104 protein-coding genes, 4 tRNA genes and 1 pseudogene (1 of these 109 cut by a window edge) are annotated in these 113,434 nt (G+C 70.8%); 77 read left to right on the top strand and 32 right to left on the bottom strand.

Going from position 1 to position 113,434, the window contains the following annotated elements; genetic code table 11:
• The first annotated feature begins 220 nt into the window (after nt 1–220).
• Nucleotides 221–763 (top strand): HNH endonuclease signature motif containing protein, encoded by a 543-nt coding sequence (locus IEZ25_RS04010; RefSeq protein ID WP_191198144.1) that lies wholly within the window; start codon nt 221–223, stop codon nt 761–763.
• 58 nt (nt 764–821) lie between these two features.
• Here the strand turns inward: IEZ25_RS04010 and IEZ25_RS04015 are convergent, their stop codons facing one another.
• From IEZ25_RS04015 to IEZ25_RS04035, 6 genes are read right to left on the bottom strand one after another with little or no spacing between them, the layout of a single operon-like run.
• The gene (locus IEZ25_RS04015) at nt 822–1,202 is read right to left on the bottom strand and encodes a hypothetical protein (RefSeq protein WP_191198145.1); all 381 of its coding nucleotides are present in this window, start codon (nt 1,200–1,202) and stop codon (nt 822–824) included.
• A gap of 44 nt (nt 1,203–1,246) precedes the next feature.
• A complete protein-coding gene (locus tag IEZ25_RS21265; RefSeq protein ID WP_318152088.1) occupies nt 1,247–1,642 on the bottom strand; it encodes a phosphotransferase family protein in 396 nt (131 codons plus the stop codon).
• Nucleotides 1,557–2,099, bottom strand: a complete 543-nt coding sequence (locus IEZ25_RS22105; RefSeq protein ID WP_318152092.1) for a hypothetical protein — start codon at nt 2,097–2,099, stop codon at nt 1,557–1,559. The genes IEZ25_RS21265 and IEZ25_RS22105 overlap by 86 nt, the downstream gene beginning before the upstream one ends.
• Nucleotides 2,100–2,148: 49 nt before the next feature.
• The gene (locus IEZ25_RS04025) at nt 2,149–3,408 is read right to left on the bottom strand and encodes a NupC/NupG family nucleoside CNT transporter (RefSeq protein ID WP_191198146.1); all 1,260 of its coding nucleotides are present in this window, start codon (nt 3,406–3,408) and stop codon (nt 2,149–2,151) included.
• Nucleotides 3,409–3,453: 45 nt separating this feature from the next.
• Nucleotides 3,454–3,795 (bottom strand): DUF1801 domain-containing protein, encoded by a 342-nt coding sequence (locus tag IEZ25_RS04030; protein WP_191198147.1) that lies wholly within the window; start codon nt 3,793–3,795, stop codon nt 3,454–3,456.
• A gap of 21 nt (nt 3,796–3,816) precedes the next feature.
• Nucleotides 3,817–4,104 carry a DUF1330 domain-containing protein gene (locus tag IEZ25_RS04035; protein ID WP_191198148.1) on the bottom strand — a complete coding sequence of 96 codons (288 nt, stop codon included), beginning with the start codon at nt 4,102–4,104 and terminating at the stop codon, nt 3,817–3,819.
• 31 nt (nt 4,105–4,135) lie between these two features.
• Between IEZ25_RS04035 and IEZ25_RS04040 the strand changes: the two genes are divergently transcribed.
• The 3 genes from IEZ25_RS04040 to menD are packed head-to-tail and all read left to right on the top strand — an operon-like array spanning nt 4,136 to nt 7,718.
• A complete protein-coding gene (locus IEZ25_RS04040) occupies nt 4,136–5,152 on the top strand; it encodes an AMP-binding protein (RefSeq protein ID WP_318152034.1) in 1,017 nt (338 codons plus the stop codon).
• Nucleotides 5,152–6,102, top strand: a complete 951-nt coding sequence (locus IEZ25_RS04045) for an o-succinylbenzoate synthase (protein WP_191198150.1) — start codon at nt 5,152–5,154, stop codon at nt 6,100–6,102. The genes IEZ25_RS04040 and IEZ25_RS04045 overlap by 1 nt, the downstream gene beginning before the upstream one ends.
• Nucleotides 6,099–7,718, top strand: coding sequence for a 2-succinyl-5-enolpyruvyl-6-hydroxy-3-cyclohexene-1-carboxylic-acid synthase (gene menD, locus IEZ25_RS04050; protein ID WP_191198151.1), 1,620 nt, complete (start codon nt 6,099–6,101; stop codon nt 7,716–7,718). The genes IEZ25_RS04045 and menD overlap by 4 nt, the downstream gene beginning before the upstream one ends.
• A gap of 50 nt (nt 7,719–7,768) precedes the next feature.
• Here menD and IEZ25_RS04055 read toward each other — a convergent pair whose 3' ends face one another.
• Nucleotides 7,769–8,971 carry a glycoside hydrolase family 16 protein gene (locus IEZ25_RS04055; protein ID WP_191198152.1) on the bottom strand — a complete coding sequence of 401 codons (1,203 nt, stop codon included), beginning with the start codon at nt 8,969–8,971 and terminating at the stop codon, nt 7,769–7,771.
• A gap of 134 nt (nt 8,972–9,105) precedes the next feature.
• On the opposite strand from IEZ25_RS04055, the gene IEZ25_RS04060 reads away from it, so the two are divergent.
• Entirely contained in the window at nt 9,106–9,741 is a 636-nt protein-coding gene (locus tag IEZ25_RS04060; RefSeq protein ID WP_191198153.1) for an MBL fold metallo-hydrolase, read from the top strand.
• A gap of 24 nt (nt 9,742–9,765) precedes the next feature.
• On the opposite strand, the gene IEZ25_RS04065 is transcribed toward IEZ25_RS04060, so the two are convergent.
• Complete coding sequence (locus IEZ25_RS04065) at nt 9,766–11,016, bottom strand: isochorismate synthase (protein ID WP_318152035.1); 1,251 nt, start codon at nt 11,014–11,016, stop codon at nt 9,766–9,768.
• Between the two features lie 118 nt (nt 11,017–11,134).
• Between IEZ25_RS04065 and IEZ25_RS04070 the strand changes: the two genes are divergently transcribed.
• The 3 genes from IEZ25_RS04070 (at nt 11,135) to IEZ25_RS04080 (ending at nt 14,214) form a co-directional block, all read left to right on the top strand.
• Complete coding sequence (locus IEZ25_RS04070) at nt 11,135–12,310, top strand: AMP-binding protein (RefSeq protein ID WP_191198154.1); 1,176 nt, start codon at nt 11,135–11,137, stop codon at nt 12,308–12,310.
• A gap of 162 nt (nt 12,311–12,472) precedes the next feature.
• Complete coding sequence (locus tag IEZ25_RS04075) at nt 12,473–13,741, top strand: AMP-binding protein (RefSeq protein WP_191198155.1); 1,269 nt, start codon at nt 12,473–12,475, stop codon at nt 13,739–13,741.
• Nucleotides 13,742–13,851: 110 nt separating this feature from the next.
• The gene (locus IEZ25_RS04080; RefSeq protein ID WP_191198156.1) at nt 13,852–14,214 is read left to right on the top strand and encodes a hypothetical protein; all 363 of its coding nucleotides are present in this window, start codon (nt 13,852–13,854) and stop codon (nt 14,212–14,214) included.
• Between the two features lie 26 nt (nt 14,215–14,240).
• Here the strand turns inward: IEZ25_RS04080 and IEZ25_RS04085 are convergent, their stop codons facing one another.
• On the bottom strand, nt 14,241–15,254 hold the full coding sequence (locus IEZ25_RS04085) for a L,D-transpeptidase family protein (protein ID WP_191198157.1): 1,014 nt from the start codon (nt 15,252–15,254) through the stop codon (nt 14,241–14,243).
• Between the two features lie 113 nt (nt 15,255–15,367).
• Between IEZ25_RS04085 and IEZ25_RS04090 the strand changes: the two genes are divergently transcribed.
• From IEZ25_RS04090 to IEZ25_RS04170, 17 genes are all read left to right on the top strand, one after another.
• Nucleotides 15,368–16,057 (top strand): demethylmenaquinone methyltransferase, encoded by a 690-nt coding sequence (locus IEZ25_RS04090; protein ID WP_191198158.1) that lies wholly within the window; start codon nt 15,368–15,370, stop codon nt 16,055–16,057.
• 197 nt (nt 16,058–16,254) lie between these two features.
• A complete protein-coding gene (locus tag IEZ25_RS04095) occupies nt 16,255–16,614 on the top strand; it encodes an NADH-quinone oxidoreductase subunit A (RefSeq protein WP_191198159.1) in 360 nt (119 codons plus the stop codon).
• A gap of 132 nt (nt 16,615–16,746) precedes the next feature.
• Nucleotides 16,747–17,301 (top strand): NuoB/complex I 20 kDa subunit family protein, encoded by a 555-nt coding sequence (locus IEZ25_RS04100; protein WP_191198160.1) that lies wholly within the window; start codon nt 16,747–16,749, stop codon nt 17,299–17,301.
• Nucleotides 17,298–18,185 carry an NADH-quinone oxidoreductase subunit C gene (locus IEZ25_RS04105; protein WP_191198161.1) on the top strand — a complete coding sequence of 296 codons (888 nt, stop codon included), beginning with the start codon at nt 17,298–17,300 and terminating at the stop codon, nt 18,183–18,185. The genes IEZ25_RS04100 and IEZ25_RS04105 overlap by 4 nt, the downstream gene beginning before the upstream one ends.
• 85 nt (nt 18,186–18,270) lie before the next feature.
• Nucleotides 18,271–19,611, top strand: a complete 1,341-nt coding sequence (locus IEZ25_RS04110; protein WP_191198162.1) for an NADH-quinone oxidoreductase subunit D — start codon at nt 18,271–18,273, stop codon at nt 19,609–19,611.
• Nucleotides 19,608–20,300, top strand: coding sequence for an NADH-quinone oxidoreductase subunit NuoE (gene nuoE / locus IEZ25_RS04115; protein ID WP_191198163.1), 693 nt, complete (start codon nt 19,608–19,610; stop codon nt 20,298–20,300). The genes IEZ25_RS04110 and nuoE overlap by 4 nt, the downstream gene beginning before the upstream one ends.
• Complete coding sequence (nuoF, locus tag IEZ25_RS04120) at nt 20,297–21,607, top strand: NADH-quinone oxidoreductase subunit NuoF (RefSeq protein WP_191198164.1); 1,311 nt, start codon at nt 20,297–20,299, stop codon at nt 21,605–21,607. Before nuoE ends, nuoF begins: the two co-directional genes overlap by 4 nt.
• The gene (locus IEZ25_RS04125) at nt 21,604–24,063 is read left to right on the top strand and encodes an NADH-quinone oxidoreductase subunit G (protein WP_191198165.1); all 2,460 of its coding nucleotides are present in this window, start codon (nt 21,604–21,606) and stop codon (nt 24,061–24,063) included. Before nuoF ends, IEZ25_RS04125 begins: the two co-directional genes overlap by 4 nt.
• Nucleotides 24,063–25,421, top strand: a complete 1,359-nt coding sequence (gene nuoH, locus IEZ25_RS04130; protein ID WP_224748483.1) for an NADH-quinone oxidoreductase subunit NuoH — start codon at nt 24,063–24,065, stop codon at nt 25,419–25,421. The genes IEZ25_RS04125 and nuoH overlap by 1 nt, the downstream gene beginning before the upstream one ends.
• On the top strand, nt 25,414–25,989 hold the full coding sequence (gene nuoI, locus IEZ25_RS04135) for an NADH-quinone oxidoreductase subunit NuoI (protein WP_191198167.1): 576 nt from the start codon (nt 25,414–25,416) through the stop codon (nt 25,987–25,989). Before nuoH ends, nuoI begins: the two co-directional genes overlap by 8 nt.
• Nucleotides 25,986–26,816 carry an NADH-quinone oxidoreductase subunit J gene (locus IEZ25_RS04140; protein ID WP_191198168.1) on the top strand — a complete coding sequence of 277 codons (831 nt, stop codon included), beginning with the start codon at nt 25,986–25,988 and terminating at the stop codon, nt 26,814–26,816. The genes nuoI and IEZ25_RS04140 overlap by 4 nt, the downstream gene beginning before the upstream one ends.
• On the top strand, nt 26,813–27,106 hold the full coding sequence (nuoK, locus tag IEZ25_RS04145; RefSeq protein WP_056602129.1) for an NADH-quinone oxidoreductase subunit NuoK: 294 nt from the start codon (nt 26,813–26,815) through the stop codon (nt 27,104–27,106). The genes IEZ25_RS04140 and nuoK overlap by 4 nt, the downstream gene beginning before the upstream one ends.
• Before the next feature lie 106 nt (nt 27,107–27,212).
• Nucleotides 27,213–29,099: an NADH-quinone oxidoreductase subunit L gene (gene nuoL, locus IEZ25_RS04150; protein ID WP_224748523.1), complete on the top strand. Its 1,887-nt coding sequence runs from the start codon at nt 27,213–27,215 to the stop codon at nt 29,097–29,099.
• Nucleotides 29,099–30,583, top strand: coding sequence for an NADH-quinone oxidoreductase subunit M (locus IEZ25_RS04155; protein ID WP_191198169.1), 1,485 nt, complete (start codon nt 29,099–29,101; stop codon nt 30,581–30,583). Before nuoL ends, IEZ25_RS04155 begins: the two co-directional genes overlap by 1 nt.
• Nucleotides 30,580–32,172: an NADH-quinone oxidoreductase subunit NuoN gene (nuoN, locus tag IEZ25_RS04160; RefSeq protein ID WP_191198170.1), complete on the top strand. Its 1,593-nt coding sequence runs from the start codon at nt 30,580–30,582 to the stop codon at nt 32,170–32,172. The genes IEZ25_RS04155 and nuoN overlap by 4 nt, the downstream gene beginning before the upstream one ends.
• Nucleotides 32,169–33,167, top strand: coding sequence for a polyprenyl synthetase family protein (locus tag IEZ25_RS04165; RefSeq protein ID WP_191198171.1), 999 nt, complete (start codon nt 32,169–32,171; stop codon nt 33,165–33,167). Before nuoN ends, IEZ25_RS04165 begins: the two co-directional genes overlap by 4 nt.
• A gap of 224 nt (nt 33,168–33,391) precedes the next feature.
• Nucleotides 33,392–34,447: a hypothetical protein gene (locus IEZ25_RS04170; RefSeq protein WP_191198172.1), complete on the top strand. Its 1,056-nt coding sequence runs from the start codon at nt 33,392–33,394 to the stop codon at nt 34,445–34,447.
• Nucleotides 34,448–34,584: 137 nt separating this feature from the next.
• On the opposite strand, the gene rarD is transcribed toward IEZ25_RS04170, so the two are convergent.
• Entirely contained in the window at nt 34,585–35,493 is a 909-nt protein-coding gene (gene rarD, locus IEZ25_RS04175) for an EamA family transporter RarD (protein ID WP_191198173.1), read from the bottom strand.
• A 101-nt stretch (nt 35,494–35,594) separates the two neighbouring features.
• On the opposite strand from rarD, the gene IEZ25_RS04180 reads away from it, so the two are divergent.
• A complete protein-coding gene (locus tag IEZ25_RS04180) occupies nt 35,595–36,005 on the top strand; it encodes a hypothetical protein (RefSeq protein ID WP_191198174.1) in 411 nt (136 codons plus the stop codon).
• Between the two features lie 42 nt (nt 36,006–36,047).
• Here IEZ25_RS04180 and IEZ25_RS04185 read toward each other — a convergent pair whose 3' ends face one another.
• Entirely contained in the window at nt 36,048–37,145 is a 1,098-nt protein-coding gene (locus IEZ25_RS04185; protein WP_191198175.1) for a 2-oxoacid:ferredoxin oxidoreductase subunit beta, read from the bottom strand.
• Nucleotides 37,145–39,070: a 2-oxoacid:acceptor oxidoreductase subunit alpha gene (locus IEZ25_RS04190; protein ID WP_318152036.1), complete on the bottom strand. Its 1,926-nt coding sequence runs from the start codon at nt 39,068–39,070 to the stop codon at nt 37,145–37,147. Before IEZ25_RS04190 ends, IEZ25_RS04185 begins: the two co-directional genes overlap by 1 nt.
• A gap of 357 nt (nt 39,071–39,427) precedes the next feature.
• Between IEZ25_RS04190 and IEZ25_RS04195 the strand changes: the two genes are divergently transcribed.
• The 6 genes from IEZ25_RS04195 (at nt 39,428) to IEZ25_RS04220 (ending at nt 45,410) form a co-directional block, all read left to right on the top strand.
• The gene (locus IEZ25_RS04195) at nt 39,428–40,696 is read left to right on the top strand and encodes a glycoside hydrolase family 18 protein (RefSeq protein WP_191198177.1); all 1,269 of its coding nucleotides are present in this window, start codon (nt 39,428–39,430) and stop codon (nt 40,694–40,696) included.
• A 187-nt stretch (nt 40,697–40,883) separates the two neighbouring features.
• Nucleotides 40,884–41,924 carry a sulfate ABC transporter substrate-binding protein gene (locus IEZ25_RS04200; protein ID WP_191198178.1) on the top strand — a complete coding sequence of 347 codons (1,041 nt, stop codon included), beginning with the start codon at nt 40,884–40,886 and terminating at the stop codon, nt 41,922–41,924.
• Between the two features lie 16 nt (nt 41,925–41,940).
• Entirely contained in the window at nt 41,941–42,789 is an 849-nt protein-coding gene (gene cysT / locus IEZ25_RS04205; RefSeq protein ID WP_191198179.1) for a sulfate ABC transporter permease subunit CysT, read from the top strand.
• Nucleotides 42,782–43,657, top strand: coding sequence for a sulfate ABC transporter permease (locus IEZ25_RS04210; protein WP_318152037.1), 876 nt, complete (start codon nt 42,782–42,784; stop codon nt 43,655–43,657). Before cysT ends, IEZ25_RS04210 begins: the two co-directional genes overlap by 8 nt.
• A 45-nt stretch (nt 43,658–43,702) precedes the next feature.
• Nucleotides 43,703–44,680, top strand: coding sequence for a sulfate/molybdate ABC transporter ATP-binding protein (locus IEZ25_RS04215; RefSeq protein ID WP_191198180.1), 978 nt, complete (start codon nt 43,703–43,705; stop codon nt 44,678–44,680).
• A gap of 82 nt (nt 44,681–44,762) precedes the next feature.
• Nucleotides 44,763–45,410, top strand: coding sequence for a cobalamin B12-binding domain-containing protein (locus IEZ25_RS04220; RefSeq protein ID WP_191198181.1), 648 nt, complete (start codon nt 44,763–44,765; stop codon nt 45,408–45,410).
• On the opposite strand, the gene IEZ25_RS04225 is transcribed toward IEZ25_RS04220, so the two are convergent.
• Nucleotides 45,394–45,885, bottom strand: a complete 492-nt coding sequence (locus IEZ25_RS04225) for a YajQ family cyclic di-GMP-binding protein (protein ID WP_191198182.1) — start codon at nt 45,883–45,885, stop codon at nt 45,394–45,396. The two genes, IEZ25_RS04220 and IEZ25_RS04225, sit on opposite strands and share 17 nt — an antisense overlap.
• 85 nt (nt 45,886–45,970) lie before the next feature.
• On the opposite strand from IEZ25_RS04225, the gene IEZ25_RS04230 reads away from it, so the two are divergent.
• From IEZ25_RS04230 to IEZ25_RS04245, 4 genes are all read left to right on the top strand, one after another.
• A tRNA-Tyr gene (locus tag IEZ25_RS04230) sits at nt 45,971–46,052 on the top strand.
• An 89-nt stretch (nt 46,053–46,141) separates the two neighbouring features.
• Nucleotides 46,142–47,356: an AGE family epimerase/isomerase gene (locus IEZ25_RS04235; protein ID WP_191198183.1), complete on the top strand. Its 1,215-nt coding sequence runs from the start codon at nt 46,142–46,144 to the stop codon at nt 47,354–47,356.
• A 23-nt stretch (nt 47,357–47,379) separates the two neighbouring features.
• Nucleotides 47,380–48,324, top strand: a complete 945-nt coding sequence (locus IEZ25_RS04240; RefSeq protein ID WP_191198184.1) for a carbohydrate kinase family protein — start codon at nt 47,380–47,382, stop codon at nt 48,322–48,324.
• Nucleotides 48,321–49,661 carry an MFS transporter gene (locus tag IEZ25_RS04245; RefSeq protein WP_191198185.1) on the top strand — a complete coding sequence of 447 codons (1,341 nt, stop codon included), beginning with the start codon at nt 48,321–48,323 and terminating at the stop codon, nt 49,659–49,661. The genes IEZ25_RS04240 and IEZ25_RS04245 overlap by 4 nt, the downstream gene beginning before the upstream one ends.
• Before the next feature lie 38 nt (nt 49,662–49,699).
• Here IEZ25_RS04245 and IEZ25_RS04250 read toward each other — a convergent pair whose 3' ends face one another.
• The 3 genes from IEZ25_RS04250 to IEZ25_RS04260 all read right to left on the bottom strand — a co-directional run bounded on the left by IEZ25_RS04250 (nt 49,700) and on the right by IEZ25_RS04260 (nt 51,658).
• Nucleotides 49,700–49,903: a hypothetical protein gene (locus IEZ25_RS04250; protein WP_191198186.1), complete on the bottom strand. Its 204-nt coding sequence runs from the start codon at nt 49,901–49,903 to the stop codon at nt 49,700–49,702.
• A gap of 144 nt (nt 49,904–50,047) precedes the next feature.
• The gene (locus tag IEZ25_RS04255) at nt 50,048–50,728 is read right to left on the bottom strand and encodes a histidine phosphatase family protein (protein ID WP_191198187.1); all 681 of its coding nucleotides are present in this window, start codon (nt 50,726–50,728) and stop codon (nt 50,048–50,050) included.
• Between the two features lie 21 nt (nt 50,729–50,749).
• Nucleotides 50,750–51,658 (bottom strand): metallophosphoesterase, encoded by a 909-nt coding sequence (locus IEZ25_RS04260; protein WP_191198188.1) that lies wholly within the window; start codon nt 51,656–51,658, stop codon nt 50,750–50,752.
• A gap of 153 nt (nt 51,659–51,811) precedes the next feature.
• Between IEZ25_RS04260 and mptB the strand changes: the two are divergent.
• Nucleotides 51,812–53,107 (top strand): annotated as a pseudogene (gene mptB / locus IEZ25_RS21270) (polyprenol phosphomannose-dependent alpha 1,6 mannosyltransferase MptB); the annotation flags it as partial.
• Here the strand turns inward: mptB and IEZ25_RS04265 are convergent.
• Genes IEZ25_RS04265 through IEZ25_RS04275 form a run of 3 tightly spaced genes read right to left on the bottom strand, consistent with a single transcriptional unit; the run spans nt 53,104 to nt 56,384 of the window.
• Entirely contained in the window at nt 53,104–54,285 is a 1,182-nt protein-coding gene (locus IEZ25_RS04265) for a glycosyltransferase (protein ID WP_191198189.1), read from the bottom strand. The pseudogene mptB and the gene IEZ25_RS04265 sit on opposite strands and share 4 nt — an antisense overlap.
• 51 nt (nt 54,286–54,336) lie before the next feature.
• Nucleotides 54,337–55,566, bottom strand: a complete 1,230-nt coding sequence (gene fahA / locus IEZ25_RS04270) for a fumarylacetoacetase (protein WP_191198190.1) — start codon at nt 55,564–55,566, stop codon at nt 54,337–54,339.
• A complete protein-coding gene (locus tag IEZ25_RS04275; RefSeq protein ID WP_318152038.1) occupies nt 55,563–56,384 on the bottom strand; it encodes a hypothetical protein in 822 nt (273 codons plus the stop codon). Before IEZ25_RS04275 ends, fahA begins: the two co-directional genes overlap by 4 nt.
• Before the next feature lie 65 nt (nt 56,385–56,449).
• Between IEZ25_RS04275 and IEZ25_RS04280 the strand changes: the two genes are divergently transcribed.
• Nucleotides 56,450–57,670 carry a homogentisate 1,2-dioxygenase gene (locus tag IEZ25_RS04280; RefSeq protein ID WP_191198191.1) on the top strand — a complete coding sequence of 407 codons (1,221 nt, stop codon included), beginning with the start codon at nt 56,450–56,452 and terminating at the stop codon, nt 57,668–57,670.
• Between the two features lie 30 nt (nt 57,671–57,700).
• Entirely contained in the window at nt 57,701–58,948 is a 1,248-nt protein-coding gene (locus IEZ25_RS04285) for a multidrug effflux MFS transporter (RefSeq protein ID WP_318152039.1), read from the top strand.
• A 101-nt stretch (nt 58,949–59,049) separates the two neighbouring features.
• Here IEZ25_RS04285 and IEZ25_RS04290 read toward each other — a convergent pair whose 3' ends face one another.
• Nucleotides 59,050–60,972 (bottom strand): ABC transporter ATP-binding protein, encoded by a 1,923-nt coding sequence (locus tag IEZ25_RS04290; protein ID WP_191198192.1) that lies wholly within the window; start codon nt 60,970–60,972, stop codon nt 59,050–59,052.
• Nucleotides 60,969–62,852, bottom strand: coding sequence for an ABC transporter transmembrane domain-containing protein (locus IEZ25_RS04295; protein WP_191198193.1), 1,884 nt, complete (start codon nt 62,850–62,852; stop codon nt 60,969–60,971). Before IEZ25_RS04295 ends, IEZ25_RS04290 begins: the two co-directional genes overlap by 4 nt.
• Nucleotides 62,853–62,977: 125 nt before the next feature.
• On the opposite strand from IEZ25_RS04295, the gene IEZ25_RS04300 reads away from it, so the two are divergent.
• The 10 genes from IEZ25_RS04300 (at nt 62,978) to IEZ25_RS04345 (ending at nt 70,822) form a co-directional block, all read left to right on the top strand.
• A complete protein-coding gene (locus IEZ25_RS04300) occupies nt 62,978–65,377 on the top strand; it encodes an FdhF/YdeP family oxidoreductase (protein WP_318152040.1) in 2,400 nt (799 codons plus the stop codon).
• A gap of 95 nt (nt 65,378–65,472) precedes the next feature.
• On the top strand, nt 65,473–66,414 hold the full coding sequence (locus IEZ25_RS04305) for a pirin family protein (protein WP_191198194.1): 942 nt from the start codon (nt 65,473–65,475) through the stop codon (nt 66,412–66,414).
• A gap of 5 nt (nt 66,415–66,419) precedes the next feature.
• The gene (locus IEZ25_RS04310) at nt 66,420–67,001 is read left to right on the top strand and encodes a DNA-3-methyladenine glycosylase I (protein WP_318152041.1); all 582 of its coding nucleotides are present in this window, start codon (nt 66,420–66,422) and stop codon (nt 66,999–67,001) included.
• 22 nt (nt 67,002–67,023) lie between these two features.
• Entirely contained in the window at nt 67,024–68,439 is a 1,416-nt protein-coding gene (locus IEZ25_RS04315) for an amidase (RefSeq protein ID WP_191198195.1), read from the top strand.
• Between the two features lie 58 nt (nt 68,440–68,497).
• Nucleotides 68,498–68,570, top strand: a tRNA-Thr gene (locus IEZ25_RS04320).
• Between the two features lie 36 nt (nt 68,571–68,606).
• Nucleotides 68,607–68,683 (top strand) — tRNA-Met (locus tag IEZ25_RS04325).
• 40 nt (nt 68,684–68,723) lie between these two features.
• Nucleotides 68,724–68,894, top strand: a complete 171-nt coding sequence (gene rpmG / locus IEZ25_RS04330; RefSeq protein WP_090969093.1) for a 50S ribosomal protein L33 — start codon at nt 68,724–68,726, stop codon at nt 68,892–68,894.
• A gap of 92 nt (nt 68,895–68,986) precedes the next feature.
• Complete coding sequence (locus IEZ25_RS04335; RefSeq protein WP_191198196.1) at nt 68,987–69,385, top strand: FAS1-like dehydratase domain-containing protein; 399 nt, start codon at nt 68,987–68,989, stop codon at nt 69,383–69,385.
• Nucleotides 69,382–69,780: a MaoC/PaaZ C-terminal domain-containing protein gene (locus tag IEZ25_RS04340; protein WP_191198197.1), complete on the top strand. Its 399-nt coding sequence runs from the start codon at nt 69,382–69,384 to the stop codon at nt 69,778–69,780. The genes IEZ25_RS04335 and IEZ25_RS04340 overlap by 4 nt, the downstream gene beginning before the upstream one ends.
• The gene (locus IEZ25_RS04345; protein ID WP_191198198.1) at nt 69,773–70,822 is read left to right on the top strand and encodes a UDP-N-acetylmuramate dehydrogenase; all 1,050 of its coding nucleotides are present in this window, start codon (nt 69,773–69,775) and stop codon (nt 70,820–70,822) included. The genes IEZ25_RS04340 and IEZ25_RS04345 overlap by 8 nt, the downstream gene beginning before the upstream one ends.
• A gap of 56 nt (nt 70,823–70,878) precedes the next feature.
• Here IEZ25_RS04345 and IEZ25_RS04350 read toward each other — a convergent pair whose 3' ends face one another.
• Entirely contained in the window at nt 70,879–71,919 is a 1,041-nt protein-coding gene (locus IEZ25_RS04350; protein ID WP_191198199.1) for an adenosine deaminase, read from the bottom strand.
• Nucleotides 71,920–72,067: 148 nt separating this feature from the next.
• Between IEZ25_RS04350 and IEZ25_RS04355 the strand changes: the two genes are divergently transcribed.
• The 6 genes from IEZ25_RS04355 (at nt 72,068) to IEZ25_RS04380 (ending at nt 75,734) form a co-directional block, all read left to right on the top strand.
• Nucleotides 72,068–72,140: transfer RNA gene (locus IEZ25_RS04355), tRNA-Trp, on the top strand.
• 32 nt (nt 72,141–72,172) lie between these two features.
• On the top strand, nt 72,173–72,439 hold the full coding sequence (gene secE, locus IEZ25_RS04360) for a preprotein translocase subunit SecE (RefSeq protein WP_191198200.1): 267 nt from the start codon (nt 72,173–72,175) through the stop codon (nt 72,437–72,439).
• 89 nt (nt 72,440–72,528) lie between these two features.
• Nucleotides 72,529–73,359, top strand: a complete 831-nt coding sequence (nusG, locus tag IEZ25_RS04365; protein WP_397183106.1) for a transcription termination/antitermination protein NusG — start codon at nt 72,529–72,531, stop codon at nt 73,357–73,359.
• Nucleotides 73,360–73,462: 103 nt separating this feature from the next.
• Nucleotides 73,463–73,891: a 50S ribosomal protein L11 gene (gene rplK / locus IEZ25_RS04370; RefSeq protein WP_129478813.1), complete on the top strand. Its 429-nt coding sequence runs from the start codon at nt 73,463–73,465 to the stop codon at nt 73,889–73,891.
• Nucleotides 73,892–73,982: 91 nt separating this feature from the next.
• Nucleotides 73,983–74,705: a 50S ribosomal protein L1 gene (rplA, locus tag IEZ25_RS04375; RefSeq protein WP_191198202.1), complete on the top strand. Its 723-nt coding sequence runs from the start codon at nt 73,983–73,985 to the stop codon at nt 74,703–74,705.
• Nucleotides 74,706–74,870: 165 nt separating this feature from the next.
• Nucleotides 74,871–75,734 carry a hypothetical protein gene (locus IEZ25_RS04380; RefSeq protein WP_191198203.1) on the top strand — a complete coding sequence of 288 codons (864 nt, stop codon included), beginning with the start codon at nt 74,871–74,873 and terminating at the stop codon, nt 75,732–75,734.
• 47 nt (nt 75,735–75,781) lie between these two features.
• Here IEZ25_RS04380 and IEZ25_RS04385 read toward each other — a convergent pair whose 3' ends face one another.
• A complete protein-coding gene (locus IEZ25_RS04385; protein WP_191198204.1) occupies nt 75,782–76,771 on the bottom strand; it encodes a DnaB-like helicase C-terminal domain-containing protein in 990 nt (329 codons plus the stop codon).
• 285 nt (nt 76,772–77,056) lie between these two features.
• On the opposite strand from IEZ25_RS04385, the gene rplJ reads away from it, so the two are divergent.
• The 3 genes from rplJ to IEZ25_RS04400 all read left to right on the top strand — a co-directional run bounded on the left by rplJ (nt 77,057) and on the right by IEZ25_RS04400 (nt 79,201).
• Nucleotides 77,057–77,716, top strand: coding sequence for a 50S ribosomal protein L10 (gene rplJ, locus IEZ25_RS04390; RefSeq protein ID WP_191198205.1), 660 nt, complete (start codon nt 77,057–77,059; stop codon nt 77,714–77,716).
• Nucleotides 77,717–77,795: 79 nt separating this feature from the next.
• A complete protein-coding gene (gene rplL / locus IEZ25_RS04395) occupies nt 77,796–78,188 on the top strand; it encodes a 50S ribosomal protein L7/L12 (protein WP_191198206.1) in 393 nt (130 codons plus the stop codon).
• Nucleotides 78,189–78,391: 203 nt separating this feature from the next.
• Nucleotides 78,392–79,201 (top strand): methylenetetrahydrofolate reductase, encoded by an 810-nt coding sequence (locus tag IEZ25_RS04400; RefSeq protein ID WP_224748484.1) that lies wholly within the window; start codon nt 78,392–78,394, stop codon nt 79,199–79,201.
• Nucleotides 79,202–79,260: 59 nt separating this feature from the next.
• Here IEZ25_RS04400 and IEZ25_RS04405 read toward each other — a convergent pair whose 3' ends face one another.
• From IEZ25_RS04405 to IEZ25_RS04425, 5 genes are all read right to left on the bottom strand, one after another.
• Entirely contained in the window at nt 79,261–79,797 is a 537-nt protein-coding gene (locus IEZ25_RS04405; protein ID WP_318152042.1) for a DUF1638 domain-containing protein, read from the bottom strand.
• Between the two features lie 61 nt (nt 79,798–79,858).
• On the bottom strand, nt 79,859–81,847 hold the full coding sequence (locus tag IEZ25_RS04410; protein WP_191198209.1) for an ASKHA domain-containing protein: 1,989 nt from the start codon (nt 81,845–81,847) through the stop codon (nt 79,859–79,861).
• Between the two features lie 7 nt (nt 81,848–81,854).
• The gene (locus IEZ25_RS04415) at nt 81,855–82,736 is read right to left on the bottom strand and encodes a dihydropteroate synthase (protein ID WP_191198210.1); all 882 of its coding nucleotides are present in this window, start codon (nt 82,734–82,736) and stop codon (nt 81,855–81,857) included.
• A complete protein-coding gene (locus IEZ25_RS04420) occupies nt 82,736–83,401 on the bottom strand; it encodes a corrinoid protein (protein ID WP_191198211.1) in 666 nt (221 codons plus the stop codon). Before IEZ25_RS04420 ends, IEZ25_RS04415 begins: the two co-directional genes overlap by 1 nt.
• Nucleotides 83,398–84,195 (bottom strand): IclR family transcriptional regulator, encoded by a 798-nt coding sequence (locus IEZ25_RS04425; RefSeq protein ID WP_191198212.1) that lies wholly within the window; start codon nt 84,193–84,195, stop codon nt 83,398–83,400. The genes IEZ25_RS04420 and IEZ25_RS04425 overlap by 4 nt, the downstream gene beginning before the upstream one ends.
• A 141-nt stretch (nt 84,196–84,336) precedes the next feature.
• Here IEZ25_RS04425 and IEZ25_RS04430 point away from each other — a divergent pair, with 141 nt between their 5' ends.
• Nucleotides 84,337–85,776 carry a trimethylamine methyltransferase family protein gene (locus tag IEZ25_RS04430; protein WP_191198213.1) on the top strand — a complete coding sequence of 480 codons (1,440 nt, stop codon included), beginning with the start codon at nt 84,337–84,339 and terminating at the stop codon, nt 85,774–85,776.
• Nucleotides 85,777–85,791: 15 nt separating this feature from the next.
• On the opposite strand, the gene IEZ25_RS04435 is transcribed toward IEZ25_RS04430, so the two are convergent.
• Together IEZ25_RS04435 and purU are read right to left on the bottom strand one after the other, a co-directional pair.
• Nucleotides 85,792–87,471, bottom strand: coding sequence for a formate--tetrahydrofolate ligase (locus IEZ25_RS04435; RefSeq protein WP_191198214.1), 1,680 nt, complete (start codon nt 87,469–87,471; stop codon nt 85,792–85,794).
• Nucleotides 87,472–87,505: 34 nt separating this feature from the next.
• Nucleotides 87,506–88,372 (bottom strand): formyltetrahydrofolate deformylase, encoded by an 867-nt coding sequence (gene purU / locus IEZ25_RS04440; RefSeq protein ID WP_191198215.1) that lies wholly within the window; start codon nt 88,370–88,372, stop codon nt 87,506–87,508.
• 140 nt (nt 88,373–88,512) lie between these two features.
• Between purU and IEZ25_RS04445 the strand changes: the two genes are divergently transcribed.
• From IEZ25_RS04445 to IEZ25_RS04495, 11 genes are all read left to right on the top strand, one after another.
• Nucleotides 88,513–89,331 carry an IclR family transcriptional regulator gene (locus tag IEZ25_RS04445; RefSeq protein ID WP_191198216.1) on the top strand — a complete coding sequence of 273 codons (819 nt, stop codon included), beginning with the start codon at nt 88,513–88,515 and terminating at the stop codon, nt 89,329–89,331.
• 54 nt (nt 89,332–89,385) lie between these two features.
• The gene (locus IEZ25_RS04450; protein ID WP_191198217.1) at nt 89,386–90,864 is read left to right on the top strand and encodes an aldehyde dehydrogenase family protein; all 1,479 of its coding nucleotides are present in this window, start codon (nt 89,386–89,388) and stop codon (nt 90,862–90,864) included.
• Nucleotides 90,861–92,570, top strand: coding sequence for a choline dehydrogenase (gene betA / locus IEZ25_RS04455; RefSeq protein ID WP_191198218.1), 1,710 nt, complete (start codon nt 90,861–90,863; stop codon nt 92,568–92,570). Before IEZ25_RS04450 ends, betA begins: the two co-directional genes overlap by 4 nt.
• 36 nt (nt 92,571–92,606) lie before the next feature.
• The gene (gene betT / locus IEZ25_RS04460; protein ID WP_191198219.1) at nt 92,607–94,634 is read left to right on the top strand and encodes a choline BCCT transporter BetT; all 2,028 of its coding nucleotides are present in this window, start codon (nt 92,607–92,609) and stop codon (nt 94,632–94,634) included.
• A 121-nt stretch (nt 94,635–94,755) separates the two neighbouring features.
• On the top strand, nt 94,756–95,820 hold the full coding sequence (locus IEZ25_RS04465; protein WP_191198220.1) for a quaternary amine ABC transporter ATP-binding protein: 1,065 nt from the start codon (nt 94,756–94,758) through the stop codon (nt 95,818–95,820).
• Nucleotides 95,817–97,922 (top strand): ABC transporter permease, encoded by a 2,106-nt coding sequence (locus tag IEZ25_RS04470; protein ID WP_318152043.1) that lies wholly within the window; start codon nt 95,817–95,819, stop codon nt 97,920–97,922. Before IEZ25_RS04465 ends, IEZ25_RS04470 begins: the two co-directional genes overlap by 4 nt.
• Before the next feature lie 69 nt (nt 97,923–97,991).
• The gene (locus IEZ25_RS04475) at nt 97,992–98,981 is read left to right on the top strand and encodes an ABC transporter substrate-binding protein (protein ID WP_191198221.1); all 990 of its coding nucleotides are present in this window, start codon (nt 97,992–97,994) and stop codon (nt 98,979–98,981) included.
• A 136-nt stretch (nt 98,982–99,117) separates the two neighbouring features.
• Complete coding sequence (locus tag IEZ25_RS04480) at nt 99,118–100,836, top strand: BCCT family transporter (protein WP_224748486.1); 1,719 nt, start codon at nt 99,118–99,120, stop codon at nt 100,834–100,836.
• 168 nt (nt 100,837–101,004) lie between these two features.
• On the top strand, nt 101,005–103,542 hold the full coding sequence (locus IEZ25_RS04485; protein WP_191198222.1) for a GcvT family protein: 2,538 nt from the start codon (nt 101,005–101,007) through the stop codon (nt 103,540–103,542).
• Nucleotides 103,542–104,315, top strand: coding sequence for an electron transfer flavoprotein subunit beta/FixA family protein (locus IEZ25_RS04490; protein WP_191198223.1), 774 nt, complete (start codon nt 103,542–103,544; stop codon nt 104,313–104,315). The genes IEZ25_RS04485 and IEZ25_RS04490 overlap by 1 nt, the downstream gene beginning before the upstream one ends.
• A complete protein-coding gene (locus IEZ25_RS04495; protein WP_191198224.1) occupies nt 104,312–105,295 on the top strand; it encodes an electron transfer flavoprotein subunit alpha/FixB family protein in 984 nt (327 codons plus the stop codon). Before IEZ25_RS04490 ends, IEZ25_RS04495 begins: the two co-directional genes overlap by 4 nt.
• A 74-nt stretch (nt 105,296–105,369) precedes the next feature.
• On the opposite strand, the gene IEZ25_RS04500 is transcribed toward IEZ25_RS04495, so the two are convergent.
• On the bottom strand, nt 105,370–106,704 hold the full coding sequence (locus IEZ25_RS04500) for an HNH endonuclease signature motif containing protein (protein ID WP_191198225.1): 1,335 nt from the start codon (nt 106,702–106,704) through the stop codon (nt 105,370–105,372).
• A 327-nt stretch (nt 106,705–107,031) separates the two neighbouring features.
• Between IEZ25_RS04500 and IEZ25_RS04505 the strand changes: the two genes are divergently transcribed.
• Together IEZ25_RS04505 and IEZ25_RS04510 are read left to right on the top strand one after the other, a co-directional pair.
• On the top strand, nt 107,032–107,442 hold the full coding sequence (locus IEZ25_RS04505) for an ester cyclase (protein ID WP_224748487.1): 411 nt from the start codon (nt 107,032–107,034) through the stop codon (nt 107,440–107,442).
• A 142-nt stretch (nt 107,443–107,584) separates the two neighbouring features.
• Complete coding sequence (locus IEZ25_RS04510) at nt 107,585–108,319, top strand: alpha/beta fold hydrolase (RefSeq protein WP_318152089.1); 735 nt, start codon at nt 107,585–107,587, stop codon at nt 108,317–108,319.
• Nucleotides 108,320–108,502: 183 nt separating this feature from the next.
• On the opposite strand, the gene IEZ25_RS04515 is transcribed toward IEZ25_RS04510, so the two are convergent.
• Nucleotides 108,503–109,042: a YaeQ family protein gene (locus IEZ25_RS04515; RefSeq protein WP_191198227.1), complete on the bottom strand. Its 540-nt coding sequence runs from the start codon at nt 109,040–109,042 to the stop codon at nt 108,503–108,505.
• Nucleotides 109,043–109,409: 367 nt separating this feature from the next.
• Between IEZ25_RS04515 and IEZ25_RS04520 the strand changes: the two genes are divergently transcribed.
• The 5 genes in view from IEZ25_RS04520 to IEZ25_RS04540 are tightly spaced (at most 7 nt apart) and all read left to right on the top strand, a layout consistent with a single transcriptional unit that may run on beyond the window.
• Nucleotides 109,410–110,366, top strand: a complete 957-nt coding sequence (locus tag IEZ25_RS04520; RefSeq protein ID WP_191198228.1) for an ABC transporter ATP-binding protein — start codon at nt 109,410–109,412, stop codon at nt 110,364–110,366.
• Nucleotides 110,367–110,371: 5 nt separating this feature from the next.
• Complete coding sequence (locus tag IEZ25_RS04525) at nt 110,372–111,157, top strand: MlaE family ABC transporter permease (RefSeq protein WP_191198229.1); 786 nt, start codon at nt 110,372–110,374, stop codon at nt 111,155–111,157.
• 2 nt (nt 111,158–111,159) lie between these two features.
• The gene (locus tag IEZ25_RS04530) at nt 111,160–111,984 is read left to right on the top strand and encodes an MlaE family ABC transporter permease (protein WP_191198230.1); all 825 of its coding nucleotides are present in this window, start codon (nt 111,160–111,162) and stop codon (nt 111,982–111,984) included.
• Between the two features lie 7 nt (nt 111,985–111,991).
• The gene (locus IEZ25_RS04535) at nt 111,992–113,278 is read left to right on the top strand and encodes an MCE family protein (RefSeq protein ID WP_191198231.1); all 1,287 of its coding nucleotides are present in this window, start codon (nt 111,992–111,994) and stop codon (nt 113,276–113,278) included.
• On the top strand, nt 113,275–113,434 hold the beginning of the coding sequence (locus IEZ25_RS04540; RefSeq protein ID WP_191198232.1) for an MCE family protein. The gene runs 878 nt beyond the window's last position; only the first 160 of its 1,038 coding nucleotides appear in the window; it begins with the start codon at nt 113,275–113,277; its stop codon lies off the right edge, out of view. Before IEZ25_RS04535 ends, IEZ25_RS04540 begins: the two co-directional genes overlap by 4 nt.

Consider the following 113,434-nt stretch of genomic DNA (forward strand, 5'->3'; position numbering starts at 1 on the left):
CCCCCACGAGGCCATCGACGACCTGACCCCAGTCGAGGCCGAAGAACTTCACTACGCTGCAAGAAACCAGCTCACGCCGACCGGCTGAGCCACCAAACACAGCCTCCGGAAATTCCGGGGCGGTTCAATCGAACCCGACATGGATCCGGCCATCTGTGTGGCCGAGGACGTCGCACACTCCACCGCGAACCCGTTCCACCACCCAGGCAGACCGGGTGGGGTGGTCCTCGAGCTCCGCATCACCGACCGCGACCTGCTCGAAGACAGGCACCGTGTCGCTGTCTCACCCAAGCTCGGACCGATCCTCCTCGGCCGCCTGCGCACCTGGCTGCTGAACGCCGACACGATCACCATCAACCCCGTCGTGGACCTCGACCCACGAGCCCACCCGCCGGTCGATGAGCACGACCCACCCGCCCGGATGGCCGCCATGGTCCGCCACCGCGACCCCACCTGCGTCTACCCCGCCTGCACCAGACCATCCGCCCACGCCGACCTCGACCACATCGACGCATACGTCCCCCTCGACCAGGGCGGACCACCCGGCCAGACCAGACCCGCAAACCTCGCACCCCTGTGCCGCCGACACCACCGCGCCAAGACCTTCGGACACTCCACCTACCAACGCCTGCCCGACAGCGGCTACGAGTGGACCCTCCCCACCGGACGGACCACCACCACACACCCACCCACACCACGACCCGAACCACCACCGGGCCCAGCACCATCACCACCAGCACCGCGCGACCACCGACGAACCTGACCGCCCCACAGCCCGACACCACCCCGGTGCTCGGGCCACAGGCACGCGTCGTGCGCTGCTACACCTCGCCGACGGCGGCCATGACGGACTGGTCAGCGGGACAGAGCCACACGGCCCTGTGGTCGTGGACGACCGCCTGCAGTGGGTGCGTGTCGGGATGGTTCGGACAAGGGGGCCAGTTGGTGGGTGCTGCTCCCCAGAGATGTGTCTCGATGGCCCACTCCTGCACCTGGTCGGCTGCAGAGGCGACGCGCTCCTCGAGCCGTGCGGCACGTCGTACAGACAAGCCTGTACCGCCACCGTCGGGTCCCCACATCATCAGCGACGCGTACTCGGGATCACCGTTCCAGTCGAAGTCCTCGAACCTGGGCGCCTCGAGCCCGGCGCGTTCCAGATCACGAAGTGGCGGGGTCAGCGACTCCTCCAGCACGCGCTCCATCACTCGAGTGTGGCACGAGGTCGTCGCCAACCTTCCCGCGTGCGTCAGGGGTGCGACGCGTCGTACAGACCGCCCAGCAGCGCGTGCCCGTGTGCCTCGAACTCGTCGTCACCCACGCCGTGGGCCCAGACCGCGGTGCCGACGGCCTGGCCGATGCGGTCGCGGCGCCACTGGTCCGGCGTACGCGGATCCGGGCCGTAGCCGTCGAGGAACGCCGTCTCGAGCTCGGGGTCGCGGGCGAAGTCCTGACCGGCGAGGCGCACGAAGTCCTCCGTCGGGGGTCGCATGGACGCGCGACCGAGGTCGATCACCCGGACGACGCCGTCGTCGACGAGCCAGTTCCTGGGCTGCCAGTCACCGTGGGTCGGGACCACGCGCGACCCGCCGCCGGGCCAGGTGACCAGCTCGGCGCGGACCAGGCGCTCGACGGCGGGGTCGATGCGGTGCGGACGGTCGAGGTCGCGCTCGACGCGCGCGGAAGTCGTCGTGCCAGGTGGGATCGACCTCGGAGGTCTGTCCATGGAGGGCGGCGAGCAGGACGCCTGCCTGCCGGTAGGTCTCGGGATCGTCCTGGGCGGGTGAGCCCTCGACCAGCCGTCCGGGCAGGAAGCGGGTCACGACGAGCTTCGCCGGCAGGTCGAGGTGCAGGGCGGTGGGTGCACGTCCGCTCGCGACCCACGGCCGCAGCCACTCGCGGTGCGCCCGGATCTCGCGCTCGATGTGGCCGTCCGCCTCGTCGCCGGCCTTCACGATGAGGCGACCCTGCTCGCTGTGCACCTCGAGGACGGCCGTCCCGACCAGGCCCCAGCTGTGGTCGGCCACGACGCGTGCGTCCGGCACCCAGCGCGTCAGCAGGTCGCGCTGCTCGGGTCGCAGACGCTCGATCCCCTCGGCCATGCGTGGACCCTACGGGCACGACGCCCGACGCCGCCGGGGTCGCCCGCACCTACAGCGAGATCACGATCCCGGCGATCGCGGCGTTGGCGAGGTTGGCGAGCGACCCGGCCAGCAGGGCCCGCAGGCCGAGCTGGGCGACCACGCCGCGGCGCTCGGGCAGGAGCGAGCCGAGGGTGCCGATCTGGATCGCGATGGAGCTGAAGTTGGCGAAGCCGGCGAGGGCGAAGGTCACGACGGCGACGGTGACGGGGGAGAGGCCGTCGACCTCGGGGCCGAAGTTGGCGAACGCGACGAACTCGTTGAGCACCGTCTTCTCACCGATCCACGACCCGGCCCGGACCGCCTCGGACCACGGCACACCGAGGAGCCAGGCCAGCGGAGCCAGCGCCCAGCCGAGGATCCGCTCGAAGGTGAGGTCGTCAACGCCCACCCAGGACCCCGCGGCGCCCAGCATCCCGTCGGCGAGTGCGATGAGCGCGATGAAGGCGATGAGCAGGCCGCCGACCGTCACGGCGATCCTGCCGCCCGCCAGCGCGCCGCGCCCGATCGCGTCGATGAGGTTGGAGGAGTCCTCGTCGCGGACCGAGCGCACGTCCACGTCCTCGTCAGCATCGACCGGGGTCGCGCCCTCGAGCTCGTCGTCCTCGGGCGTGCTGTCCGGCCACATGATCTTGGCCATGAGCAGCGACGCGGGCGCGTTCATCACCATCGCCGCCAGCAGGTACTCCAGCGGCGCTCCCAGCAGTGAGTAGCCGACGAGCGTGGATCCCGCAGCAGCGGCGAACCCCGCGGTCATCACGGTGAAGAGCTGCCCCCGGCGCAGCGACCTCAGGTAGGGCGCGATCATCAGCGGCGCCTCGCTCTGACCGAGGAAGATCACCGTCGCGCCGTACATCGACTCGACCTTGCTGATGCGCAGCAGCCGGGCGAGCGCGCCACCGATCAGCCAGGTGGCCCACTGCACGACGCGCAGGTAGTAGAGCAGCCCGATCACGGCGCCGAGGAAGACGATCACCGGCAGCACCTGCAGGGCGAAGATGGTCTCGCCCTTCTCGCCGACGTCGAGCAGCGGACCGAAGACGAACTTCGTGCCCTCGTCGGCGTACCCGATGAGCGTCGCGACACGGTCCGCGACCCACTGCAGTGCGTCCTTGCCCGGGCCCCACCTCAGGACCAGCGCGGCGAAGCCGACCTGGAGGCCCAGCGCCACGGCGACAGTGCGCCGGCTGATCCCGCGCCGGTGCTTCGACAGCGCCACGGCGACGAGCAGGAGGAGGACGAGTCCGAGGACCCCGCGCAGGCCGGTCATGGGGCTACTGTGCCGGGTCCTCGCGCACGCCGCGACCGGGCAGGCTCAGGAGCGGTTGAGCTCGACCGCGGCGCGCACGAGGTCGGTGAAGGCCTCGCTGTCGACGTCGTCACCCTCGAACACGTCGATCGCGCGGCGCTTGCCCGCGCCGAGGCTGGCGTTGAAGACGCCGGCCGGGTCCTCGAGCGAGGCGCCCTGGGCGAAGGTCGCCTTGACCTTGTCCTGGTAGGTCTCGAGCGTGCAGATCAGCCCGTCGAGGGAGAAGGTCGGGACGCCGTCGGGGTTCGACGGCTTGCGCCACTTGGCCTCCTCCTCGACACCGGGGACTGCTGCGTTGATGAGCGCCCGGAGGTCGTCGACGGTCTGCTCGCGCCAGTCCTTCGCCATGGTGCGAGCCTACGTCGGTCGCTAGGCGCCCGGAACGACCCGCATGTCGCGGTCGGCGCCGCCGTCGAGGGCGCGCAGCGCCTCCTGGTAGGCCTCGCTGTCGTGGGCGGCGACGGCCGCCTCGACCGAGGGGAACTCGATGACGACGGTGCGGGTCGCCTGGCCCTTCTCGAAGGTCGCCTCGGGCACGCCGCGCACCAGGAAGCGGCCACCGGCGGCGGTGAGGGCGGGACCGGCGAGCACGGCGTACGCCGCCACCTTGTCGGGGTCGTGCACGGCCTGGTAGGTGGTGATCCAGTAGGCGGTCATGCCTGCGAGCCTATGGCCTAGCGTTCGGTGCGTGAGCTTCCTCCGACCCTCGGACGAGCCCGCGACGGCGATCGGTCAGCTGTCGCGCTGGCTCGACGCCGACGACCCCGACCACCTGCTGATCGAGACCTCCGGATCCACCGGGAGACCGAAGGGTGTCGTCCTCCCGCGCCGGGCGGTGCTGGCCAGCGTCGAGGCCTCCGCCCGCCGCCTCGGCGCGACCGGCCGCTGGATGCTGGCCCTGCCGTCGTCGTACGTCGCCGGGGTGCAGGTGATCGTCCGCTCGCTGGTCGCCGGCCACGAGCCCGTCGTCGTCGACGGCCTGGACCTGCGACGGGCGATGGCCGACGACGCCGACGTCCCCACCTTCGTCTCGCTCGTGCCCACCCAGCTGCACCGGATCGTCGGCGACCCCGACCAGCTCGCCGCGCTGGCGCGGTGCCACACCGTGCTGGTCGGCGGTGGCGGCCTCGACCCGTCCCTGCGCCGACGGGCCGAGGAGGCCGGTGTCCGGGTGGTCGCTACCTACGGGTCCTCGGAGACCGCCGGCGGGTGCGTCTACGACGGCCTGCCCCTCGACGGGGTCGGGATCACCATCGCGGCCGACGGCCGGGTGCGGATCGGCGGCCCCACCCTCTTCAGCCACTACGACGACGACCCCGAGCTCACGGCGCAGACGCTCGTCGACGGGTGGTTCCTCACCTCCGACGCCGGCCGGCTCGACGAGGACGGTCGCCTGCAGGTGCTCGGCCGGCTCGACGACGTCGTCATCAGCGGCGGCGTGAAGATCCCGCTCGCCGTCGTCGCGCGGCGGCTGCGCGAGCACCGCGGAGTGGAGCAGGCCGAGGTGTTCGGCGTGCCCGACCGGGAGTGGGGCCAGCGGCTCGTCGCCGTGCTCGTCGGCCACGCCCACGACGCCGAGCTGCGTGACTGGATCAGCCTGGAGCACCCGCGGTCCTGGGCTCCCCGCGAGTTCCGCCGGGTCGACAGCCTCCCTCTGCTGCCCAACGGCAAGGTCGACCAGCAGGCCATCCGGGCGAGCCTGTGATGCCCGACCTGCACGTCTTCTCGATCCCCATGCGCACCCGGTTCCGCGGCATCACCGTGCGCGAGGGCCTGCTCCTGCGCGGCGACGCCGGCTGGGGGGAGTGGTCGCCCTTCCTGGAGTACGACGACGACGTCTCCCGGCCGTGGCTCGCCTGCGCGCGCGAAGCCGCCGACGTCGGCTGGCCGGAGCCCCTGCGCGACGCGGTGCCGGTCAACGTCACGGTCCCGGCGACCGACCCCGCCCGCGCCCACGAGATCGTCCTGGCCGGCGGGTGCCGCACCGCGAAGGTCAAGGTCGCCGAGCGCGGACAGACCCTGGCCGACGACCTCGCCCGGGTCGAGGCGGTGCGTGACGCCCTCGGCCCCGACGGCCTGGTGCGGGTGGACGCCAACGGCGGGTGGGACGTCGACGAGGCGGTCCGGGCAATCGCCGCGATCGACCGCGCCGCCGGGGGCCTGGAGTACGTCGAGCAGCCAGTCATGGACGTCGAGGACCTCGCCGTCGTACGCCGCCGGGTGCAGGTGCCGATCGCCGCCGACGAGTCCATCCGCCGGGCCGAGGACCCCTACCGGGTCCGCGACCTCGAGGCCGCCGACATCGCCGTGCTCAAGGTCCAGCCCCTCGGCGGGGTGCGGGCGTGCCTGCGCATCGCGGAGGACATCGGCCTGCCCGTCGTCGTGTCGAGCGCCGTCGAGTCGAGCGTCGGCATCGCCGCCGGCGTCTCCCTGGCTGCGGCCCTGCCCGAGCTCCACCACGCCTGCGGCCTGGCCACCGTCCAGCTGCTCACCGACGACGTCGCCACGGAGCCGCTGCTGCCGGTCGACGGCCTGCTGCCGGTCGTGCGGCCCGAGGTCGACGACACCGCGCTGGCACGGCTCGCAGCGGACGAGGACCGGGTGACCCACTGGCTCCGACGGTGGGAGTCGGTAGGGCAGGATCGGGTCTCGTGACCAACCCCTCGACCGACCTCGCGCGGTCGGTGGTGACCGCGCTCCGCGGCTCCGGGGTCCGCGAGGTGGTGGTGGCTCCTGGTTCTCGCAACGCCCCGCTCTCCTTCGCGCTGTACGACGCCTCCCGGGCCGGCGGTCTGCGTCTGCACACCCGGATCGACGAGCGGACCGCAGCCTTCCTGGCGCTCGGCCTGGCGAAGATCAGCCGTGAGGCGGCCGCCGTCGTCTGCACGTCCGGCACCGCCGCGGCCAACCTGCTCCCGGCCGTGATGGAGGCCGCCCACGCCGGCGTGGCGCTCGTGGTCGTGACGGCCGACCGTCCGGCCAGGCTGCGCGGCACCGACGCCAACCAGACCACCGACCAGGTCGCCCTCTTCGGCAGCTTCGCGCCGACGCTCGACGTCGCGGCGGGGGAGGAGGGCACCGACCTCGACGAGCTGCTCGCCTTCGTACGCCGCCACCGCCACGGCGGCCCGGTGCACCTCAACGTCCAGCTCGACGACCCCCTGCTTCCCGACGACGACGGGTGGGACGGGGGGATCGCGCCCGAGTGGGTCGATCTCGACCCGGGGCCGACGCAGACCGAGCACGTGCTCGAGATGGGTCCTCGCACGGTCGTCGTGGCGGGCGACGACGCGGGACCGTTCGCCCGCAACCTCGCCGAGCGCGCGGGCTGGCCGCTGCTCGCCGAGCCCTCCAGCGGCTCGCGCACCGGTGACCACGCGATCCGCACCTACCGGCTCCTCCTGTCCGGCGGGCTCGGCGCCCGCATCGAGCGCGCCGTCGTCCTCGGCCACCCGACCCTGTCGCGGCCGGTGGCGCGGCTGCTCGGTCGTCCGGACGTCGAGGTGATCTCGGCCCCGCACCGGGGCACGTGGTCCGAGCGGCCGTTCCCGGTCGCGCACGAGGCCGATCACCTCCTGCTGGACGGCACCGACGACCTCGCCTGGTTCGAGGAGTGGCGCGAGGCCGACCGCGCGGCAGGCCGCTCCCTCGACGCGCTGCTGGCCGACGAGCCCGACCTCACGCCGCACGAGGTCGCCGGCGCGGTGAGCCGCTCGCTGCCGCGCGGCGGGCTGCTGTTCGTCGGCGCCTCGAACCCGATCCGCGACCTGGACCTCATGGTCGCGCCCTACGAGGTCGGTGGACGTCGCTTCGTCGCCGCCAACCGCGGCCTGGCCGGCATCGACGGCACCGTCAGCTCGGCCATCGGCGCCGCGCTGGGGCGTCCCGGGTCGACGCGCTCGCTCGCGCTGATCGGCGACGTGACCTTCCTGCACGACAGCACCGGGCTGGTCATCGGGCCGCGCGAGCAGCGGCCGGACCTGACGATCGTCGTGGTCAACGACGACGGCGGTTCGATCTTCGCCACGCTGGAGCAGGGGGCGCCGGCGTACGCCGACCGCTTCGACACGCTCTTCGGCACCCCGCACGGCGTCGACGTCGCGAGCCTGTGCGCCGCGATGCGGGTGCCGCACCTGGCGGTCCACAGCCTGCCGGAGCTCGAGCAGGCGCTGGCGACGCCGAACGGCGGCATCGAGGTCGTCGAGGCGCGCGTGCGCCGGGACAACCGGCGCGAGCTGGACGAAAAGATCCGCGCGCTGACCCTTCCCTGAAGCGGGAGCGGATCAGCGCGCGGACGGTGCTGCTGGGATCGTTCAGTCGATCAGGGCTGCGGGGTCTCCCACACGCGCACCCAGTCGACGTTCATGCTCTGCGGGAGCTTCTTGTCGGGCATCTCCAGCGCCTCGTAGTCCGAGGCGAGCATGCTGAGGATCAGGTACTGCTGGGCCTTCGAGACGCGGGCCGACGTGCGCCAGGTCTCCTTGCCGTCGATGTAGGTCGTGATGGACTTGGGCGTCCACTTGACCGAGAACACGTGGTAGTTCTTCGACCAGCCGTCCTTCTTGTTCTTCAGGAACGACTCGGAGTTCTTGATCCACGAGCCGGTCTTGATCAGGCGCTTGCCCTTGTACCAGTGGATGAAGCTGGTGAGGCCACCCTGGGGGTGCTTGTCACCGAAGTACTCGATGATGTCGATCTCGTGGCCGGCGCTGCCCGGCTGGTTCTCGCCGACCGGCTGGCTCCAGAAGCTGGCGTGCTGACCGCGGGACTTCTGCATCTTGATGCGCGCGGCGGCGACGCCGTAGCGGAAGCTGAAGCCCTGAGCGGTGCCGATGTGGCCGTTGAGGCGGTAGCTGATCTTCTTCGACTTCTTGCGCGAGGCGGCCTTGCACTTGCCCTTGCGCGACTTGTCCTTGATGACGCTCAGGCGCACGGTGCCGCCGCCCACCTTGACGGCGTCCGGCGAGCCCTTGGAGCACACGCGCTTGCTCTGCGCCTCGTAGTCCTGGCCGCGCATGGACCAGACGGGGTTCAGGGTGCTGCCCGAGAACTCGTCGGTGAACGTGGGGGTGACCCACGCGGCGGTGTCGGCACTCTTGCTCGAGACCTTCTTGAGGCCCTTGAACTTGTTCGCGGTGACGCGGTAGGTCAGCGGCAGGCCGCCCTTGGAGACGTTGGCGCGGAAGTAGGCCTTGCCGGACCTCTCCTGCTTGGCCGTGCCGGCCTTCTTCCACTTCGTGCCCTGCTGGACCTCGAGGGTGACCGTGCGGCCGACCTTGACGGGCTTCAGGGTCGCGATGACCGAGCCCTTGGCCTTGTCCGCGCTGGCGGGGCGCTTGCCCTGCTGGACGATCTGGGGCAGCACCTCCAGCGAGATCTTCTGACCGGCCTTCTTGGTCAGGACCGACGGCGTCGACGTGGCGGCGGCGTCGTCGTTGGCGGATCCGATCTCGGTGGTCATGAGCAGGGACGCGGGCAGGATCAGCGCGGCGACGCTGCCTACCAGCACGCGGCGTGCAGACATGGGAACTCTCTTCGTCTCGGGTGCGATTGGCTTTCCCCCAGGGCACTCCACCCGTCGGAGGCCCGCCCACCCTAACCGCCGATCCCACGCGTCACACATTCATCAGGCGATTCGGACAGTCGTAGTCTGGCCACATGCGCATCACCAAGTTCGGGCATGCCTGCGTCCGGGTCCAGGGAGAGGGCGGTGTGGTCGTCATCGACCCCGGTTCCTTCAGCGAGGCCGAGGCCCTCGACGGAGCCGACGCCGTGCTGATCACGCACGAGCACGCCGACCACGTGCACCCCGACCACCTGCGGCGCTCCGACGCGCCGATCTGGACCATCGCGGCCGTCGAGCGGATGCTGCGCGCCGAGGCACCGGACGTCGCCGAGCGCGTCCGCGTCCTGCGCCCCGGCGACCGGCTCGATCTCGCCGGGACGGCGGTCGAGGTGGTCGGTGAGAAGCACGCGGTGATCCACCCCGACTACGACCGCTTCGACAACTCCGGCTACGTCCTCGAGTCCGGCGGCAGCAGCGTCTACCACCCCGGGGATGCGCTGACGCCTCCCGGCCGCGCGGTCGACGTCCTCCTCGCGCCGGTGAGCGGGCCGTGGCTGAAGATCAGCGAGGCGGTGGACTTCGTGCGCCAGGTCGGCGCGCCCACCTCGCTCGGGATCCACGAGCGGGTCTACAGCGAGATCGGCATCACCATGGCGGCCTCGCACATGGGCAACCTGCTGGGCGACGACCAGGCCTTCGAGCTCCGCGAGCCCGGTCAGGACCTGTAGGACCGGGAGGACCGACCGAGCGGCTCAGTCGGCGCCGAGGGCGTCGCGCACGGGCACGAACTTCGCCTGCGACTCGGCCAGCTCGGCCTCCGGGTCGGAGCTCGCCACGATCCCGCAGCCGGCGAAGAGGCGGACGCCGCCCTCGGTGACCATCGCCGAGCGCAGCGCGATGCCCCACTCGCCGTCGCCCGAGGCGTCCATCCAGCCGACCGGGCCGGCGTAGCGGTCGCGCGGCATCCCCTCGATCTCGGTGATCAGCCGGGTCGCGGCCGGGGTCGGCGTGCCACCCACGGCCGCGGAGGGGTGCAGCGACTCGGCGAGCTGCAGCGACGTCGCGACGTCGTGCACCACGCCGTTCACGTCGGTGGCCAGGTGCATCACGTTGGGCAGGTGCAGGACGAACGGTGCCTCGGGCACGTTCATCGACGAGCAGTGCGGCTCGAGCGCGTCGGCCACCGAGCGCACGGCGTACTCGTGCTCCTCGAGGTCCTTCGACGAGCGCGCCAGGGTGGCCGCGAGCGCCAGGTCGCGCTCGTCGTCGCCCGTGCGCCGGATCGTGCCGGCGAGCACCCGCGAGGTGACCAGGCCGCGCTCGCGTCGCACCAGCATCTCGGGCGTGGCGCCGAACAGGCCGTCGACGTGGAACGTCCAGCACATCTCGTAGTGCTCGGCCAGGCGACGCAGCGGCCACCGCACGTCGACGGGCTCGTCGGTCGCGGCGATGAGGTCTCGGGCGAGGACGACCTTCTCCAGCTCGCCGCGGGTGATCCGGTCGACGGCCTCGGCCACCACCGACATCCACTCCTCGCCGTTGCGGGCGCCGTCGGAGAAGACCAGCCCGACCGGCGGCTGGGGCGCGGGTGTCGCGACGAGCGCGGGGGCCTCGACCGAGACGGTCGTGAGCCACGTGCGGTCGCCGCGCCGGCCCACGACGACCTGTGGCACCACCAGCACGGAGTCGCCGGGCTCGTCGGCGAAGGCGAAGGCGCCGAAGCACACCAGGCCGGTGCCCGGCTCTCCGACGTGGTCCTCGACGTCGGCGCGGGCCACCGTCTCCGACCACCACTTCACCGCGTCGCTGAACCGGGTCGGGCCGGAGGTCTCCAGCCGGGCGGCGACTCCCCACCCGACGAGTCCCTCCCCGCGACGCAGCCAGCTGACCGGGTCCTGCTGGGGGAGGAGGTCGAGCAGCGGGAGGTCCGCCGAGTCCACCGCGATCGTGCGCACCACGAGCGGCGCGGCCGCCGGGCGGGGGGCGGACGGGGGGATCGTCACGAGGGAGCAGCCTACGCCGGGGTCCCGCACCGCCGGAGCGCAGATGTCGAAACCGTGAACAGGGGTCGTGCTCCTGGCCTACTTTCCTTCGATACACGAGACGACGGAGGGGGCGCACGTGCCAGTCCAGCAATCGCCGCTCGCGCGCCTGGAGCGTCACGCGCGAGGTCGCGCACTGGAGGTCGCGATCGCGGAGCAGCGCGACGGGACGTGGGCGAGGCTCACGTGGAACGAGCTCTACCGACGCGCCATCGACGGCGCCGCCGGGATGATCGAGGCCGGGGTCGCCCCCGGTCAGGTCGTCGTGATCCGGGTGCCTGCGGGGATCCGGCAGCTCGAGCTCGAGCTCGCCACGCGGGTCGCCGGCGCCGTGCCCGTCCTCCTGCCTGATCACCTGCACCCGTCCGAGGTGGCGAGGCTCCTCGACGCGATCGAGGTGCGCCTGGTGATCGTCGACGACGAGAGCCGGCTCTCGCTGCTGCGCGAGGCCGGGCTGATGGAGGCCCAGCTCTTCGAGTGCGACGACCGGTCGTGGGAGCGCCTGCGGGGAATGGGGCTGGAGCGCCGCAAGCGCCAGCCCGACCTCCTGACGTGGGTCGAGGCGGCTCGCGCGGGAGCGCCGTCCGGCGCGGTCCTGGGTCTGGCGCGGGAGAAGGCGTCGGCCTGGCTCTTCCGACCCGAGTCCTCCGGCACGCTGTCCGACCTGACGTGCGACGACGTCGCGCTCCTGACCGGAGAGGCGACCGACAGGTTCACCACGGTCGTGCGCGACGCGCACCTGACCAGCGGCTGCACCCTCGTCTGGGTCGAGCGTGCCGAGCAGGTGGAGGCCGCCCTCGCCCACTTCTCGCCCACGCACCTGTTGCTCGACGGTGCGAGCGCACGGTTGTTCGAGGACCTGGTGGAGCGGGGCACGGTGGCAGGCAGGCCCTGGCACGACGCTCCGCGAGACGTGCTCGACGCAGTGAGTGCCCGGGTCGCCGAGGCGCGGCTGGGCGCCCGTGCGCGCAAGCTGGCCGACGAGGTCTCCGCGCTGGAGCCGTGGTTCGGTGGCCGGCTGCGCGTGCTCGCGCTCGACACCCGGGTGAATCGGACGGTCAGCGGCCTGGCCACCGCGCTGGGCCACCGGCTGGGGCGCATCGCCCACCACCCCGCGGTCAGGCTCGACCTCGCTGCCGAGCACGCCGTCGTCACCGTGCCGTCGGCACCGGCGCTCGCGTCGGCCTCGTCGCACCTGCCACGTCGCGGCGGCAGCGGCCGCCTCGACGCCGCGTTCTCGCTGTCCGGCGCATAGCCGTCTCGAGCCCAGCCGGTGACGGTCGTCTCAGCCGGTGAGAGCCAGTACACAGCTGACCCACAGGCCCACCATGCGTAGGTAAAACCGCAGATCAGGGGTCGGTCCCTCGACAGGGTTGTCGGTGAACACACCGCATCACTCGAGAGGAAGGGGACGTCGATGGCACTCGTGCCGCTGGCCCGCGCATCCGCGCTTCCCGACCGCTTCCCGACCGCGCTGCCTCCGTCGCCCCTGCGGCGCCTGAGCGCGCTGGCCTCCACCCGCGGCGACGACATCGCGTACGTCGTGGCCACGGCGACGGGCCTGGAGTTCCGGTCCTGGACCACGGTGGAGACGACCGTCCAGCAGGCGGCGGCCGGACTGGTCCGCAGCGGCATGCGAGCCGATCAGATCGTCCTCTCCCTGCTTCCCCCGACCCACGCCCACCCCGAGCTCGACATCGCGCTGCGGGCGATCGGTGCCGTGGTCATCCACGTCTCGCCGCAGACGCCGCAGGAGGACCTGGTCCGCGAGCTGGCCGGCGTCGACGTACGACTCGTGGTCTCCTCCGACGAGCAGGAGCTCACCCGCCTCGCCGGGCTGCAGTTCCGCTCGGCCGAGATGCTCGACCTGGGCGACGACTCCTGGAGCCGGCTGCTGGGCCTGGGCGCCGAGCGCCTGGTCATGGACCCCGACGTGGTCACGCGTGTCGACCGGGTGGTCGACCCCGACGGAACCGCGGCGCGGGTGCTCCCGTCCGGTGCCGCCCTGGCGCGGGTGCCGTCCGGCGACGAGCTGGCCGGCCTGCTGCCTGCGGACGCCGTCACGCTGCTCGTCGGCGACCCGGGCGACGGGTTCGTCCACCGCGTGCGCGACGCCCACCTCGCGTCGGGCGGCACGCTGGTCCACGTCGCCGCCGCCTCGGACCTGCCGGACGCCCTGACGCTGGCACAGCCGGCCGCGCTGGCCCTGGACGCCCGTGCGGCGGCGTCGCTGAGCGACCTCATCGCCGAGGTCTCCGTGCCGGGGGCACGCCGCCTGCGCCCGGGGCGGACCCGGGCTGCCCACGCGGTCGCCCTGCGGTCGTGGGCCGGTCCCCACCTGACGCACGTCGTGGTGCCCGACCTGTCGGAGGAGGTGTGCGAGTCCCTCCGGTCCTTCGACGTGGAGGCGGTCCTGGTCGGTGCGACGCCGTCGCTCGCCGCGGACCTCCCGGTGCCGCCGCCGGTCCTGGTGGGCGACGCCTCGACGCTGCCCCGACGCTCTCGCGGCGAGCCCGGTCGTGAGTTCGGGCTGCGGACCGACGTCGAGATGCCGAGCGCGCCGTCGTACGACGAGCCGGCCGAGCCGGGCGAGTCCGCGTTCGTGCTGCCGTCGCTCCCGCTCTTCGGTGGTGAGTCGTTCCTCGACAAGCTGCTGATCTCGCAGGCCCGTCAGGGCGAGTCATGACCGAGCGGCGCCACCGGCTGGGCCTCGGTGCCCGGCGCCGGGCCCGCCGCTCCCCCCAGAACCCTCCCGACCACAGCGGCCGGGACGAACACCAACACGAAGGAACTGACATGAACGTTGACGTGATCCTCAAGGAAGCCGTGAACATCGACGGCGCCGTCGCCGCCCTGCTCGTGGACTACCAGTCGGGCATGGCCCTCGGCCAGGCCGGTGACGCCACCGTGATGAACCTCGACGTCGCCGCCGCCGGCAACACCGACGTGGTCCGCGCCAAGATGCGCACGATGGAGAGCCTCGGTCTCAACGACACCATCGACGACATCCTGATCACGCTGGGCCAGGCCTACCACCTGATCAACCTGCCCAAGGAGCACCCGGGCCTGTTCATCTACCTGGTGCTCGACAAGAGCAAGGCCAACCTCGCCATGGCGCGCCACAAGCTCAGCACGCTCTCGGGCCAGCTGGAGCTCTGAGGCAGGACCCGTGCCGCTGCGGCCGGTCAGGATCGGTAGACGATCACCTTGTCGCCGATCCTGACCTGGTCGAAGAGCCACTCGACCGCTGCACGGTCGCGCACGTTGACGCACCCGTGCGACGCGCCGTTGTAGCCGTTGGCGGCGAAGTCGGGGGAGTAGTGCACCGCCTGACCGCCGGAGAAGAACATCGCGAACGGCATCGAGGTGCCGTAGAGGTTCGACACGTGGTCGCGCGACTTGCGGTAGACGGCGAACGCGCCCTCGCGGGTCGGCAGCTCGTCGGAGCCGAAGCGGACCTCGACCGACTTCAGCACCACGCCGTCGACGACCCAGCGCAACGACCGTGAGGTCTTGTCGACGCACATCGCCCGGCCGGTCGAGCACCGCGGGTCGAGCCGCGGCCCGCTCGGCACGATGTTGAAGAGCTCCGCCTTCGTGGGCTCGCGCGTGGTGTCCTTGAGCCAGGTGAGGGTGCGTCGGTCCACCTGGCCGGTCACCGGGAGCTTGCGCCCGGTCTGGAACGCCGTCACGGCGTCGACCGTCGAGCGCGCGTAGCGGCCCGTCACCTTGCCGTCGTACATCCGCAGCTGCTTGAGCCGGGCCTGCACCTGGCGCACCCACCTGCCGGTGTCGCCGCGCTCCAGCAGCGGGCGCCCGGGCGCGTAGACGTTGTGCAGCGCGTCGGAGGTCGGCTCGACCGTCTTCGCGACGATCTTCTCCCACGTGCGCTGGTCGACGACGCCGTCGGCCGTCCAGCCGCGGCGCCGCTGGAACCTCGCCACGCCGTCGCGTGTCTCCTCGTCGAAGCGGTTGGTGACCACCTCGGAGTGGAGGTCGAGCTGGTGCAACCGGCTCTGGAGCACGCGCACCCGCCAGCCGCGGTCGCCGATCCGCATCGGGGAGAACTCGCGTGCCGACACCTCGCCGGTCGCCGCCGAGGCCGACGCGGTGCTCGTGACCGCGGCCAGGCCGGAGAGCGTGCACAGCAGGACGAGCAGGAGTGCGAGCGTGCGCGCACGAGAGTCACGGCGTGACATGTGGTTCCTCCCCCGGAGCCGAGCGACCTCTGGTGGTCGCTGGATGATTGTAGGGACGTTCGGGGACGCCCCCGCGTTGCGTCCTCCCTGGCTCGGACGCCTACGCTCACCGCGTGGCCCGTGCTGACCTGGACAAGCAACCGACCGACGTGCGTCGCATGTTCGACACCGTGGCCAAGCGCTACGACCTGACCAACGACCTCATGACGGCCGGCATCCAGCGCAGCTGGCGGCGCTCGATGGTCGACGCCGTCGCGCCGAGGCCCGGCGACCTGGTCCTCGACCTCGCCGCCGGCACCGGGTGCTCCAGCGAGCCGTTCTTCGCCCGCGGCGCGGTCGCCGTGCCGTGCGACTTCTCGGTCGGCATGCTCCGGCAGGGCAAGAAGGACCGGCCCGCGCTGCCGTTCGTGGCCGGCGACGGCACCCGGCTGCCGTTCCTCGACGACACCTTCGACGCGGTGACCATCTCCTACGGGCTGCGCAACTTCGTCGACCCGCTGGCCGGCCTGAAGGAGATGCTCCGGGTGACGCGCCCGGGCGGTCGCCTCGTGGTCTGCGAGTTCAGCCGCCCGGTCAACGGTGCCTTCCGCACGGTCTACCTCGACGGCTTCATGCGAGCCCTGCCCCGGATCGCGTCGGTGACCGCGAGCGCGGCCGACGCCTACGTCTACCTCGCCGAGTCGATCCGGGCCTGGCCCGACCAGGCCGGGCTCGCCGAGCTGATGGTCGAGGCCGGCTGGCAGGCGCCGGAGTGGCGCAACCTCACCGGGGGCATCGTCGCGCTCCACCGCGCCACCGCCTGAGCCGATCCGAGGGCCCCGCGGGCGAATTAGCGCACGTTCGCCTTGCCTAAATGTGCAGGTCAGAGCGGGAATGACGGCCCCGGCCCCCGACGTGACGCACGCCGCACCCGAGTCCTAGACTGTGGCACGCGCCACTAGTGAAGACGTTCACAAGGTCACATGGACCCGTGGGCGCAGGGTCACCGGAAGGACAAGCGATGCAGCTCTACACGCCGATCCTGGCGCTGGCCCTCCTCGCGACGGGCTTCGCGGTCTTCTCCGTCATCATGAGCGCCTTCGTGGGGCCCAAGCGCTACAACCGGGTCAAGGTCGACTCCTACGAATGCGGCATCGAGCCGACGCCGCAGCCCGCCGGCGGCGGCCGGTTCCCGGTGAAGTACTTCATCACCGCGATGCTCTTCATCGTCTTCGACATCGAGATCATCTTCCTCTACCCGTGGGCCGTGAACTTCGACCAGATGGCCCTGTTCGGCCTCGTCGAGATGGCTCTCTTCATCGCGACTGTGTTCGTGGCCTACGCGTACGTATGGCGACGCGGCGGACTGGACTGGGACTGAGGATCGTGATGCACGCACATTGCCCGCGTTGTCGTCGGTCGACGACCGCTCCGCTGCGCTCCGCCGAAGGTCGCCTTCCCTCCTCCGCCTCGGCACTGCACGCGCCTCACGACCCTCAGAAGGAGTTCTGACATGGGAATCGAAGAGAAGCTGCCCAGCGGCGTCCTGCTGACCACCGTCGAGGGGGTGGCCGGCTACATGCGCAAGGCGTCGTTCTGGCCCGCGACCTTCGGCCTGGCCTGCTGCGCCATCGAGATGATGACCAGCGGCGGCCCGAAGTACGACCTCGGTCGCTTCGGCATGGAGGTCTTCCGCGCGAGTCCGCGCCAGGCCGACCTGATGATCGTCGCGGGTCGCGTGAGCCAGAAGATGGCGCCCGTCCTGCGCCAGATCTATGACCAGATGCCCGAGCCCAAGTGGGTCCTCGCGATGGGTGTCTGCGCCTCGTCCGGCGGCATGTTCAACAACTACGCCGTCGTCCAGGGTGTCGACCACGTCGTCCCGGTCGACATGTACCTCCCCGGGTGCCCGCCGCGCCCGGAGATGCTCATCGACGCGATCCTCAAGCTGCACGACCAGGTCCAGCAGACCAAGCTCGGCGCCAACCGCGCCGCCGAGGTGGCCGAGCTCGAGACCGCCGCGCTGCGCGCGCTCCCGACCTCGGAGATGAAGGGCCTGCTGCGATGACCGACGCGCCGGACGACAAGCCGGGCGACCAGCCCGACGAGAAGCACGACGAGAAGGTGGCCGGCAAGGCCGAGGGCACCTCCGGCGACAAGACCGACTCCAACGAGTCCGCCCGTCCGGCCGAGGAGCGCAACCTCGAGAAGGCCAAGTCCGAGACCGGCACCGGCAGCGGTGTCACGCAGTCGGCCCCCGACCAGTCACCGGAGAACGTCCCGGCCCCGACCGGCGAGGTCCGCTCCGTCGGCGAGCGCCACGGCATGTTCGGCGTCCAGGGCTCCGGCGACACCTCCGGCTACGGCGGCCTCGTCGCCGCCAAGGTGCTCCCGGCGCCCTCGCAGAAGCCCTACGGCGGCTGGTTCGACGACGTGGCCGGTGCCCTCGAAGACCGCCTCGAGGCGACCGAGCTGAGCGCGGCCATCGAGAGCGTCGTGGTCCACCGCGGCGAGATCACCTTCCACGTCCGACGCGAGGACCTGCCGTTCGTCGCGCAGATGCTCCGCGACGACGAGGCGCTCCGCTTCGAGTTCTGCTCCGGCGTCAGCGGGGTCCACTACCCCGACGACACCGGTCGCGAGCTGCACGCCGTCTACCACCTCATGTCGATGACCCACAACCGGCTCATCCGCCTCGAGGTCAGCGTGCCGGACAGCGACCCGCACGTCCCGAGCCTGGTGAGCATCTACCCCACGCTCGACTGGCACGAGCGCGAGACCTACGACATGTTCGGCCTGATCTTCGACGGCCACCCGGCGCTGACCCGGGTCCTCATGCCCGACGACTGGCCGGGTCACCCGCAGCGCAAGGACTACCCGCTCGGCGGCATCCCCGTCGAGTACAAGGGCGGGTCGATCCCGCCGCCGGACCAGCGGAGGTCGTACAACTGATGGCCACCCCACGACCTTCTTCTCCTCCGCTTCGCTCCCCCGAACAACGCCGCGGGGACCCCGACACCTCCAGGAGTGTCCAGGTATGAGTACTGAGCAGGACTTCTACGCAGCGCCCGGCGACACCAGCCAGGGCCGCGTCTTCACCGTCACCGGCCAGGACTGGGAGTCGATCACCCAGGACATCGACGAGTCCGCCGAGGAGCGGATCGTGGTCAACATGGGTCCGCAGCACCCGTCGACCCACGGCGTGCTGCGGCTCATCCTCGAGCTCGAGGGTGAGACGGTGACCGAGGCCCGCTGCGGCATCGGCTACCTCCACACCGGCATCGAGAAGAACATGGAGTACCGCTCCTGGGTGCAGGGCACGACCTTCTGCACCCGGATGGACTACCTCTCGCCGTTCTACAACGAGGCGGCCTACGTGCTCGGCGTGGAGCGGCTGCTCGACATCGAGGACGACATCCCGGAGAAGGCCCAGGTCATGCGCGTGCTCCTCATGGAGCTCAACCGCATGTCCTCGCACCTGGTCGCGATCGCGACCGGCGGCATGGAGATCGGCGCCCTGACGGTGATGACCATCGGCTTCCGTGAGCGCGAGCTGGTCCTCGACCTCTTCGAGCTCATCACCGGCCTGCGGATGAACCACGCGTTCTTCCGTCCCGGCGGGGTCGCCCAGGACCTGCCGCCCGGGGCCCTGGACGAGATCCGCGACTTCATCACACTGATGAAGAAGCGCCTCCCGGAGTACGCCGACCTCTGCAACGCCAACCCGATCTTCAAGGGCCGCCTCGTCGACGTCGGCCACCTCGACCTGGCCGGCTGCATCGCGCTCGGCATCACGGGGCCCGTGCTGCGCTCGACCGGCTACGCCTGGGACCTGCGCAAGACGCAGCCCTACAGCGGCTACGAGGACTACGACTTCGAGGTCCAGACCTGGGACACCTGCGACTCCTACGGCCGGTTCCGCATCCGGCTCAACGAGATGTGGGAGTCGCTCAAGATCGTCGAGCAGGCCGCCGACCGGCTGGCCGGGCTCGAGGGCGCGCCGGTCATGGTGGGGGACAAGAAGATCGCCTGGCCCAGCCAGCTCGCCATCGGCAGCGACGGCATGGGCAACAGCATGGACCACATCCGCCACATCATGGGTGAGTCCATGGAGGCGCTGATCCACCACTTCAAGCTGGTCACCGAGGGCTTCCGGGTCCCCGCCGGCCAGGCCTACGTGCCGATCGAGTCCCCGCGCGGCGAGCTGGGCGCCCACGTCGTCTCCGACGGCGGCACGCGTCCGTTCCGCGCTCACTTCCGCGACCCGTCGTTCACCAACCTGCAGGCCACGAGCGTGATGAGCGAGGGGGGCATGGTCTCCGACGTCATCGTCGCCATCGCCTCCATCGACCCCGTGATGGGAGGAGTCGACCGATGAGCACCCCCGCCAAGCTCGACGAGAAGACCTGGGGCGAGCTGCGCGAGATCGCGGCCCGCTACCCCGAGGCCCGCTCCGGCCTGCTCCCGATGCTGCACCTCGTGCAGTCGGTCGAGGGCCGGGTCACCCCCGAGGGCATCGAGGCGTGCGCCGAGATCCTCGGCATCAGCGCCGCCGAGGTCAACGGTGTGGCGACCTTCTACACGATGTACAAGCGCAAGCCCGTCGGTGACTACCACGTCGGGGTCTGCACCAACACGCTCTGCGCGGTGATGGGCGGCGACCTGATCTTCGAGCGGCTCAAGGAGCACCTCGACGTCGGCAACGACGAGACGACCCCCGAGGAGGACGGTCGCCGGAGCATCACGCTCGAGCACATCGAGTGCAACGCGGCCTGCGACTACGCCCCGGTGATGATGGTCAACTGGGAGTTCATGGACAACCAGACCCCCGAGTCCGCCGTCCAGGTCGTCGACGACCTGCGTGCCGGCGCCGAGGTCACCTCCACCCGGGGCCCGCGACTGTGCACCTGGCGCGAGGCCGAGCGCGTGCTCGCCGGCTTCCCCGACGACCGCGCCGACGAGGGCCCGACCGCGGGTCCCGCCTCGCTCGCCGGACTGGCGATCGCCCGCGAGAACGGCTGGACCTCCGGCGCCGACGCGGGTTCTGACAAGGGAGAGTCGAAGTGAGCGACACACTGACCCCGGTCCTCACCGACAACTGGGACACCGAGCGCGCCTGGACGCTGGCGTCCTACGAGGAGCGCGGTGGCTACGCCGCCCTCGACAAGGCGTTCGCGATGGCCCCCGACGACGTCATCAACGCCGTCAAGGAGTCCGGCCTGCGCGGTCGCGGCGGCGCCGGGTTCCCCACGGGCATGAAGTGGGGGTTCATCCCGCAGGACAACCCGAAGCCCAAGTACCTCGTGGTCAACGCCGACGAGTCCGAGCCGGGCACCTGCAAGGACATCCCGCTCATGATGGCCAGCCCGCACACGCTGGTCGAGGGCGTCATCGTCAGCTCCTACGCGATCCGCGCCAACACCGCGTTCATCTACGTCCGCGGCGAGGTGCTCCACGTGATCCGCCGCCTCCAGCGCGCGGTCCAGGAGGCCTACCTGGCCGGTCACCTCGGGAAGAACATCCACGGGTCGGGCTACGACCTCGACCTCATCGTCCACGCCGGCGCCGGCGCCTACATCTGCGGTGAGGAGACCGCGCTGCTCGAGGGTCTGGAGGGTCGTCGCGGACAGCCGCGCCTGCGCCCGCCGTTCCCCGCGGTCGCCGGTCTCTACGCCAGCCCGACGGTCATCAACAACGTCGAGTCCATCGCCTCGGTGCCGAGCATCATCGTCAACGGGCCGTCGTGGTTCGCAGGGATGGGCACCGAGAAGTCCAACGGCTACGGCATCTTCAGCCTCTCCGGGCACGTGAGCACCCCCGGGCAGTACGAAGCCCCGCTGGGGATCACCCTGCGCGAGCTGATCGACCTGGCCGGCGGCATGCGCGAGGGCCACGAGCTGAAGTTCTGGACCCCCGGCGGGTCGAGCACCCCGCTCCTGACGCCCGAGCACCTCGACGTACCCCTCGACTTCGAGTCCGTGGGAGCGGCCGGGTCGATGCTCGGCACGCGCGCACTGCAGCTCTTCGACGAGACGACGTGCGTGGTCCGGGCGGTGCTGCGGTGGACCGAGTTCTACAAGCACGAGTCGTGCGGCAAGTGCACGCCGTGCCGCGAGGGCACGTGGTGGTTGGTCCAGACGCTGGCCAAGCTGGAGAAGGGCGAGGGGAGCGAGGCCGACCTCGACCTCCTGCTCGACCAGTGCGACAACATCCTGGGCCGCTCCTTCTGCGCGCTCGGTGACGGTGCCACGAGCCCGATCTCGAGCTCGATCCAGCACTTCCGCGACGAGTACCTCGCGCACCTGACCCACGGCGGCTGCCCGTTCGACCCGGCCGCCTCGACAGCGTTCTCACCTGTGGGGGCTGAGGCATGACGACGACCGACAAGGCGCCCGACAAGGTCGACACCGACCTCGTCACGCTGACCATCGACGGCGTGCAGGTGAGCGTCCCGAAGGACACCCTGGTCATCCGCGCCGCCGAGCAGGTCGGCGTGCAGATCCCGCGCTTCTGCGACCACCCGCTGCTCGACCCGGTCGGCGCGTGCCGCCAGTGCCTGGTCGACATCCCCGACGCCGGCAACGGTCGCGGCTTCCCCAAGCCGCAGGCCTCCTGCACGCTGCCGGTCGCCGAGGGCATGGTGGTCAACACGCAGGCCACCAGCGAGGTGGCCGACAAGGCGCAGCAGGGCGTCATGGAGTTCCTGCTGGTTAACCACCCGCTCGACTGCCCGGTCTGCGACAAGGGCGGCGAGTGCCCCCTGCAGAACCAGGCGATGAGCAACGGCCGCGGCGAGAGCCGCTTCGCCGAGGGCGGCGGGATCAAGCGGACGTTCCCCAAGCCGATCAACATCTCCGCGCAGGTGCTGCTCGACCGCGAGCGCTGCGTGCTCTGTGCCCGCTGCACCCGCTTCTCCGAGCAGATCGCCGGTGACCCGTTCATCGCTCTCGCCGAGCGCGGTGCGCTCCAGCAGGTCGCGATCTACGAGCGTGAGCCCTACGAGAGCTACTTCTCCGGCAACGCGATCCAGATCTGCCCGGTGGGTGCGCTCACCTCGGCCGACTACCGCTTCCGCTCGCGCCCCTTCGACCTGGTCTCCACCCCGGGCGTCGCCGAGCACGACGCGTGTGGTGCGGCCATCCGGGTCGACCACCGTCGCGGCAAGGTGATGCGTCGCCTCGCCGGCAACGACGCCGCGGTCAACGAGGAGTGGATCAGCGACAAGGACCGCTTCGCGTTCCGCTACGCGACCACCGAGGACCGGATCACCTACCCGCAGGTCCGCGAGACCCTGCCCACCGGCGAACGGGGTGAGCTGCGCCCAGCGTCGTGGCCCGAGGCCTTCGCCGTCGCGGCCCGCGGCCTCCGTGCCGCCGGCGCCGGCGCGGTCCTCACCGGCGGCCGCGTGACCGCCGAGGACGCCTACGCCTACGCCAAGTTCGCCCGCGTGGCCCTCGACACCAACGACGTCGACTTCCGCGCCCGCCCGCACAGCGCCGAGGAGGCCAGCTTCCTGGCCTCGCAGGTCGCCCTGTCAGGCGGCGTGACCTACGACGACCTCGAGGCGGCGCCGGTCGTGGTGCTGCTCGGGCTCGAGCCGGAGGACGAGGCCGCCACGATCTTCCTGCGCCTGCGCAAGGCCGCCAAGCGTGGTCGTACGCAGGTCGTCTCGGTGGCGCCCTTCACCTCGCGCGGCCTGCGCAAGATGCAGGGCCGCCTGGTCGCGACGGCGCCGGGCGCCGAGGTCGAGGCGATCGGGTCGCTCAAGGACGCCGAGCACGGTGTCACCAAGGACGCGGTGATCCTCGTCGGCGAGCGCCTCGCCGGCACCCACGGCGCCCTGTCCGCCGCCGTCGAGCTGGCTCGCACCACCGGGGCCCGGCTGGCCTGGGTCCCGCGCCGCGCCGGTGACCGCGGTGCGGTCGAGGCCGGCGCGCTCCCGAACCTGTTGCCCGGCGGCCGCCCCGTCACCGAGGCCTCGGCCCGCGTCGACGTCGCCGCAGCGTGGGGCGTCGACCAGGTCCCGGCCAAGGTCGGCCGCGACGGCAACGCGATCGTCGCCGCGCTCGCCAAGGGCGACCTCGGCGGTGTCGTGGTCGGCGGTGTCGACCCCGACGACACGGGTGACCCGGCCGCCTTCCGCGCGGCGCTCGACGCGGCCGGCTTCGTGGTCAGCCTCGAGCTTCGCGAGACCGACGTGACCCGGGCCGCCGACGTCGTCCTCCCGGTCGCCCCGGTGACCGACAAGGCCGGCACGTTCGTCACCTGGGACGCCCGGACCCGTGCGTTCGACGCCGTCTTCACCAACCCGGCGTCGCTGCCCGACCTCCGGATCCTCGCTGGCATCGCGGACGAGCTGGGCCGCCCGCTGGGCTTCCGCACCGTCTCCGAGGTGCGCGGCGAGATGCAGGCCCTGGGCCCGTGGGACGGGGCACGTGCCGAGCTCGACGCGGGCAAGGCGCCGCGCGCGGCCAAGGCACCGAAGGGCGAGCACCCGATGGCGCTCGCCACCTGGAAGCAGCTGGTCGACCTCGGCGCGATGCAGGACGGCGAGGAGCACCTGCGCGCCACCGCCCGCACCCCGGTCGCCCGCCTCAGCCGGGCGTCGTACGACGCCGTGCTCGCGAGCTCGGACACCAGCCTCGACGGCGCGGGTGAGCAGCAGCTGGTCACCGTCACCGGAGACCGCGGCAGCCTGACGCTGCCCGCCGTGGTCGCCGACCTGCCCGACGACGTGGTCTGGGTCCCGACCCGGTCCGTCGGTCGCGGGGTCCTCGCCGAGCTCGCCTCACCGGGCAGCCCGGTCACCGTGAAGGGAGCCTCCCGATGATGAGCCTGGGTCTCGAAACGCTCGCTGCTCCACCGGCAGTCCTGGCCGCCGACCTGCCCGATGTGGGCCTGGCGCAGTTCGGCCAGGACCCGTGGTGGGTGATCCTGCTCAAGGCCGTCCTCATCTTCGTGGTCCTGGTGGTGCTGACGCTCTTCAACATCTGGTTCGAGCGTCGCGTCGTGGCCCGCATGCAGCACCGCGTCGGCCCCAACGTGCACGGACCCTTCGGCCTCCTGCAGTCGCTCGCCGACGGCGTGAAGCTGGCGCTGAAGGAGGACATCATCCCGACGGCGGCCGACAAGGTCGTGTTCCTCCTCGCCCCGGTGATCTCGGTGGTGCCGGCGTTCGTCGTCTGGGCGGTGATCCCGTTCGGCCCCGAGGTCAACTTCTTCGGTCACCAGACGCCGCTGCAGCTGACCGACATGCCGGTGGCCGTGCTGTTCATGCTCGCCATCGCCTCGATCGGCATCTACGGCATCGTCCTCGGCGGCTGGTCGTCCGGGTCGACCTACTCCCTGCTCGGCGGCCTCCGCTCGAGCGCGCAGATGATCTCCTACGAGGTCGCGATGGGCCTCGCGCTCGTCGCGGTCTTCCTCTACGCCGGCTCCATGTCGACTTCGGAGATCGTGGCCGCGCAGGACCGGCTCTGGTTCGGGCTGATCCTGCTCCCGTCGTTCGTCATCTACGTCATCTCGATGGTCGGCGAGACCAACCGAGCACCCTTCGACCTGCCGGAGGCCGAGGGCGAGCTGGTCGGCGGCTTCCACACCGAGTACTCCAGCCTGAAGTTCGCGCTGTTCTTCCTGGCCGAGTACATCAACCTCGCGACCGTGTCCGCCATCGCCACCACGCTGTTCCTCGGCGGCTGGGCGGCCCCGTGGGGCATCGAGCAGCTCTGGGACGGCGCCAACAGCGGCTACTGGCCGGTGCTGTGGTTCTTCGGCAAGGTCTTCTGCTTCATCTTCTTGTTCGTCTGGCTGCGCGGCTCACTGCCCCGCATGCGCTACGACCAGTTCATGGCGCTGGGCTGGAAGGTCCTGATCCCGGTCTCGCTGGCCTGGATCGTGGCCGTCGCCACCATCCGCGTGATCTCGCTCGAGGGTGAGATCAACCGCACCTACCTCGTGGCCGCGATCGCCGTGCTGCTCGTCCTCACCGTCGGACTGATGTTCCTCGGTGACAGGAAGGACCAGGACGCGCCGTTCGAGGTGAGCGACGAGCCGCACGACGCCTTCGCCGGCGGCTTCCCCGTCCCGCCGATGCCCGCCGGTGGTGCCGTCCGCGGTGCTGCGGCGCCGCTGACGTTCGCCACCGACCGCACCACCGTCACCGCAGCAGCGGAGGAGAACCATGAGTGAGTCCTCGCAGAGCTCGAGCGGCAGCTCGGGTGCCAAGGGCGTCAAGGAGAGCTTCTGGGACCCGGTCGCCGGGTTCGGGGTCACCTTCCGGACGATGTTCAAGAAGGTCGTCACCGAGCAGTACCCCTTCGAGAAGCTGCCGACGGCACCTCGCTTCCACGGCCGGCACCAGCTCAACCGCTGGCCCGACGGGCTCGAGAAGTGCATCGGCTGCGAGCTGTGCGCCTGGGCCTGCCCGGCCGACGCGATCTACGTCGAAGGTGCCTCCAACAGCGACCTCGAGGACGCGGACGGCAACAGCCAGCGCTTCAGCCCCGGCGAGCGCTACGGCCGCGTCTACCAGATCAACTACCTGCGCTGCATCCTGTGCGGGCTGTGCATCGAGGCGTGCCCGACGCGCGCGCTGACGATGACGAACGAGTACGAGCTGGCCGACGACAACCGCGCCGACCTCATCTACGAGAAGTCCGACCTGCTCGCTCCGCTGCTGCCCGGCATGGAGCAGCCCCCGCACCCGATGCGCCTCGGCGACGACGAAGGTGACTACTACAGGGGGACCACGCGATGACGTTCTGGATCCTCGCCCCGATCATGGTGGTCGCCGCGCTGGGCATCCTGTTCGTCCGCAAGGCCGTGCACGCCGCGCTGCTGCTCGCCGTGGTGATGATCAACCTGGCGTTCCTCTACGCCGTGATGGACGCTCCGTTCCTCTTCGCCGTCCAGATCATCGTCTACACCGGCGCCATCTTGATGCTGTTCCTCTTCGTGATGATGCTGATCGGCGTCGACGCCACCGACTCGTCCGTGGAGACGATCCGCGGCCAGCGCGCGATGGCGGTCGTGCTGGGCCTGCTCTTCGGTGCCGTCCTGGTGATCGGCGTCAGCCAGGTCACCCTCGGCACGGTCGTCGGCCTCGACGACGCCAACGAGGGCGGCAACGTCCAGGCCATCGCCAACGTCCTGTTCTCCAAGTACGTCTTCGCCTTCGAGGCCACCAGCGCGCTGCTGATCACCGCCGCGCTCGGCGCCATGGTGCTCGCCCACCGCGAGCGGCTCACGCCGAAGGCGACGCAGGCCGACCTGGCCGCGCAGCGCATGCGCGACTACGCCGACCACGGCAAGCACCTCGGTCCGCTTCCCTCGCCCGGTGTCTACGCCCGCCACAACGCGGTCGACACCCCGGCGCTGCTGCCCGACGGCACCGCTGCCGAGTCGTCGGTCTCCCGGGTGCTCGCCGCCCGCGGCACCGTCCGCTCGGCGCCGGCCATGGTCGACGACATCGACGACGTACGCCGCCAGCTGAGCGGTCTCGACGGGCACGGCGACCCGACCGAGATGCCCGAGACGTCCGGCAAGGACGGCGCCCCGGCGAGCACGACGGAGGACGAGAAGTGACCGAGTACGTGGTGCTCTCGGCGATCCTGTTCACCATCGGGTGCGTGGGTGTGCTCACCCGCCGCAACGCCATCGTGGTGTTCATGTGCGTGGAGCTGATGCTCAACGCCTGCAACCTCGCGTTCGTCGCCTTCGCCCGCCAGCACGGCAACCTCGACGGCCAGATCACCGCCTTCTTCGTGATGGTGGTGGCCGCTGCCGAGGTCGTGATCGGGCTCGCGATCATCATGACCATCTTCCGCACGCGACGCTCGGCCTCGGTCGACGACGCCAGCCTGCTGAAGTACTGAGGGAGCACCCGTGAACCTGTTGTCCCACTCGGTCCTCCTCGCGGCCGAGGGCCCTGCGAACGCGCCGGTCGTCTCGCCCGACACCGGTGCGGGAGGGGTCTTCGACCTGCTCTGGCTCGTGATCGGCCTGCCGCTGCTCGGCGCCGTCCTGCTGCTGGGCGTCGCGCCGTTCCTCCCGGCCTCTCTCAAGGCGGCCGTCGACAAGCACGGCCACCTGGTCGGCACCGCGGCCGCGGTCCTGTCCTTCGTGCTCAGCCTGGTCCTGTTCGTCTCGCTGCTCGGCCGTGACGCCGAGGAGCGCCAGGTCGGCCAGCACCTGTGGACCTGGTTCGAGACCGGCCAGCTCAGCGTCGGGATGGACCTGCTCTACGACCAGCTGTCGGCGCTGTTCCTGCTGCTGATCACCGGTGTCGGGTCGCTGATCCACGTCTACGCCATCGGCTACATGGAGCACGACGCGCGTCGTCGTCGGTTCTTCGGCTACCTCAACCTCTTCGTCGCCGCCATGCTCACGCTGATCCTCTCGGCGAACTTCGTGGGCCTCTTCCTCGGCTGGGAGGGCGTGGGCCTGGCGTCGTACCTCCTGATCGGGTTCTGGCAGCACAAGCCGTCCGCGGCCGCGGCCGCGAAGAAGGCGTTCGTGATCAACCGGGTCGGTGACATCGGCCTGACGCTGGCGATCGCGCTGATGTTCGCGACCTTCGGCACCACCGACTTCGGCGGCGTCAGCGAGCTCGCCTCGCAGGCCGACCAGGGCACGCTCAACGCGCTGGGCCTGCTGCTGCTCCTCGGTGCCTGCGGCAAGTCGGCCCAGGTGCCGCTGCAGTCCTGGCTGCTCGACGCGATGGAGGGACCGACCCCGGTCTCGGCGCTCATCCACGCCGCGACGATGGTCACCGCCGGCGTCTACCTCGTGGTCCGCTCCAACTTCATCTACGAGCTCACGCCGCTCGCCCAGACCACGGTCGTCATCGTCGCGACCGTCACCCTCCTGTGGGGTGCGGTCATCGGCTGTGCCAAGGACGACATCAAGAAGGCGCTGGCCGGCTCGACGATGAGCCAGATCGGCTACATGATGCTCGCCGCCGGCCTCGGCCCGGTGGGCTACCCGTTCGCGATCTTCCACCTGCTGACCCACGGCTTCTTCAAGGCCAACATGTTCCTCGGCGCCGGCTCGGTCATGCACGGCATGAACGACGACGTCGACATGCGGCGCTACGGCGCGCTGCGCAAGGCCATGCCGGTGACGTTCCTGACCTTCGCGATGGGCTACCTCGCGATCATCGGCTTCCCGCTGTTCTCCGGCTTCTGGTCCAAGGACCGGATCATCGAGACGGCGCTCGCCGACAACCTGGTCATCGGCCTGCTGGCGATGCTCGGGGCAGGTGTGACGGGCTTCTACATGACACGCCTGATGCTGATGACGTTCTTCGGCGAGAAGCGCTGGGCCGAGGACGTCCACCCGCACGAGTCGCCCCGGGTGATGACCGTGCCCCTCATCGTGCTCGCCGCGCTGTCCGTCCTCGGTGGCGTGCTGCTGCTGGGTGACTGGATCGTCACCTGGCTCGAGCCGGTGACCGGTCACGTCGAGCACCACGAGCCGCCGCTGCCGGCGCTCGTGATCACGCTCATGATCACCGCGGTCGTGGCGATCGGCGTCGCTGCCGCGTGGTTCCTCGTCGGCAAGCGCGAGGTGCCCCGCGAGGCTCCGCAGGACGTCTCGTTCGCGACCCGGGCCGCCCGCGCCGACCTCTACGGTGACGCGATCAACGACGGTGTCGTCGTCCGTCCGGGTGCGGGGCTCGTCAGCGGCCTGCTGACCCTCGACCGCGGCGGGATCGACGGCGCCGTCATGGGTGGCGCTGCGGCCGTCCGTGGTGTCTCGAGCACCCTGCGACGCGTCCAGAACGGCTTCGTCCGCTCCTACGCCCTGTCCCTCCTCGGTGGCGCCCTGCTGGTCGTCCTCGCTCTCCTGGCGGTGAACCTCGGATGATGCTGACTGTCCTGATCCTCGTGCCGCTCGTCGGCGCGCTCGCGGTCGCCTTCGTGCCCCGCGCCCAGGTGCGCCCGGTCGGTCTCGCCTTCGGCTTGGCGTCCCTCGCCTACGGGCTGCTCGTCGCGAGCCGCTACGACGTCGACGGCGGCATGCAGATGACCGAGACCCACACCTGGATCGAGGCGATGGGCGTCCACTACGCCCTGGGCCTCGACGGGCTGGGCCTGATGATGGTGCTGCTGACCGTCGCGATCGTCCCGCCGGTGATGCTCGCCTCCTGGAAGGAGAGCGAGTCCCCGGAGGGCAGGGGAGCGCGGTCGTTCTTCGCGTGGGTCCTGGCGCTGGAGGCGATGTCGCTCGCGGTCTACACCGCCACCGACGTGCTCCTGTTCTACGTCGTCTTCGAGGCCACGCTGATCCCGGCCTACTTCCTGATCGGCGGCTTCGGTCGCTCGGGACGCGGCCGCGCGGCGACGAAGTTCCTCATCTACCAGCTCGCCGGCGGACTGATCCTGCTCGCCTCGGTCATCGGCCTCTACGTCGTCTCCGCGGACGCGGGCAACCCGAGCTTCCTGATCAGCGACCTGGCCGCGCTCGACATCGACCCGGTCACGCAGCGCTGGCTCTTCGTCGGCTTCTTCGTCGCCTTCGCGATCAAGGCCCCGATCTTCCCCTTCCACACCTGGCTGGCCGACACGAGCGAGAAGGCGACCCCGAGCACCTCGGTGCTCCTGGTCTGCGTGCTCGACAAGATCGGCACCTTCGGCATGCTGCGCTTCTGCCTCGGTCTGCTGCCCGACGCCTCGCAGTGGGCGACGCCGGTCGTGGTCGTGCTCGCGCTGATCTCGATCGTCTACGGCGCACTGATCGCCATCGGCCAGGACGACGTCCTGCGGCTGATCGGCCTGACGTCGCTGTCGCACTTCGGCTTCATCGTGCTGGGCATCTTCGTCTTCAACGCCACCGGCGGGACCGGCGCGATCCTCTACATGGTCAACCACGGCATCGCGACGGCGTTGATGTTCCTCGTCGCGGGGTTCCTCATCAACCGCACCGGCACGACGCTGATCAGCCAGATGGGCGGTGTGGAGAAGCACGCGCCGATCCTCGCCGGCTCCTTCCTCATCGGCGGGCTAGCGGCCTGCGGCCTGCCGGGCCTCTCGCCGTTCGTCTCCGAGGTGATGGTCATCATCGCCGCGTTCGACCACCACTGGCTGGTCGGCTCGGTGGCGGTGCTGGCGATCGTGCTGGCCGCCATCTACGCGCTCTGGATGTATCAGCGCACGATGACCGGCGCCGACCGCACGGGCGTGGCGCCGGTGGCCGACCTCGACCGGCGTGAGGTCGGGATCGTGGCCCCGCTGGTGCTCGCGCTGGTGCTCTTCGGCTTCTTCCCGATGCCGCTCCTCGACGTCATCAATCCCTTCGTCCACGACTCGCTGACGAGTGTGGGCATCAGCCTGGAGGGTGGCCCCCAGTGACCGACTTCGTGAAGCCGAGCATCGACTACTTCGAGCTCTCACCGCTCCTGGTCGTCTTCGCCGTGGCGTGCCTCGGCGTCGTCGTGGAGGCCTTCTTCCCGCGGGCCCTGCGCTACCGCGCGCAGGTCGTCGTGGCGCTCGTCGGCCTCGTGGCCGCCCTGGTGGGCGTCGTCCTCGTGGCGCGTGCGGTGACGACGTACGACGACGGGGCCGCGCGCGGCGTCCTCGCGGTCGGTGGCACGGTGGCCGTCGACGGACCGAGCCTGTTCATCTGGGGGCTGGTCCTCGCGCTCGCGATCGCCGGTGTGCTGCTCTTCGCCGAGCGTCACCTCGACGGCGGCGTGTCGGCCTTCGCGGGTCAGGCCGCGGCCGTGCCGGGCACCGACGCGGAGAGCGCGTCCATCGCCGCGCACCGCGAGCACACCGAGATCTACCCGCTCATGATGTTCGCGGTCTTCGGCATGATGCTCTTCCCGGCCGCCAACGACCTGCTCACCATGTTCGTCGGGCTCGAGGTCCTCTCGCTCCCGCTCTACCTGCTCAGCGGGCTGGCCCGTCGCCGGCGGCTGCTGAGCCAGGAGGCGGCGCTCAAGTACTTCCTGCTCGGTGCCTTCTCCTCGGGCTTCTTCCTCTACGGCGCCGCGCTGCTCTACGGCTACGCCGGCTCCATGGACTTCGCCGCGATCAACGAGGCCGTGCGCAACGACGTGGGCAGCTCGAGCCTGCTGCTCATCGGCACCGGCCTGCTGTCGGTCGGCCTGCTCTTCAAGGTCGGCGCCGTCCCGTTCCAGGCCTGGACCCCCGACGTCTATCAGGGTGCCCCGACCCCGGTCGTGGCCTTCATGGCCGCTGGCACCAAGGTCGCCGCGTTCGGTGCGCTCCTGCGCCTGTTCTACGTCGCCCTCGGCGCGGACCGCTGGTCGTGGCAGCCGATGCTGTGGATCATCGCGATCCTCTCGATGTTCGTCGGCACGATCCTCGCGATGACGCAGAGCGACATCAAGCGCCTGCTGGCCTACTCGTCGGTCGCGCACACCGGCTTCATCCTCGTCGGCGTGATCGGCCTCCAGACCTCCGACCAGCTCGCCGACGGCGAGATCACCTCGCTCCAGGCCGTGCTCTTCTACCTCGCCACCTACGGGTTCGCGACCATCGGGGCGTTCGCCGTGGTCAGCCTGGTGCGCGACAGCGGCGGCGAGACGACCGCGCTCGCCCGCTGGGCGGGCCTCGGGAAGGAGTCCCCGGTCGTGGCGGCGGTCTTCGCCTTCTTCCTGCTCGCCCTGGCCGGCATCCCCCTGACCGCCGGGTTCGTCGGCAAGCTCGCGGTCTTCTCGGCTGCCCTGGCCGCCGGCGCGTGGCCGGTGGTCGTGGCCGCGATCGCGGCCAGCATCCTGGCGGTCGCCCTCTACGTCCGGGTGATCAAGGTGATGTTCTTCGACGAGCCCGTCGGCGAGGGACCGAGCGTGACCTACCCGTCCGTGCTCACCGCGACGACGATCGCCGTCGGTGCCGTGGTGACCCTCGTCCTGGGCATCGTGCCGGGGCCGGTTCTCGATCTGGCCGCCGTTGCTGGAGAATTCATCAGGTGACCTCCTCGTCCCTCGCGCTGCCTGTCGTCGACACCGCTCTCGAGCAGCGGCTCGTCGCACGACTGGCACGGGTCGAGGAGCTGCTGAAGGCGCACTGCGAGGCGCGCACGCCCTACGTCACCCGGGCCGCCGCGCACCTGATGATGGCCGGTGGCAAGCGGTTCCGGCCGCTGCTGGTGATGCTCGCGGCGGAGACCGGGACGCATCCCGACGCCCCTGAGGTCGACACCGCGGCGTGCGTCGTGGAGCTGACCCACGTCGCGTCGCTCTACCACGACGACGTGATGGACGAGGCCGACCTGCGCCGGGGCGCCGACACGGCCAACGCCCGCTGGGACAACCACGTCGCGATCCTCACCGGGGACTTCCTGTTCGGTCGCTCCTCCGAGCTGACCGCCGATCTCGGCCCCGACGCCGTACGCATCCAGGCGCGCACGTTCAACCGCCTGGTCGAGGGCCAGATCCTCGAGACGGTCGAGCCCGGGCCCGACGAGGACGCCCTCCAGCACTACCTCGAGGTCGTCGCCGGCAAGACCGGCTCGCTGATCGCCACCTCCGCGCGCTACGGCGCGATGTTCGGCGGCGCGCGCCCCGAGGTCGTCGAGGCGCTTAGCGCCTATGGCGAGATCGTCGGCATGTCGTTCCAGCTCTCCGACGACATCCTCGACATCGCCTCCGCGTCGGAGGAGTCGGGCAAGACGCCCGGCACCGACCTCCGCGAGGGCGTGCCGACACTGCCGGTGCTGATGGCCCAGGCCTCCACCGACCCGGCCGACGCCCGCCTGCTCGAGCTGCTGTCCCAGCCGCTCACCGACGACGCGCTCCACGCCGAGGCGCTCGACCTGCTCCGCGACCACCCCGCGATGGACCAGGCCCGGGGCTACGTCCTCAGCGAGGCCGCGCGCGCCAAGAAGCTGCTCGAGGTGCTCGATCCCGGCCCGGTCCGCACGGCGCTGGAGTCCTTCGCCGACGCCGTCGCCACCCGCTCCGCCTGACCTCCGGCGGGTAGTCCCCTACGTTCTCGTCGCCCGGGCTGGGTAGTCCCCTACGTTCTGGTCGGCCGGGCTGGGTAGTCCCCTACGTTCTGGTCGCCCGGGCTGGGTAGTCCCCTACGTTTTCGCGAGCCACCAACCGTCCACAGACCTGATCGGACGTGCTGAGATCGACCGCCTGTGGATAGTCCGGTGCGCGCTCGTCAGTGCCGCCAGACGATGCGGCGATGGAGTCCTTGCCACGCGCGCTGCGCGACGACGTACGCCCCGGGCTGGTGCGGCCCGTCCGCCGCGACCCCACCGGTCGTGCGGGCCCGACGGACCGACAGGTGCGCAGCGGCAAGTACCGACGCACGAGCCAGGGGCTCTACGTCCCGGCCGACGTCGAACTCACGCGGGAGCAGAGGATCGTCGAGGCCGCAGCGGTCCTTCCGTCGTACGGCGGCGTCACCGGGTGGGCGGCCCTTGCCTGGGCGGGCGGCAGCTGGTTCAGCGGCGTCGAGGCCGACGGGACGAAAGCGCCGGTGCCGCTGGCGATCGGACCGCGAAAGATCAGGCAGCAGGCAAGCATGCTGGTCACCGCCGACACCCTGCCTCCTGATCATGTCGTCGAGCTCGACGGTCTCCCGATGACCAGCATCATGTGGTCGCTCGCATGGGAGCTGCGGCATGCGCCGAATGCGCGCCGCGCGGTGGGCATCGCCGACATGGCTGCCTACTCGGACCTCGTGTCCCGCTCCGAGCTGCAGGCGTGGGCTGCCGACATGCTGCCCCAGACGGGAGTCGACAACGTACGCGCCGCAGCCGAGATGATGGACGAGAACTCGTGGTCGTGGCAGGAGACCGCGCTCCGTCTGGTCTGGATGCTCGATGTCGGACTGGACCGACCGTTGAGCAACAGAGCGATCTTCGACCTCCACGGCCGACACCTCGCGACCTGCGACCTGCTGGACGTCGAGGCCGCGTTGGTCATCGAGTACAACGGCAAGCTGCATGACGTCGCCGTGCGGCGGCGCATCGACGAGGCGCGCGAGGAGCTCCTCCGGAACCACGGGATCACGATGCTCACGGTCGTGGACCGTCACATGCAGGACCGAGCAGCGCTTGCGGAGATCCTCGAGGATGCCCGCGCGGAGGCCCTCAGGTCGGCGCCGGCACAGCGGACGTGGACCATCGAGGCCCCGCCCGGTTGGACGCCGACCGGGACCGTGGCCCAGCGGCGTGCACTGACCGACGTACAACGCGCCCGTCTGCTGGGCCACCGGACCGGCGCCGCTGCCTGATCGCCGAGAACGTAGGGGACTACCCACTCCAGGCGCCGAGAACGTAGGGGACTACCCAGGCCGCACACAGGATCGACGAGAACGTAGGGGACTAGCCGCTCCCGCCGACGAGAACGTCGGGGACTAACCGGGCGAGGTCAGGCGGCGCTGGCCTGGGCGACGAGGCGCAGCTGGCGGCGGCGGTGGTTCAGCGCCTCGACGGTGAAGATCACCAGGGCCACCCAGACCAGGCCGAAGCCGATCCAGCGGCTGGCCGGCATCTCCTCGCCGAAGACGAGCAGCCCGAGGGCGAACTGGATGGTCGGCGCGAGGTACTGCAGCAGCCCGAGGGAGACCATCGAGACCCGGATCGCCGCCGCCCCGAAGAGCATGAGGGGGATCGCGGTGATGACCCCGGTGGTCGTGAAGAGGAGGGCGTGCCCGACCCCGTGGCTGCCGAAGCTGGCGTGCCCGGTCGCCGAGAGCCACAGGAGGTACGCGATCGCGAGGGGTGCCATCACCATCGTCTCCAGGGTGATGCTCTCCACGGCTCCGGCGCCGGCCTGCTTCTTGGCCAGGCCGTAGGTGCCGAACGTGAACGCGAGCACCAGCGCCACCCACGGCGGACGGCCGTAGTCGATCGTCAGCACGACGACCGCAACGAAGGCGATGCCCATCGCCGCCCACTGGAGGTGGCGCAGCCGCTCGCCGAGGACCAGCACGCCCATCAGGACGGTGACCAGCGGGTTGATGAAGTAGCCGAGCGAGGTCTCGACCACCCGGCCGTTGTTGACGCCCCAGATGTAGGCGCCCCAGTTGACGGAGATCACGACCGCTGCGGCGCTGAGCAGGAGCAGCCGGCGACGGTCTCGCAGCAGTGCATGGAGGAGCGCGACCTTCTTCCACACGACCAGGATCAGCAGCATCGTCAGCAGCGACCAGGCGATGCGGTGCGCCAGGATCTCCACCGCGCCGCCGGGGGTGAGGAGCCGCCAGTAGAGCGGGAACGTGCCCCACAGGGTGTAGGCCAGCGCGCCGAAGATCAGTCCGCGTCGGCTATCTGGCACTCCGGGAGTGTAGTGCTGACCCTTCGCCTACCATGGTCGAGTCTCGGGGCTGGGGCCCCGGACAGGTCAGCACGTCCACGTCTCTTGAGGGGGAGTTCACCATGCGGGTCTTCCGCACTGTCCTGGCATCGCTCGTCGCCGCTCTGCTCGCCACCGGCGCGCTGAGCACCGGTGCCACCGCGGCGTCCGCGCCCAAGCGCATCATCGAGGAGAAGCCGCCGGGCCAGAACCAGGTCTCCTACAACGCCTTCAAGCTCCGCGGCAAGGTGCTCGAGCCGCAGGCCGACGGCACCGTGCTGCCCTATGCCAACCAGAAGGTGAAGATCCTCAAGAAGGCCTGTGGCAAGTGCAAGTGGAAGGTCGTCAAGAAGGTCAAGACCAACGACAAGGGCGTCTTCAAGACCCGGATCTTCGCGCCCGACAAGGGCCGCTGGAAGTGGCGCTCGAAGGTCGACCGGTCCAACGGCTTCGGCAACACCAAGGGCAAGGTCTGGACGGTCTACTTCAAGTAGGTCGCGCCCGACCCCGCCCCGGGACGTCCTCCGACCGAGAGGTCAGAGGATCGTCCAGGTGTCACCGCCGCCGATCAGCGCCGCCAGCCGGGCGGACTGGTCGGCGGCGTCGTCGTCTCCGGTGGTGGCCGCGGTGACCTGCTCGCGCGCGGCGTCGTCGTACGTCGTGCGCTCGACCTGGCGGAAGATGCCGATGGGGGTCTGGTTGAGGTAGCCCATCTCGGTCAGCCGGGAGATCGCGAAGGCCTGCGAGGGGTCGGGGTGGTGGGCGTCGTGGACGAGGAGCTGCTCGGTCGGGACGTCGGCGGTCGCGACGATCGAGACTCCGCCGGAGCTCTGGTCGCGGACGAGGCCCTTGGTGCCGGCGGAGAAGGTGATGGGCTCGCCGTGCACGAGCGGGATGATCGCGTCGGGCTTGGTGTCGGGGTTCTTGATGGCGTCGAAGGCGCCGTCGTTGAAGATGGGGCAGTTCTGGTAGATCTCGACGAGTGAGGTGCCGCGGTGCGCGGCAGCCGCGGCGAGGACCTCGGTGAGGTGCTTGCGGTCGGAGTCGATGGTGCGCGCCACGAAGGACGCCTCGGCGCCGAGGGCGAGGGAGACGGGGTTGAAGGGGTGGTCGACCGAGCCCATGGGGGTGGACTTGGTGACCTTGCCGGTCTCGCTGGTGGGGGAGTACTGGCCCTTGGTGAGTCCGTAGATGCGGTTGTTGAACAGCAGGATCGTCATGTTGACGTTGCGGCGCAGGGCGTGGATGAGGTGGTTGCCGCCGATGGAGAGGGCGTCGCCGTCTCCGGTGACGACCCACACGGAGAGGTCTTCGCGGGCGGTGGCGATGCCGGTGGCGATCGAGGGCGCGCGTCCGTGGATGGAGTGCATGCCGTAGGTGTCGAGGTAGTAGGGGAACCTCGAGGAGCAGCCGATGCCGGAGACGAAGACGATGTTCTCGCGGCGCAGGCCGAGGTCGGGCAGGAACGACTGGACGGCCTTGAGGACGGCGTAGTCGCCGCAGCCGGGGCACCAGCGGACCTCCTGGTCCGAGGTGAAGTCCTTGCCGGTCTGCTTTTCGTCGGTCGTGGGGACCAGCTCGGTGCCCGAGCGGAGGCCGGGCAGGCCGAGGTCGGTGAGAGGAGACGTGCTCATCAGATGTGCTCCTTCTGGGTGGGCTCGCCCCACACGCCGAGGTCGATGTCGATGCCCTCGGCCTGGCCGACGAGCTCGCCGATCGCGTGGGCGAGCTCGGTCGCCTTGAGGGGCAGGCCGCGGACGTGGTTGTAGCCGACGGCGTCGACGAGGTACTTCGCGCGCAGCAGCAGGGAGAGCTGGCCGAGGTTCATCTCGGGCACGAGCACCTTGTCGTAGCCCTTGAGGACCTCGCCGAGGTTGGCCGGGAAGGGGTTGAGGTGGCGCAGGTGGGCCTGGGCGACGTGGTAGCCGGCCTTGCGGACGCGGCGCACGCCGGCGCCGATGGGTCCGTAGGTCGAGCCCCAGCCCAGCACGAGCACCTTGGCCTCGCCGGAGGGGTCGTCGACCTCGACGGGCGGGATGGAGTCGGCGATCCGGTCGACCTTGGCCTGGCGGGTGCGGACCATGAAGTCGTGGTTGGCCGGGTCGTAGGAGATGTTGCCGTGCCCGTCGCCCTTCTCGAGCCCGCCGATGCGGTGCTCGAGGCCGGGGGTGCCGGGGATGGCCCAGGGCCGGGCGAGGGTGGCGTCGTCGCGCAGGTAGGGCCAGAACTCCGCATCGTCCCCCGAGCCGTGGTTCTTCTCGGTGGCGAAGTCGGGGTCGATGGCCGGCAGCTCGTCGATGGACGGGACGCGCCAGGGCTCGGAGCCGTTGGCGAGGTAGCCGTCGGAGAGCAGCAGCACGGGGGTGCGGTAGGTGACCGCGATGCGCGTGGCCTCGACGGCGGCGGCGAAGCAGTCGCCGGGGGACTGGGGCGCGACGATCGGCACGGGGGCCTCTCCGTTGCGGCCGAACATCGCCTGGAGCAGGTCGGCCTGCTCGGTCTTGGTGGGGAGGCCGGTCGAGGGTCCGCCGCGCTGGACGTCGACGACGACGAGGGGCAGCTCGGTCATCACGGCGAGGCCGATGGCCTCGGACTTCAGTGCGACGCCGGGCCCGGAGGTGGACGTGACGCCGAGGTGGCCGGCGTACGACGCACCGATGGCGGCGCCGACGCCGGCGATCTCGTCCTCGGCCTGGAAGGTCGTCACGCCGAACGACTTGTGCTTGCTCAGCTCGTGCAGGATGTCCGAGGCCGGGGTGATCGGGTAGGTGCCGAGGAACACCGGGAGCCCGGACTGCACGCCGCCGGCGACGAGGCCGTAGGCCAGGGCGAGGTTGCCGGTGATGTTGCGGTAGGTGCCGGGTGGCATCACGGCGGGCTTGATCTCGTACTGGACCGCGAAGGCCTCGGTGGTCTCGCCGAAGTTCCAGCCGGCCTTGAAGGCCGCGATGTTGGCGTCGCGGATGTCGGGGACCTTGGCGAACCGCTTGGCGAGGAACGTCGTGGTCGTCTCCGTGGGGCGGCCGTACATCCACGACAGCAGGCCCAGCGCGAACATGTTCTTCGCGCGCGAGGCGTCCTTGCGCGAGAGCCCGAACTCCTTGACCGCGGCGACGGTCATGCCGGTGAGGTCGACGGGGTGCACGGAGTAGGCGTCGAGGCTCTCGCCGTCGAGCGGGTTGTCGGAGTAGCCGGCCTTGGTGAGGTTGCGGGCGGTGAAGTCGTGGGTGTCGACGATGATCGTGGCGCCCTTGTGCAGGTCGCCGAGGTTGGCGCGCAGCGCTGCCGGGTTCATCGCGACCAGCACGTCGGGGGCGTCGCCCGCGGTGAGGATGTCGTGGTCGGCGAAGTGCACCTGGAACGAGGAGACACCCGGGAGCGTGCCCTGGGGTGCGCGGATCTCGGCCGGGAAGTTCGGCAGTGTCACCAGGTCGTTGCCGAATGCGGCCGTCTCCTGGGTGAACCGGTCTCCGGTGAGCTGCATGCCGTCACCGGAGTCGCCCGCGAACCGGATGATCACTCGGTCGAGCTGCTTGACCTGCTTCTCTGGTGCTACCACAAGGGGAAACGATAGCCGCCGGGCCCGCGTCGCTCGGGCCTTCCTGCCCTGTGGGACGCACCTCCCCGCCCCACGTGTGACCGGGGTCATGTCGACTGTGGCCCCGCAGGCGATCGCAGGCGTTCATGGCGAGTGGGACGACCGATGAGTCCCACGATGCGAGACCTGCTGGGGCGAGCCCCCGAGGTGCCCGCGAGCGGCCACGAGGCCGGTGACCTGCCCTTTCGGCGGCAGTCGGAGCCGACAGGTCGGGGATTAATTGGTAAAGCGGGCTAACTAACCTCTTGTGACGCGACTCACCCGCTCCTTACGGTCGATGGACCGGGCGCACCGCGCCCCATCCACTCGGGAGGACCCATGCTGACCACGCTCACCCCTCGATCGCGGACACGACGTGTCGCCGGCCTGGTGGCCGCGACCGTCGCGGCCGCCGTCCTGACGCCCCTGGCGCTCGCCGCGCCGGCGTCCACGCTCGCCCCCGCCGCCACCACCGCTCCCGCTGCTGCTTCCGCGAGTGACGCGAAGGTGATCGGCTACTTCACCAACTGGGGCACCTACCAGCGCAACTTCCACGCCAAGGACCTCGACACCTCGGGATCGGCCGACAAGCTCACCCACATCCTCTACGCCTTCGGCAACGTCCAGAACGGTCGCTGCACGGTCGGCGACTCCTACGCCGACTACGAGAAGGCCTACACCGCCGACCAGTCCGTCGACGGCGTCGCCGACACCTGGGACCAGGAGCTGCGCGGCAACTTCAACCAGCTGCGCAAGCTCAAGGACAAGCACCCGGACCTGAAGATCCTCTGGTCGTTCGGCGGCTGGACCTGGTCCGGCGGCTTCGGCCAGGCGGCGCAGGACCCCGCGGCGTTCGCCTCGTCCTGCCACGACCTCGTCGAGGACCCGCGGTGGGCCGACGTCTTCGACGGCATCGACATCGACTGGGAGTACCCCAACGCCTGCGGCCTGTCGTGCGACACCAGCGGGCCGGAGGCCTTCCCCCGCGTGATGCAGGCGCTGCGCAGCGAGTTCGGCAGTGACCTCGTCACCGCCGCCATCACCGCCGACGGCACGAGCGGCGGCAAGATCGAGGCCGGTGGCTACGACACCGCCGCGCAGTACGTCGACTGGTACATGCCGATGACCTACGACTACTTCGGTGCCTTCGCCGCCCAGGGCCCGACCGCCGCGCACTCGCCGCTGACGTCGTACGACGGCATCCCCACCGAGGGCTTCGACTCGAGCACCGCGATCGCCAAGCTGAAGGAGCTGGGCGTGCCGTCCTCGAAGCTGCTCCTCGGCATCGGGTTCTACGGTCGCGGCTGGACCGGCGTGACCCAGGACGCCCCGGGTGGCACGGCGACCGGGCCGGCGCCGGGCACCTACGAGCAGGGCATCGAGGACTACAAGGTGCTCAAGGAGCGCTGCCCGGCGACGGGGACCGTCGGTGGCACGGCGTACGCGAAGTGCGGCGACCAGTGGTGGAGCTACGACACGCCCGCGACCATCGGCTCGAAGATGGACTACGCGCAGGACCAGGGCCTCGCCGGCGCGTTCTTCTGGGAGCTGTCCGGCGACACGGCCGACGGTGAGCTCATCACGGCCGTGAGCGACGGCCTGGGCTGATCGCCTCGCGCCACCCGTCCGGGGTGGCGGCGCACGAGCCGGGAGCAGATCACCGCTCCCGGCTCGTGCTGCATGCGCGCGTGAGCGACGACACGTCTGGACAACTGCGGGCGAATGTCAGCGTGGTCAATAAAGTCATGTATGTTTCTCGACATTGCTCACCGATCAAGAAAGTCGAGTACCCCCCATGCAGATCCGTTCACGTGCCGCTCTCGCGGCTGCCCTGGTCGGTGCCCTGTCCCTCTCCGCCTGCGCGCCCGGCGGTGGCAGCGGCAGCAGCAGCGCCGACGCAGACAACACCATCTCCATCGTCGGCTTCGCCGTCCCGGAGGCCGCGAACAAGGCCATCGCGGCCGAGTTCCAGAAGACGCCCGAGGGTGAGGGCGTGAAGTTCCAGACGTCCTACGGCCCGTCGGGCGACCAGAGCCGCGCGGTCGCCGCCGGCCTCAAGGCCGACTACGTCCACTTCTCCGTGCCGACGGACGTCGACCGCCTCGTCGACGAGGGTCTCGTGGACGAGGACTGGGACCAGGGCGAGAACAAGGGCGTCGTCTCCGACTCGGTCGTCGTGTTCGGTGTCCGCGACGGCAACCCGAAGAACATCAAGACGTGGGCCGACCTGGTCAAGCCGGGCGTCGAGATCGTCACGCCCAACCCGGCGTCGTCGGGTGCTGCGCGCTGGAACGCGCTTGCCGCCTACGGTCAGGTGATCAGCGACGGCGGGACCGACGAGGAGGCCACGGACTACGTCGACGCGTTCTTCAAGAACGTCGTCTCGCTGCCCGGCAGCGGACGTGACGCCACCACCGCCTTCCTCGGAGGCACCGGTGACGTGCTGATGGCCTACGAGAACGAGGCGATCCTCGCCGCGCAGAACGACGAGGGCTTCGAGTACGTCATCCCCGACACCACGCTGAAGATCGAGAACGCCGGCGCGATCCTCAAGGACGCCTCGGCCCCCTCGCAGGACTGGCTCGACTTCGTCATCTCCGACGAGGGCCAGAAGCAGTTCGCGCTCACCGGCTTCCGCCCGATCCGCGACGACGTCGACTACGGCGGCGTGGTCGAGGGTGCGGCCGACCCGAACAACCCGTTCCCGCCCGTCAAGACCCTCCTCACCGTGGACGACGACTTCGGCGGCTGGGACGAGGTGACGCCGAAGTTCTTCGACGAGGAGAACGGCATCATCTTCCAGGCCATCACCGGCGCCGGCCTCTCCCTCGAGTGACGAGCCCCGCCACCACATGACCTCCACCGAGATTGCCGCGGTCCGACCGGCGAGGACTCCTCGCCGGTCGGGCCCGCGCTCGACGCTGACGCGATCGTCCGGGCTCGGGCTGGGCATCGCCATGATCTGGTTCAGCGCGCTGGTCCTGATCCCCCTGATGGCGGTCGTCGTGACCGCCATCGACGGCGGCTGGGACGTCTTCCGCTCGACGATCACCAACGGCCAGACGGCCGCCGCCATCCGCCTCACCGTCTCCACCGCCCTGGGCGTCACCGTGGTCAACGTGATCATGGGCCCGCTCATCGCGTGGGTGCTGGTCCGCGACCGCTTCTGGGGCAAGTCGGTCCTCGAGGTGATGATCGACATCCCCTTCGCCCTGCCGACCATCGTCGCGGGTCTGGTGCTGCTCTCGCTCTACGGCAACGACAGCCCCGTCGGCATCGACATCGCGAACAAGCGACCAGCGGTCTTCCTCGCGTTCCTCTTCGTCACGCTGCCGTTCGTCGTCCGGATGGTGCAGCCGGTGCTCGAGGAGCTCGACCGTGACGTCGAGGAGGCGGCCGCGTCGCTCGGCGCGAGCCGGTTCACGACGTTCCGCCGAGTCGTCCTGCCCAGCCTGGCGCCGGCCATCGCCGCCGGTGCGGCCCTGTCCTTCGCCCGCGGCGTGAGCGAGTACGGCTCGCTGGTGCTGCTGTCGGGCAACCTCCCGTTCAAGACCGAGGTGACCTCCGTGCGCATCCTGAGCAGCATCGAGAACGACAACGTCCCGGCGGCTGCCGCGGTCGCGACGGTGCTCCTGGTCATCTCCCTCGCGGTCATCGTGCTGCTCGACGTGATCCAGAGGCGGGTGGCGGCACGTGGCTGACACCCTGGTCCACGAGGTCGCCGAACCGGCGGCACCCGTCGAGAAGCCCCGGCGTGCGCCGCGCGTGCGCAAGACCCCCGTCACCTACCTGATGCGCTTCATCGTCACCGCCTACCTGTTCTTCCTGGTGGCGTGGCCGGTGTCGCTGGTCGTGACCCACACGTTCGCCGACGGCTTCGACTCGATCCGCTCGCTCCTCGACGACGCCGACATGGTCGTGGCGCTGCAGCTGAGCGCGTACGTCGCTGTGTGGTCGGTCATCATCAACACGCTCTTCGGCGTGGGCATCTCGCTGCTGCTGGTCCGCTACGAGTTCCCGGGCAAGCGGATCCTCAACTCGCTGCTCGACATCCCGCTGTCGGTGTCACCCGTCGTGGTCGGCCTGGCCCTCGTCCTTGTCTACGGCGGGCGCAACGGCTGGTTCGGTCCGACGCTGGCCGGCTGGGGCTTCCAGATCATCTTCTCCACGCCGGGCATCGTCATGGCGACGACGTTCGTCGCGCTGCCGCTGATGATCCGCGAGATCGTCCCGGTGCTCGAGGAGATCGGCATCGAGCAGGAGCAGGCCGCCGAGAGCCTCGGCGCCAGCGGCCTCCAGCGCTTCTGGCGGATCACCCTGCCGTCCATCAAGTGGGGCATCGTCTACGGCGTCGTGCTGACCCTGGCGCGCTCGCTCGGCGAGTTCGGCGCGGTCAAGGTCGTCTCGGGCAACGTGCTCGGCCAGACGCGGACCGCCACCCTCGCGGTCGAGGAGAAGTACCTCAACTTCGACCCGCAGGGCGCCTACGCGACCGCCTTCCTGCTCGCGATGGTCTCCGTGGCGTGCATCGTCGTCGTCGCCATCATCCGGCCCAAGAACCATCCCTGATCCCTTCCCAGATCCACTCCTGATCCACCCAGAAAGGCCATCGGCATGAGCATCGAAGTGACAGGGCTGAACAAGAAGTTCGGCGACTTCGTGGCGTTGGACGACGTGAACGTCACGATCCCGACCGGTCAGCTCACCGCGCTCCTCGGTCCCAGTGGCGGCGGCAAGTCGACGCTGCTCCGCATCATCGCGGGGCTGGAGAAGGGCGACACCGGCACCGTCAACATCGAGGGCGTCAACGCCACGAACCTGCCCGCCCAGAAGCGCAACGTCGGCTTCGTCTTCCAGCACTACGCGGTCTTCAAGCACATGACCGTCGCGAAGAACGTCGCCTTCGGCCTCGAGATCCGCAAGCGCCCGAAGGACGAGATCGCCCACCGGGTCGACGAGCTCCTCAAGCTCGTGCACCTCTCACAGTTCGCGCACCGGCTTCCCTCGCAGCTCTCGGGGGGCCAGCGCCAGCGCATGGCGCTCGCCCGCGCGCTGGCCGTGGAGCCGTCGGTGCTGCTGCTCGACGAGCCCTTCGGTGCGCTCGACGCGAAGGTCCGCAAGGAGCTGCGCGACTGGCTGCGCCGCCTGCACGACGACGTGCACGTCACGACCGTCTTCGTGACCCACGACCAGGAGGAGGCCATGGAGGTCGCCGACGAGATCGTCGTCATCAACGAGGGTCGCGTCGAGCAGGTCGGCACCCCGGACCAGCTCTACGACGAGCCGGCGAACGACTTCGTGATGTCCTTCCTCGGCGAGGTGACCCACCTCGGCGGCGTCTCCCTGCGCCCGCACGACATCGACCTCGAGACCCAGCCCCTGCTCGCCGGCGCGGTCGAGGGCTCGGTGTCGCGGATGGTGCGGATCGGCTTCGAGGTGCGACTGCACGTCCTCACCGTCGACGGCGACGAGGTGTCGGTGATCATCACCCGCACCCACGCGCGCTCGCTCGGGCTCGAGGAGGGCAGCACCGTCTACCTCACGCCGGCGGCCGGCGCGACCGTCATCCCGCGGATGGCGGCGGTCGGTTGAGGGTTACCCCCAGGGGTGTGGGCCGAGCCGTACGTCGGTGAGATCGCGTGCGCGGCGGCGTGCACGCCGCTAACGTGCCCGCGTGAGGACCGCGACGCCCCGGGACGAGCTGTGGGCTGCCGTGGACGAGTTCGACGCCGAGGGCGCCGAGCTGGCGCTCAAGCGCCTCTTCCACGGGATCCCGCTCTCCGGGGCCGTCGCGACGGTGGTGCTCCCGTTCCTCCAGGACGTCGGTGACCGCTGGGAGGAGGGCACGCTGTCGGTCGCGCACGAGCACTTCGTGAGCGAGCTCCTGCGTCGCCACCTGGTCGCCAGCTCGTCCGCGGACCAGCCTGCGGGGGACACGGCCGAGGCTGCCCCGGTCGTCGTGCTCGCCTGCCCGGCGGGCGAGCGGCACGACATGGTGCTGCTCTGCGTCGGGCTGATGCTCGGCGAGCGCGGCGTCCGCGTGCGCTTCCTCGGCGCGGACACGCCGGTCGCGGCGATCGCGACCGCCGCACGGGGCGCCGGCGCCGACGCCGTCGTGCTCTCGGGGACGCGCCCCACGGTGTTCAGTGCGCACGCCTCGGCCCTGTGCCGGCTCTCCGAGGACCTTCCGGTCTACATCGCCGGGAAGGGTGCGGACCCCCGGATCGCCGAGGAGGTCTGTGCCACGGCGCTGACCGACGAGCCGGTGCGCGCCGTGGCGACGCTCGTCGGAGACCTCGCCGCGCTCAGCGGTAGTTGGTGAACTGCACCGCGAACTCGTAGTCCTGCGCCTTCACCAGCTGCTGGACCGCCTGGAGGTCGTCGCGCTTCTTCGACGACACCCGCAGCTCGTCGCCCTGGATCTGCGCCTTGACGCCCTTGGGACCCTCGTCGCGGATGAGCTTGGAGATCTTCTTCGCGTCCTCGGAGGTGATGCCCTCCTTGAGCGCGATGTCGATCTTGGAGACCTGGCCCGACTGGCGCGGCTCGGAGGTCTCGAGGATCTTCAGGCTCTGGTTGCGCTTGATGAGCTTGTCCTGGAAGACGCTGAGCACTGCGCTCGCCCGGTCGTCGGCCGAGGCGGTGATCTCGATCGCCTGCTCGCCCTTCCACTCGATCGAGGCTCCGGTGCCCTTGAAGTCGAAGCGGTTGGCGATCTCGCGGGCGGCCTGGCTCAGGGCGTTGTCGACCTCCTGGCGGTCCAGCTTGCTCACGATGTCGAAGCTCGAGTCAGCCATGGTGTGTGCCTCCTAGCGGGGCCCCGTCGAGGGGCCCCGGCGATTCGTAGAGAAGTCGGTGCCTTGCTATTCTTCCGCACGCCCCGGCAGGTTGCCCGAGCGGCCAAAGGGAGCTGACTGTAAATCAGCCGGCATTGCCTACAGAGGTTCGAATCCTCTACCTGCCACTGGACGGATCGCAGTCCAGTCGCCAGGCCCCCGCACCCCGTGCGGGGGCCTCGTGCGTTCCGGGGCTCGCACTGGTTGACTCACCCGCGTGAGTCAAGACCCACCGACCGACGACTGGCTCGACGCCGAGTGCCGCCGGCTCCTCGACTTCGGCCGCCATGTCGTGCACCCACTCGGAGGTGCCGCGTGGCTCGACGAGAACGGCGCCCCGGACCTGTCCCGACCGGTGCACACCTGGATCACCAGTCGGATGGTCCACGTGTTCGGCCTCGGTGCGCTGAGGGGCGTCGAGGGGAGCGCGTCGATCGCGACGGCCGCGCTCGCCGGGCTGCGGACGACGCTGCGTGACGCCGAGCACGGCGGGTGGTTCGGCGCGGTCGACGCCGGCGGCGCACCGGTGGAGGAGACCAAGGCCTGCTACGCCCATGCCTTCGTGATGCTCGCCGGCTCCACGGCCGTCGTGGCCGGCCTGCCGGGGGCCACGCCCCTGCTGGAGGAGGCGACCGACACCTTCCTCCACCGCTTCTGGGACGACTCGCTCGGCCGGGTCGTCGACGAGTGGGACCGCGCCTGGGGTGCGCCGATGCCCTACCGCGGGCTCAACTCCACCATGCACTCCGTGGAGGCGATGCTCGCCGTCGGCGACGCCACCGGCGACCGCGCGTGGCACGAGCGGGCCGCCCGGCTGGCCGGCCTGGTGGTCGACCTCGCGGCGTCGTACGACGGCCGGTTGCCCGAGCACTTCGGGCCGGACTGGTCGGTCGACCTCGAGCTCAACCGCGACCGCCCCGACGACCCGTTCAAGCCCTACGGGGCCACCGTCGGCCACGGTCTGGAGTGGGCGCGGCTGCTGCTGCACCTCGAGGCGACGCTCGGTGACGCGGCGCCGGCCGGGCTGCTCGACACCTCGCGGCTGCTCTTCGAGCGCGCGGTCACCGACGGCTGGGACGTCGACGGCGCGCCCGGCTTCGTCTACACGACCGACTGGGCCGGGCAGCCGGTCGTGCGCACCCGCATGCACTGGGTCGCCGCCGAGGGGATCGCGGCCGCGGCGGCACTGCACCGACGGACGGGCGAGGGGGGCTACGCCGACCGGTACGCCGAGTGGTGGGCCTACGTCGTCGAGCACCTGCGCGACGCCGCCCGGGGCTCGTGGCACCACGAGCTGGACACCGCGAACCAGCCGCAGGCAACGGTCTGGCCCGGCAAGCCCGACCTCTACCACGCGGTGCAGGCCACGCTGCTGCCGCGACTCCCGCTGGCCCCGAGTCTCGCCAGCGCCGTGGCCCTGACGGGGCGCTGACGCCCACCGGCATGATGGTGGGCATGACGGACGCGCACCCGAGGATCCTCGTCGTCGGTGAGGCGCTCATCGACGTCGTCCCCGACCGTGACGGCCGGCCGCAGGACCTCCCCGGCGGCAGCCCGGCCAACGTCGCGATCACGCTGGGCCGGCTCGATCACGACGTGCGGCTCGTGACGCTGCTCGGCGACGACGCCCGCGGCACTGCGATCCGCACGTGGCTCGAGGCCAGCGACGTCATCGTGCTCGCCCAGCCGACGGGCTCGGGGCGCACCTCGAGCGCTGCGGTGACCCTCGACGGGTCGGGCGCCGCGTCCTACGTCTTCGACCTCGACTGGGACCTGCGCTCGGTGCCCGACGAGGAGTGCGACGTGCTCCACGTCGGCTCGATCGCCACCGTCCTCGAGCCCGGTGCCGGCACGGTCCTCGAGGCCTTCCGTGCGCAGAAGGGCAGGGCGCTCCTCTCGCTCGACCCCAACGCGCGACCGGCCATCACCCCCGACCGCACCGACCCGGTGGCCCGGGTCGAGGAGCTGGTCTCGTTGGCCGACGTGGTGAAGGTCAGCGACGAGGACCTGCAGTGGCTCCACCCCGATGCCGACCCCGTGCGGACCGCGACCCGCTGGGCCGGTGGTGGTCCGGGGCTCGTCGTCGTGACGCGCGGCGACGCCGGAGCGGTCGTCGTACGCCCCGACGGTGCGACGCTCGAGGTGCCCGGGGTGCCGGTGGCCGTCGCGGACACCGTCGGCGCGGGTGACACCTTCAGCGGGGTGCTCATCGACGCGCTGCTGCGCATCGGGGCCCGCACGGGCGAGGCGGTCCGTGCGCTCTCAGACCGCGACGTGCTGGACGCCGTCACCACCGCGGCGATCGGTGCCGCGATCAACGTCTCCCGTCCCGGGGCCGACCCGCCGTCGCGCGTCGAGCTCGACGCGGCGCTGGGGCGGTCCGGATCGGGCGAGGAGTGAGCGCCGAGCAGATCCACGACATCGGCAAGCGGCGGGCCTGGGTCATCTGGCTCGTCGCGCTCGCGGTCTACATCCTGGCGGTGTTCCACCGCAGCTCGCTCGGCGTCGCCGGCATCATCGCCTCCGACCGGTTCGACATCAGCGCCACCAGCCTGGCGACGTTCACCGTGCTCCAGCTCGTGGTGTACGCCGGCATGCAGGTGCCCGTCGGCGTGCTGCTCGACCGCTACGCCTCGCGCGCGATGCTGCTGTGCGGTCTGGTCCTGCTGACGGCGGGACAGCTCGCCTTCGCCTTCGCGGACTCGTTCCCCGCCGCTGTCGCCGCGCGGGCCGCGGTCGGTGCGGGCGACGCGATGGTCTTCATCAGCGTGATCCGCTTGGTCTCGATCTGGTTCCTCGTGCGCCAGGCGCCGATGGTCACCCAGGTCACCGGGATGTCGGGGCAGCTCGGCGCGATCGCTGCCGCCGGGCCGCTGTCCTTCCTCCTCCACGAGCTCGGCTGGACCCGCGCCTTCGCGCTGACCTCGAGCCTCGGCGTCGTGCTGATCGTCGCGGTGGCCGCGCTGGTGAAGGACTCGCCCTATCGCAGCGAGGAGGTCGTGGCGATCAAGCTGCGGGCGCTGGCGCAGTCGGTCCGCACGGTCTGGGGCAACCCCGGAACTCGCTTGGGCATGTGGTCCCACTTCACCTCGCAGTTCGCCTTCACCGTGTTCGCCCTGCTGTGGGGCTACCCGTTCCTGGTCCAGGGCCTGGGCTGGTCGCCCGGTGCCGCCAGCACCCTGCTCATGGCGATGACGGCCTGGACGGTCGTGAGCGGGCTGATCACCGCACGCCTGGTCTCGCGGCTGCCGTTCTACCGCTCCTGGATCGTCGTCGGGATCGTGATCGGCATGGTCGTGCCCTGGACCGCCGTCCTGCTGTGGCCGGGGGTCGCACCGGCCTGGCTCGTGGTGGTGATGTGCTTCCTGACCGCCAGCGGCGGCCCGGCGGCGATGGTGGCCTTCGACCTCGCCCGCTCCTTCACCCCGCCCCACCAGACCGGTCGCGCCAACGGCCTGGTCAACGTCGGTGGTTTCACCGCCTCGCTGCTGACGATGGCGCTGATCGGCGTGGTGCTCGACCTGGTCGAGCCGGGCGGCATGGACGCCTACACGCTCGGTGACTTCAAGCTCGCGATGTCGGTGCAGTACCTCTTCTGGGCCTTCGGCATCGTCCAGACCCTGCGCTACCGGCGGCGCGGACTGGCCCACCTCGCGCGGCTGCACCCCGGGTCGATCGAGCAGATGAGGTCCGGGCAGCCGTTCGTGCACCCGGGGATCGGCGTCGAGGGCGTCTGAGGGCCGCGTTCCCAGCAACCCCCGATCGACCGGCCCTCTCAGCCGACCTTGCGGTACTTCCGGTGCATCGTCTGCCGGGTGACGCCGAGCAGGGTGCCGATCTCGGACCAGCTCAGGCCGCTGTGGCGCGCTCGTCGTACGGCGACCTCCTCGCGCCGCGCGAGGTCGCGCTTGGCCTCGCGCACCCGAGCCAGCTCGTCGTACACCCCGCCGTCGTCACCGGTGTCCACGGAGGTCTTCATGGTGTCAGCATATGCTGACGGACAAGCGGTGCACGGCGAGCTTCGCACCCGGGTCTCCTGCTTGTCGGCCGAGATCTCGTGTGACAAGCGGGGTGGTCACCGGATATCCGGAGACTCCAGCGCGGACGAGCCCCTCCGCCCGCCTCAGCCGAGCTCGCCGTCCCCGTCGGAGTCGAGGTCACCGGTGGGGTCCTCGGCGGTCGGGTCCTCCAGGAGGTCCCCGCCGACGGGGTGGCCCTGCCACGACACGAGCGACCAGCCGGCGTCGACGTCTCCGTCGAGCACGATCAGGGCGGTGTTGTGCAGCGGCTCGGTCGGCGGCGGGGCATCGGGCGTCGGCGCCATCCGGGCGTACGACCAGGTGCGCAGCGCGGCGCCGTGGCTCACGACCAGGGCGGAGGAGTGGCCGGCCTCGACGATGGTGCGGACCGCACGGTCGAAGCGGGCGAGGAACTCCTCGCCGGTCTCGCCGCCGGGCATCCGCGCGGTGACCTCGCCCCCGAGCCAGGTGGCGACGGTGCCGATGTAGCCGGCGACGGCGTCGTGGTCGTGGCGCATCTCGAAGTCGCCGGCCGCGATCTCCTCGAGCCCGTCGAGCTGCGTCGGGGTGATCGCCCGGTCGTCGGCGGTCGGTGCGGCCGTCTGGTGCGTACGCACGCGGCTGGAGACGTAGATCGCGTCGAGGTGCTCGTCGGCCAGGGCCTGGGCCGCGGCGACCGCCTGGGCGCGCCCGAGGTCGGTGAGGTCGGCACCGGGGGCCGCGGTGTCGAGGTCGCCCGACACGTTGGCGTGGGTCTGGCCGTGGCGCATGAGGAGGAGTCGCAAGGCAGGGCTTCCTGGTGGGGGTCAGTTGTTGAAGCGGGACGTCTTCGACGAGGCGAGCTCGCGCGCCTGCTCGAGGGGGATGGCCTCCAGCGCCTCGGTGATGTCGGTGCCGAGGTGGCTGACCTCGGTGCCGCGCTCGAGCGGGACGAGGGTGTGCACCAGCCGGTCGTCGTAGGCGTGGACCATCGTGAAGGCCTGGTTGGCGTCGACGCCGGAGACGAAGCGGTCGATCGGCGCCGGGTCGCTGGTGTAGCAGCTGGCCGAGGCGACCGAGACGGGGACGCCGGCGAAGGTCGACCACGTCGTCAGGTGGAGGTGCCCGGCCAGGATCCCGCGCACGTCGGTGCCGTCGATCACGTCGGCCAGCGCCTGCTGGTCGTGCAGCTCGATGAGCTCGGCGGCCCGCAGCATCGGCACCGGGAGCGGCGGGTGGTGCATGGCCAGCAGGGTCCCGTGCTCGGCCGGGGTGGCGAGCACGTCGGCCAGCCAGGCCAGCTGCTCGGGCTCCAGGGTGCCGTGGTGGTGGCCGGGGACGCTGGTGTCGAGCGCGACGATCCGCAGCCCGTCGACGTCGTGGACACGGTCCTGGAAGCCGTCGTCGTCGGAGTCGAGGAGGCCGCGTGCGAACGGTCCGCGCTCGTCGTGGTTGCCCATCGTCCAGACCACGGTCGCACCCATCGCGGCGGCGGCCGGCTCGACGATCGCGCGCAGCGTCGCGTAGGCGTCGGGCTCCGCCTGGTCGGCCAGGTCGCCGGTGAAGACGAGCGCCCGTGGTGCGGGGCGGACCTCGGCGAGCCGCTCGATCGCCCGGGTCAGGTGAGCGACGTTGTCGATGACGCCGTAGTGCAGGCCACGGCCGCCGATCAGGTGCGGGTCGGACAGGTGCGCGATCACGTGCCGTGGCGCGACGTGCTGACCGAGCTGTCTCACGCCGACAGGATAGGACCCGGGAGACAAGACGAGCCGTGGTTGCCGCGCGTTCACCGGGGCGTCAGGTCGCGGTCCGGTGAGGTCCCTACCGTCCGCTCCGTGGTCTCACGAGGTGTCGTCGGCAGCGTGCTGGTCCTGCTCGGCGGGCTGGTCGTGGCGACCATCCCGGCGAGCGCTGCGGTCGCGGACGTCGGAGCCCTGCAGCTGCTGCGTGGCTCGGCCTGGGGCCGGATGGGTGGACTGGTCGTGGTCCTGGTCGGGCTGGGGATGCTCGCCTCCGCCTGGTTGCACCTGTGCCGGGAGGCGGCCCGTGCGGAGGAGGACGAGCGGCCGAGCGTGCTGTCGCGCGTGCGTACGGCGACCGTGCTCTGGTCGCTGCCGCTGCTGGTCGCACCGCCGCTGTTCTCCCGTGACGGGTGGTCCTACGCCGCGCAGGGGATGATGGCCCACCGCGGGATCTCTCCCTACGACCACGGGCCGTGGAGCCTGGTCGGTCCGCGCTCCCTCCCGGGTCCGATCGTCGAGGGCGTCGACCCGCGCTGGATGGCGACGCCCACCCCCTACGGCCCGGTGCCGGTCATCGGCGGTGACGTCGCCGCCGGCATGACCGCCGACCCGTGGCTGCTGGTCGTCGCGCACCGGATGATGGCGCTCGCCGGGCTGGTGCTGCTGGCATGGGCCGTCCCGCGGCTGGCCCGCTGGTGCGGTGCGAACCCCGCGCTCGCGTCGTGCCTGGTGCTCGCCTCGCCGCTGATGGTCGCCAACGGCGTCGCCGGCCTGCACAACGACCTGCTCATGGTCGGGCTGATGGCCGCCGCCCTCGTCGTCGCGCGCGAGCACCACTGGGTCGCCGGAGCGGTCCTCGGTGGCCTGGCCGCCGGGGTGAAGCTGCCCGGCGGGCTCGTGTGCGTCGCGATCGTGCTGGTCACCCTGCCCGCCGCGGCCGGCCACGCCGTGCGCCTGCGCCACGCCGCGCGGGTCGCCGCGGTGTCGGTGGCGGCGCTCGTGGTGCCCGGCGTGGGCTGGGGCCTCGGCGTCGGCTGGTTCGGCGCGCTCGCCGTCCCCGGCACGGTCAACACCCCGCTCTCGCTCCCGACCCTCCTCGGCGGTTGGCTCGACCTGCTCGCCCGCCTCGTCGGGATGGCCACGCCCGCCGGGACCTTCCTCGACCTGGTCCGGCTCGTCGCCCAGGTCGGCATCGTCGCGGTGTCGGCGTGGGTGGTGCTGCGCCTCCCGGCCGGCGACCGCGGCGGGTCGGTGCGTGCGCTCGCGATCGTGATGGGGGCCACCGTGGCGCTCAGCCCCGTGGTCCACCTCTGGTACTTCCTCTGGGTGGTGCCCTTCGTCGCCGTCCTGCGACTCAGCCGCAGCGCCATGGCCGCGCTGGTCGCGGTCTCGCTCGTCTCAGGCCTGGTGGCGCCGATGGACTCCTCGTTGCACGGCGCCTACCTCGCGATCGTGATCGGCTCCCTGGTGGTGGCCGGGGCGGCCGTGCTGCTGCTGGTCACCCGGCGCGCCCGTGAGCGGTTGGCCGGGATCACCACCGACGAGTGGACCTCGAGCATCGACTCCACGGTCGCGGACCACGGGTAGCGCTCGGCGCGCGCCCGGGCTGCCGCTCGGCGACAGGCCGTCGGGCGGGCGGCGACCTCGAGCACGGCGTCGGCCAGAGCGCCCGGCTCGGGAGCGGCCCACGCGCCGGACGTCTCGTCGACCAGCTCGCGCGCGCCGCCGCGGTCGGCGGTCACGACGGGTGTGCCGGACGCCAGTGCCTCGAGCACGGCCAGCCCGAAGGTCTCGCCGGGGCAGACGCTGAGCGCCACGTCGGCCTGCGCGAGAGCCCGGCTCAGACGGGCGGGGGAGTCGACGTACCCGTGGAAGCGGATCGGTGCGTCGCCGGCGACGGCCTTGAGCTCGTCGCGGTGCGGACCGACGCCGTAGACGTCCATCCGGACGGGTGTGCCGCGGCGGTGCAGCTCGACGGCCGTGGCCACGGCGAGGTGCGGGCTCTTCTCGCGCGACAGTCGGCCGGCATGGACGAGCCGGAGCACGTCCGCCGGACCACGCACGTGCGGGCGGAAGGTGTCGAGGTCGACGCCGAGGGGCACGCGCACGACCGGGCAGCCCGCGGCGTCGGCGACCTGCTGGAACTCGTGCCGGGCGTAGTCGGAGGTGACGACGACGGTGTCGACGCTGCGGACCAGGAGCCGGTTGAGCAGTCCGATCGACACCTGCGAGGTCGCGTCGAGTCCCGTGCGGAGAGCGAGCATGTCGCCGAGCCGCTCGTGCGAGAGCAGCACCGAGCCGACGCCGGTGCGACGGGCCCAGCGCGCGACCGGCAGGAGCGTGAGCTTGTCGCTGAGCTCGATCGAGGTCGGCTCCCACTGCTCGAGCACGTCGGTCACCCGCCACGGCTCCACGATCAGCCGGTAGCCGCCGCCCACGCGCGGTGCGCGGAGCTGGACGACGTCGCCCAGCGGGGTCGACGTCCGCGCGTCCTCGGGCCCGGGGACGACGAGCAGTCGGCGGCATCCGGCGTCGACGTAGCCCGAGCCCAGGGCGCGCAGCGCGGTGCGCATGCCTCCCGACGCGGGTCCGACGAAGTTGGCCAGCTGGGCGATGCGCATGCGCGCACGGTGGCGCAGCGCGGTGAACGACGCGCTACGCGTGCCTTGCTGTCACGTGGCCGGGAGGATGCGACCGGTGACCTCGCCGAGCGAGATCCGACCGCCGCCGGTGCCGGGTGCGGTGTAGCGCAGCGTCACCTCGTCGCCGTCCTCGAGGAAGGTCCGCTCACGACCGCCCGCGGTGAAGGGCTCCTGGCCGCCCCAGCTGAGCTCCAGCAGCGAGCCGCGCTCGCCGGGCTCGGGGCCCGACACGGTGCCCGACCCCCACAGGTCGCCGGTGCGGACGCTCGCGCCGTTGACCGTGGTGTGGGCCAGCATCTGGGCGGGCGACCAGTACATGGTGCGGTACGGCGGCCGCGCGACGACCTCGCCGTCGAGGACCACCTCGACCGCGATGTCCAGGCCCGCCGGGCCGTCCACCTTCAGGTAGTCGAGCACCTCGGGGTTTTCCTGGCCGGGCAGGTCGGTCCACGCCGCGTCGAGTGCCGCGAGTGGCGTGACCCACGCGCTGACCGAGGTGGCGAACGACTTGCCCAGGAACGGGCCGAGCGGGACGTACTCCCAGGCCTGGATGTCGCGCGCGGACCAGTCGTTGAGCCCGACGACGCCGAAGGTGTGGCGCGCGAAGTCGGCGGTGCCGACGCGCTCGCCCATCGCCGAGGGCACGCCGACGACGAAGCCGAGCTCGGCCTCGATGTCGAGCCGCTGCGAGGGGCCGTACGTCGGCCGGTCCTGCGTCGGTGCCTTCCTCTGGCCGCACGGGCGCACCACGTCCGTGCCCGAGACGACCACCGTGCCGGACCGGCCGTGGTAGCCGACGGGCAGGTTCTTCCAGTTGGGCAGCAGGGGCTCCTGGTCGGGACGGAACATCCGCCCGACGTTCGAGGCGTGGTGCTCGGAGGCGTAGAAGTCGACGTAGTCGCCGACGGTGAACGGCAGCCGCATCGTGACCGAGTCGACGTGCGCGAGCGCGGGCTCGACGAGGTCGCGCTCGGCCTCACCGGTCAGCAGGCCGGTGATCCACGCGCGCGTGGAGGCCCAGACCTCGGGGCCGGCCGCCATGAAGGGGTTGAGCGTGGGCTGGTCGAACAGCGCGTGCGTGTCGACCATGTCGGCGGCCGCGACGACGCTCAGGTCGAGCACCTGGTCGCCGATGCGGACCGCGACCCGGGGCCGCTCGCCGGAGCGCGCGAAGACTCCGTAGGGCAGGTGGTCGACGTCGAAGCCGGAGCCTGTGGCTCCCTCGACCCAGCTGGACGGACGGGGGGTGGTGGTGGTCATGGCTTCTCCAGGAGGTCGAGGGCGATCAGGTCGTCGAGCGGCTCGGTCACCGAGCAGGAGCCAAAGGAGGTGAACCACCTCCGCGCCGACGGCAACGGGGTCGCGGCGAGCCTCGCACCGTCGCGCTGCTCGAGGACCTCGGTCGCGTCGGCGCCGGAGCCGCCGTCCCACAGGGTCTGCGTGGCGACCAGCACGTTGAGGAAACCGTGTGCACCGCCGCCCTCGGGGTCGTGGCGCACGGCCCGGTGCAGCCCGGCCGTGGCCTTGAAGCGCGTCTCGCGGTCGAGCGCCGCGTCGATCCAGGTCGCGACGGTCCCGGCGTCGGGGATGAGGTCGTGGTCGACGTGGCCGAGCCGGAGCTTGAGGTGGAACTCGCAGGCGGCGACCTCGTCGGCCGCGGCCAGCCAGGAGGCGGTGGCCGGTCCGGGGACCTCGACGAAGACTTGCACGTCGAGATCGGCGGCCCGCACGGCGGCGTCGATCCGACGGACGTTGCCCACCGGGTCGTCGGCGTCGCGCACCGCGACCTCCAGGCCGGCGAGCGTGAGGTCCTTGCGGGCCGCGAGCGACGCGACCCCCGCGATCGCCCCCGCGCCGCTGGTCAGCACGACGGACGCGGGCACGCCCGGGGGCACCGCCCCGAGCTCGGTGTCGCGGACCACGAACGACCCGACCAGGTCGGCGTACCACTGCGAGGAGCGAGCGGCGTACGCCGTCAGCGCGTCGGAGAGGTCGGCGTCACCCGGCGGGAAGACGGCAGCGTCGTCGACCAGTGAGTGCCACCGGTCCGGTAGGAGGGATGCATCAGTCGGGGTCACGGGGCTACTCTAACCTCCAGATAGCGGACACATGCGTTCGATAATCGGATGATGGGAGACGGGCGATGGCCCACTACCGAGCAGTCGGCCGACTGCCCCGCCAGCGGCACACGCAGCTGCGCGACGACGACGGACACCTCTTCCGCGAGGAGCTGATGGGGGAGGAGGGGTTCTCCTCGGACTCCTCCCTGCTCTACCGCCGGGGCGTGCCGAGCGCGATCACCGACAGTCGCGTCTGGGAGCTGCCCGACCAGTCGCGCACCCCGAACCACCCGCTCAAGCCGCGCCACCTGAGGCTCCACGACCTCGAGACGGGCGCCTGCCCGGTCGAGGGCCGGCGCACGGTCCTCGGCAACAACGACGTGCGCATCGCCTACGTCGTCACCGGCACCGAGCCCTCGCCGCTCTACCGCAACGCGATCGGCGACGAGTGCGTCTTCGTCGAGTCCGGCACCGGCACCGTCGAGACCGTCTTCGGCGTCGTGGCCTACCGCGCGGGCGACTACGTCGTCGTGCCGCGCGCGACCGACCACCGCTGGGTGCCCGCCGAGCCCTCGCGGCTCTACGCGATCGAGGCCAACAGCCACATCCACCCGCCCAAGCGCTACCTGTCGAAGTACGGCCAGTTCCTCGAGCACGCCCCCTACTGCGAGCGCGACCTCCACGGCCCCGACGAGACCTTCCAGGCCGAGGGCAGCGACGTGGACGTGCTGGTCAAGCACCGCACGAGCGCGGGCATCGTCGGCACACGGCTGACGTACGCCACCCACCCCTTCGACGTCGTGGGCTGGGACGGCTGCCTCTACCCCTACACGTTCAACATCGAGGACTACATGCCGATCACGGGCAAGGTCCACCAGCCGCCGCCGGTGCACCAGGTCTTCGAGGGCTGGAACTTCGTGGTCTGCAACTTCCTGCCCCGCAAGGTCGACTACCACGACCTCGCCATCCCGGTGCCCTACTACCACTCCAACGTCGACTCCGACGAGGTCATGTTCTACGTCGGCGGGGACTACGAGGCGCGCAAGGGATCGGGCATCGGCATCGGCTCGATCAGCCTGCACCCCGGTGGTCACGCGCACGGCCCGCAGCCCAGCGCGATCGAGGCCAGCCTCGGCGTGCAGTACTTCGAGGAGTCGGCCGTCATGGTCGACACGTTCGCGCCGCTGGAGCTCGGCGAGGGCGGTCTCGCGGTGGAGGACCCGGCGTACGCCTGGACCTGGGCCGGGCGCGGACCGGCGGCCCCCGGTGAGGACGGCGGTCCCGCGGTCTACAGCAACAGCTGATCCGGACCGGGCGCGTGGTCTGATGAGCCGGTGACCACCGACGAGCGGGAGGACACCCGCGTGCCGTCGGCGCGGGTGGTGGCGCTGGTCCCGCTGGTGCTGGCGATGCTGTCGATGATCGGCCCGTTCAGCATCGACACCCCGTTCCCGGCGTTCTCGCAGATGGGCGCGGCGCTCGACGTCTCGTCCGGGGAGCTGCAGCTCGTCGTCACCGCCTACATGCTGGCGTTCGCGACGATGAGCCTGTTCCACGGCCCGCTGTCCGACGCCGTCGGCCGTCGCCCGGTGATCCTGGGCTCGCTGTCGGTGTACGCCGTCGCGTCGGTGGCGTGCGCCTTCGCCCCCACCCTGGAGTGGCTGCTCGTCGGACGCGTCGTGCAGGGGCTGGCCGCCGGTGGGTCGACGATCGTCAGCCGCACGGTGATCCGCGACCTCTTCGACGGCCGGCAGGCCCAGCGGATGATGAGCCAGGTCGCGGTCATCTTCGGGGTGGCGCCCGCCGTCGCGCCGATCGCCGGCGGCCTGCTGATCCAGGTCGGGCCGTGGCAGACGGTGTTCTGGTTCATGGCCGCCCTCGCGCTGGCGCTGGTCGTCCTCTGCGTCGCCCTGCTCCCCGAGAGCCACCCGCCCGAGCGGCGCGTGCCGCTGCGGGTCGGCGAGATCTTCCGGGGCCTCGCCGAGGTCGTGCGGGTGCCGGCGTTCCACCTCATGACGTGGGCGGCGACGCTCGTCTTCGGTGCGCAGTTCCTCTACATCGGCGGCGCCGCGATCTTCGTCGTCGACCTGCTCGGCCAGGGCGAGCTCGACTTCTGGAAGCTCTTCGTGCCGATGATCGGCGCCATGGTCGTGGGGTCCGTCGCGAGCGGTCGCTTCGGCCGCACCGTGACCAGCGCCGACCTCATCGGCGTGGGCTACGCCGTGAGCACCGTCGGTGCGGTGATCGGGATCGTCGTCGCGCTGACGCCCGCCGGCGAGGTGCTGCCGTGGGCCGTGGTCGGCATCTCGCTCGTCGCCTTCGGCAACGGGCTCGCCTTCCCCAACATCCAGCTGCTGATGCTCGACCTGGTCCCGGCCCGTCGGGGCGCGGTGATGTCGGCGTCGTCCTTCGTGACGCTCGTCTTCAACGCCGTCAGCGCCGCCGTGCTGGCGCCGTACGCCGGTCGCTCCGTGCTCGGCTTCGCGCTCGCCGCGGCCGGCTGCGTGCTCCTCGGCTGGGCCTTCTGGCTCTGGCACCGGGTCACCGCGCGCCGGGCCCGCACGCTCGCCACCTCGGGGTAGTCCGCATCAGATCTCGGGTGGGTTAGGCCATCCGACCGGAAATCTGATGCGGACCACCCCACAGGGGGCGCGGGGGTGGCCCGCGGTCGACCCGTGGACCGTCAGGAGGTCCAGGCCCGCCAGAGGCCGGCGTACTCGCCGTCGAGCGCGATGAGCTCGTCGTGGCTGTCCAGCTCGACGATGCGCCCGTCGATCACGACGGCGATGCGGTCGGCGTCGTGGGCGGTGTGCAGCCGGTGCGCGATGGCCACGACGGTGCGGCCCGCGAGGAGGCTGTTCATCGAGCCCTCGAGCGTGCGCGCGGTGCGGGGGTCGATCAGGGAGGTGGCCTCGTCGAGGACGAGGGTGTGCGGGTCGGCGATGATCAGCCGGGCGAGCGCGACCTGCTGGGCCTGCGCCGGGGTCAGCGCCTGACGGCCCGAGCCGATCGTGGTCCCGATCCCGTCGGGCAGCCGCTCGACCCAGGCGAGCGCGCCCACGGCGGCGAGGGCCTGACGCACCGCGTCGTCGGTGGAGTCCTCGCGGGCCAGCACGACGTTGTCGCGGATCGTCCCGATGAAGACGTGGTGCTCCTGGGTGACCAGCGCGACCTCGGTGCGCAGCACCTCCAGGGGCAGGTCGACCAGGTCGACACCCCCCACCCGGGCGGTGCCGGTGCGCGGCCGGTTGATGCCGGACAGGAGCCGGCCGAGCGTCGACTTGCCCGAGCCGCTCGGGCCCACGACAGCGAGCCGCTCGCCCGTGCGCAGCCGCAGGTCGACGCCGTGGAGCACGTCGTGGCCCTCCCGGTAGGCGAAGCGGAGGTCCTCGCCCACCAGCTCCACCCCGGCGGGCAGCCGGTCGCCGGCCTCCCGGTCGGGCGGCACCTCGGCGATGCCGAGCAGCCGGCTGGTCGAGGCGGCGCCGACCTGGAGACGATCGACCTCGCCGATCACGGCGTCGAGGGGCTCGCCCAGCGCGACGACGTACAGCATCGCGGCGGTGATCTGGCCCAGGTCGACCCAGCCGCGGCTGTAGCCGTAGGCGCCGACCACGAGCGTGACGACCTGCGGCACCTGGAAGGCACCGTTGAGGGCCGCGAAGAGGACGTTGCGCAGGGTCATGCTGTAGCGCTCGGCCTGCGCGGACACCTCGATGTCGTCCTCGCCGGCCCGCACCCGGCTGCCGGACAGGCCGAGCGCCTCGACGGTGCGTGCGCCCTCGACCGTCTCGGTGAGGGTGGTGTTGATGCGGGAGTACGTCGCACCCTCGGTGATGTACGCCCTGGGCGCGCGCCGCAGGTAGGTGCGGACCGCGGGCGTGCAGAGGGAGAAGACCAGCAGCGCCGGCACCGCGAGCACGAGCGAGTTGAGCAGCATCGCGACGACCGAGAGGACGACGGTCGACAGGGAGATCAGCAGCCGCGGGACGCCCCACTGCACCGAGCGGGCCATCGTGCCGACGTCGCGGGTCACGCGGGTGACGAGGTCGCCGGTGCTCGCGCCCTCGACCCGGCCCACCGGGAGGCGCAGGATCGTGCCGACGATGTACTCACGGGCGGAGGCGAGGAGGTCCTGGCCGAAGTAGGTCGAGGTGCGCTGGGCGCCGAAGGTGAACAGGGCCTGCAGCACCACGACGCCCACCACGGCGAGGGCCAGCCCGTCGAGCCCCTCGACGACCGCGCCCTGGGCCTCCACCCGGTTGACGAGCGCGCCGAGCAGTCGCGGCACCACGAGGGCGGACGCCGCCGCGAGCGCGTTGAGGGCGATGAGCAGCACGAACGTGCCCCTGCTGCGGCGCACCAGGTCGCCGAAGAACGCCAGCACGGCACGGTTGCCGGAGACCGGCCAGCCGCGCACCGGGTTGCGCGAGGCGGCGTAGACGTCCTCCGCCCGCTGGCGGCGCAGGTCGTGGCGCTGCCACAGCGCCCGGTTGCGCTCGCGCGCCCCGGCGTGCGCGGGTGGGCGCAGCTCGTCGGGGATCACCGGCGGGTCCGCGGACCGGTCGCGCCAGGTCTGCGCCGAGGAGGCCAGCAGGTCGGTCATCGCACGGCCTCCTCGTCGTCGAGGGCGCGCGCGACCACGTGCCGGTAGTCGTCGTTGCCGGTGAGGAGGTCGGCGTGGCGCCCCTCGGCCACGACCGTGCCGTCGCGCAGGAGCACGACCCGGTCGGCGTGGTGCAGCCACAGGGGGGACACGGTCGTGACGAGGGTGGTGCGGCCCCGTCGGGTCTCGGCGACGCGCTCGGCGATCCGGGCCTCGGTGTGCGCGTCGACCGCCGAGGTCGGTTCGACCAGCACCAGGACCGGCGCGTCGGCCGCGACCGCCCGCGCCAGGACGACCCGCTGGCGCTGCCCGCCGGAGAGCCCGCGTCCGCGCTCGTCGAGCTGGCCCTGCCACCCCTCCGGCAGCGCGTCGTAGACGTCCTCGGCGTTGGCGACCCGCAGCGCGTGCTCGGCCTGCTCGCGGTCGAGCCGGCCGTGGGGGTCGATCGCGTCCTGGAGGGTGCCGGCGAACAGCTGGCTGCCGGTGTCGCTGACCAGGACGGTGCGGCGCACCTCGGCGAGGCTCGCCGATGCGAGGTCGACGCCGCCGATCGTGACGCCCCACTCGCGGGTGGCGCGCTCCTCGTCGAGGGCGGCGATGCGGGCGCGCTCCCGGGCCCGCTCGGTGCGGGCGCGTCGAGCGGCCCGGCCGCGCGCGTCCTCGTCGTCCTCGGCCGGGACCGGGTCGGTGTCGGCGGGCAGGTAGCGGCCCAGCCGGTCGGCCAGGGCGGCGCTCTGCTCGGGCACGGCGCTGACGACCACGGTGAGGATGCCGGGCCTGACGGTGAGGCCGCTGGCGGAGTCGACGAGGCTCGCGGTGCCGTCGAGGGCGACCGGCTCCGACGGGTCGCGCCAGGGGGCGCGCTGCTCGAAGATCGCGACGGCCTTGCGCGCGCTGACCAGCGACCGGACGCCCTTCTGCGCGAACTCGAAGAAGGTGCGGATCGGGCCGACCATGAACAGGCCGTAGCCCAGGAACGTGATGAGCTCGCCGACGCTGAGCTCGCCCGACTCGACCTCGCGGGCGCCCAGCCAGACCAGCGCCACCAGGAAGAGCCCCGACAGCAGCACGCCGACGGCCTCGACGACCGCCTGCCAGATCCCGGCCGCCACCCCGGCCCGCTTGGCCGACTGGGACTGACGGTCGTAGTTGGCGCCGAAGGTCTGCTCGCCGCCGATGCCGCGCAGGATCCGCAGCCCGGCGACGATGTCGGTCGCCAGCGACGTCAGGTCCGAGGTGCGCGAGCGCTCGACCTCCTGCCGGCGGTGGAGCGGGCGCAGCAGGGGCAGCGCGACGCCGAGGATCAGTGGCGCCGCCACCAGCGTGAGCAGGCCGAGCTGCCACGACATGGTCAGCACGATGAACGCCACGGTGAGGTAGGACGCCAGCTGGCCGATGGTGCGGGCCAGGACCTCGGTGAGGGCACCGAACTCGTCGGAGTCGCTCGAGGCCACGCTCAGCACCTCGCCGGTGGGCGAGCGACGGGGCAGCACGTGGCCCATCTGCGCCGCCTTGCGGGTGACCATCTCGAGAGTGCCGTAGAGACCGACGAGCCAGCTGCGGACGACGAGGGTGTGCGACACGACGCCGAAGACCCCACCGACCACGACGACGCCGAGGAGCAGCGCCGCCCACCCCAGGAGCGCGGTCGTCGAGCCACCGACGATGCCCTGGTCCACGGCGCGACCGAAGATCCACGGTCCCAGCGTCATGGGCAGGAACCACAGGGCGTAGCACAGCGACGAGACCGCGAGGAGGGCCGTCTGCTGCCGCAGGATCCACCTCAGGAACGCCAGGGGCGACCGGGTGTCGGGGTCCGGGGAGGGGGCGTCGTCGGTCCCGGTGAAGAACGTCGCGACCCGGGGTGGGAAGTCCTGCATGTCGTGGAGAGACCCTAGGCGTCGCACACGTCCGGCACCACGCATTAACGACGTCACGTGGCCCACGTCCGCGCAGCACCCGACGGGCGGTTCCTCCACGAGGGTCGACGAGGCAGGATGTCCGGGTGACGCGACTGAAGAAGAAGGTGACCGACCGGCTCCGAGGTGTCCCGGAGATCGACCCCGTCGAGGACCACCCGAAGGTGGACGGCGCGCCCCACGCCGCGGCGGGCGTGACGGCCGTGGCCGTCGCGATGCGCCGGGCAGTGGGTCAGATGGGACCGGTCCGCACCGCTCAGACGCTGCTCAAGCTCAACCAGGTCGACGGCTTCGACTGCCAGGGCTGCGCGTGGCCCGACCCTGCCGCGGGCCACCGGCACGCGGCCGAGTTCTGCGAGAACGGTGCCAAGGCGGTCGCCGAGGAGGCCACCAAGGAGCTGCTCGACCGCGACTTCTTCGCTCGCCACTCCCTGGCCGACCTCGCCGACAAGTCGGAGTACTGGCTCGGCAAGCAGGGGCGGATCACCGAGCCGATGGTGCTGCGAGCAGGTGCCACGCACTACGAGCCGATCTCGTGGGACGACGCCTTCGCGACGGTCGGTCGCCACCTCAACGCCCTCGACGACCCCGACCAGGCCGTGTTCTACACCTCCGGCAAGGTGTCGAACGAGGCGGCGTTCGCCTTCCAGCTGTTCGTCCGGTCCTTCGGCACCAACAACATGCCTGACTGCTCGAACATGTGCCACGAGTCCAGCGGCACCGCGCTCGTCGAGACGATCGGCATCGGCAAGGGCTCGGTCAGCCTCGAGGACATCCACCGGGCCAAGCTCCTGGTCGTGATGGGGCAGAACCCCGGCACCAACCACCCGCGGATGCTCAGCGCGCTCGAGGAGGCGAAAAACAACGGGGCGAAGATCATCTCGATCAACCCTCTGCAGGAGGCCGGGCTGGTCCGCTTCAAGAACCCCCAGCACGCCAAGGGCGTGGTGGGCGGCGGCACCGCCCTGTCCGACCTGCACCTGCCGGTGCGGATCAACGGCGACCTCGCCCTGCTCCAGGCGATCGGACACCTGCTCGTCGAGTGGGACGCCCTCGACCACGAGTTCCTCGAGACCTACACCACCGGCCTGGAGGACTACGTCGCCCACCTGGCCGACCTCGACTGGGACCAGGTGGAGGCGGCCACCGGCCTGAGCCGCGCCCAGATCACCGAGGCCGCCACCTACTTCCGCGACTCCGACGCCACCGTCACCTGCTGGGCGATGGGCATCACCCAGCACCGCAACGCCGTCGGCACGATCAAGGAGATCGTCAACCTCGCGCTCCTGCAGGGCAACATCGGCAAGCCGGGCGCCGGCGTGTGCCCCGTGCGCGGGCACTCCAACGTCCAGGGTGACCGCACGATGGGCATCTGGGAGCGGGTGCCCGACCACTTCCTCGACCGCCTCGACGCGGAGTTCTCGATCACCTCGCCGCGCGAGCACGGCCACGACACGGTCGCGGCCATCCACGCCCTCAAGGACGGCGAGGCGCGGGTCTTCTTCGCGATGGGCGGCAACTTCATCGGCGCGACCCCCGACACCGAGGTGACCGAGGCCGCCATGCGCAACGCCGCGCTGACGGTCCAGGTCTCCACCAAGCTCAACCGCTCGCACGTGGTCACCGGCGGCGAGGCGCTGATCCTCCCGGCGCTCGGTCGCAGCGAGAAGGACATGACGGGGGGTCGCGAGCAGCGGGTGACCGTCGAGGACTCGATGTCGGCCGTGCACGCCTCGAAGGGTCCGCTCAAGCCCGCCTCGGAGCACCTGCGCTCCGAGGTCGACATCGTCTGCTCGACCGCCCTGGCCACCCTGGGCGCCGACCACGTGGTGCCGTGGGCCGAGCTGCGCGCGGACTACACCGAGATCCGCCGCCGCATCGCCCGGGTCGTCCCCGGCTGCCAGGACTACGACAGCCGCGTCGACACCCCCGGCGGCTTCGTGCTCCCGCACCCGCCCCGCGACAGCCGCACCTTCACCACCGAGTCCGAGCGGGCGGTCATCAGCGTCACGCCGATCGACGTGCTGCAGGTCCCCGAGGGGCGGCTGCTGCTGCAGACCCTGCGCTCCCACGACCAGTTCAACACCACCATCTACGGCCTCGACGACCGCTACCGCGGCATCAAGAACGGTCGTCGGGTCGTCTTCGTGCACCCTGACGACATCACCGCGCTCGGCTGGTCCGAGGGTGACGTCGTCGACCTCGTGGGGGAGTGGACCGACCCGCGCACCGGCGACCACAGCGAGCGGGTCGCCCGCGACTTCCGCATCGTCGGCTACGACCAGCCCCGGGGCTGCGCGGCCGCCTACTACCCCGAGACCAACCCGCTCGTCCCGCTCGACCACATGGCCGAGGGCAGCCGGACCCCGGCCTCCAAGTCGCTCGTGGTGCGCCTCGCCGAGCGCGGCACCTGGGCAGGCGGGGGACAGGCGAGCGACAGCGGCGGCGCGGGTCGCGACGACGTACGGCCCGAGCACCTGAGCTGAGCACCTGAGCTGAGCGCGTGACGGTCGTCTCCGGCCGATGAGCCGGCTCGGCGACTCCGTCCCGCGGGTTCGCCGCGTTCGGTACGGTGGCCGCGATGACACCGCAGGTCGACGTGCTCACCTCGCGCGAGGTCCCGCTGGGCGGTCCCCGGGCCATGCGCGTACGACGCACGCTCCCGCAACGTCACCGCTCGCTGATCGGCGCGTGGTGCTTCGTCGACCACTACGGGCCCGACGACGTCGACGAGACCGGCGGGATGGTGCTGCCCGCCCACCCGCACACGGGCCTGCAGACGGCCAGCTGGCTCTTCGGCGGCGAGCTCGAGCACCGCGACTCGGTCGGCAGCCTGGCGACGGTCCGGCCCGGTGAGCTCAACCTCATGACCGCGGGGCGCGGCATCAGCCACACCGAGGTCTCCACCACCGACACGACGGTCCTGCACGGCGCGCAGCTCTGGATCGCGCTGCCTGACGACAGCCGCCACACCGAGCCGCGCTTCGAGCACTTCGCGCCACCGCCGGTGCGCGGCCCCGGCTGGGAGGCCCGGGTCTTCATCGGGTCCGCGTTCGGCGCCACCTCGCCCGTCGTGACCCACACCCCCCTGCTGGGCGCCGAGGTCATGCTCGCGCCCGGCAGGACCCTCGACATCGAGGTCGAGGAGTCCTTCGAGCACGGGGTGCTGCTCGACGTCGGCAACCTCGAGGTCGAGGGCGAGCAGATCAAGCCGAGCGACCTGACCTACGTCCCGTCCGGCCGTGCCACCTTGACCGTCACCGCCCTCGAGGAGAGTCGGCTGCTCCTGCTCGGCGGACCGCCGTTCGGCGAGGAGATCGTCATGTGGTGGAACTTCATCGGCCGCACGCACGAGGAGATCGCCGGCTTCCGCGAGGAGTGGCAGCAGCAGATCACCGCCGACGGCGAGGTCGTCGACTCGGGCACCGAGGTGGCGATCGGCCGCTTCGGCCTCGTCGACCTCGACCTGCCCCCCATCCCCGCGCCGGAGCTGCCCAACGTCCGGCTCAAGCTGCGACGCTGAGTGCCGTGTCCGGACCCGTGGTCGGCGACGACGGACTCGCGCGCTGCCCCTGGGGGGCGAGCAGCGCGGTCTACATCGACTACCACGACACCGAGTGGGGCCTGCGCGTCGACGGCGAGGCGGCGCACCTCGAGCGGCTGACGCTGGAGGCCTTCCAGTCCGGGCTCTCGTGGCTGACGATCCTCAACAAGCGGGAGAGCTTCCGGGCCGCCTTCGCCGGCTTCGACGCCGACACCGTCGCGGCCTACGGCCCGGGCGACGTCGAGCGGCTGATGGCCGACACCGGCATCGTGCGCAACCGCCGCAAGGTCGAGGCCGCGATCACCAACGCCCGCGCCACCGTCGCGCTCCGTGAGCAGGGCGGGCTCGAGGACCTCATCTGGTCGTTCCGGCCCGAGCCCGGGCCGGCCCCGCGCACCACCGACGACGTGCCGACCGCCTCGGCGGAGTCGCTCGCCCTGTCGAAGGCGCTCAAGAAGGCCGGCTTCGCCCACGTCGGACCCACCACGATGTACGCCCTGATGGAGGCGATCGGCCTCGTCGACGACCACCTCGAGGACTGTCACCGCCGCGGTTGTGCCGCCTGAGGTCGCGCCCTAGCCTCGCCTGATGACGCGCGTGCACTGCTTCTCCGACGACGCCCTCGCCGACCTCGACGCGACCGGTCTGGTGGCTGCGCTCCGGGCGGGGTCGGTGTCGGTCCCCGAGCTGGTGGAGGCGGCCATCGCCCGCACCGAGCAGGTCGACGCGGCGCTGGGCGCGGTGGCGTACGCCGCCTGGGACCGCGCGCGCGACGAGGCCCGCCACCCGCGGGCGGGGTTCTTCTCGGGGGTTCCCACGTTCGTCAAGGACAACGTCGACGTCGCCGGCATGCCGACGCAGCACGGGTCGGACGCGTTCACGGCGCGACCGGCCGGCCAGGACGGCGACTTCGCGCGGATGTATCGCAGCCTCGGGCTGCTGCCGCTCGGCAAGACCCAGCTCTCGGAGTTCGGCTTCTCCGGAGCGGCCGACCACGTGCGCCTCGGACCGGTGCGCTCGCCGTGGAGCCCCGAGCACTACGCCGGCGCCTCGTCCGCCGGCTCCGCGGCCCTGGTGGCCGCGGGAGCCGTCCCGATCGCGCACGCCAACGACGGTGGTGGCTCGATCCGCATCCCCGCCGCGGTCAACGGGCTGGTCGGCCTCAAGCCCACCCGCGGCCGGCTGGCGCAGGACCGGATGATGCGCGACATGCCGGTGCGGATCGTCTCCGACGGCGTCCTCACCCGCACCGTCCGCGACACCGCCGCGTTCTACCGCGAGGCCGAGAAGGTCTGGCGCAACCCCGTGCTCGCGCCCGTCGGCGACGTCACCCGCCCCAGCCGCGCCCGGCTGCGCATCGCCGTCGTCACCCAGGGGATCGGCCGCGAGCCCAGCCCCGAGGTCCGCGAGCTGACGCTGGCCACCGCGTCCCTGCTGGAGTCGCTCGGCCACCACGTCGAGGAGATCGACAACCCCGTCCCGGCCAGCTTCCCCGAGCACTTCGTGCGGTTCTGGTCACTGCTCGCGCTGGTCATCACCCGCCGTGGCGCGAAGGACTTCGGCCCCAGCTGGGACGCGGGCAGGCTCGACAACCTCACGCTCGGGCTCGCCCGGCACGCTGCGCGCAACCTGCACCGGATGCCCATCTCGATCGCGGTCCTGCGCGGATCGGCCCGCGTCGCGGCGCGCCACCGGGCGTCGTACGACATCACGCTGACGCCGACACTGGCGACCGAGACGCCGCTCGTCGGGCACCTGCGCCCGGACCAGGACTACGACGAGATCATGGGCCGGCTGATGGACTGGGTCGCCTTCACGCCGCTGCAGAACGCGACCGGCGAGCCGGCCATCTCGCTGCCCCTCGCCACCACGGCGAGCGGGCTCCCGCAGGGGATGATGCTGGGTGCCGGAGCGGGTCGCGAAGCGCGTCTCCTGGGCCTGGCCCACGAGCTCGAGGAGGCCATCGGCTGGCCCCGGATCCAGGGGGGCGAGCAGGCCGGATGAGCGCGATCGGCATCCGATTTTCCATCGTGGCAGGCCGTGTGTATCGTTCTCCGTCGTTGCCCCTTTAGCTCAGTCGGCAGAGCGTCTCCATGGTAAGGAGAAGGTCTACGGTTCGATTCCGTAAAGGGGCTCTGGATCGGACCACCTCCGGGTCGTCCTTCCTCCGCGGCGGGGTAGCTCAGGTGGTTAGAGCACACGGCTCATAATCGTGGTGTCGCGGGTTCGAGTCCCGCCCCCGCTACCACCACCTCACTCCGCACCACCTGCAACGAAAAGGTTCTCCCATGGCCAGCAAGTCTTCTGACGTTCGCCCCAAGATCACGCTCGCGTGCACGGAGTGCAAGGAGCGCAACTACATCACCAAGAAGAACCGTCGCAACGATCCCGACCGGATCGAGCTCAAGAAGTTCTGCCCGCGCTGCCGCAACCACACCGCGCACCGCGAGACCCGCTGACGCTGTTCTTCCTCGCACCCCGACCCGTCCGAGTCATCGGACGGGTCGTCGTGCTTCCCGGCTCGTTGCTCGCGCCCGGCTAGGGTCGTGACATGCCCGTCGACCCCTCGCTGGTGGGGCGTCAGTTCCCTGCACCGGCGCCCCTGACCGTCACCCCCGAACGCGTCGGCGCCTTCGCCGCCGCCGTCGGCCACCCCGGTGGTGACGTGCCCCCGACCTTCCCGATCGTGCTCGCCTTCGACGCGATGACGGCGTTCCTCGACGCCGAGCAGATCGATCTGCACCGCATCGTCCACGGCGAGCAGCGCTTCGCCTACGCCCGCCCGCTGGCCGCGGGAGACGAGCTCCGCGCGACGCTCACCGTCACCGGCCTGCGCCAGATCGGTGGCGCCGACATCATCGCCACCGCCAGCGAGATCACCGACGCCACCGGCGCGGTCGTCTGCACCGGCAAGGCCACGCTCGTGCACTCCGCGGGCGGCGCGGCATGAGCGCCCTGGCGGCCGGTGCCGCGCTCGAGCCGAAGACGTTCACCGTCACCCGCGCCGACCTCGTGGCGTACGCCGACGCGAGCGGGGACCACAACCCGATCCACCAGGACGAGGAGGTCGCCCGCAGCGTCGGCCTGCCCGGCGTCATCGCGCACGGCATGTACACCCTCGCCCTGGTCGGCCGCGCCGTCGCGGAGTGGACCGGCGGCGCCGAGGTCGTCGACCTGGGTGCGAAGTTCACCAGCCCCGTCGTCGTGCCCGCCGAGGGCGGCGCCGAGATCGTCGTCGGCGGCAGCGTGAAGTCGGTCGCCGACGGACTCACCACCCTCGCGCTCGAGGTCACCTGCGAGGGCCAGAAGGTGCTCGGCATGCCCAAGGCAGTCGTGCGTGCCTGACCTGCGCGAGCGCACCACCCTCCGGCTCGGGGGCGCGGCCGGGCGCTGGGTCACCGCGACCTCCGAGGAGGAGCTGGTGGCCGCCGTCGGCGAGGCCGACGATCGTGGCGAGCCGGTGCTCGTCCTCGGCGGCGGCTCGAACCTCGTGGTCTCCGACGCCGGCTTCCCGGGCACGGTCGTCGAGGTCGCCACCCGTGGCATCGCCGCCGACGTGGACGACTCCGGAGACCCGTCCTGCTCCGGCGCGACGGTCACCGTCGCCGCCGGCGAGGTGTGGGACGACGTCGTCGCGCACGCCGTCGACCGCGGCTGGATCGGCGTCGAGGCCCTGTCCGGCATCCCCGGCTCGACGGGCGCGACCCCGATCCAGAACGTCGGCGCCTACGGCCAGGACGTCTCCCAGACCATCGCCCGCGTCCGGGTGTGGGACCGGGTGCTGCGCGGGGTGCGCAGCTTCGCCGCCAGCGAGTGCCAGTTCGGCTACCGCTCGAGCCGGTTCAAGGCCGACCCCGGTCGCCACGTCGTCCTCGACGTCACCTTCCAGCTCCGCCAGGGGACGCTGGGCGCCCCGGTGGCGTACGCCGAGCTGGCCCGGGCGCTCGGGATCGTCGAGGGGCAGCGCGCGCCGCTCGCCGACGTCCGCGCCGCGGTGCTCGACCTCCGGGCCCGCAAGGGGATGGTCCTCGACGCGGACGACCACGACACCTGGAGCGCCGGCTCGTTCTTCACCAACCCGCTCCTCACGCCCGAGCAGGCCGCCGCCCTGCCGGCGGACGCGCCGCGCTGGGAGCAGCCCGACGGGACGCTGAAGTCCAGCGCCGCCTGGCTGATCGAGCAGGCCGGCTTCGGCAAGGCCTACGTCAGCGCGTCGGCGGGGGAGCGGGTCGGGCTGTCGACCAAGCACACCCTCGCGCTCACCAACCGCGGTGGCGCCACGACCGAGGAGCTGCTGACCCTCGCCCGCGAGGTGCGCGACGGCGTCGAGCAGCGCTTCGGGGTCCGGCTGGTCAACGAGCCGGTCACCGTCGGCTGCTCCCTCTGACCTCTCGGTGGTCCCCCACGTCTGACGACGACGACGGGCGTCCAGACCGTAGGGGACTACCCGAGCCAGGCGGCGATGTCGCGCTTCGCTGCGGCGACCACGTCGGAGGGCGCCTGCGAGGCCTCGAAGGACATCTCCGCGAGCCGGGCGAGGGTGGCGTCGTCGAGGTCGTGGGCCGCGCGCATCGTGGCGTACTGACCGGCCAGCCGTGAGCCGAACAGCAGCGGGTCGTCGGCGCCCAGCGCCACCGTCGCCCCCGCGGCCAGCAGCTGCGGCAGGGGGACCGAGGTGAGGTCGGAGTAGACGCCGAGCGAGACGTTGGAGACCGGACACACCTCGAGCGCCACGCCGCGGGAGACGAGGCGGTCGAGCAGCTCGGGGTCCTCGGCGCTGCGGACCCCGTGGCCGAGCCGCTGCGCGCCGAGGGTGTCCAGGCACGCCCGGACGTGGTCGGGGCCGCGCAGCTCGCCACCGTGCGGGACCAGCAGGAGGTCGGCCCGCTCGGCGATCCGGAAGGCGCCCTCGAAGTCCTCGGTGCGACCGCGGCGCTCGTCGTTGGACAGCCCGAAGCCGACCACACCGCGCCCGGCGTACTGCGCGGCGAGGCGGGCCAGCGTGCGCGCGTCGAGCGGGTGCCGGGTGCGGTTGGCCGCGATCACGACGGCCATCCCCAGCCCGGTGCGCTCGGAGGCGTCGCGCACGCAGTCGAGCACCAGGTCGGTGAACTCGGTGATCCCGCCGAACCGGGCGGCATAGCCGCTCGGGTCCACCTGGATCTCCAGCCACCGGCCCCCGTCGCGCACGTCGTCCTCGGCCGCCTCGAGCACCAGGCGGCGTACGTCGTCGGGCGTGCGCAGCACCGAGCGCGCCACGTCGTAGAGGCGCTGGAAGCGGAACCAGCCCTTCTCGTCCGCGGCGCTCAGCTGCGGCGGCCAGTCCTCGACGAGCGAGTCGGGAAGCACGATCTGGTCGCGCTCGGCGAGCTCGAGCAGCGTGCCGTGCCGCATCGATCCGGTGAAGTGCAGATGGAGGTGCGCCTTCGGCAGCGAGGAGACCTCGCGGTGCCGCTCGGTCCTGTCGGTCTCCACGCGCACCATGCGTGGCATCGTAGGTGGGCGCCCGTCGTCAGCAGGACCGGGTACGACGCCTCGGTTCGACTGGGGCTGGATCCGCCCCGTATGCTTCCGGATTGGTGGTTTCGCCAGATGCTTCGGCATGCCCCCAGCGATGGGGATCGACCACCGAAGGGCACTAGCTCAACTGGCAGAGCATCGGTCTCCAAAACCGAAGGTTGGGGGTTCAAGTCCCTCGTGCCCTGCGAGCAGCACTGCACACAACAACGACGAGAAGGTGGACGACGTGGCGGACGGCAACGCGGTTCAGGACCGGCGCGACTCGCGCGGTGACGACCGCGGTCGCACCACCCCGGCCACCTTCCTGCGCCAGGTGGTGGCCGAGCTCCGCAAGGTGGTCTGGCCGACCCAGCCGCAGCTGGTCACCTACTTCTTCGTGGTGATGGTCTTCGTGCTCGTGATGATGGCTCTGGTGACCGTCCTGGACCTCGCGTTCGGCAAGCTGGTCTTCCAGGTCTTCGCCGGCGGCGGCACCACGCAGTGACCAACCGGGCAGCCACCGCTGCCCGTGAGCGCCGGGTGGTCCCGGCCCCGGTCAGGTGACCGGACCCAGCAACGACGTACGGAGTGAACGTGTCTGAGAACAACGACGTGGACCAGGTCGAGGACCAGGTCGACGATCAGGTCGAGGAGTCCTTCGAGGACGAGACGACCGTCGAGGTCGCCGACGACCAGGTCGACGAGGTGTCGGACACCGACGACGTCGTCTCCGACGCGCTCGAGGACTCCGCGACCGACGAGGACTCCGCGACCGACGAGGACTCCGAGGAGTCCGCCGAGGAGAACGACCCGCTGGAGGCCTTCCGTCGCGAGCTGTGGGCCAAGCCGGGTGACTGGTTCGTGGTGCACACCTACTCCGGCATGGAGAAGCGGGTCAAGCACAACCTCGAGAACCGCATCATCTCCCTCAACATGGAGGACTACATCCACGAGATCGTGGTCCCCACCGAGGAGGTCGCGGAGATCAAGAACGGCCAGCGCAAGATGGTCACCCGCACCGTCCTGCCCGGCTACGTCCTGGTCCGCATGGACCTCACCGACGAGTCCTGGTCCGCCGTGCGCCACACGCCGTCGGTCACCGGCTTCGTGGGCCACAGCCACCAGCCCGTGCCGCTGAGCATGAGCGAGGTCGAGGACATGCTCGCCCCGGCCGTCGTGGCCGTCGCCGAGGCCGAGGCCGCCGCGTCGGGCGAGAAGGGCTCCTCCACCACTCCGCGCAAGCCGGTCGAGGTCGCCGACTTCGACGTCTCCGACTCGGTCATGGTGGTCGACGGCCCCTTCGCCACGCTCCACGCGACCATCACCGAGATCAACGCCGAGTCGCAGCGGGTCAAGGCGCTCGTCGAGATCTTCGGCCGCGAGACCCCGGTCGAGCTCAGCTTCAGCCAGATCCAAAAGGTCTGACGATTTCCGTCCACCCGCTCTGCGGGCGGACAATGCAGTAGCGACATCCCGTGGCAGAGGGCAGGTGCCCTCGTCATGACCACACGAGAGAAAGAAGAAGGCAATGCCTCCCAAGAAGAAGATCGCCGCACTGGTCAAGGTGCAGCTGCAGGCCGGTTCGGCCACCCCGGCCCCGCCGGTCGGTACGGCCCTCGGTCCGCACGGCGTCAACATCATGGACTTCTGCAAGGCCTACAACGCCCAGACCGAGTCCATGCGCGGCAACGTCATTCCCGTCGAGATCACCATCTACGAGGACCGCACGTTCGACTTCATCACCAAGACCCCTCCGGCCGCCGAGCTGATCAAGAAGGCCGCCGGCCTGTCGAAGGGCTCGGGCGTCCCGCACAAGGAGAAGGTCGGCAAGCTGACCAAGGACCAGGTCCGCGAGATCGCGACGACCAAGCTCCCCGACCTCAACGCCAACGACCTCGACGCGGCCATGAAGATCGTCGAGGGCACCGCGCGCTCGATGGGCGTCACGACCGACTGAGCGAGCTCGCTCGACAACTTGCACCGAATGTGGGAGAGCCGCGCTGGCTCGCCTTAAACCACACACTTCGCACCAGAGAAACGAGAAGACCATGCAGCGCAGCAAGACCTACCGCGCGGCGGCCGAAGCGTTCGACCAGAACGAGATCTTCGCCCCCCTCGCCGCCATCAAGATCGCCAAGGGTGGCTCGAAGAAGAAGTTCGACGAGACCCTCGACGTCGTCATGCGCCTGGGTGTCGACCCGCGCAAGGCCGACCAGATGGTCCGCGGCACCGTCAACCTCCCGCACGGCACCGGCAAGACCGCCCGCGTCCTCGTGTTCGCCAACGCCGACAAGGCCGAGGCGGCCCGTGAGGCCGGCGCCGAGTTCGTCGGTGGCGACGAGCTGATCGAGAAGGTCGCCGGCGGCTGGTTGGACTTCGACGCCGTCGTCGCCACCCCCGACATGATGGGCAAGGTCGGTCGCCTCGGTCGCGTCCTCGGCCCCCGCTCCCTCATGCCGAACCCGAAGACCGGCACGGTGACCCCCGACGTCGCCAAGGCCGTGACGGACATCAAGGGCGGCAAGATCGAGTTCCGCGTCGACCGCCACTCCAACCTGCACTTCATCATCGGCAAGGCCTCGTTCTCCGAGGCCCAGCTCGCGGAGAACTACGCCGCCGCGCTCGAAGAGGTGCTGCGTCTCAAGCCGGCCAGCTCCAAGGGCCGCTACATCAAGAAGGTCACCGTCTCCACGACGATGGGCCCCGGCATCCAGGTCGACCCCAACCGCGTCAAGAACGTCGCGTCCGAGGACGAGGCCGTCGAGGCCTGATCCCCGTACGCACCGCCACGGTCCGGTCGTCCTTCGGGACGGCCGGACCGTCGTGCGTCATCCACCTGATGGTCGTTTCGCTGTGGAACCATCGGGTATGAAGGCCCCGGGCACCCGCCCGCGCCGCCAGTCCGGCTCACCATCGTCGTCACCAGGAGATCCACCATGCGCGTCCCCTCCCTCGCCCGTCGCCTCGGCACCGCAGCCCTGGTCCTGACTGTCGGTGTCGGCGTCGCCTCGTGCAGCAGCGACGACTCCGGCTCCTCGGAGTCCTCGAGCTCGGCGTCCGACGACAGCACCGATGCGAGCACCGACGAGCCCACCGAGGACCCCAGCGCGAGCGAGGAGCCCGCCGCCTCCCTCACCGAGCTGTCGGCCGGCGACTTCTACCCCGCGGTCATGGACGCGATGCGCGAGGCCGAGACCTTCAACTTCACGACCTCCTCCGAGTCCGCGGGCCAGTCGCAGGACATGGCGGGCCAGGCCCGCTTCACCGACGGCGGCATCGAGATGAAGGCGTCGAGCACCGGCCCCCAGGCCATGGAGCTGATCCTGCTCGGCCAGGAGATGTACCTCAAGTCCGACGACCTCGGCACGGGCGACAAGTGGCTCAAGATCGACCTGAGCGACCCGAACTCGCTGTTCGGCATGATCGGCAAGGCCACCGACCCCGAGGTCATGTTCAAGGCGATGGAGGAGCCCAAGAAGCTCGAGCTCGTCGGGTCCGAGGACGTCGACGGGGTCGAGGCCAACCACTACCGGATCACCCTCGACCCGACGAAGTACGTCAGCGCCATGGGCTTCCCGGCCGCGATGGCCGACATGCTCCCCGACGAGCTGGTGACCGAGATGTGGGTCGACGGCGACAACCTGCCGCGCAAGTTCTCCCAGAGCCTCGAGATCCCGGCGGTCGGCGGCGGCCAGCCCACCAGCCAGACCAGCGAGGGCACGTACTCCGACTTCGGCACCGACGTCGAGATCGAGGCTCCGCCGGCCGACCAGGTCACCGAGGACGTCCCGGGCGCCTGAGGCCCGCGAGCGGTCGCGAGCGGTCGCGAGCGCGTCTTCGAGAGACCTCAGTCCCGGAAGACGCGCTCGTCGATCAGCTGCTCCTTGACCTCGGCGCCCTCGGGCTCGTAGCGGCCCTGGTCGAAGCGGGTGCGGAACTGCAGCACGACGCCGTCGCGGCCGAACCGGTTCTTCTCCACCGTCAGCACGGCGTAGTCCTTGAACCGCTCGGCGTTGCTGAGGTCGTAGGTCAGGTGGTGGCGCGCGACGATGTCGAACTTGTTGTTGAGCACCAGGACCACGTCGGCCTCGTACGCCAGCGCGCTCGAGCCGCGGAGGTCGCTGGCGCGCATCCGCTTGCCGGAGCGCAGGGCGTCCTTCTCGGCGGCGGCGATGGCGAGCACGGGTGCGGCGATGTCGATCGCGAGGTCCTTGAGCCCCTCCACGATCTCGGTGGAGCGTGCCTCTGCGTCGGCGTGCGACGACTTCACCTTCTGGAGGTAGTCGACGACCACCAGGGGCGTCGTCCCGGCCACCTCGCGCACCGCGGTGATCGCGGCCTGGATGGCGGCCAGGTCGGTGCGGGTGCCGGTGGAGCGGTGCACGAACAGCATCTCGGAGTAGTGCGTGAGCCGCTCCAGCGCCTCGGTCCCGCTCGGCACCGAGTCCAGGCGGCGTTCGAGCGAGCTCACCCAGAGGTCGTCGAAGATCGAGCGGATGCTGTTGACCCGCACCTGGTCGGACTCGTCGAGCTCGCCCGCCTCCATGGCCAGCAGCTTCTGGGTGATGTCCTCGGCGTCGTGCTCGTAGGAGAAGTAGATGACCGGACGTCCGGTGGCGGCGTTGTTGCGCGCCACCTGCAGGGCGAACGTCGACTTGCCCAGCCCCTGCGGGCCGGCCAGCAGGAGCAGCGACCCGGCACGCATGCCTCCGCCGATCAGCGGGTCGAGGCCGCCAAAGCCGGTCTTCCAGACCCGGCCCGCGGCGTTGCGTCCGGTGAGCATGCGTTCGTCGCTGCGGGCCAGGGAGGCCCCCACGGTCATGAGCTGGTGATCCACCGGACCATGGAACCAGCCCGGCGCCGCTGCGGCAGCCGAATGCGGGATCCCGGTGGCTGCCTCGCCGATTTGTGCGGCCCGCGTGCGCCCGCGTAGTGTCCCCACCTGAAACCAGAGACCGCAGGTTGTCACGAGCTCCACGCCCGTGACCGAAGGTTCGCAGCAGCGAACGGCCGGCGCAGGCGACAGAGCAAGCGATCGAAGATCGTCCACGCCCTGAGCCTGTGCTCAGGGCGTTCGTCGTCTGCGGGCCCGACACCGGTGGTCAACCCCGGAAGGAGACCCATGGCGCGGGCAGACAAGACTGCCGCCGTCGCAGAGATCGTTGAGTCCTTCAACGACTCCGCCGGCGCTGTACTGACCGAGTACCGCGGGCTCACCGTGAAGCAGCTGCAGGACCTGCGGCGCGCCCTCGGCGAGAACGCCAACTATGCCGTGGTCAAGAACACGCTGGCCAAGATCGCCGCCACCGAGGTGGGCATCGAAGGCTTCGACGACCTGCTGACCGGCCCCACCGCCATCGCCTTCATCGATGGTGACGTGGTCGAGGCAGCGAAGGGTCTGCGTGACTTTGCCAAGGCGAACCCCGCCCTTGTGATCAAGGGTGGAGTCCTGGACGGCAAGCCGCTCGACGCTGCCGAGGTGGCCAAGCTGGCCGACCTCGAGTCGCGCGACGTGCTCATGGGCAAGCTGGCGGGCGCGATGCTCGCGAGCCTCTCCCAGGCCGTCTACCTGCTCAACGCGCCGATCGCCCAGGCCGCCCGTCTCGCGGGTGCGCTGCAGGCCAAGGCCGAGCAGGACCCCTCGATCCTCGCAGGTGGTGCCGGCACGCCGGCCGCTGCCGAGGACGCCCCGGTCGAGGAGGCCGCCTCCTCGGAGGAGACCGCCGCGCCCGAGGCGACCGACGAGGCAGCCGACACGGCCGCCGAGTCCACCGACGCCTGAGCCCAGGCCGACGTACACCACCTGAAACCCCGGCGCAGCCGCACACCGCGACCGCGCCACAGACGAAAGGTTTGCCATCATGGCGAAGCTCAGCACCGACGAGCTCCTTGACGCCTTCAAGGAGATGACCCTCATCGAGCTCTCCGAGTTCGTGAAGCAGTTCGAGGACACCTTCGGCGTGACCGCCGCTGCCCCCGTCGCCGTGGCCGCCGCCCCGGCCGCCGGTGGTGCCGCTGGTGGCGCCGAGGCCGCCGAGGAGAAGAGCGACTTCGAGGTCGTCCTCGAGGCCGCCGGCGACAAGAAGATCAACGTCATCAAGGAGGTGCGCGCCCTGACCTCCCTCGGTCTGAAGGAGGCCAAGGACCTCGTCGAGGCCGCGCCCAAGACGATCCTCGAGAGCGTCGACAAGGCTGCTGCGGACAAGGCCAAGGAGGCCCTCGAGGCCGCCGGCGCCACCGTCACCGTCAAGTGACGATCCGCTAGTCGCGCCACGAGGGGCGGTCACCGAGAGGTGGCCGCCCCTCGTGCTATTTCGCGTGGCGTGTCCGAGTGATTTCGGGGCGGAGGACCCCTGTCGCGACGGCGGTGGACGCACTACAGTAGGGCCACCCGGATGCGTATAACGAAATGGGTTGCACTATGCGCAACAAGAAGACCGCTGTCACGTTGGTCCGCATGCTCGAGAACGCTCGCTACGAGGTGCTGCCCACGGCCACCACCGAGGACAAGGTGCTCGCGCACGTCCCGCGCGACCGCCCGATCACGGTGACGGCATCGCCCGCCAAGGGCCTCGACGCCACGTTCGACCTCGCCGAGCGGCTGGCCGGCCATGGCTACGTCGCGGTCCCGCACATCGCGGCGCGGATGGTGACCGGTCGCAGCGAGCTCGCCGAGATCGTCGACCGGCTCTGCGGCAAGGGGATCACCAGCGTCTTCGTGCCCGGCGGCGACGCCGAGGCGGCAGGCGACTACCCCGACGCGCTGGCGCTGCTGGAGGACCTCAAGGCCCTCGGGTCACCCTTCTCCCACGTCGGGATCACCGGCTACCCGGAGTCGCACCCCACGATCCACGACGACCTCACCGTGCAGTCCATGTGGGACAAGCGCCGCTACGCCACCCACATCGTCAGCAACCTGACCTTCGACCCCGCCGTCGTGAAGGACTGGCTGCACCGGCTGCGAGCACGCGGGGTGACCATGCCGCTCCTCCTCGGCATCCCCGGTCCGGTCGAACGCACGAAGCTCCTGGGCATGGCGACGAAGATCGGGGTGGGCGAGTCGACCAAGTTCCTCGCCAAGAACAAGGGCCTCTTCGCCCGGCTCGCGGCTCCCGGCGGCTTCACCGGCGAGAGCTTCCTGGAGAAGTGCGCGCCCGCGCTCGGCGAGGACAACGCGCTCGTGGAGGGTCTCCACGTCTTCACGTTCAACCAGATCGCCGAGACCGAGGCCTGGCGGGTCGACATGCTGGAGCGTCTGCGCACCTGATCCCGCGTACCTCGGGACGCCGTGGTCGCCATCCGGGCTCCGGACCGACCGGACCGACCCTAGACAGCCGGTGCGACGAGGTCGGCGATCGCGGCCTCGAGCCCGTGGTCGCCGGTCTCGACGACGGTGAGCGGCAGCCCGATGCTGGCCGCTGCCTGCTCGGCGAGGTCGCGCAGCTCGGCGTCGGGCGCCTGCGCCAGCCACACGACCCGGGTGTAGTTGCCGAAGTAGGTGTCGCGCAGCTCGGGGTAGCGGTCCAGGCCCATCTCCTGGATCACCGTGCGGGCGAAGGAGCGCACGAGGAAGTCGGTCAGCAGGTAGGTGCCCGGCTGCTCGTCGAAGAACCTCTCGAGGCGGGACGGGCCGGCGTACACGTCGTAGCAGTGCAGGCCCGGCAGCCGCGCGACGCCGAGGTCGCGGCACGCCTCGTCGAGCGCGCCGTAGGTGCCGCAGTCGGCATAGCCGATGACGACGCGGCCGTAGGACGTGGCGAGGCGGGTGGCCAGCTCGCGCACCTCGGCGGCGATCCGGTCGGGGTGGTTGTGGAGCAGCGGCGGGAGGGGGTGTACGTCGACGGGCCAGGCGTGGCGGTCCACGACGGCCGCCGCGGGCTGGGCGATGGCGCCGCAGGCGATGAGCGCGGTGCGACCGGCGCGGTCAGGCCTTGAAGCCGAGCTGGTCGACGAAGGCGTCGTTGAAGTCGGGACGGTCCGAGAGCTCGACATAGGTCACCTCCTCCAGCAGGGCCAGCGCGCCTGCCCGCTCGCGCACCGACAGCAGCGCCATCTTGGCGCCCTCCCCGGCGACGTTGCCCGCGGCCACGATGCGCAGCACCGGCAGCTGGGGAACCAGGCCGATCCGGACCGCCGAGGCGGGGGAGAGGTAGCTGCCGAACGAGCCGGCGAGCAGCACCTGCTGCACGTCACGGTGCTCGAGGCCGAGCTCCTCGAGCAGCAGCGACCAGCCGGTGGAGATCGCCGCCTTGGCGAACTGGAGCTCGCGGACGTCGCGCTGGGAGAGGTAGACGCACTCGGTCGGGTCGGTGTCGTGAGCGGGTCGGTGGAGGATGAAGACGCGCTCCTCGCCGATGCGGGACAGGCGGTTTGCCAGGGCGGGCGCGATCTCCTTGGCGTCCTCGTCGGGCACGAGCCGGCCACTGGCGTCGAGCAGGCCGACCTTCACGAGCTCGGCGACGGCGTCGACGAGGCCCGAGCCGCACAGGCCCTTGGGCTCGACGTCTCCGATCACACCGAGGGTGACCGCCGGGGCGTCGCCCTCGGCGTGCGGGTCGAGGGTGATCACCTCGATGGCGCCGTCGGCCGCGCGCATCCCGCAGCGGATGGCGCCACCCTCGAACGCCGGACCGGCCGGGGCGGCCGTGGACAGGATGGTCTCGCCGTCGCTGAGCACGATCTCGCAGTTGGTGCCGACGTCGATGAAGAGGCGGGTGCGCTTGTCGCGGTCCATGCCGGTCGCGAGCATTCCCGCGACGATGTCGCCGCCGACGTAGGCCCCGAGGGCGGGGAAGAAGAACGCGCGGGCGCGGGGGTGCAGGCTGAGCCCGATGTCGGAGGCGAGCACCGAGGGCGGCTGCGCCGCGGACATCACGAAGGGCGCGACGCCGAGTGGCTCGGGGTCGATGCCGAGGGCGAGCGCGGTCATGGTGGCGTTGCCCGCGACCGCGACCTCGTAGACGTGGGCCGGGTCCACGCCGGCCTCGCGGCACACCTGCTCGGCGAGCTCGGCGAGCGTGCGCCCGGCGGCCTCCTGGAGCCGGCCGAGGGCATCCTTGTCCATCATCGTGGCGCTGATCCGGGTGATGACGTCGCCGCCGAAGGGCTGCTGCGCGTTGAGCATCGAGGTGACGGCCATCGGGGTGCCGGTGCCGACGTCGAGGAGCGTGCCGACGACGGTGGTGGTGCCGAGGTCGAAGGCGATGGCGTAGCGGGCGGCCGTGGTGTCGCCGGGCTCGACGTCGATGAGGTCCTCGTCGACGACCACCGCGGTGACCTTGAAGTCGGACTCGCGCAGCACCGTCGAGAGCCGGCGCAGCACGTGGAGGTCGGCGGTCAGCTCGAGGTCGTCGATGGCGTCGGTGAGCCGGACGAGGTCGGTGCGCTGGTCGGACAGCGTCGCCTCGTCGAGCTCGACGTAGCGCTTCTGCAGGGCCGGTCGCAGGATCACCTGGCGACCGATGCCGACGGTCGCCGCCTTCGGCCGCGTGGTGAGCGGCGGCACCTCGACGGCGAGGTCGCGGGTGGCGTGGACCAGGCAGCCGAGCCGCCAGCCGTCGGAGAGCTGGCCGGCGGTGAACGTGCGTGCGTCGTGGCGGGTGACGGGCACCTCGACGTCGGAGGTGATCTGGATCTTGCACTTGTGGCAGGTGCCGTGGCCGCCGCACGTGGAGTCGATCGCGATGCCGTTCCACGACGCGGCGTCGAAGACCGTGACGCCGGGCGGCACGCGGACGCTGCGCTGCGCCGGCGGCACGTCGGCCCCGCCCTCCGCCTTGGCGTGCACGGTGAAGGACAGGTCGACGCGGCCGGTGCCGTCGTGCGGGGCGGGGTCGGTGCCCGGCCTCTCGATCAGGCCCTCACGGGCCACGTCGGCGATCGAGAAGTCGGGCCCCTCCGGAGGCTGGCTCACGACGGCGTCACGCGGTGGCTTCCGCGGCCTGCTTGGCGCGGTGCGCGGAGATCCACGCCATGCCCCAGTCGTCGTGGCCGAGGAACACGTCGGCCGCCTTGACCGCCTCGATGACCTGTGGCGTGCGGGCGTCCATGATCGCGCTGGTGAGTCCGGAGGTCATCGCCATCGGCAGCCAGGTGGCGTTGAGCGTGTGACGGCCGGGCATGCCGAAGGAGACGTTGGAGGCGCCGCAGGTCATGTTGACCCCGAAGTCGTCGCGGATGCGGCGCATCACCTCGAAGGTCACCAGCGTGGTGCCGGTGTCGGCGCCGATCGGCATGGCCAGCGGGTCGATGACGATGTCGGCCTGGGCGATGCCGTACTCCTCGGTGGCGACGCGGATGATCTTGCCGGTCAGCTCGACGCGCTTGTCGGCCTCCATCGGGATCTCGTCGTGGTCGTTGGGCAGCGCGATGATCGCGGCGTCGTACTTCTTGACCAGCGGCAGGATCGCGGCCATGCGGTCGTCCTCGGCGGTGATCGAGTTGACCAGGGCACGGCCCTGGTAGACCGAGAGGCCCGCCTCGAGCGCCTCGACGACCGAGGAGTCGATGCAGATGGGCAGGTCGGTGAGCTCCTGGACCATCGTGATCGCCTTGGCCAGCAGCTCGGGCTCGTCGGTGAGCGGGACGCCCATGTTGATGTCGAGGACGTCCGCGCCGGCCTCGACCTGGGCCTTGACGTCGCGCTCGATCGCGGAGAAGTCACCCGCGCGGAGCTGCTCTTGGAAGATGCGCCTGCCGGTGGGGTTGATGCGCTCGCCGATGAGGCAGAACCGGTTCTCGTGACCGATGACCACCTCCTTGGTCGCCGAGCGCAGGACCGTCTGCAGCGGGGTCGCGGCCATCAGGCGAGCACCTTCGCGCGCTTCTCGCCGAGCAGCCGCTTGGCCGCCTTCACCGTCGCGGAGGCGTCGGCCGCGTAGCCGTCCGCGCCGACCGCGTCGGCGTACTCCTGGGTCACGGGTGCGCCGCCGACCATGACGATCACGTCGTTGCGCATGCCCGCCTTCTCGAGGGCGTTCATGTTGGCCTTGAACATCGGCATCGTCGTGGTGAGGAACGCCGAGAAGCCGACGATGTCGGGCTGGTGCTCGTCGATCGCGGCGACGAACTTCTCCGGGGCGACCTGGACGCCGAGGTCGATGACCTCGAAGCCGGCACCCTCGAGCATGATGTTGACCAGGTTCTTGCCGATGTCGTGGACGTCGCCCTTGACCGTGCCCATGAGGAACTTGCCGATGGTCTGCACGCCCGTCTCGGCGAGCAGCGGCCGCAGGCGCTCCATCGCACCCGCCATCGCCCGGCCGGCGATCAGCATCTCCGGGACGAAGAAGTCGCCGCGCTCGAAGCGCGCGCCGACCTCCTCGAGGGAGGGGATCAGCGCGTCGAAGAGCAGCGTCTGCGGCTCCATGTCGAGCGTCAGGCCCTGCTCGGTCAGCTCCAGCACGCGAGGAGCGTTGCCGGTCAGCGTCTCGTCGTAGAGGGCCTTGAGGATGTCCTCGGGCGTCATGCGACCACCTCCTGGGTGCGTGGGTCTCTGTGGGGGTTGCGGGATGGGGATGTGCCGCGCAGCAGGGTCGACAGCGCGGTGGACTGGTCCAGCAGTCGGTGGCCGAGCTCGTCGAGCCGGTCCTCCAGCCGGGGGGTGGGGCCGGAGATCCCCAGGGAGGCGACGACGTCGCCGTGGATGCCGAAGACCGGGACCGCGAGGCCCGACAGGCCGATCTCGAGCTCTTCGTTGGTGAGCGCCCAGCCGCGTTCGCGGGAGCGTACGCCGTCGCGGCGCAGGGCGGCGCGATCGGTGATCGTGGCCGGCGTGGCCTGCTCGAGCTCGCCCTCGGGCGGCTCGACGGCGTCCCACGCCAGGAACACCTTGCCGAGCGCCGAGCAGTGCATCGGCACCTCGATGTCGGTCCAGTCGCGGGTGCCGAGGAGGAAGGTCGAGTCGACCTGGGCCACCTGCACGACGCGCTCGCCGCGGCAGACGCTGAGGTGCACGGTCTCGCCGGTGTCCTCGCCGATCTGCTCCATCACCGGCCGGGCGAGCCGGACCAGCTCCTCCCACGGGTCGTGGCGGGCGGCGTAGAGCCAGAACAGGCGGCCGGCGACGTAGGAGCCCGACGCGTCGCGCTCCAGGAGACCCGAGCGCTCCAGCGCGGTCAGCAGGCGCGAGGTCGTGGACTTCGCCAGACCGCTCGCGTCCTGCAGGTCGGCGAAGCTCATCGGCTCGTCGGCGTGCACCACGGTCGCGACCAGGTCCGTGGCGCGGTCCAGCGCCCGGGTGCCGGTGGCGGCGTCGGTCACGACGACTCCTTGTCTGGGGGTTCCCACGAGTTCCATGATGTGGAACCTTGGTTCCACATCATGAGGCTAGAAGCCGTCGTCAGCCGAGGTCAAGGCCTCTGACACGCCGGATTCAGCCCCGGCCCAGACTCAGGAGGATCCGTGTTCCGCAACACGATGCCGCGCTACGAGGTGCTGTCCCAGGAGGCCATGGCCACCCTCGACAAGGGCTGGCGCAAGCTGATGACCGAGATCGGCGTGGAGTTCATGGACGACCGGGCGCTCGAGCTGTTCCGCAAGGCCGGCCAGCGGGTGGAGGACAACACGGTGTTCCTCGACCCCGACTTCGTGCTCGAGCAGGTCGCCAAGGCACCGCGCGAGTTCGACGTGCAGGCGCGCAACCCCGCCAACAACATCCACATCGGCGGTGACGCGATGGCCTTCGGCGCGGTCTACGGGCCGCCCTTCGTGCGGCAGGGCGACGTACGCCGCGACGCGACGATGGACGACTTCCGCAACTTCACCAAGCTCGCGCAGTCGTTCTCCGCGCTCGACTCCGCCGGCGGCGTCATCTGCGAGCCCAACGACACCCCGCTCGACAGCCGCCACCTCGACATGACCTACGCCCTGCAGACGCTGACCGACAAGATCTACATGGGCAACGTCGTCTCCGGCGTCAACGCCGCGGACACGATCGCGATGTCCTCGATCCTCTTCGGCTCGCGCGAGGCGATCGAGGAGACCCCGGCGACCATCTCACTGATCAACTGCAACTCGCCGCTGCGCTGGGACGACCGGATGCTGGAGTCGCAGTTCGAGTACTCCGGCGCCGGCCAGCCGGTCGTGCTCACGCCCTTCATCCTGATGGGCGCGATGTCGCCGGTGACGATCCCCGCTGCGCTCGTCCAGCAGATCGTCGAGGCGCTCTCGGGCATCGCGCTCTCGCAGCTGATCCGCCCCGGCACGCCGGTGATCTTCGGGTCGTTCCTGTCCAACATCGACATGCAGTCGGGCTCGCCCACCTTCGGCACCCCCGAGTCGGGCCTCGGCCTGCTCTGCACCGGCCAGATCGCGCGGCACTTCGGGCTGCCCTTCCGCACCGGTGGTGGGCTCACCTCCTCGCAGGTCGCCGACGCGCAGGCCGGCTACGAGGCGCTGATGACCCTCATGCCCACCTTCCTCGCCGGCGCCAACTGGGTGATGCACTCGGCCGGCTGGCTCGAGGGCGGCCTGGTCGCGGGCTACGAGAAGTTCATCGTCGACATCGAGCTGCTGCAGATGCTGCGCCACGAGTTCACCCCGCTCGAGATCGACGAGGCCTCGATGGCCTTCGACGCCCACCAGGAGGTCGGCCACGGCGGACACTTCCTCGGCGCGATGCACACGATGGAGCGCTTCCGCACCTGCTTCTACCGCCCCCTGCTCTCCTCGTCGGAGAACTACGAGCGGTGGATGCGGGGCGGCGGCCACGACGCCAACGCCCGCGCCACCGCGACCTACCAGAAGACGCTGGAGGCCTACGAGCAGCCGACCCTCGATGACGCGATCCGCGAGGAGCTCGAGGACTACGTCATCCGCAGGCGCCGCGAGCTCGGCGACTGACCGAGGTGACTCGCGTCAGCTGAGGCCGAGGATCGTCCCGTCGTCGGCCAGGTCGATCCGGGCCGCCGACGGGTCCTTCGGCAGGCCCGGCATGGTCATCATGTCGCCGCACACCACCACGACGAAGCCGGCGCCGGCCGAGAGACGTACCTCCCGGACGTGGAGCTCGTGGTCCGACGGCGCGCCCAGCGACTTCGGGTCGGTCGAGAAGGAGTACTGCGTCTTGGCGATGCAGACCGGCAGGCCGGAGAAGCCGTCGCGCTCGATGCGCTCGAGCCGGCGGCGCGCCTTGGCGTCCCACGTCACCAGCCCGGCGCCGTAGAGCCTCGTCGCGATCGCCTCGACCTTCTCCGTCAGCGACAGGTCGTCGTCGTAGGTGAAGGAGAACTCGAGGGGCGAGGGCTCCTCGAGCGCGGCGAGCACGCCCTGGGCGAGGTCCTTCGCTCCGGCGCCGCCGTCGGCGAAGTGCGTGGCAGGGAAGGCGCGCACCCCCTCGTCGGCGACGAGCTCCACGACGCGGGCGACCTCCCGGTCGGTGTCGGTGGGGAACCGGTTGACCGCGACGACGGGCTGGATGCCGTAGACCTCGCGGATGTTGCGGAGGTGGCGGCGCAGGTTGGCCATGCCGGTCTCGACGGCGCCGACGTCCTCGGTGCCGAGGTCGGCCAGCGCCACGCCACCGTGGTACTTCAGGGCGCGCACCGTGGCGACCACGACGGCCACGTCCGGGCGCAGGCCCGACTTGCGGCACTTGATGTCGACGAACTTCTCCGCACCCAGGTCGGCGCCGAAGCCGGCCTCGGTCACGACGATGTCGGCCAGCCGGAGGCCGGCACGGGTGGCCATCACCGAGCTGCAGCCGTGGGCGATGTTGGCGAACGGACCGCCGTGGACGAACGCCGGCGCCCCCTCGAGCGTCTGGACCAGGTTGGGCGCCAGCGCGTCGCGCAGCAGCACGGCCATCGCCCCGTCGGCGCCGAGCTCGCGTGCGGTGACGGGCTGCGTGGATCGCGTGTAGCCGATCACGATGTCGCCGATGCGGCGCTTGAGGTCGCCCCACGACTCGGTGAGGCAGAAGATCGCCATCAGCTCCGAGGCCACCACGATGTCGAAGCCGTCCTCGCGGGGGAAGCCGTTGGCGTGCCCGCCCATGGCGACGACGATCTCGCGCAGCGCGCGGTCGTTGGTGTCCACGACCCGCTTCCAGGTCACGCTGCGCACGTCGATGTCGAGCTCGTTGCCGTGGTGGATGTGGTTGTCGATGAGCGCGGCCAGCAGGTTGTTGGCGGCGGCGATGGCGGCGAAGTCGCCGGTGAAGTGCAGGTTGATGTCCGTCATCGGCACGACCTGGCTGAAGCCGCCGCCCGCGGCGCCGCCCTTCATGCCGAACACCGGGCCCATCGACGGCTCGCGCAGGCACGCGACGGTGCGATGGCCGAGACCGTGCAGGGCGTCGGTCAGTCCGACGGTGGTCGTCGTCTTGCCCTCGCCGGGCGGGGTGGGGGAGAGCGCGGTGACCAGCACCAGGTTGCCGAGGGGACGGTCCGCGAGCGAGGCGAGGTAGCCGATGTCGACCTTCGCCTTGTAGTGGCCGTAGGGCACGAGGTGTTCCTCGGTGATGCCGAGCGTCTCCTCCGCGACCTCGCGGACGGGGCGCAGGACCGCGGCGTTGGCGATCTCGATGTCGGACTGCATGGCGCTCTCCCTCGGTTGGTTCGTGCCGTCGGCGTCAGCGGAAGACGACGGTGCGCTCGCCGTTGAGCAGGACGCGCGACTCGGCGTGCCAGCGCACGGCCCGCGAGAGCACCTGCGCCTCCACGTCGCGACCTGCCGAGACGAGCTGGTCCTGGTCGTAGCCGTGGTCGACGCGCAGGACGTCCTGCTCGATGATCGGTCCCTCGTCGAGGTCACCGGTCACGTAGTGCGCGGTCGCGCCCACCAGCTTCACGCCACGGTCGAAGGCCTGGTGGTAGGGCCGTGCTCCCTTGAAGCTCGGCAGGAACGAGTGGTGGATGTTGATCGCGCGCCCGGACAGCTGACGGCACAGGTCGTCGGTGAGCACCTGCATGTAGCGGGCGAGCACCACGAGGTGGGTGCCGGTCTCGTCGACGAGCTCCATCAGCTGCTTCTCGGCGTCCACCTTGGTCTCGGCGGTCACCGGGATGTGGTGGAAGTCCAGTCCGTACGACCGCACGAGCGCGCCGGCGTCGGGGTGGTTCGACACCACGGCCGGGATCTCGATCTGGAGCGCGCCGGTGCTGGCGCGGAAGAGCAGGTCGTTGAGGCAGTGGAGGTGCTTTGAGACCATGATCAGCGTGCGGTAGGGCGCGGCTGCCGCCCACAGCTCGTACGTCATGCCGAACCGCTCGGCGACGGGCGCGAACTGCGCGTGCAGCTCGGCGGCGCCGGCGGCCTCGGCGGCGTCGAACCCGATGCGCATGAAGAAGCGGTCGGTGAGCTGGTCGCCGAACTGCTGGCTCTCCACGATGTTGGCGCCGCGCTCGACGAGGAAGCCGGAGACGGCGTGGACGATGCCGGGGCGGTCCGGGCACGAGAGGGTCAGGACGTACTCGGACGGGCCGGGACCGTGGGGCATGGGGGTCTCCCTCAGGACGTGGTGCGAGTCGGGTTGGGTGCGCGGACGAGCGTGAGGTCGTCGAGGTTGTTGCGCTCGACGGAACGCAGTCTGCGATACGCAACAGCCCGAGCGCTAGTGGCTGCGCTAGTGTCCCGGTCATGACGGACGTCACCGCAGGCCTGGACCGGGGTGAGGAGCTGGTCGCGACCAGCTCCGCCGTCACCGGTGCGGGCGTGCAGTCCGTCGACCGTGCCCTGGCCATTCTCGAGGTGCTGGCACGCACCGGCGAGTCCGGGGTCACCGAGATCGCCGGAGAGCTCGGCGTGCACAAGAGCACCGCCTTCCGGCTCGTCGCGACGCTCGAGGCGCACCGCCTCGTCGAGCAGACCTCCGACCGCGGCCGCTACCGCCTCGGGATGGGCATCCTGCGGCTGGCCGGCGCCACGACCGCGCGCCTCGACCTGGTCCAGGAGGCCCGCCCGCTCTCGCGCCAGCTCGCCGGTGACACCGGCGAGACCGTCAACATCGCGGTCCTGGCCGAGAGCTCCGCGCTCTACCTCGACCAGGTCGCCGGCTCCTCGACGCTCCAGCCGCACAACTGGGTCGGCCAGCACATCCCGCTCCACGCCACCAGCAACGGCAAGGTGCTGCTCAGCGGCCTCGACGACGACCGGCTCGACGCGGCGCTCGGCGCGCTGGCGACGTACACCCCCCACACGATCACCGAGCGCGCACAGTTCCGCGAGGAGCTGGTGCGGGTGCGCGACCAGGGGTACGCCGTCGCGGTGGACGAGCTCGAGGTCGGCCTCACCGCCGTCGCGGCGCCGATCCGCAACGCGCACGGCGACGTGGTCGCGTCGATGAGCGTCTCCGGTCCCTCCTTCCGGCTCTCCTCCGAGCGCCTTCCGGAGGTCGTCCGGCTGGTCCGGGAGGCCGCGGTCGAGGTCTCGCACCGGCTCGGCTGGGGCCACCGCTAGACGCTCGTCCCGGCTCACTGCAAGGGTTTTTCGCAACGACAGAGGGAGGCACGCGTGCCCGACTTGTACATCGACGGCGCATGGACGTCCGCACGAGCCGGCGAGAAGCGGGAGATCCGCTGTCCCGCCGACGGGGTGCTGGTCGCCGAGGTCGACGAGGCATCGGCCGAGGACACCGACCTGGCGATCGCGGCGGCGCACCGGGCCTTCCACGATGGTGCGTGGTCGGGCTGGTCCAACCGCGCGCGCGGCGACCTGCTGCTGAAGGTCGCCGACCTGCTCGAGCGCGACCGCGACGTGGTCGCGCGGGCCGAGTCGCTCGACACCGGCAAGCGCCTCGTCGAGGGTGAGTACGACGTCGACGACGTCGTCTCGGTGTTCCGCCACTTCGGCCGCGTCGCCGACGACGAGGGCGGGCGCGTGGTCGACACCGGCAACCCGTCGGTCGTCAGCCGGGTGGTGCACGAGCCGGTCGGCGTGTGCGGGCTCATCAGCCCGTGGAACTACCCCCTCCTGCAGACGGCCTGGAAGGTCGCGCCCTGCCTGGCCGCGGGCAACACGTTCGTCCTCAAGCCGAGCGAGCTGACGCCGCACACCTCGATCCACCTGATGCGCCTGCTCGAGGAGGCCGGTCTCCCCGCGGGTGTCGGCAACCTCGTGCTGGGGGCGGGACCGGCTGCCGGGGCGCCGCTGTCGGAGGACCCGCGCGTCGACCTCGTCTCCTTCACCGGCAGCCTCGCGACCGGCAAGCGGCTCATGGCCGCCGCGTCCGGGACGGTCAAGCGGGTCGCCCTCGAGCTCGGTGGCAAGAACCCCAACATCGTCTTCGCCGACGCCGACTACGACACCGCGCTCGACTTCGCCCTCACGGCCGTCTTCCTGCACTCCGGCCAGGTCTGCTCGGCCGGCGCCCGGCTGATCGTCGAGGAGTCGATCCACGACCGCTTCGTCGACGACCTGGTCGCACGCGCGAAGCAGATCCGGCTCGGCGGTCCCTTCGACGAGGCCGCCGAGACCGGGCCGCTGACCAGCGCCGCCCACCGCGACAAGGTCGAGGCCTACGTCGCCGCCGGCGTGGCCGAGGGCGCCGTCCTCCGGTGCGGGGGCGCGCGCCCGGACGACCCGGCGCTGGCGGACGGCTTCTACTACCTGCCGACCGTGCTCGACGGGTGCACCAGCGACATGAGCGTCACCCAGGACGAGTCGTTCGGACCGGTGCTCACCGTGGAGACCTTCCGCGACGAGGCCGAGGCCGTGCGGATCGCCAACGACAGCATCTACGGCCTCGCCGGCGCGGTGTGGACCCAGGACGCAGGCAAGGGCCAGCGCGTCGCTGCCGGCATGCGGATGGGCACGGTCTGGATCAACGACTACCACCCCTACGTGGCGCAGGCCGAGTGGGGCGGTTACAAGCAGTCCGGCATCGGGCGCGAGCTCGGCCGCGCCGGGCTGGAGGAGTACCGCGAGACCAAGCACGTCTGGCACAACATCGCACCGGAGCCGCAGCGCTGGTTCGGGGGGAGTGACGCATGAAGCACTACGACTACGTGATCGTCGGTGGCGGGTCCGCCGGCTCGGCGCTGGCCAACCGGCTCTCGGCCGATCCCTCGACCAGCGTGCTGGTGCTGGAGGCCGGGCGCACCGACCGGTTCGACCCGCTCATCCACGCGCCGGCCGCGCTGCCGTTCCCGATCGGGAACCCGCTCTACGACTGGAAGTACGAGTCGGAGCCGGAGCCCGCGATGGGCGGTCGGCGGGTCTACCACGCCCGCGGCAAGGTGCTCGGCGGCTCGTCCTCGATCAACGGGATGATCTTCCAGCGCGGCAACCCGATGGACTACGAGCGGTGGGCGGCCGACCCGGGCATGGAGGCGTGGGACTACCGCCACTGCCTGCCCTACTTCAAGCGCATGGAGTCGCTGATCCTGCCCGACGGCATGGTCGGCGCTGACGCCTGGCGCGGTGGCTCCGGCCCGCTCAAGCTCGAGCGCAGCCCGGCGACGAACCCGCTGTTCAGCGCCTTCTTCGAGTCGGCGCAGCAGGCCGGCTACCCGCTCACCGACGACGTCAACGGCTACCGCCAGGAGGGCTTCGGCCGCTTCGACCGCAACATCGTCGACGGCGTGCGGATGTCGGCGGCACGTGCCTACCTGCACCCTGTCATGGGCCGCAAGAACCTCACCGTCGAGACGTTCGCGCACGCCACCAAGGTGCGCTTCGAGGGCACGCGCGCCGTGGGCGTCGACTACCTCCGGGCGGGCCGCAAGCACGAGCACGCCGCCGCCGGGGAGGTCATCCTCTGCGGTGGCGCCATCAACTCCCCGCAGCTGCTGCAGCTCTCCGGCATCGGCGACCCCGGGCACCTGCGCCCGCTCGGCGTCGACATGGTGCACGACCTGCCGGGTGTGGGGGAGAACCTCCAGGACCACCTCGAGGTCTACATCCAGTACGCCTCGATGCAGCCGGTCTCGATCGTCGAGGGCCTCAAGTGGCGCAACCGGCCGCTGGTCGGGCTCGAGTGGCTCCTCAAGCGCACCGGCACCGCGGCGTCGAACCACTTCGAGGGCGGCGGCTTCGCCCGCTCCAACGAGGACGTGGACTGGCCCAACCTGATGTTCCACTTCCTGCCGATCGCGATCCGCTACGACGGCTCGGCGGCACCCGGGCAGGACAAGTACGCCCACGGCTACCAGGTGCACATCGGCCCGATGTACGCCGACACCCGCGGCTGGGTGCGGATCGCGTCGACGGACCCGCGGCAGAAGCCGAAGATGCTCTTCAACTACCTCTCCACCGCCAACGACAAGCGCGAGTGGGTCGAGGCGGTGCGCGTCGCACGCGACATCCTCAACCAGCCGGCCTTCGCCCCGTTCAACGGCGGCGAGCTGTCGCCCGGGCCGTCGGTGGAGACCGACGAGGAGATCCTCGACTGGGTGCGCAAGGACGCCGAGACCGCGCTGCACCCCTCCTGCACGGCGAAGATGGGCACCGACGAGATGGCGGTCGTCGACCCCGGCAGCATGCGGGTCCACGGCACCGAGGGCCTGCGCGTCGTCGACGCGTCGGTCTTCCCCTACGTCACCAACGGCAACATCTACGCCCCCGTGATGATGGTCGCCGAGAAGGCGGCCGACCTGATCCTGGGCAACACGCCGCTGGCGCCCGCCGACGTGCCCTACTACCGCCACCGCGACGAGTCGCCGCTCTACCCCCCGGGAGACCCCCGCAACGCGACCTGAGATCGCATGACCCACCCCCCGACACCGGAGGACGCCATGACCGCACAGCCCGAGACCGCCGCCCACGCTCCCGAGGCACCGGACGATCGGAGCGGTCCACCGCCGGTGCGCTGGCCGGTGTTCGTCTCGGCGATCATCGCGATCTCGCTCATCACGGCGTGGGCGGTCGTCGCGCCGACCCACGCCGAGCAGGTCATCGGCAGCGTGGTGGAGCAGGTGACGGCCGGCTTCGGCTGGTTCTACATCCTCCTCGCGACCGTGATCGTCGGGTTCGTGCTCTTCCTCGCGATGTCGCGCTACGGCAACATCCGCCTGGGCCCCGACCACTCGCGCCCGGAGTTCTCGACGTTCGCCTGGGCCAGCATGCTGTTCGCGGCCGGCATCGGCACCGACCTGATGTTCTACTCCGTCGTCGCGCCGGTCACGCAGTACACCTCCCCGCCCGTGGGGGAGGGCGGGACCGCGCAGGCGGCCGAGGACGCGACCGTGTGGACCCTGTTCCACTACGGGCTGACCGGCTGGAGCATGTACGCCCTGATGGGGCTCGCGCTGGCCTACTTCGCCTACCGGATGAACCTCCCGCTCGCCGTGCGCTCCGCCCTGCACCCGGTCTTCGGCAAGCGCATCGACGGGCCGATCGGCCACGCGGTCGACACCGCCGCCGTGCTCGGCACGATCTTCGGCGTCGCGACCTCGCTGGGCATCGGTGTGGTCTTCCTCAACGTCGGGCTCAACGTCATCTTCGGCGTCCCCGTCGGCATCGCGGCGCAGGCCGCCCTCATCGGCGTCGCGGTCGTGATCGCCACGGCGTCGGCCGTCTCGGGCGTGGACAAGGGCATCCGGGTGCTCTCCCAGCTCAACGTCCTCCTCGCCCTGGCGCTCGCGCTGTGGGTGCTGCTGACCGGCCGGACGTCGTTCCTGCTCGACTCGGTCGTGATGAACGTCGGCGACCTGGTGAGCAGCTTCCCCGGCATGACCCTGGAGACCTTCGCCTACCACGACACGACCGAGTGGATGTCGTCCTGGACGCTGTTCTTCTGGGCGTGGTGGGTCGCCTGGGCGTCGTTCGTGGGCCAGTTCCTCGCGCGCATCTCCCGCGGGCGCACCATCCGCGAGTTCATCGTCGGCGTGCTCGTGCTGCCCTTCAGCTACATCGTGATGTGGGTGGCCATCTTCGGCAACGCCGCGCTCGACAGGATCCGCAGCGGTGAGGACGACGCCTTCGCCCAGGCCGCGCTGGAGTTCGACGGGCGCGGGTTCTACGCCCTGCTCCAGGACTACCCGGCCGCCGACGTGGTCCTCTTCGTCGCCTTCCTGACCGGCGTGCTGTTCTACGTCACCTCGGCCGACTCCGGCGCTCTGGTCATGGGCAACCTCTGCTCGCGCCTGCGCGACGCCCAGGAGGACTGCGCCGCCTGGCAGCGGATCGTCTGGTCGGTCGCGACGGGGGCGCTCACCCTGGCGATGCTCGTCGTCGGCGGCATCGTGGTGCTGCAGTACACGACCATCATCATGGGCCTGCCGTTCGCCCTCGTGCTCACACTCGTCCTGTGGGGCCTGTGGCGGGCGCTGCGCGTCGAGGGACGTCGCGCCGACACAAGCGCGCCGCGAAGCCGCGCGCCGGCGCCCGCGAGCGAGGGACCCCAGGCGTGGCGGGACCGGATCCGGCGCGCCCTCAACTTCGTGGACGTCCCGGCCGCGACCGCGCAGCTGCTCGACGTCGTCCAGCCCGCCCTGCAGGACGTGGCGGACGAGCTGGAGGCCGCCGGCGTCGAGGCCGGGGTCACGCGTGGTCTGGACCAGTCGTCCGGGGCCGAGACCTATGTCGAGCTGGCCACCGCGGCCGCCGAGCACCCCTTCGTCTACCGGGTCCAGGTCCACGAGTCGCCGGTGCCGACCTACGGCGGCCGGATGATCGGCAACCGCGACCGTTACGCACGGCTGGAGGTCCACCTCGTCGACGGCGGGCAGGACTACGACGTCATGGGGCACACCCCCGAGCAGCTCATCCACGACTGCCTCGACCAGTACGAGCGGCACCTCGACTTCCTGCGCACCGTCTGACCGGGGGCGAGCCGGTTGGTCACCGGCAGGTCACGGTGTGGCGGTGGGCCTTGACGGGTGGGCGGCCTCGGCGGATCCTTCGCATGTTCGATCGGTTGCGCTCAGAGCATTCCGTTGCGACATGCGCAACGACCCGCTCCTCACCTCCGGAGGTCCTCACATGACGGCAGCGCTCTCGGTCGACAGCCTGTGGAAGATCTTCGGGCCCCGCTCGGACAAGATCATCGGCACGCCCGACGCCGAGCTCTCGCGCGCCGACCTCAAGGCCAAGACCGGCAACGTCGTGGGCGTGAAGGACGTCTCCTTCGACGTCGCGCCGGGCGAGGTCTTCGTGGTGATGGGCCTGTCGGGATCGGGCAAGTCCACCCTCGTCCGGCTGCTCACCCGCCTCATCGAGCCGACCAGCGGCAGCGTGCAGCTCGGCGGCGTCGACATCACCTCGGCCTCCGAGGGTCAGCTGCGCGACGTACGCCGCAAGCAGGTCTCGATGGTGTTCCAGCACTTCGGCCTGCTGCCGCACCGCCAGGTGATCGACAACGTCGCCTACGGCCTCGAGGTCCGCGGGGTGCCGAAGAAGGAGCGCCGGGCCAAGGCCTCGGAGATCGTCGACCTGGTCGGGCTCGACGGCTACGAGAAGTCCTACCCCGACCAGCTCTCCGGCGGCATGCAGCAGCGGGTGGGCCTGGCCCGGGCGCTCGCGGGCGACCCCGAGATGCTGCTCTTCGACGAGCCGTTCTCGGCCCTCGACCCGCTCATCCGCCGCGACATGCAGAACGAGGTCATCCGGCTGCACCGCGAGCTCGGCAAGACGATGGTCTTCATCACCCACGACCTGGCCGAGGCGCTCAAGCTCGGCGACCGGATCATGATCCTGCGCGACGGTGCGATCGTGCAGATCGGCACGCCCGACGAGGTGGTGGCGCGCCCCGCGGACGACTACGTCAAGGACTTCGTCTCCGAGGTGCCCAAGGCCCACGTCCTCACGCTGAAGTGGGTGATGCGCGAGCCGCGGCCCGGTGAGGCGATGGACGGGCCGACGCTGCCGGTCACCACGGTCGTACGCCAGGCAGCGCGGGCCGCGATCGCCTCCGACGCCCCGATCCGGGTGATGGACGGCGACACGATGGTCGGCGTGGTGGACGAGGAGGACATCATGCGGGTCGTCGTCGCCGAGGAGGAGGCGTGAGCCAGGTCGGTCCCGGCCTGCGCGCCACCGCGTACGTCGAGACCGAGAAGCTGAACAACCCGAAGGACAGGCGGCCCGTCGAGCCCGGCGCCGCGCCGCCGGTCGTCGAGGACTCCGGGATCAGCCGCTGGGTCCCGGCGCTGGCGATCGTCGTGCTGTGGGTGGTGGCGTGGGTCCTCACCAAGGGCACGCACACCCTCGACCTGCCCAGCCTCTCGCGCACCGACCTGCACGACCGGCTCACCGAGATCCAGAACGGGCTGCTCGAGAGCCGCTCGACCAACCCGTTCATGCAGTTCACCAACGCGATCGCCGACGTCTTCCGCAGCACGGTCGACTGGTTCCAGCGGCTGCTCTCCAAGCCGGCGTTCCCGCGCCCGGTGCCGCAGATCGGCTGGCTGGGCGTCACCGCCATCGCGACGTACGTCGGGCTCGTCGTCGCCGGCTGGCGCATCGCCCTGCTGGTGGTGGCCTCGTTCCTCTCGTTCGGCGTCCTGGGCTACTGGGACCCGTCGATGGACACGCTCATCGTGGTGCTGATCTCGGTGCTGCTGGCGATCATCATCGGCATGCCGCTGGCGGTGTGGATCGGCACCAGCGCGCGCGCCAACGCCGTCGTCACGGTGTTCCTCGACCTGATGCAGACGATGCCGACCTTCGTCTACCTGCTGCCGATCGTGCTCTTCTTCGGCATCGGCACCAGCGCGGCCGTCGTCGCGACGCTGATCTACTCGCTGCCGCCGATCATCCGCATCGCCGGCTTCGGCATCCGCGAGGTGCCCACGACCACGATCGAGGCGACCGACTCCTCGGGCCAGACCTACTGGCAGCGGCTGTTCAAGGTCCAGCTGCCGATGGCGCGCAAGACGATCATCGTCGGCCTCAACCAGACCACGCTCGCGGCCCTGTCGATGGCCACCCTGGCCTCGTTCGTGGACGGGCCCGGCCTCGGCAAGCCCGTGCTGCAGGGGCTGCGGGTCAACGACGTCGGCACCGCCTTCGTGCCCGGCGTGCTGATCGTCGTGATGGCGGTGATGCTCGACCGCACGACCACCGCCGCGAGCGAGCGCTCCGAGCGGATCGCGCGCGGGGGCGGTCACGCCAACCCGCTGCAGCGACGCATCGTCGTCCTCGGTGGCGCGGTCGTCGCACTGGTGGCGGTCTACCTCTCGCGCACCTACGTCAGCCTCGCCGAGTTCCCGACCTACGGGATCGGTCGCTCGATCAGCACGGCGGTGAGCGACTTCGTCTCGTGGATCACGACGAACTTCGGCGGCGTGACAGGGGGCCTCAAGGACGGGGTGACCGACTGGCTGCTCAACCCGGTGCAGTCGGTGCTGGCCGAGTCGCCGTGGTACGTCTCGTTCCTCGGCATCGCCGCGCTGGCGCTGGTCTTCGGCGGGATGCGCGCGCTCGCCGTCTGCGTGGTGTGCCTCCTGGGCATCCGCTACCTCGACCTCTGGCACGACGCGATGATCACCCTCAACATGACCCTGGTCGCCACCGTGCTGGTCATGGCGCTCGCCCTCGTCTTCGGTGTCTGGATGGCGCGCGACCGGCGCGTCGACCTCGGGATCCGGCCGCTGCTCGACGCCGGCCAGACGATCCCGCCCTTCGTCTACCTCATCCCCGTGCTGGCGCTCTTCGGTCCCTCGCGCTTCACCGCGATCGTCGCCGGCATCGTGTACGCCGCCCCTGCCGCCATCAAGCTCGTCGCCGACGGCGTGAAGGGCGTCTCGCCCACCACGATCGAGGCGGGCCGCTCGACCGGGCAGACCACGTGGCAGGAGATCACCAAGGTGCAGCTGCCGATGGCCAAGGGATCGCTCGTCCTCGCCACCAACCAGGGCCTGCTCTACGTCTTGTCGATGACGGTCATCGGCGGCCTCGTCGGGGCGGGTGCCCTCGGCTTCGACGTGGTCTACGGCTTCTCCCGCAGCGAGGCGTGGGGCAAGGGCGCCGCCGCCGGTCTCACGATCGTGCTGCTCGGCGTGATGCTCGACCGGATCACCCGCGCCGCCGCCGACGTACGCCGTGACGACGGTCCCGGCACGCGGCGCGCCTTCAACGTCCGGCTGCCGATCGGGCCGCCCGGCACGTAGCACCACCCAGCAGCACCGCACGTCTCGCCTACCCGCAGGAGTTCACCCGCACCCGAAGGAGCACCACCCATGCGCACTGCCCGAAGCCGAGGAGCCCGACTGGGCGTCCTCGCCACCATCGCCGTGATGGCGCTCTCTGCCTGTGGCGGGGGATCGATCGAGTCCGAGACCAAGGCCAACGAGGAGAAGGCCGCCTCCGGTGGGGGCGAGTGCGGCGACCTCAACATGGCCGTCAACCCGTGGGTCGGCTACGAGGCCAGCGCCTACGTCGTCGGCACCGTCGCCCAGGAGCAGCTCGGCTGCACGGTGAACTACAAGGAGCTCAAGGAGGACGTCTCCTGGCAGGGCTTCGGCACCGGCGACGTCGACGTGGTGATCGAGGACTGGGGCCACCCCGACCTGGAGAAGAAGTTCTTCGCCGACTCCGGCGACGGCACCGCGGAGGACTTCGGGCCGCAGGGCAACGTCGGCATCATCGGCTGGTACGTGCCGCCGTGGCTCGCCCAGGAGCACCCGGACATCCTCGACTACAAGAACCTCAACAAGTACGCGCAGGACTTCGCCACCTCCGAGTCCGGTGGCAAGGGCCAGTTCCTCGGCGCCGACCCGTCCTACGTGCAGTTCGACGAGGCGATCGTGAACAACCTCGACCTCGACTTCCAGGTCGTCTTCTCCGGCTCGGAGGCCGCCAGCATCGAGGCGTTCCGCAAGGCCGAGGACAACAAGGAGTTCCTGATCGGCTACTTCTACGCGCCGCAGTACTTCATGGCCGAGGTGCCGCTGGAGAAGGTCGCGCTGCCGCCCTACACCGACGGGTGCCAGGACGACCCGCAGGACGTCGCGTGCGACTACCCCGAGACCGAGCTGAAGAAGATCGTCGGCACGGACTGGGCGGCGTCGGACTCCACGGCGGTGTCGCTGGTGAAGAACTTCACCTGGACCAACGAGGACCAGGACGTGGTGGCCGCCTACATCGCCTCCGACAAGATGTCGCCCGAGGACGCGGCCGCGAAGTGGATCGCGGACAACCAGGACAAGGTCGACGCCTGGCTCTCGTGATCGGTGACGGCTGGGTGAACCCCGGATGACCAGCGGACCCCGGTCGGCCTTGACAGCCGACCGGGGTCCCGCCAATCTACGAACGTTGCAGCACACGCACTTCGTTGCGCTCGACGCAACGGGATCGGTAGGCGTCATGGCGATCAAGGAACCGATGGGTGGGCCGGACACGGCCGAGCCCGCACGCGAAGAACGCGAGGGACACTTCCCTCTCGACAAGGTGACCTTCGGCGTCGCGGCCGGCCTGGCGATCGCCTTCCTCGCCTGGGGCACGCTGGACTCCAGCGGGATGGGCACCACGACGGGCAACATCCTCAGCTGGCTGACCACGACGTTCGGCTGGCTGTTCATCCTCGTGAGCGCGTCCTTCCTGCTGTTCTCGGCGTACCTGGCCGTCACCCGCTACGGCAACATCAAGCTCGGGCCGGACGACTCGGAGCCGGAGTTCTCGACGTTCTCCTGGGTGTCGATGATGTTCGCCACGGGCATGGGCATCGGCCTGATGTTCTGGGGCGTCGCCGAGCCGCTGACCTACCTCACCGCCACCGACGCCAGCAGCATCCCGCCCGGCCGGGGTGAGGCGGGCACGGCGGACAGCGCCCGGGTCGCGATGGAGTATGCGTTCTTCCACTGGGGCTTCCACCCCTGGTCGATGTACGCCGTCATCGGCCTGTCGATCGGCTACTTCGCCTACCGCAAGGGTGCGGGCAACCTCGTGTCAGGCGCGTTCGGTCCTCTGCTGGGCAAGCGCGCCAAGGAGGGTCCGGGCAAGGCGATCGACGTGATCGCGATCTTCGCGACCCTGTTCGGCTCCGCCACCTCGCTCGGGCTCGGTGCCCTGCAGATCACCGGCGGCCTCGACGACGTCTTCGGCAGCGGCAAGTCCAAGTGGCTGACGGTCGCCGTCATCGCGGTGCTGACCCTGTGCTTCGTGCTGTCGGCCGTCACCGGTGTCGAGAAGGGCGTGCAGTTCCTCTCCAACGCCAACGCGATCGCTGCGGTGCTGCTGGTGTTCTTCCTCTTCATCGTGGGTCCCACCGTCTTCATCCTGAGCACCTTCACCGAGTCTCTCGGCGGCTACCTCACCCATCTGCCGACCATGACGTTCCGCGCCGGAGCGTTCGGCAACAGCGAGTTCCTCAGCACCTGGACGATCTTCTACTGGGCCTGGTGGATCTCGTGGACCCCCTTCGTCGGCATGTTCATCGCGCGCATCTCCAAGGGCCGCACGATCCGCCAGTTCGTGGTCTACGTGATCCTCGTGCCCAGCATCGTGTCGTTCGTGTGGTTCTCGATCCTCGGCGGCTCGGCCATCGACCTGCAGCTCACGGGCGCGAAGGACTTCACCGACGAGCTCGCGGCCGGCAGCGAGGGCGCGCTGTTCTCCATGCTCCGTGAATACCCGCTCGCCAGCATCACCGTGGTCCTGGCCGTCTTCCTGGTGGCGATCTTCTTCATCACCGGAGCCGACTCGGCCTCCATCGTGATGGGGATGCTCAGCCAGAACGGCAAGGAGGAGCCGATGCGCTGGCTGGTCATCTTCTGGGGCGTCGCCCAGGGTGCCGTCGCCGCCGTGCTGCTCTTCTCGGGCGGGCTGGGAGCACTGCAGACACTGGTGATCATCGTGGCTGGTCCCTTCATGCTGGTGATCTGTGCGATGTGCGTCTCGCTCATGAAGGCGCTGCGCGCCGAGCCCTACGAGTCGACCCTGCCCCCGCGGGTGCGCCGGGCCGTGCTCCACGCCCAGCGGTACGACTCCCTGGAGCACCACACGGTGGCGCTCGCCGGCTACGGCGCGGAGCCGGAGGAGGTCAACGGCACCTCCGTCGCCGACGAGGACGAGAGCCGGGCCTGACCCCGGCACGACGCCGACCGACGCTGCACGAACCGTCGCCCCCGACCACCTTGACAGTGGCCGGGGGCGACGGCGTACATTTTCCGTGTCGCACATAGCGCAACCAGTTGCGCAATACGCAACCTGTGTGCGATACCGTTCCCCACCGCCCGGCCCCAGGAGCTAGCCATGGCAGAGGTCCCCGCGACCGCCGACGTCGTCGTCATCGGAGCCGGCATCGTCGGCAACAGCCTCGTCCACCACCTGACGCGCCTCGGGTGGAAGAACGTCGTGCAGATCGACAAGGGAGCCCTGCCCAACCCGGGCGGCTCGACCGGTCACGCGTCGAACTTCATCTTCACCGTCGACCACTCCCGCGAGATCACCGACATCACCCTCGACTCGGTCGCGCAGTACAAGGAGATGGGTGTCTTCACCGAGTCGGGCGGCTTCGAGATCGCCCGCACCGAGGAGCGGATGGAGGAGCTGCGCCGCCGCATGTCGAGCGCCAAGGCGTGGGGCATCGAGTCCGAGCTCGTCAGCCCGGCCTTCGTGAAGGAGAAGGTCCCCTTCATCGAGGAGGACCAGTTCATCGGTGCCTTCTGGACCCCGGGCGTCGGAGTCGTCGACTCCCTGCGGGCCGGCACGATCATGCGCGAGCGCGCCCTCGCCACCGGTGAGCTCACCGTCGTGCCCACCGTCGAGGTGACCGGGCTCGACACCGAGGACGGCCCCCACGGCACCCGCCGGATCACCCGCGTGCGCACCACCGGCGGCGACATCGAGGCCAAGACGGTCGTCATCGCGGCCGGCGTCTGGAGCCCGAAGCTCGGCGACATGGCCGGCATCAGCATCCCGCTGACGCCCGCGGTGCACCAGATGATCAGCGTCGGGCCCTGCCCGCAGCTGGCCGAGAAGGAGGGGGAGATCTCCTTCCCGATCGTGCGCGACATGGACACCTTCTGCTACGAGCGCCAGCACGGCGCCGACATGGAGGTCGGCTCCTACGCCCACCGCGCGATCCTCCACGAGCCCGAGGACATCCCTTCGATCGAGCAGGCCAAGCTCTCGCCGACCGAGATGCCCTTCACCGCCGACGACTTCGACCCGCAGCTCGAGCAGGCCTACGAGCTGATGCCCGAGCTCCTCGGCGCCGAGGGCGCGGAGCAGCGCTACGCCATCAACGGCCTGCTCTCCCTGACCTGCGACGGCAACCCGATCCTGGGCGAGAGTGAGGTCGCCGGACTCTGGACCGCCGCCGCGGTCTGGATCAAGGAAGGCCCCGGCGTCGGTCGCGCGGTCGCGGAGTGGATGACCCACGGCCACTCCGAGATCGACCTGCACCACAGCAACATCGCCCGCTTCCACGACCACCAGAAGCGCCGCGAGCACACCCGCCTGCGCACGACCGAGTCGTTCATCAAGACCTACGGCATCGTGCACCCGGCCGAGCAGTACGAGTCCGACCGCGACCAGCGCAAGGCTCCGATGCACGACTCGCAGTCCAAGCTCGGTGCGGTCTTCTTCGAGGCCGCCGGGTGGGAGCGCCCGTTCTGGTACGAGTCGAACGCCGGGCTCGTCGAGCAGTACGGCGACGCGGTGATGCCGCGCGAGCACGAGTGGGACTCGCGCTGGTGGAACCCGATCATCAACGCCGAGCACCTCCGCATGCGCGAGGCCGCCGCGGTGATCGACCTGTCCGCGTTCTGCATCTTCGACATCGAGGGCCCCGAGGCGCTCGACGTCGTCCAGGGCACCTGCGTCGCGCAGTGCGACGTCGCCGTCGGCAAGGTCATCTACACCCCGGTCCTCGACGCCAAGGGCGGCTTCCTGTCCGACCTGACGGTGATGCGCCTGGGCGACGACCACTTCCGCGTCGTCACCGGCGGCGCGCACGGCATGGCCGACCGCGCCTGGTTCTCCGGCCACCTGCCCGAGTCCGGCACCACCACGCTGACCGACAGCACCGACACCGTCGACACGATCGGCATCTGGGGCCCGAAGGCACGCGAGGTGCTCGCCTCGCTGACCTCCGACGACGTCTCCGACGAGGGCTTCGGGTTCCTCACCTGCCGCGAGATCACCGTCTCCACGGGGGCCGGCGACCTGACGGTGCTGGCCTCGCGCATCTCGTACGTCGGTGACCTGGGCTGGGAGCTCTACGTCCCGATGGCGCAGGGTGCCGACCTGTGGGAGGCCTTGCTCGAGGCGGGTGCGCCGCACGGCGTCATCCCGGCCGGCATCGGTGTCTACGGCACGACCGGTCGCATCGAGAAGGGCTACCGCGCGTTCGGCGCCGAGCTCGACGCCGAGCGCAGCATCATCGAGGCCGGCATGCAGCGGCCCAAGGTGAAGGCTGCCGACTTCGTCGGCAAGGAGGCCTACCTCGCCCAGCGCGACGCAGAGCCGCAGGCGATCCTCTGCACGCTGACCGTCGACGACCACACCTCGGCGTCCGGCGTGAAGCGCTACATGCTCGGCGGCGAGCCGATCCTCACCCGCGACGGCGGTTCGCTCACCGACGGTCACGGCCACCACCCCTACGTCACGAGCGCGGGATCCGCGCCCTCCCTGGGCAAGCACGTACTGCTGGCCTACCTGCCCGTCGACCAGGCCACGATCGGCAACGAGCTGGCCGTGTCCTACATGGAGGAGCTCTACCCGGTGACGGTCGGCTCGATCGACGCCACCCCGCTCCTCGACCCGAGCAACGAGCGGCTCCGCTGATGACGAATCCACTGGTCTGCGTCAAGCGCGTCGTCGACTCGTCCAGCGAGGTCGTCCTCACCGAGGACGGCCAGGGGGTCGACGGTCGCTTCGCCGGCTTCACGATGAGTGCCCACGAGGAGTGCGCGGTCGAGATCGCCGTCCAGGTCGCAGCCGCCGACGGCGGTGCGGCGAGCGTGATGACGCTCGGCGACGCCGACTCGGTCGAGCAGCTGCGGGCCGCGCTCGCCGTCGGCTGCACGTCGGCCACCCACGTCCAGGCCGACTCGCAGGCCTACGGTCCGGCCGACGTGGCCCGCGAGATCGCCGCCGTGGTGCGCGACCACGAGGCCGCCGGCACGCCCCACGAGCTGGTGCTGCTCGGCAACGACGCGGCCGACAGCGGCGACTTCCAGGTCGGCATCCGCCTCGCCTACGAGCTCGGCTGGCCGGTGGTCAACGGGGTCACCCACGTCTCCGTCTCCGACGGTGAGGTCACGGCCAGCGGCGCGGGTCCCGACGGCCACGAGACCTTCCGGCTGCCGCTCCCCGCGGTGGTCACGATCCTCGAGGGCGGCGTCGAGCCGCGCTATCCGTCGGTGCCCGGTCGGATGAAGGCCAAGAAGGCGCCGATCGAGGAGCGCGAGCCCTCCGCCGAGCCCGTCGGACCGTCCCGGGTGCGCCTCGTGCTCCCGCCACCGTCGCCCTCCTCCGTCGAGATCCTCGGCGAGGGCGCCGCGGCCGCACCCGCGGTCGTCGACCTCTTCGAGCAGCTGGGGGTGCTGTCGCGATGATCCTGGTCCTGGTCGAGGTCTCGCCCGCGGGCGAGGCCATCGAGACCTCACGTGAGGCCGTCACGTTCGCGCGCGACCTCTCCGCCGCCGGCGGGGGAGTGCCGATCGACGCGGTCGTCGTCGGCAGCCCCGACGACGCGCTCGTGAAGACGCTCGCCACCCACGGCGTGCGCCGGGTGCACGCGCTCACCGGTCCGGCGTACGACGCCTTCTCCGGCGCCGCGTGGGCCGCCGGCCTGATGGCGGTCCGCGAGAAGGCCGGTGCGGTCGTCGTCATGGCCGCCGGCACGCCCCGCGGCAACGAGGTGCTCGCCCACGTCGGCGCCCGCACCGGCGCGCCGATGGCCGCCAACGTCATCTCCTTCGGAGGGCTGTCCCCGTTCACGGTCACCCGCCAGGTGGTGGGCGGCGCGGCGCTCGAGGAGATGCAGCTGGGCATGCGTCCGGCCATCTTCAGCGTCGCCGGCCACGCGGTCGAGGCATCGGCTGCCGACGTTCCCGGCGACGGCGAGCTGGTGGTCGAGACGCCCGAGGTCGCCGACGCCGACCTGGTCGCACGCGTGGTCTCCACCGAGGAGCCGGCCCCCGACCTGTCAGGTGCGCTGAAGTCGGCCCGTGTGGTCGTCGGCGCCGGCCGCGGTGCAGGTTCTGCTGACGGCTTCGGCGAGCTCCTCGAGCTGGCCGAACTCCTCGACGCGCCCCTCGGCGTCTCGCGGGTGGTCACCTCGCTCGGCTGGCGCCCGCACCACGAGCAGGTCGGCCAGACCGGCAGCCGGATCTCGCCCGACCTCTACATCCCGTGCGGCATCAGCGGCGCCATCCAGCACTGGGCCGGGTGCAGCAGCGCCAAGGCGATCCTGGCGATCAACAGCGACCCCGACGCGCCCATGGTCACCAAGGCGACCCACGCGGTCATCGGAGACCTGCACGAGATCGTCCCCGCGATCAACGAGGAGATCCGCCGCCGCCGAGCGGGCTGAGCGCGCCGGCTCGGCGCGGGAGCGGTGACGCTCCGCGACGGATCCGGCGCGGCGCGGGGAGGGGCGCACGCCTCCTACGTCCGCCTGGTGAAGCTGACCGCGTTGTCGGCGTGGACGGTCATGGCGTAGCGGGCGTCGTGGGCCACCCGGTGGTGCCGCGGGCACAGGAGGCGGCCGTTGGCCAGGTCGGTGGGACCGCGTCTCGACCACGGGATGTCGTGGTGGGCGTGACAGCCCGACGCGGTGGTCTCACACCCCTTCGCGGTGCAGCCGCCGTCGCGCAGTCCGAGGGCGGTGCGCTGTGCCTGGGTGAACAGGCGAGCGGTCCGGCCCAGGTCGAGCGGCCGCGACCTCGAGCCGAGCACGGCGGGCACGATCCCGGCCTCGCACGCGAGCCGACGCGCCTGGCCGGCGCTCATCCGGGTGCCGTCGTCGAGCAGCGCGGTCGCGGACTCGCAGAGCAGCTGCTCCAGACTCATCGTGATCACCACGGTGGCGTTGACGCCCGCGGTCTGCGGGGTCGCCTCGCGGGGGTAGCGCTCGACGTACTCCACGAGCGCCTCGCCGAGCCTGCGGTGCAGCGGCTTCCACTCGCCGCTCTCGTCGTGCAGCTCGACGTCGGTGTGGCGGGCCGGGTTGGCCAGGGCGAGCAGGTGGCGCTTGAGGATCGTGCCGACGTGGGAGGGCACGGTGAACCGACCGTGGCACCGCCCGGCCCCGTCGTCGTGCAGGACCAGCTCCGCGACGGCGTACGCCCGGGCCTCCTCCGCGGCCAGCAGTGCTGCCTCCTGTGCCTCGCCCAGCTCGGGGGCGACGACGTCGAGGATGCGCTTGCCCAGCCGGCGCAGCGCCTTGGCATCGTGCTCGGTGGCGGCCTTGAGCAGGTGGTCGCGTGCCTTGTCCCGGACCGCGGCATCGATGATCCGGACCTCTCCGTCCGGGGTCCGCACCTTCGCGGGGATCGCGTCGACCGCCCTGACGATGACCCGGGCCTGCTCGACGCGTAGGCCGCCGTCGGCCAGAGCCCGGCCGGTCGGAGCGTGCACGTCAGCCTCGAGCGCGCGCCCGAGCGCGGTCAGCCGTGCGGCCGTTGCCTGGGTGTGGTGGCTGCGGCCAGCCCACCACTGATGGGTGTGCCGAGCCCCGGTGGCGTCTCCGAGCCGGCGCCGGTCCGCCTCGGCCGCCGTCCGGCAGACCTCCCGCGTGAGCCGGCTCGACGCAGTCGTGGTCGCATCGAGCAACCGGACCACGTCGCCGTCCGCCAGGGCACCGAGCGACAGCTCGCCCAGGTCACTGAGCACGCTCGCCAAGCGCTGCACCACATCACCCACCAGCACGGATGCCGGCGGCTCGGTGCCCGGCGCACGCCACGACTCGTGGTGTGACGGCTCGATTGGCACGGCGCTCACTGGACTGCCCTCTGCGCCCCTGCTGGGCGCGTCGACAACTACGGACGGGGCCAGTAACAGTGAGGTGGGTGCGGCCGTATATCGGCTATCAGGAAGGGCCCGAGCTCGCTCGCTCGAAACTATGTTCGATCCTACGCCTCGGCGCCGACAAGGTCAACGCTCGCGGCGAAACACCTCGTCGACAGCGGTGTGGGCTCAGGGCGGCCGATAGGTCGGGTCTGGGCCGCATGTCCATGCTGGTCTCGGGTACCCGTAGCAAGCACGTTGCCCATGCTCTCGTCCCTGATCGCATCCGCACCACTCGGCTCACTGATGAAAGAGGGACTCATGATCGACAAGAACACCAACATCGCAGCCCAGGAAGCCTTCGGCGAGGCCATCAACACCGGCAACGTCGACGCCTTCGACGACCTCGTCGACCCAGACAGTGTCGACCACGACCCAGCGCCGGGCCAACAGCCCGGACCGGAGGGCTACAAGATGTTCTTCACCGAGATGCGGAGCGCGTTTCCCGATCTCCACGTCGATGTCGAGACCCTGGTCGCCGACGATGACCAGGTCGCCTTCGCCTACACGCTCACCGGCACCCATCAGGGTCCGTTCCAGGGGCACGAAGCCACCGGCAAGACTGTCCAGGTCCGCGGCATGCAGATCAGCAGGTTCGCCCAGGGCAAGATGACAGAACGCTGGGGCAGCTCAGACGAGATCGGGATCCTCGCCCAGCTCGGGCTCAGCTGATGAGCAGTCCCGAAGCAGCGGCCACGCCCGAGTCGGGGGGATCAGCCGACGATGACAGCACACGTCGGGCTCCGCGTGAGTCAGCGTGCCCGTGGTGACGTTGAATCACGTCAGACGAGGAAGCGGGAGCCCGCTGCTGCTCGTGCACGGATTGGGCGCCGGTTGGCGGTCTTGGTCCCCGATTCTCGATGAGCTGGCCGAGCGTCGCGAGGTGATCGCCGTCGACCTTCCGGGATTCGGCGACACGCCACCGTTGACCGGTGAGGTGTCGATCGCCACCCTGACCGACGCCGTCGCGGACTTCATTCGTGAGCTGGGGTTGGACGGGGTCTCGACGGTCGGCCAGTCGATGGGCGGCCGCATGGTGCTCGAGCTCGCGCGGCGGGGCGTCGGCGGTGACACCGTCGCGTTGGACCCGGGCGGCTTCTGGAGCGACCGCGAGCTCGTCGTCTTCGGCGCCACGCTACGACCCTCGATCGCTCTCGTCCGAGCCCTTCGAGGCATGCTGCCGACGCTGCTCGGCAACCCCGTGGGACGGACCCTGCTGCTGGCGCAGTTGTCGGCACGCCCATGGGCGCTCACTCGCGACACCGTGCTGCCGGACGTCCGAGGGCTGGCCGACTCCCCATCGACCGGCGCTGCCTTGGATGCGCTGACCAAGGGGCCCGAGCAACAGGGAGCCCCGGCTGGCACTGTGCCGGGCCGGGTGACGATCGGTTGGGGTCGCCGTGACCTGGTGACCGTGCCGAGCCAGGCCGCGCGTGCCACGGAACGGTTCCCCGACGCTGTCCTGCACTGGTTCGAGCGGTGCGGTCACTTTCCACAGTGGGATGCACCGCACGAAGCGACCCAGCTGATCCTCGACAGCACTGCGTGAGGTCCGTTGCTGGCCGACAGTCCGGACGCGTCCCCATTCGCGGCGGAATGGGCTAGGTCTGCTGGCGCCGATTGGTGCGGAAGGCCCGTTCGTGCCGCAGCCTCTTCAGTCCTGCTGGATCTCGCGGCGCTGAAGTGGCGCACGGCGACAGCGAAGCCGATGCGCTGGGGTAGGTCAGCACCGCTAGCTGATCGGGTGATCGTGGACCGCCGATGAGAGGTGTAGGCCGTTCAACTCGAGGTAGAGCTGTCGCTCGGTGACGGTAAGTGTGAGCGCGTTGCGGCGCTCTATCGCACCCACCGCGGAATCGATGAACCCGGGATCAAAGCTGTGCAGGACGATCTCCTCGGCGCGATGTATCTTCGCCCCCGTCCACTGCGCCAGCACCCTGGTCGCGTCGCGGTGCGTGTAGATCGTCGTGCGCTCGGCCGCCTTGCTGCCCGTGTGAAGGCGCGCGGCATCCGGCGCCCCGACCTCGATCCAGGCCAGCAGCTTCCCGCTCAGGTCACGCACGAGCACCGCCGGGTCCGCGGTCGCCGAGATTCCGTCGCTGAACGTGATGCCGTCTTCGAATTCGAGGCAGTAGGCGAGCACACGCGTCACGAGGTACGCGTCGGTCTCTGACGGATGCCGCGCCGCGCGAAGTGTGAGCTGCTCGTATACGCCGCGATCCGTGTCGGCCAACTCAATCTCGAACACGTACATCGTCGCACCGGCTGCCATGAGGTTCATGCTGGCCCACGTGGCGTTCTGACGTCGAATGGCCTAGGTCGCCGATCGGAACCCACGAGGAAACACGACGCCGAGGCAGCGACGAGGCCTTGTGGTCCAGGACGCCGAGAGTGTCAACCTGGACCGATCCGACCCGTGGCCTGACCGTCTTGTCACACGCGGGCGACGTAGGCGGCGGTTCGCCGCTACCTCCCGCTGCCGAACAGACCATCCCGCGACGACCAACCACTCGCCCCATGGGACACCACCCCATCCCCAGCCACTCCGTGACGACCGTCGCACCGCGCCCGTAACCTCCCCACGCCTCCCACGTTGGACTACCCAGGAGTAGGGGACGGGGAGGGAGGAGTCCGGGTCCATGGGAGTGGAGATCAAGGTCGACGACCTCTCGAAGTCGTTCGGCAAGCAGCTGATCTGGGGCGACGTCACGCTCACCGTCCCGGCCGGCGAGATCTGCGTGATGCTCGGGCCGTCCGGCACCGGCAAGTCGGTCTTCCTCAAGACGCTCATCGGCCTCCTCAAGCCCGACAAGGGCTCGATCCTCATCGAGGGCACCGACATCGCGAGCTGCTCCGAGCGCGAGCTCTACGAGATCCGCAAGCTCTTCGGCGTGCTGTTCCAGGACGGCGCCATGTTCGGCTCGATGAACCTCTACGACAACGTCGCCTTCCCGCTGCGGGAGCACACGCGCAAGTCGGAGTCCGAGGTCCGCGAGATCGTCATGGAGAAGATGGACCTCGTCGGCCTGCTGGGCGCGGAGGACAAGCTCCCCGGGGAGATCTCCGGCGGCATGCGCAAGCGCGCCGGCCTGGCCCGCGCCTTGGTGCTCGACCCCGAGATCGTGCTCTTCGACGAGCCCGACTCGGGCCTGGACCCGGTGCGTACGGCGTTCCTCAACCAGCTCATCGTCGACCTCAACGCGCAGATCGACGCCACCTTCCTGATCGTCACCCACGACATCAACACCGCGCGGACGGTGCCCGACAACATCGGGCTGCTCTACCACCGGCACCTGGCGATGTTCGGTCCCCGCGAGCAGCTGCTCAGCTCCGAGGAGCCGGTCGTGCGCCAGTTCCTCAACGCCCAGAAGGTCGGCCCGATCGGCATGTCGGAGGAGAAGGACGCCACCGACCTCGCCGCCGAGGAGGGCCAGGAGCTGCCGCCGCTGCCGCCGATCCCGCTCCAGCTCGACCCGTCCAACGGCGTCCCGCGACGCAGCCAGCGCCCCGCCGGTGAGTGGTGCCGCGACAACGGCGTGACGCCCCCGCCCGGCTCCTTCGAGTCGAGCAACGCCGGCCTGGCACCGGGGGCCTGATCCGGATGGCCACGTCGGTGTCCTCGCGCGCCCTCGCACCCGTCGCGGTGGCGGGCAACCTCTTCGCGTTCGCCCTCGACGTGCTCCGCGGGCTCTTCCGCCGCCCGTTCCAGCTGCGGGAGTTCATCCAGCAGGCCTGGTTCATCGCCTCGGTCACGATCATCCCGACCGCGCTGGTCGCGATCCCGTTCGGCGCGGTCATCGCGCTGCAGGTCGGTGGGCTGATCAAGCAGTTCGGCGCCCAGTCCTTCACCGGCTCGGCCTCGGTGCTGGCCGTGGTCCAGCAGGCCGCCCCGATCGGCACCGCGCTGCTGATCGCGGGAGCCGGTGGCTCGGCCATCGCCGCCGACCTCGGCGCCCGCAAGATCCGCGAGGAGCTCGACGCGATGATGGTGCTGGGCATCGACCCCATCCAGCGGCTGGTCGTGCCCCGGGTGCTCGCGTGCATGCTCGTCGCGTTCTTCCTCAACGGCATGGTCAGCGTCGTCGGCGTCACCGGCGGCTACGTCTTCAACGTGATCCTCCAGGACGGCACCCCGGGCGCCTACCTCGCCAGCTTCACCGCGCTCGCGCAGCTGCCCGACCTGTGGATCGGCCTCATCAAGGCCCTCGTCTTCGGCCTCATCGCGGCGATCGTGGCCTGCTACAAGGGCATGAACGCCAAGGGCGGTCCCAAGGGCGTCGGCGACGCGGTCAACGAGTCGGTCGTCATCACCTTCCTGCTGCTCTTCGTGGCCAACTTCGTGCTGAGCATGATCTACCTGCAGGTCATCCCCCCGAAGGGCGGATGAGGATGGCCCTCAAGGACGCCTACGCCCGGCCGCTCGCCTCGCTCGACTCCCTCGGCGAGCAGCTCGCCTTCCACCTCAGGGTGCTCCGCGCCGTGCCCCGGGCGGTCACCCGCTACCCGCGCGAGATCCTGCGGATCCTCGCCGAGGTCACGCTCGGCACGGGCGCGCTGGCAATCATCGGCGGCACGGTCGGCGTGATCATCGGGATGACGTTCTTCACCGGCGCCCAGGTCGGGCTGTCGGGCTACGCCGCCCTCGACCAGCTCGGCACGGCGGCGTTCTCCGGCTTCGTCTCGGCCTACTTCAACACCCGCGAGATCGCCCCGCTGGTCGCCGGGATCGCTCTCGCCGCGACCGTCGGCTGCGGGTTCACCGCCCAGCTCGGCGCGATGCGGATCTCGGAGGAGGTCGACGCCCTCGAGGTGATGGCGATCCCGTCGATGCCGTTCCTCGTCGCCACCCGCGTGGTCGGTGGCCTGATCGCCATCATCCCGCTGTACGTCGTCGGGCTGCTGTCGTCGTACTTCGCCAGCCGGCTCGTGGTGACCCGGGTCTACGGCCAGTCCGCCGGCACCTACGACCACTACTTCAACGCCTTCCTGCCACCGGGTGACGTGCTGTGGTCCTTCGGGAAGGTGCTGGTCTTCGCCGTCGTCGTGATCCTCATCCACTGCTACCACGGCTACACCGCGTCCGGCGGCCCCGCGGGCGTCGGCGTCGCCGTCGGCCGGGCGGTGCGCACCAGCATCGTGGCCATCAACGTGCTCGACCTGCTCATGTCCATGGCGATCTGGGGCGCCTCCACCACCGTGCGGCTGGCGGGGTGAGGCAGCGATGAGGACGACGATCCGGACCCGGGCCCTCGGCGCGGTGTTCCTGGTGCTCATGCTCGCCGCGGTGTGGGTGACCTACGCGGTGTTCACCAAGAAATTCACCTCCTACGACCAGGTGACCGTCCACGCGTCGAAGATCGGCCTCCAGCTCCCGCAGCGCGCCGACGTCAAGATCAGGGGCGTCATCGTGGGGGAGGTCCTCGACTACGCGCCCACCGCCGACGGCGCCGACATCACGCTCGGTCTCTACCGCGACCGCGTCGCGAAGATCCCCGGCGACGTCACCGCCTCGATCCTGCCCAAGACGCTCTTCGGCGAGAAGTTCGTCTCGCTCGACGTGCCCGCAGGAGCCTCGTCCGCGAAGCCGATCGCCGACGGCGACGTGATCGAGCGGACCGACCTCTCGATCGAGGTCGAGGAGGTCCTCAGCGACCTCTACCCGCTGCTGCGGGCGGTGCAGCCGGCCGACCTCAACACCACGCTCAACGCCATCGCCACCGCGCTCGAGGGACGCGGCGAGCAGCTCGGCCAGAGCCTCGAGACGCTCGACGACTACCTGACCCGCCTCAACCCCGAGCTGCCCGGGCTGGTCGAGGACCTCCGGCTCACGGCACGCGTGTCCGACACGTACGCCGATGTGCTTCCTGAGGTGGCCACGATCCTGCGCAACACCATCACCACGACGACCACGCTGGAGGACCGGGAGGACAAGCTCCAGGCGCTGTTCAACGACGTCACCAGGCTCTCCGCGGTGACCGAGCGGTTCACCCGCGACAACGGAGACAACCTCGTACGCCTGGCCGACCTGTCGGCGAGCCAGCTCGAGCTCTTCGCCCGCTACGCGCCCGGCTATCCCTGCCTGCTCGGCGGCCTGGTGAACGCCGGCAAGCTGCAAGCCGAGGCGTTCCGCGGGTTCACCCTGCACATCGTGCTGGAGACGCTGCCGAACCAGCCGCGCGGCTACACCGCGGACGACGTGCCGGTCTACGGCGACAAGCGCGGCTACCACTGTGGCGCGCTGCCGAGCCCGCCGTGGTCCCAGAGCAACGTGTTCACCGGCCAGCCCGACTTCGTCGACGGCCTGGACTCCCCGACCGGCAAGGGGGTCAGCCGTGTCGGCCCCGGCTGGTCGGGTGACGCCGCAGGGTTCGTCGGCGGCCGCGACGAGTCCGCGCTCCTCGACGCCCTCCTCGCGCCGGGTCTCGGCGTCAGCCCCACCGACGTACCCGACCTGGGCGCGTTGCTCGTCGGCCCGATGGCGCGCGGGGCGGAGGTGTCGCTGCGATGAGCCGCATCCTCGACAAGAAGACCGCTGCCGACCTGGTCAAGCTCGTGGTCTTCGTGGTGGTGACCACCCTCGCGACCGGTGTCCTGGTCGTCACGATCGGCAACATCGACTTCGGCTCCTCCCGCGAGTACAGGGCGGAGTTCACCGACGCCACCG

Source organism: Nocardioides hwasunensis, assembly GCF_014779665.1.
GTDB lineage: Bacteria > Actinomycetota > Actinomycetes > Propionibacteriales > Nocardioidaceae > Nocardioides > Nocardioides hwasunensis.

Bases quoted from the DNA above. Each gene is read 5' to 3' on its own strand.
- IEZ25_RS04485 (WP_191198222.1), top strand. From the start codon at position 101,005: ATGGCAGAGGTCCCCGCGACCGCCGACGTCGTCGTCATCGGAGCCGGC.
- purU (WP_191198215.1), bottom strand. From the start codon at position 88,372: ATGCCCCACGGTCCCGGCCCGTCCGAGTACGTCCTGACCCTCTCGTGC.
- IEZ25_RS04535 (WP_191198231.1), top strand. From the start codon at position 111,992: ATGAGGACGACGATCCGGACCCGGGCCCTCGGCGCGGTGTTCCTGGTG.
- IEZ25_RS04350 (WP_191198199.1), bottom strand. From the start codon at position 71,919: ATGGTGCGCGTGGAGACCGACAGGACCGAGCGGCACCGCGAGGTCTCC.
- IEZ25_RS04480 (WP_224748486.1), top strand. From the start codon at position 99,118: ATGGCGATCAAGGAACCGATGGGTGGGCCGGACACGGCCGAGCCCGCA.
- nuoI (WP_191198167.1), top strand. From the start codon at position 25,414: ATGAGTGAGTCCTCGCAGAGCTCGAGCGGCAGCTCGGGTGCCAAGGGC.
- IEZ25_RS04200 (WP_191198178.1), top strand. From the start codon at position 40,884: ATGCAGATCCGTTCACGTGCCGCTCTCGCGGCTGCCCTGGTCGGTGCC.
- IEZ25_RS04280 (WP_191198191.1), top strand. From the start codon at position 56,450: ATGGCCCACTACCGAGCAGTCGGCCGACTGCCCCGCCAGCGGCACACG.
- IEZ25_RS04045 (WP_191198150.1), top strand. From the start codon at position 5,152: ATGCCCGACCTGCACGTCTTCTCGATCCCCATGCGCACCCGGTTCCGC.
- betA (WP_191198218.1), top strand. From the start codon at position 90,861: ATGAAGCACTACGACTACGTGATCGTCGGTGGCGGGTCCGCCGGCTCG.
- IEZ25_RS04055 (WP_191198152.1), bottom strand. From the start codon at position 8,971: ATGTCTGCACGCCGCGTGCTGGTAGGCAGCGTCGCCGCGCTGATCCTG.
- IEZ25_RS04415 (WP_191198210.1), bottom strand. From the start codon at position 82,736: ATGGCCGCGACCCCGCTGCAGACGGTCCTGCGCTCGGCGACCAAGGAG.
- IEZ25_RS04240 (WP_191198184.1), top strand. From the start codon at position 47,380: ATGACGGACGCGCACCCGAGGATCCTCGTCGTCGGTGAGGCGCTCATC.
- IEZ25_RS22105 (WP_318152092.1), bottom strand. From the start codon at position 2,099: ATGGCCGAGGGGATCGAGCGTCTGCGACCCGAGCAGCGCGACCTGCTG.
- IEZ25_RS04080 (WP_191198156.1), top strand. From the start codon at position 13,852: ATGAACGTTGACGTGATCCTCAAGGAAGCCGTGAACATCGACGGCGCC.
- IEZ25_RS04335 (WP_191198196.1), top strand. From the start codon at position 68,987: ATGCCCGTCGACCCCTCGCTGGTGGGGCGTCAGTTCCCTGCACCGGCG.
- IEZ25_RS04215 (WP_191198180.1), top strand. From the start codon at position 43,703: ATGAGCATCGAAGTGACAGGGCTGAACAAGAAGTTCGGCGACTTCGTG.
- rplL (WP_191198206.1), top strand. From the start codon at position 77,796: ATGGCGAAGCTCAGCACCGACGAGCTCCTTGACGCCTTCAAGGAGATG.
- IEZ25_RS04295 (WP_191198193.1), bottom strand. From the start codon at position 62,852: ATGCAGGACTTCCCACCCCGGGTCGCGACGTTCTTCACCGGGACCGAC.
- IEZ25_RS04100 (WP_191198160.1), top strand. From the start codon at position 16,747: ATGGGAATCGAAGAGAAGCTGCCCAGCGGCGTCCTGCTGACCACCGTC.
- IEZ25_RS04505 (WP_224748487.1), top strand. From the start codon at position 107,032: ATGATCGACAAGAACACCAACATCGCAGCCCAGGAAGCCTTCGGCGAG.
- IEZ25_RS04305 (WP_191198194.1), top strand. From the start codon at position 65,473: ATGACACCGCAGGTCGACGTGCTCACCTCGCGCGAGGTCCCGCTGGGC.
- betT (WP_191198219.1), top strand. From the start codon at position 92,607: ATGACCGCACAGCCCGAGACCGCCGCCCACGCTCCCGAGGCACCGGAC.
- IEZ25_RS04170 (WP_191198172.1), top strand. From the start codon at position 33,392: ATGGAGTCCTTGCCACGCGCGCTGCGCGACGACGTACGCCCCGGGCTG.
- IEZ25_RS04290 (WP_191198192.1), bottom strand. From the start codon at position 60,972: ATGACCGACCTGCTGGCCTCCTCGGCGCAGACCTGGCGCGACCGGTCC.
- IEZ25_RS04495 (WP_191198224.1), top strand. From the start codon at position 104,312: ATGATCCTGGTCCTGGTCGAGGTCTCGCCCGCGGGCGAGGCCATCGAG.
- IEZ25_RS04525 (WP_191198229.1), top strand. From the start codon at position 110,372: ATGGCCACGTCGGTGTCCTCGCGCGCCCTCGCACCCGTCGCGGTGGCG.
- IEZ25_RS04030 (WP_191198147.1), bottom strand. From the start codon at position 3,795: ATGGCGAAGGACTGGCGCGAGCAGACCGTCGACGACCTCCGGGCGCTC.
- IEZ25_RS04195 (WP_191198177.1), top strand. From the start codon at position 39,428: ATGCTGACCACGCTCACCCCTCGATCGCGGACACGACGTGTCGCCGGC.
- IEZ25_RS04340 (WP_191198197.1), top strand. From the start codon at position 69,382: ATGAGCGCCCTGGCGGCCGGTGCCGCGCTCGAGCCGAAGACGTTCACC.
- nuoE (WP_191198163.1), top strand. From the start codon at position 19,608: ATGAGCACCCCCGCCAAGCTCGACGAGAAGACCTGGGGCGAGCTGCGC.
- IEZ25_RS04110 (WP_191198162.1), top strand. From the start codon at position 18,271: ATGAGTACTGAGCAGGACTTCTACGCAGCGCCCGGCGACACCAGCCAG.
- IEZ25_RS04105 (WP_191198161.1), top strand. From the start codon at position 17,298: ATGACCGACGCGCCGGACGACAAGCCGGGCGACCAGCCCGACGAGAAG.
- IEZ25_RS04250 (WP_191198186.1), bottom strand. From the start codon at position 49,903: ATGAAGACCTCCGTGGACACCGGTGACGACGGCGGGGTGTACGACGAG.
- IEZ25_RS04265 (WP_191198189.1), bottom strand. From the start codon at position 54,285: ATGCGCATCGCCCAGCTGGCCAACTTCGTCGGACCCGCGTCGGGAGGC.
- IEZ25_RS04445 (WP_191198216.1), top strand. From the start codon at position 88,513: ATGACGGACGTCACCGCAGGCCTGGACCGGGGTGAGGAGCTGGTCGCG.
- IEZ25_RS04530 (WP_191198230.1), top strand. From the start codon at position 111,160: ATGGCCCTCAAGGACGCCTACGCCCGGCCGCTCGCCTCGCTCGACTCC.
- IEZ25_RS04225 (WP_191198182.1), bottom strand. From the start codon at position 45,885: ATGGCTGACTCGAGCTTCGACATCGTGAGCAAGCTGGACCGCCAGGAG.
- IEZ25_RS04095 (WP_191198159.1), top strand. From the start codon at position 16,255: ATGCAGCTCTACACGCCGATCCTGGCGCTGGCCCTCCTCGCGACGGGC.
- IEZ25_RS04380 (WP_191198203.1), top strand. From the start codon at position 74,871: ATGCGCGTCCCCTCCCTCGCCCGTCGCCTCGGCACCGCAGCCCTGGTC.
- IEZ25_RS04060 (WP_191198153.1), top strand. From the start codon at position 9,106: ATGCGCATCACCAAGTTCGGGCATGCCTGCGTCCGGGTCCAGGGAGAG.
- IEZ25_RS04035 (WP_191198148.1), bottom strand. From the start codon at position 4,104: ATGACCGCCTACTGGATCACCACCTACCAGGCCGTGCACGACCCCGAC.
- IEZ25_RS04075 (WP_191198155.1), top strand. From the start codon at position 12,473: ATGGCACTCGTGCCGCTGGCCCGCGCATCCGCGCTTCCCGACCGCTTC.
- IEZ25_RS04180 (WP_191198174.1), top strand. From the start codon at position 35,595: ATGCGGGTCTTCCGCACTGTCCTGGCATCGCTCGTCGCCGCTCTGCTC.
- rpmG (WP_090969093.1), top strand. From the start codon at position 68,724: ATGGCCAGCAAGTCTTCTGACGTTCGCCCCAAGATCACGCTCGCGTGC.
- IEZ25_RS04025 (WP_191198146.1), bottom strand. From the start codon at position 3,408: ATGACCGGCCTGCGCGGGGTCCTCGGACTCGTCCTCCTCCTGCTCGTC.
- IEZ25_RS04015 (WP_191198145.1), bottom strand. From the start codon at position 1,202: ATGGAGCGCGTGCTGGAGGAGTCGCTGACCCCGCCACTTCGTGATCTG.
- IEZ25_RS04520 (WP_191198228.1), top strand. From the start codon at position 109,410: ATGGGAGTGGAGATCAAGGTCGACGACCTCTCGAAGTCGTTCGGCAAG.
- nuoH (WP_224748483.1), top strand. From the start codon at position 24,063: ATGAGCCTGGGTCTCGAAACGCTCGCTGCTCCACCGGCAGTCCTGGCC.
- rplA (WP_191198202.1), top strand. From the start codon at position 73,983: ATGCAGCGCAGCAAGACCTACCGCGCGGCGGCCGAAGCGTTCGACCAG.
- rplK (WP_129478813.1), top strand. From the start codon at position 73,463: ATGCCTCCCAAGAAGAAGATCGCCGCACTGGTCAAGGTGCAGCTGCAG.
- fahA (WP_191198190.1), bottom strand. From the start codon at position 55,566: ATGACCACCACCACCCCCCGTCCGTCCAGCTGGGTCGAGGGAGCCACA.
- IEZ25_RS04155 (WP_191198169.1), top strand. From the start codon at position 29,099: ATGCTGACTGTCCTGATCCTCGTGCCGCTCGTCGGCGCGCTCGCGGTC.
- IEZ25_RS04185 (WP_191198175.1), bottom strand. From the start codon at position 37,145: ATGAGCACGTCTCCTCTCACCGACCTCGGCCTGCCCGGCCTCCGCTCG.
- IEZ25_RS04515 (WP_191198227.1), bottom strand. From the start codon at position 109,042: ATGGCAGCCGGTGCGACGATGTACGTGTTCGAGATTGAGTTGGCCGAC.
- rplJ (WP_191198205.1), top strand. From the start codon at position 77,057: ATGGCGCGGGCAGACAAGACTGCCGCCGTCGCAGAGATCGTTGAGTCC.
- IEZ25_RS04400 (WP_224748484.1), top strand. From the start codon at position 78,392: ATGCTCGAGAACGCTCGCTACGAGGTGCTGCCCACGGCCACCACCGAG.
- IEZ25_RS04465 (WP_191198220.1), top strand. From the start codon at position 94,756: ATGCGCAACGACCCGCTCCTCACCTCCGGAGGTCCTCACATGACGGCA.
- IEZ25_RS04435 (WP_191198214.1), bottom strand. From the start codon at position 87,471: ATGCAGTCCGACATCGAGATCGCCAACGCCGCGGTCCTGCGCCCCGTC.
- cysT (WP_191198179.1), top strand. From the start codon at position 41,941: ATGACCTCCACCGAGATTGCCGCGGTCCGACCGGCGAGGACTCCTCGC.
- IEZ25_RS04490 (WP_191198223.1), top strand. From the start codon at position 103,542: ATGACGAATCCACTGGTCTGCGTCAAGCGCGTCGTCGACTCGTCCAGC.
- IEZ25_RS04140 (WP_191198168.1), top strand. From the start codon at position 25,986: ATGACGTTCTGGATCCTCGCCCCGATCATGGTGGTCGCCGCGCTGGGC.
- IEZ25_RS04420 (WP_191198211.1), bottom strand. From the start codon at position 83,401: ATGACGCCCGAGGACATCCTCAAGGCCCTCTACGACGAGACGCTGACC.
- IEZ25_RS04085 (WP_191198157.1), bottom strand. From the start codon at position 15,254: ATGTCACGCCGTGACTCTCGTGCGCGCACGCTCGCACTCCTGCTCGTC.
- IEZ25_RS04125 (WP_191198165.1), top strand. From the start codon at position 21,604: ATGACGACGACCGACAAGGCGCCCGACAAGGTCGACACCGACCTCGTC.
- IEZ25_RS04475 (WP_191198221.1), top strand. From the start codon at position 97,992: ATGCGCACTGCCCGAAGCCGAGGAGCCCGACTGGGCGTCCTCGCCACC.
- IEZ25_RS04315 (WP_191198195.1), top strand. From the start codon at position 67,024: ATGACGCGCGTGCACTGCTTCTCCGACGACGCCCTCGCCGACCTCGAC.